Consider the following 111,902-nt stretch of genomic DNA (forward strand, 5'->3'; position numbering starts at 1 on the left):
GCGACCGGCAGGTTCGGTTACGAGTCGAACTACGACGCCGAGACCATGGCGAAGTACTTCGCCGAGCGCGGCGGCGATCCCGACCGCGCCGGCAAGCGCCACCCGCTCGACGCGCTGCTGTGGCGCGTGGCCCGCGACGGCGAGCCGTCGTGGGAGTCGGAGCTCGGCGCCGGCCGCCCGGGCTGGCACATCGAGTGCAGCGCCATCGCGGTCAACCGGCTTGGCCTCGGGTTCGACCTGCAGGGCGGTGGCTCGGACCTGATCTTCCCGCACCACGAGTACAGCGCCGCGCACGCCGAAGCCGTCGCCAAGGACGGCCCGTTCGCCCGCCACTACGTGCACGCCGGGATGATCGGCCTCGACGGCGAGAAGATGTCGAAGTCGCGCGGGAACCTCGTGTTCGTCTCGCGGCTGCGCGCCGACAAGGTCGACCCGGGCGCGATCCGGCTCGCGCTGTTCGCCGGCCACTACCGCGAAGACCGGCCGTGGACCGCGCAGCTGCTGGCCGACGCCGAAACCCGGCTCGCGCGCTGGCGCGAAGCCGTGTCGCTGTCCACCGGACCGGCGGCGGAGGACACCGTCACGCGGCTGCGCGACCACCTGTCCGACGACCTCGACACGCCGAAGGCACTGGCGGCGATCGACGCGTGGGCGAACGAGGCCCTGCGCCGCGACGGCACCGACCCGACGGCCCCGGGCCTGATCCGCGACGCCGTCGACGCCCTCCTCGGCATCACCCTCTGACGCAGCGGAAGGGCCCGGCCCGCTGCCGGGCCCTTCCGCTGTATAACGGCCTACACGGCGACGGGTCGGCCGTCGGCCAGTTCCAGGCGGTCGCCGGACCAGTCCCGGCGCAGCCACCGGTCGTGGGACGCGATGACGACCGCGCCCGGCGCCGTCTCCAGGGCCGCGAACAGCTCTTCGGCCAGGGTCAGCGAAATGTGGTTCGTCGGCTCGTCGAGCAGCAGCACGTCCGGCGGTTCGGCCAGCAGGATCGCCAGTGCCAGCCGCCGCCGCTGGCCGACCGACAGCGCCCCGACCGGCTGCCGGAGGTCCCGGGAGGCCAGCAGGCCCAGCCGGCTCAGCGGGGGAGCGTCCTCGCCGAGCGCCTCCCGGTACACGCGGGCCGCGGTCCGCTCCGGCTCGGCGAACACGACGTCCTGCTCCAGCAGCCCGACCCGCACGCCATGTCCGAAGTGGACTGTCCCGGCCGCGGGCGTGAGCCGGCCGGCCAGCACCGAGAGCAGCGTCGACTTCCCGGCGCCGTTCCCGCCGGTGACGAGCAGCCGGGCCGAGCCGTCGACGTCCAGCCGCGGCAGGCTCAACCGGCCCGGAACCTCCAGTGACCGCACCGAGATCGCCGGGCCGTCGCCGGTGGCGCGGCCGGTGAGTTCCGCCTTGAACCGCAGGGGGGCCGGCGGCTTGCGGACCTGGTCGCGTTCGAGGTTCTCCAGGCGCTGCTCGGCGTCGCGCACCCGCCGCGAGATCGTCTTCTGGACGCGGGCGCCCTTGAAGGCGTGGATGAACTTGTCGTTGTCGCGCGGGCCGCGGCCGTAGGCGACGTTCCGCGCGGTGACCGCGACGGTTTCCCGCAGCTCCTTCAGTTCTTCCTGTTCCTCGGCGTACCGCTGTTCCCAGCGCGCCCGCTCGGCCTTCTTGTGGCCGAGGTAGTCGCGGTAGCTGCCGCCGTAGCGCACCGCGCCGCCGGCCTGCCGGTCGGCCGCGGCCGGGTCGAGGTCGACGATGTCGGTGCAGACGGCGTCGAGGAACACCCGGTCGTGCGAGGACAGCACGACGATCCCGGTCAGCTCGGTGAGGTGGCGTTCCAGGAACTCCATCGCCGCGTCGTCGAGGTGGTTGGTCGGCTCGTCGAGCAGCAGCGTCTCCGGCTGCCGGATCAGCAGCGCGGCCAGGCCGAGCCGGGAGCGCTGCCCGCCCGAGAGCGTGCCGAGCCGCCGGTGGAGTTCGATGCCGCCGAGGCCGAGCCCGTCGCAGACGAGCTTCGCGCGGCGGTCGGCGTCCCAGAGGTCGTGGGCCTGGGCCCACTCCAGGACCCGGCCGTACTCCTCGAGCACGCCCGCGTCGTCGGGCCGGTCGGTCATGGCCGCGGTCAGCTCGTCGAGCCGGGCCGTGGCGGCCCGGATCTCGGCGAGCGCGTCGTCGAGCACGTCGGCGAAGGTCGCGTCCATCGGGAACGGCAGTTCCTGCAGCAGGAAGCCGACGTCCGGGCCGCGCAGCACCTCGCCGGAGCGGGGTTCTTCGAGCCCGGCGAGCAGGCGCAGCAGCGTGGACTTGCCGGTGCCGTTCTCGCCGACCAGGCCGAGCCGCTGCCCGGCCGACGCGGTGAGCGAAACGCCGTCGAGGACGACGCGGGTGCCGTAGCCGAAGACGACGTCCTTGGCCTGCAACGGAAAAACGGGAGACATGTGCGATCACCGAGCCCTGGGGGAAGAAAGCGGAGATCCCGGCCGGGCGTCGTGGCACGCGGGAGCATCGGCTCGACCGGGTGCCGCCTCAGGCGGGATGGGCGCGGTTCAGTTCCTCATAGTGGAACCAGGTTAACGCAACAACCGTAGAGTTAGTCAACGGGTTATGGCCTGGGTCACATCTGGGAGCTCGTTCGTGGACCGCTCGGCCGCCGCGGTGCCGTCGGTGAGGAACTCGAGCAGGGCGGTCAGCTGACGGCGGTCGAAACGGGCGAGGCGCTCGCCGACGAACCGGGCCATCGGCGCGTAGAGCTCGGCGAGCTCGGTCATCCGGTCGGGCAGCGGCCGCACGACGAGCCGGCGGCGGTCCGCGGGATCGGGGGCGCGCTCGGCGAGCCGGTGTCGTTCCATCCGGTCGAGCAGCCGGGTGAACGCGCCCGTGCTCATCCCGAGCAGCCGGGCGAGCTCGGACGGCGAATCGCTGACGCCGCCGTGGAGCAGGTGCAGGCAGTGCAGCTCGGTCGGGGTGACGGCCATCCGCTCGGCGACCGCCGCGTGGAAGAGCGCGGTGGAACCCACGAAGCGGGGTAGGGCGAGGGCGGCGGCGGTGGCGAGTTCGCGCTGGTCGGGCAACGTCCATCCAAGGTTCGGTGAGGACGCAGTCACTGCCCCGTGCAGTCACTGCACCGCGAACGATAGCGGATCCGCTTGACAAACCCGCAGGCGGGACCAATTATGAAAGAGAACTTTCGAAATAGTTCTTTCAGATTGGACGACCATGGCCGGGCTGCCGCCGCGTAAGCGGATCGAAGACGTCGAGCTGCTGCGCGCGCTGGCGCACCCGCTGCGGTCGGCGCTGCTGAACCACCTGACCGCCGTCGGCCCGCGCACCGCCAGCGAGTGCGCCGAGGCGGTCGGCTCGACGGCGTCCAACTGCAGCTGGCACCTGCGCCAGCTCGCGCAGTACGGCCTGGTCGAGCGGGCCGACGCCGAGGACGGCCGCGAACGGCCGTGGCGCGCCCGGCAGGTCGGTCTCGAGCTGGGGGAGCCGGCCGACGACCCGGCGCACCGGGCCGCGCAGCTGGGTGTGGTCGGCGCGCAGCTGACCCACGAGCAGGAGCTGACCCAGCGGTACCTGGACTCCCTCGACGATCTCGACCCGGAATGGCGCGCGGCCACCGGGTTGTCCACGTACGCGCTGCGCGTCACGCCGGCGGAGCTGACCCGGCTGGCCGAGGCGATCGACGCGCTGGTCCGGCCCTACGTCGGCGCGATCCGCGCGGACGCCCCCGCCGACGCCCGCCCGGTGCACGTCGGCCTGCGGGCGTTCCCGCGCATCGAACACTCGGGGAAGGCGGAGGAATGAAGCAGCTGCTGGGGGTGCCGGCGTTCGCGCGGCTGTGGGTGGCGGCGTTCTTCGGCGAGACGGCCGAGTGGATGCTGCAGGTGGCGTTGCCGATCTACGTCTTCCAGCGCACGGGCTCCGCCGCGACGACGGCGCTGAGCATCGTGCTCGGCCTGCTGCCCGCGGTGCTGCTGAGCCCGGTGGCCGGCGTCGTCGCCGACCGGTGGAACCGCCGCGCGGTGCTGTTCGGCGTCTGCCTCGGGCTCGCCGTCGTGGCGCTCCCGCTCCTGGCGGAGCCGGGCGTCACCGTGGTGTACGCGGTGATGGCCGCCCAGGCGGCGCTGGCGTCGGTGTTCGAACCCGCGCGCAACGCGCTCGTGCCGGAACTGGTCGGCGTCGCGGACGTGACGGCGGCGAACGGCCTGATGAGCGTGAACGGCAGCGTCGCCCGGCTGGCCGGTGGCTGGGCCGGGGGTGCGCTGCTCGGTTTCGGCGGGCTCGCCGACGTGATGATCGGCTACCTGGCCGTCCTCGCGGTCGCCGCCGCGCTGCTGGCCAAGCCGTTCCGCCGCGTCACCGCGCCGGCACCGGCGCCCGCGCGGGAACCGGTGGTCCGGGCCTGGCTCGACGGCCTTCGCGAGCTGACGCACAACCGGCGGCTCCGGCGCACCGGGCTCGCGCTCGTGTTCACCTCGCTGGCGCAGGGCATGTTCCTGGTGCTGTTCGTGGTCTACGTCCTGGACGTCCTCGGGGGCAGCGAAGCCGACGCGGGCCTGCTGCGGGGCGTGCAGGCGCTCGGCGGGCTGGCCGCCGGGTTCGCCCTGGCCACGGTGGCGCGGCGGGTCGCGCCGGCCGCGTTGCTCGGCTGGGGATCCGTGGCGCTGGGGCTGCTGTCGGCGGTGATCTGGAATCTCTCCCTGGTCACGACGGCGCTGGGGCTCTACGCCGGGCTGTTCGTCGTGGTCGGGGCGCCGGGTGTGGTCGTCGGCGCCGGGGTGCTGTCGGAGATCCAGAGCGCGGTCGCGCCCGAGCGCGCCGGGCGGGTGCTGAGCACGACGTTCGCCGCCATGGCGACCTGCACCACGGCCGGAGCGCTGCTGGCGGGCACGCTCGTCGCGACGACCGGGCCCGCCGTGCTGCTGAACGTCCAGGCCGGCATCTACGTCCTCGCCGGCGTGCTGACCCTGGTCCGAAAACGCGGGATCCGGGTGGCTTCGGCAGGCCCGGTGGTTACGGTGGAGGGGTGCCGCACCTCTTCGCCACCAGCGACCTCCACGTGACCCACGAGGGCAACGGCCCGATCCTCGACTCGGTCGTCCCGGAAACCCCCGCAGACTGGCTGCTCGTCGCCGGCGACGTCGCCGAGCTGGCCGAAGCCACCATCGGGACGCTGAAGACCCTGCGCAGCCGGTTCGCGAAAGTGGTCTGGGTGCCGGGCAACCACGAGCTGTGGACGACGAAGAACGACGCCTGCCAGCTGCGCGGCCAGGCCCGCTACGAGTACCTCGTCGAGCAGTGCCGCGAGATCGACGTCTTGACGCCGGAAGACGAGTTCCCGGTCTGGCGGCACGGCTCGCGGCCGCTGACGATCGCGCCGCTGTTCCTGCTCTACGACTACAGCTGGCGCACTCCGGAGGCCGAGGGCCAGTCCCTGGAGGAGGCCCTGCGCCAGGCCCGCGAGGCCGGGGTGGTCTGCACGGACGAGTACTTCCTGCACCCCGACCCGTACCCGAGCCGCCAGGCGTGGTGCGCGGACCGGCTGAAGATCAGCACCGAGCGCCTCGACGCGATCCCCGCGGACCACGGCACGATCCTGATGTCGCACTGGCCGCTGCACCGCCACCCGACGGCGCCGCTGTACTGGCCGGAGTTCGCGCTGTGGTGCGGCACGACGAAGACCGAGGACTGGCACGTGCGGTACCGCGCGGAGATCGCGGTCTACGGCCACCTGCACATCCCGCGCAGCACCGAGGCCGACGGGGTGCGGTTCGAAGAGGTCTCGCTGGGCTATCCGCGCGAGTGGCGGAAGCGGGCGCGGGGCGCGGTGCCGATGCGCCGGATCCTGTGGCCGTCATGATTCCGCGCGCCGCCGCTCCCTGAGCGCGCGGACCCGCCCGCGGCTGGCGCAGGCGGGGGCGGGACACCAGCGGCGCCGGCCGCCCGGGTCGGCGAAGACGCCGCGGCAGTCATGCTCGGGGCAGGCCCGCAGGTCGTGCCGCAGGGGACCGGTGAGCCAGTCCGCGGCCTGGTGGGCCAGCCGGCCGAGCGCGTCGGCGGCGGTCGCGGGAGCGCTGCGGTGGAGCCGGTCGAGCGCGGCCAGGTGCACCGGTTCCGTGTTGAGGAAGGGCGTCAGCGTGCTCACCTGGCCGGCGTCCGGCGGGAGTCCGTCGACCGCGCCGAGGGCGAGTTCGCGGAGGACCTCGCGGAGCTGGTGAGCCGCGCGCACGTCGGCATATGTGGCCGGCGCGAGCGGGGTCAGCTCGGAAACGGCGAGCCAGTCACGCAGCCGCTCGACGGTCGGGATCCGCTCGACCGGTTGCGCACCGAAGTGGCGGCCGCGGGTGGCCAGGAGGTTCAGCCAGGGGGCGCCCATGTCGAGGCGGAAGTCTTCGGACACCTCGCCATCGTAACGGTTGAGGCGTTACACTCGCGATCGTGACTGGGGAACCCAAGGTCAGGACGGTGCTGGGCGACATCGATCCGGCCGAACTCGGCGTGACGAACTCGCACGACCACCTCTTCCTGGCCTCGAAGCTCCTGCCGGGCCAGGAACTGGACGACCCGGCGCACGCGATCCACGAACTGCTGGACTTCCAGGGGGTGGGCGGGGCGGCCGTCGTGCAGTGGACCCCGTTCGGCCTCGGCCGCCAGACCCACAAGCTGGCCTGGATGGCCGAAGAGCTGGGGATGCACGTGGTGGCGGCCACCGGCCTCCACCGGCCCGCGCACTACTCGCCGACCCTGCTGGGCAAGGTGGTCGACGACCTGGTCCGGGTCTTCGTCGACGACCTGGTCGAGGGCACCCCGCCCACGGACCGCCCCTACGACCCGCGGACCGGGCCGCGCGCCGGGCTGATCAAGGTCGCCGGCAGCTACCACGGTGTCGACTCCCACGCGCGGCTGACGCTGACGGCCGCCGCGGTGGCGCACGACGAGACCGGTGCGCCGATCGCCGTGCACCTGGAACTGGGCACCTCGGGCCTCGAAGTGGTCGAGTTGTTGTGCGGAAAGATGGATGTATCACCCGACCGGGTGATCCTCGGTCACCTGAATCGCAACCCGGACCCGATGGTCCAGCGCGAGGTGGCCGAGACCGGCGTGTTCCTGGCCTTCGACGGCCCGTCACGGGCCAACCACGCCACCGACCTGCGGCTCTTCGACGGCCTCCAGGCGCTCGTCGAGGCCGGGCACGGCGGGCAGCTCCTGCTCGGCGGCGACACGACGACGGCCGCGGCCCGCTACGTCGCCGAAGGCCCGGGGATGCGGTACCTGCTCACCACGCTCGCGCCGCGGCTGACCAAGCAGCTCGGCGGCGACGTCGTCACGGCCATGCTGGTGGCGAACCCCGCGCGGGCGTTCGCCACCAGCTGGCTCAAATGACTAGCGCAGGCCGAAGCCTTCGCCGCCGCGGCCGCGGCGGCGCAGGTAGCGCTCGAACTCCGCGGCGATCTTGTCGCCGCTGACGTCCTGCTCGGTGACCTCGCTCTGGGCGTCCCCGCGCTCTTCGAGGCTGCGGACGTACTCGCTGATCTCCTCGTCCTCGTCGGCCATCTCGCTGACCGTCCGCTGCCACTCCTCGGACTGCTCCGGCAGCGCCCCCAGCGGGATCTCGACGTCGAGGATGTCCTCCAGCTTGTGCAGCAAGGCCAGCGTCGCCTTCGGGGACGGCGGGTGCGACACGTAGTGCGGCACGGCGGCCCAGATCGACACGGCCGGGATGCCCGCCTGCACGCAGTAGTCCTGCAGGATGCCGACGATGCCGGTCGGGCCCTGGTAGTTGTTCAGGTCCAGCCCGTAGAGCGACGCCGTGTCCTTGTCGTAGGCCGTGCCGGTGACCGGGACGGGCCGGGTGTGCGCGGTGTCGGCCAGCAACGCCCCCAGCGTCACCACCGTCGCGACGTCGAGCTGCTGGATGTGCTCCAGCAGTTCCGCGCAGAACGCGCGCCAGCGCATGTTGGGCTCGGGGCCCTGCACGAGGACCACGTCGCGGTCGAAGCCGTCGGGGCGGCACACCGACAGGCGCGTCGTGGGCCAGTCCACCCGGCGAGTGACACCGTCCACCATCCGGACGGTCGGGCGGCTGACCTGGAAGTCGTAGTAGTCGTCGGGCTCCAGTTCCGCCAGCGGGGTGGCGTCCCAGTTCAGCTGCAGGTGCTCGACCGCCCGGCTGGCCGCGTCACCCGCGTCGTTCCATCCTTCGAAGGCGACCACCATCAGCGGCCGGGTGGGTTCGGGGCGGCCGCCGGGCGGCCGCGGGGTCTCGTCGACGGGCTCACTCACCGGACCAGCCTACGACCACCGGCCTTACCCTGTTCAGCATGTCCGACCGCCTGTCGTCAACCTTTCTCGAAGCCCTTCGCACGCGCGTCCTGGTGGCCGACGGGGCGATGGGCACCGCGCTGCAGGCCCACGACCTCAGCCTGGACGACTTCGGCGGCCTCGAGGGCTGCAACGAGATCCTCAACGTCACCCGGCCGGACGTGGTCCGCGCGGTCCACCGCGGGTACCTGGAAGCGGGCGCGGACGCTGTCGAAACGAACACTTTCGGGGCCAATTTCGCCAACTTCGCCGAGTACGACATCACCGAGCGGATCTTCGAGCTCGCCGAGGCCGGCGCGCGGCTGGCCCGCGAGACCGCCGACGAGTTCGCGACGCCGGACCGGCCCCGGTTCGTCCTCGGCTCGGTCGGGCCCGGCACCAAGCTCCCGACGCTCGGCCACGCGCCGTTCACCACGCTGCGTGACGCCTACCGCGAGGAGGTCCGCGGCCTGCTGGCCGGCGGCGCCGACGCCGTGATCGTCGAAACCACCCAGGACATCCTCCAGACGAAGGCGTCGATCATCGGCGCGAAGCGGGCGATGTCCGCCGAAGGCCGGACCGTGCCGATCCTCGCTTCGATCACGGTCGAAACCACCGGCACCATGCTGCTCGGCACCGAGGTCGGCGCGGCACTGGCCGCGCTCGAACCGCTCGGCATCGACGTCATCGGGCTCAACTGCGCCACCGGCCCGGCCGAGATGAGCGAGCACCTGCGGCAGCTCGCCAAGCACGCCCGGGTGCCGCTGTCGGTGATGCCGAACGCCGGCCTGCCCGAGCTCGGCCCGGGCGGCGCCGTCTACCCGCTCGGCCCGGAGGCCCTGGTCGAGGCGCTGACCGGGTTCGTCCGCGAGTTCGGCGTCGGCCTCGTCGGCGGCTGCTGCGGCACGACCGACGAGCACATCCGGCAGCTCGCCGACGCCGTCGCCGGGACGAAGCCGGTGCCCCGGCGGCCGCGGCCCGAGCCCGGCGTGTCGTCGCTCTACCAGGCGGTGCCGTTCAAGCAGGACGCCAGCGTGCTCATGATCGGCGAGCGGACCAACGCGAACGGCTCGAAGGCCTTCCGCACCGCGATGCTGGAGGGCCGCTGGGAGGACTGCGTCGAGATCGCCCGCGAGCAGACCCGCGACGGCGCCCACCTGCTGGACCTGTGCGTCGACTACGTCGGCCGCGACGGCACCGCCGACATGGCCGAGCTGGCCGGGCGCCTGGCCACCGCGTCGACCCTGCCGATCATGCTCGACTCCACCGAGGTCGCGGTGCTGCGCGCCGGGCTGGAGCGCCTGGGCGGCCGGTGCGCGGTCAACTCCGTCAACTACGAGGACGGCGACGGCCCGGAGTCGCGGTTCGCCCAGGTCATGCAGCTGGTCAGCGAGTACGGCGCCGCTGTCGTCGCCCTCACCATCGACGAAGAGGGCCAGGCGCGGACCGCGCGGAAGAAGGCCGACATCGCGACCCGGCTCATCGAGGACATCACCGGCAACTGGGGCCTGCGCACCGCCGACGTCATCGTCGACGCGCTCACCTTCACCATCGCCACCGGCCAGGAGGAGTCCCGCCGCGACGGCATCGAGACGATCGAGGCCATCCGCGAGATCAAGCGCCGCCACCCCGAGGTCCAGACCACCCTGGGCCTGTCGAACATCTCCTTCGGACTCAACCCGGCGGCGCGGCAGGTGCTCAACTCGGTGTTCCTGCACGAGTGCGTCCAAGCCGGGCTCGACACCGCCATCGTGCACGCGTCGAAGATCCTGCCGATGGCCCGCATCCCGGACGACCAGCGCGCGGTCGCCCTCGACCTGATCTACGACCGCCGCCGCGCGGGCTACGACCCGCTGCAGGAGCTGATGGCCCTGTTCGAGGGCGTCAGCGCGGCGTCGTCGAAGGCGTCGCGCGCCGAGGAGCTGGCCGCGCTGCCGCTGTTCGAACGCCTCGAACGCCGGATCGTCGACGGCGAGCGGGGTGGCCTCGCCGACGACCTCGACGCGGCCCTGGAGCAGCGGCCCGCCCTGCAGATCATCAACGACACGCTGCTGTCCGGCATGAAGACGGTCGGCGAGCTCTTCGGCTCCGGGCAGATGCAGCTGCCCTTCGTGCTCCAGTCCGCCGAGGTGATGAAGGCCGCGGTAGCCCACCTCGAACCGCACATGGAGACCGGTGACGACTCCGGCAAGGGCCGGATCGTGCTGGCCACCGTCCGCGGCGACGTCCACGACATCGGCAAGAACCTCGTCGACATCATCCTGTCCAACAACGGCTACGAGGTCGTCAACCTCGGCATCAAGCAGCCGATCACGACCATCCTCGACGCCGCCGAAGAGCACGGCGCCGACGCCATCGGGATGTCCGGGCTGCTGGTCAAGTCCACGGTGATCATGAAGGAGAACCTCCAGGAGATGAACTCCCGGGGCGTCTCCGCGCGCTGGCCGGTGCTGCTCGGCGGCGCCGCGCTCACCCGGTCCTATGTGGAGAACGACCTGACCGAGCTGTACCTCGGCGACGTCCGCTACGCGCGGGACGCGTTCGAGGGCCTGCGGCTGATGGACGCGATCATGGCCGCCAAGCGCGGGGAATCGCCGCTGGTGGACGCCGACGCGGAGAAGAAGCGCCAGGAGCGCAGGGAACGCCGCGAACGCTCGCTGCGGATCGCCGAGGCGCGCAAGGCCCGCAAGGTCGAGGAAGAGGGGCCGCTGCCCGCGCGGTCGGACGTCGCCACCGACGTGCCGGTGCCGAGCCCGCCGTTCTGGGGTTCGCGGGTGGTCAAGGGCGTCGCGCTCGCCGACTACGCCGCCATGCTCGACGAACGCGCCACTTTCATGGGCCAGTGGGGGCTCAAGGGCGCCCGCGGCGGCGCCGGGCCGACGTACGAGGAACTCGTCGAGACCGAAGGCCGGCCGCGGCTGCGGTACTGGCTCGACCGGCTGACCGCCGACGGAATCCTGGCCCACGCGGCCGTCGTCTACGGCTACTTCCCGTGCGTCGCCGAGGGCGACGACCTGGTCGTGCTCACCGAGCCCGCGCCCGACGCGCCGGAGCGGCTGCGCTTCACCTTCCCGCGGCAGCGGCGCGACCGGCGGCTCTGCCTGGCCGACTTCTACCGGCCGCGCGAGTCCGGCGAAGTCGACGTCGTGCCCTTCACCGTCGTCACCATGGGCCAGCCGATCGCCGACTACGCGAACGAGCTGTTCGCGGCCGACGCCTATCGCGACTACCTCGAGGTCCACGGGCTCGGCGTCCAGCTGACCGAAGCACTGGCCGAGTACTGGCACTGCCGCATCCGGGGCGAGCTGACCTTCCCCGGCGGTGTGGCGGTCGCCTCAGAGGACCCCGACGACGTCGAGGACTTCTTCAAGCTCGGCTACCGTGGGGCGAGGTTCTCCCTGGGCTATGGCGCCTGTCCCGACCTCGAAGACCGGGCGAAGATCGTCGCCCTCCTCGAACCGGGCCGGATCGGCGTCAAGCTGTCCGAGGAGTTCCAGCTGCACCCCGAGCAGTCGACCGACGCGATCGTCTGCCACCACCCGGAAGCCAAGTACTTCAACACCTGAGGGAGATTCCACTGTGGACGGTCTCGACGCCGTGTTGTGGGACATGGACGGCACGCTCGTCGATTCCGAGAAACTGTGGGACGTCGCCCTCTACGAGACCGCGGACTGGCTCGGCGGCAAGCTTTCCGAAGAGCAGCGGATGACGCTCGTCGGGTCCAACATGGACGACACCTCGGCGTACCTCCTCGAAGTGACCGGCCTTCCGGTGACGCCGGAGGCGATCGCCTCGACCGGCGCGGAGATCCGCCGCCGCACGGCCGGGCTGTTCGACGACGAGCTGCCGTGGCGCCCGGGCGCGCGCGAAGCGTTGACGGCGGTGCGCGAGGCGGGCCTGCGGTCGGCGCTGGTCACCTCGACCGAGCGTGACCTGACCGAGCTGGCGCTGAACACGATCGGCCGGGACTTCTTCGACGTCACCGTGTGCGGCGACGAGGTCGAGGGCCTCAACAAGCCGCACCCGCGCCCGTACCTCAAGGCGGCCGAGCTGCTGGGCGTCTCGCCCGAGCGGTGCGTGGCGGTCGAGGACTCGCCGCCGGGCACGGCGTCCGCGGTCGCGGCGGGCTGCACGGTCCTGGTGATCCCGAACGACGTCGAGGTCGAGGCGGGGGAGCGGCGCGTGTTCCGCGACTCCCTGGTGGGCATCGACGTCCCCGGGCTGGCGGCCCTGCTCGGCTGATCACCACCATGTCGCTTTTCCGCTAGCCCCGGGCCCCGCGCGTCGGCGATGCTGGCGTGGTGCATGAAGACTTCGAACGGTGCGTGCGGGCCGTGCAGGCGAAGGACGCCCGGTTCGACGGGTGGTTCTACACCGCCGTCCTGACCACGAAGATCTACTGCCGGCCCAGCTGCCCGGTGGTGCCGCCCAAGCCGCGGAACATGGCGTTCTACCCCAGCGCGGCGGCCGCCCAGCAGGCCGGCTTCCGGGCCTGCAAGCGCTGCCGCCCCGACGCCACCCCCGGCTCGCCGCTGTGGAACGAGCGCGCCGACCTCGTGGCGCGGGCGATGCGGCTGATCGCCGACGGCGTCGTCGACACCGAAGGCGTCCGCGGCCTCGCCGCCCGGCTCGGCTACAGCGTCCGGCAGGTCGAACGGCAGGTGTTCGCCGAACTCGGCGCCGGCCCGCTGGCCCTGGCCCGCGCCCAGCGCGCGCAGACCGCGCGCACCCTGATCGAAACGACCACGCTGCCGATGACCGAGCTGGCCCTGGCCGCCGGCTTCGGCAGCATCCGGACGTTCAACGACACCGTCCGCGAGGTGTTCGCCCTCTCCCCGACCGAGCTGCGGCAGCGCGCGAAGGGCACGCCGTCGGCGGCGGCCGGCGCGCTGGTCCTGCGGTTGCCCTACCGGAAGCCGCTGTGCCCGGACAACCTCTTCGGGCACCTGGTGGCGACCGGCGTGCCGGGGGTGGAGGAGTGGCGGGACGGCGCCTACCGCCGGACGCTGCGGCTGCCGCGCGGCCACGGCGTCGTCGCGCTGCGACCGGAAGACGGCCACATCGCCTGCCGGCTCACCCTGACCGACCTCCGGGACCTGCCCGCCGCCACCAGCCGGTGCCGCCGCCTGCTCGACCTCGACGCCGACCCGGTCGCCGTCGACGACCAGCTCGCCACCGACCCGCTGCTCGCGCCGCTGGTCGCCGCCGCGCCCGGCCGCCGGGTCCCGCGCACGGTCGACGGCGCCGAGTTCGCGGTGCGGGCCGTGCTGGGCCAGCAGGTCTCGACGGCGGCGGCGCGGACCCACGCGGCCCGCCTCGTCGTCGCCCACGGCGAGCCGGTCGACGACCCCGAAGGCGGCCTGACGCACCTGTTCCCCTCGGCGCCGGCGCTGGCTTCCCTCGACCCCGAGACCCTCGCGATGCCGCGCAGCCGCCGTCGCACACTGCTGGCCCTGGTCGCCGCGTTGACGGACGGCCTGGACCTCAGCGCGGGCAGCGACTGGGAGGCGGCACGGGCGGCTTTGTCCGCACTGCCGGGTTTCGGGCCGTGGACGGTCGAGAGCATCGCCATGCGTGCCCTCGGCGACCCGGACGCCTTCCTCCCCACCGACCTCGGCATCAAGTACGCGGCGGAGACGCTCGGCCTCGGCGGCCAGGCCGCCGTCGTCGCCCGGTCCGCGTCCTGGCGCCCCTGGCGTGCTTACGCCACCCAGCACCTGTGGGCCACCGGTGACCACGCGATCAACCGGATGCCCGCGGCATGACCCCGACAGGAGAACCCATGCGTACCCACGCCGTCGTCGACAGCCCGTGCGGCCCGCTGACGCTGGTCGCCGAAGGCGCCGCGCTCTGCGGCCTCTACATGGTCGACCAGCGCCACCGCCCGGACGAGCTGACCTTCGGCTCGCACGACCCGGGCGCGGAGATCTTCGACCGCGCCGAAACCGAGCTGAAGGAGTACTTCGCCGGGCAACGGCGGGAGTTCGAGGTGCCGCTGACGTTCGTCGGCACGCCGTTCCAGCAGGCGGTGTGGGCCCAGCTGCGGAAGATCCCGTACGGCACGACGATCTCCTACGGGCAGCTGGCGGACCGGCTCGGCAACGCGGGCGCGTCCCGTGCGGTCGGGCTGGCGAACGGCAAGAACCCGATCGGGATCATCGTCCCGTGCCACCGGGTGGTCGGCTCGAACGGCTCCCTCACCGGCTACGGCGGCGGCCTCGACCGCAAGCGGTACCTGCTCGACTTCGAGCAGGGCGCGCTGTTCTGATCGCCACGGATCCCAGCTCGTGGGAGCCGGCGTCCACGGGCGTGTGAGATGGGCGGCATCCGCGGCGGGGCGGGGCGGCGGTTCCGGGTCCGGGATGGAAGGATTCCGGACCGTGAAGACCTTCGATGAGCTGTTCGCGGAGCTTGCCGAGCGCGCGCGTACCCGTCCCGACGGGTCCGGCACCGTCGTCGCCCTCGACGCCGGGGTGCATGCCCAGGGCAAGAAGGTGCTCGAGGAAGCCGGCGAGGTGTGGATCGCCGCCGAGCACGAGTCCGATGAGCGCCTCGCCGAGGAGATCTCCCAGCTGCTGTACCGGGTGCAGGTGCTGATGCTCGGCCGCGGCCTGTCGACCGAGGACGTCTACCGCTACCTGTGACGGGTGGTCCCCGAAGAACCCGAAGAACGAGGAGAGAAGCGAAATGCTGCGTGTTGCCGTGCCGAACAAGGGAGCCCTCGCCGCCGCGGCGACGGAGATGCTCGGCGAGGCGGGCTACCGCAAGCGGCATGAGCAGCGCGACCTGACCGTGCTCGACCACGTCAACGAGGTCGAGTTCTTCTTCCTCCGCCCCAAGGACATCGCGATCTACGTCGGCTCCGGCGAGCTCGACCTGGGCATCACCGGCCGGGACCTCGCGCTCGACTCCGGTGCCCCGGTCGAGGAGATCCAGGCGCTCGGCTTCGGCGGCTCGACGTTCCGCTACGCGGCCCCGGCCGGCCGGGACTGGAAGCCGGCGGACCTGCACGGCAAGCGGCTGGCGACGTCGTACCCGCGGCTGGTCCGCGACGACCTCGCCCGCCACGGCGTCGAGGCCGAGGTGATCCGCCTCGACGGCGCGGTGGAGATCTCGATCCAGCTCGGCGTGGCGGACGCGATCGCGGACGTCGTCGAGTCGGGCCGGTCGCTGCGGCAGCACAACCTGGTGGCGTTCGGCGACCCGATCTGCGTGTCGGAAGCGGTGCTGCTGCAGCGCCGGGGCACCGAGGAGAGCAAGGCGAAGTCGCAGCTGGCCGCGCGCCTGCGCGGGGTCGTGTTCGCGCAGCAGTACATGATGCTGGACTACGACTGCCCGCGGACGCTGGTCGAGCGCGCGATCGCGATCACGCCCGGCCTGGAGTCGCCGACGGTCGCCCCGCTGGCGCACGAAGACTGGGTGGCGGTGCGCGCGATGGTGTCGCGCAAGAAGGTCAACCTCATCATGGACGAGCTGGCCGAGGTGGGCGCGAAGGCGATCCTGGCGTCGGACATCCGCTCCTGCCGCCTCTGACGCACACCGCTCGTGAGTGGTAATTCGGGTTAGAACCCGAATTACCACTCACGACGAGCCGCGGCAGACTTGCTTACCGGGGGCGGTTGGGCTTCTTCGGCAGCAAGTCGTAGAGGCCCTTGCGGGCGCCGTTGTCGTTGACGTTGCGGGCCACCGCGACCTCGGAGATGAAGTCCTCGAAGACGAACTCCTCGTCGGCCGGGATCACCGCCGGGGCCGCGTTCTGCGCCAGGTACCCGTCCAGGGTTTCCGCGATCTCGCGGAAGGAGAGCGCTTGCAGCGTCTCCGGCGCGTACGTCGTCACCGGGACGCCGTGCGCGGCCGCCTCGTTCATCACCACACCCAGCGGCAGGTGCGACAGCATCGGGATGCCGAAGTCGTACATCTCCTGCAGCGCCGCGGCCGCGTAGTGCGAGATCGGCCGCCGGTAGAGGCTCGGCACCAGGCCGAACCACGACAGCGGCTGCCGGCCGACGGTCTGCTCGACGTACCGGACCTGGTCGGCCAGCAGCCGCAGCGCGCGGATGCTCGTCTTGTCCGGCTGGACCGGCACCAGGATGCCGTGCGAGGCCGCCAGCGCGTTGTTCGTCAGCACGTCCAGCGCGGGCGGGCAGTCGATGACGCAGTGGTCGTAGTTGGCGAACTGGATGACCCGCGCGAGCTGCCAGCCGGGGACGCGGAACGAGTCGAGCCGCCGGATCAGGTCGAACATCCCCGGCGACGTCGGTACGACGTCGAGCGCGCCGCCCTTCCCGAGGTTGCTGCGCGGGTGCGGGACGACGAGCTCCTCGATCGGGCCCTTCCACGTCTTGGCCAGCGCCTTCGCCAGGCTCGGCTGGTCCGCGGCCACCTCGGACAGCCCGAGCATCTCGGTCGTCGCGTGGCCCTGCGGGTCGAGGTCGACCAGGAGCACCCGGCGGCCCCGCTCGGCCAGTGCGGCCGCGGTGCCGACGCTCAGTGAGGTCTTCCCGACCCCGCCTTTCTGGTTGACCACCGAGGTGATCTGCATGCCGGAGCGCTCCTCAAGTCGGTCGTTCCGCGAAGGTTATTGGATGCGGGCCCGTTGTGGGTGGCTATCCGCCCCCGGCCTGTCGCGGCCGGACCATCAGCGCCTGCGCGCCGGTGGCCACCGGGCCGCCGGCGTCGTGCAGGATGCTCGTCGCCGTGCCGATGCCGTGCCCGCCGACGAGGGTGACCGCGTCGAGGCCGATCCACTCGCCTTCCGGCACCCGCCGCAGGTGCACGGTGAGCTCGGAGTTGATGAACCACCACTGCCGCGGGTCGAGGTAGTTGGACACGCCGTTGCCGGAGTCGGCGACGGTGAACAGCCGCTGCAGGCCGCTCGGTTCCTCGCCGTCGACCAGCGGGACGCGCTGGCGGGCCCACACCGCCGCCGGGCCCGGCACGTCCATGCCGCCGCGCACCGCGCGCCACTCCATCGCGTCGAGGTAGCCGCCCTGCCAGCCCTCCGGCCACGGCGACTCGCCGACGCTGTCCGGCCCGGGCAGCAGCGGACCGGCGTCGGTGCCGGCCGCCGCCGTGTCCGACGTCGCGATGCGCCACGCCGACGCCCGCGCCACGACGCGTTCGGCGCTCGCCAGCTCGGCCCGCAGCAGCTCGACCGACCGGCCGGGCCGCTCGATCCCCGCCCGCACGGTGAGCTCGGCGACCGGCGCCGGGCCGAGGATTTCGACGGTCACGCGCGCGAGTTCGGCCGGGTGGCCGGTTTCGACGGTTTCGAGGGCCCGGACGAGCAACGCCGACGGCGGGCCGAAGTGCTGGGCGTCCGGCGTCCACGGGCCGGCCGTGTGCGCGGTCGCGGAGAACCGGCCGTCGCCGAGCGGGACGTAGAAGGCGTCGGCCATCAGTCGGCCCGGTCCAGCGGTGTCTCGTCACCGGCGTCGGGCTCCGGCCAGCCGGGGTACTCGGGTGGCGTGCCGCCGTACTCGGGGCAGTGGGCCTGGTGGTCGCACCAGTTGCACAGCTTGCTCTTGTTCGGCCGGAAATCGCCCGTTTTGCCCGCCTTGAGGATGGCCTGCCAGATGGCTTCGAGGGTGCGCTCGAAGCGCAGCAGCTCGGCCTCGTCGGGGGTGTAGGCCAGCGATTGGCCGTCGGTGAGGTACATGAGCTTCAGCTGGCGGGGGACGATCCCGCGCAGCCGCCACAGGACGACGGCGTAGAACTTCATCTGGAACATCGCCTTGGCCTCGCCGATCTCGCGCGGCGCGGCCCCGGTCTTGTAGTCGACGACCCGGATCTCGCCGGTCGGCGCGACGTCGAGCCGGTCGATGTAGCCGCGCAGCAGGACGCCGGAGCCGAGCTCGATCTCGACGTGCAGCTCGCAGGCCTCGGGTTCCAGGCGCCGCGGGTCTTCCAGTTCGAAGTAGGCGTCGAGGAGCTTTTCGGCCGACCGCAGCCAGTCCGCGTGGTCTTCGGGCTTGTCGCCGTCGAACAGCTCGGTCCACTCCGGACGGTCGGCGGAGAGGTCGGTCCACGCCGGGCCGAGCAGCTCGCGCGCCTGGGCGGGGACGCGTTCGGCGGCCGGGAGCGCGAAGAGCCGTTCGAGGACGGAGTGGACGAGCGTGCCGCGCAGCTGGGCCTTGGTCGGGACTTCGGGCAGCCGGTCGACCGCGCGGAACCGGTAGAGCAGCGGGCACTGCTTGAAGTCGCTGGCCCTCGACGGCGACAACGCGGGCCGCCGCCGCACTTCGGTGGCGACGGCGGCGGCTGGGGTGTCGGTGGTGACGGTGTCGGCGTCGGGCATGGGCAGAGCGTAACGCCGGGGTCCGACAGTTCCGGCGACCGCAACGCCCGCCACCCCCGACCACCCCAATGTGGCGTTCGGTGCATCTGACGCACCCAATGTGGCCTTGGGGCGCATTCGCCGCGGACGACACCCATCGGGGGCCGGATCACCCGGTACCCACACCGGGGGCTCTAGGCTCTCCGCATGGCCGCGACCAGTGAACAGGGCACCGGGGGGACCCGGCAGGCCGTCCGCCCGGACGGCGGCCTCGTGCTGTTCCGGGTCGCCGGTGTGCCGGTGCTGCTCGCGCCGTCCTGGTGGGTCGGCTCGCTGATCGTCGTCGTGCTCTACGCGCCGCTGGTCGGGCGGCTGCTGCCGGACGCCTCGACGGCGACGTCGTGGCTGCTGGCCGGTGCCTTCGCGCTGCTGCTCGGGCTGTCCGTGCTCGCCCACGAGCTCGGGCACTGCCTGGTCGCGCTGCGGCTGGGGATCCCGGTGCGGCGGGTGCGCCTGTTCCTGCTCGGCGGCCTGTCCGAAGTGGCCCGCACCCCGAAGCGCCCCGGCGACGAAGGCCTGGTCGCCGCGGCCGGGCCCGCCGTGTCGTTGCTGCTCGGCGGCTTCTGCGGGCTGCTGATGTTCGCCGTCCCGCCGGACGGCGCCGTGTGGCTCCTGGTCGCCGAGTGCGCGGTGGCGAACCTGGCCGTCGGCGTGTTCAACCTGCTGCCCGGGCTGCCGCTGGACGGCGGCAGGCTGGTCCGCGCCGGCGTCTGGGCGGTCACCGGCATCCGCGCCAAGGGCACGCGCGCCGCGGTCGCCGGCGGCGCGGTCGTGGCCGCCGGGCTGCTCGTCTGGGCCCTGTGGGGCCTGGCGACGGCGAGCCCGGACCGCTGGCTGCGGCTCGGCGTCTGCGTCGTGACGGCGTGGTTCGTGATCCTCGGCGCTCGTTCGGAGCTGGCCGCCGAAGCCCGCCGAACCTGGCCGGAGGGCCTGGCCCTCGGCGAGCTGGTCCGGCCGGTGCTGCAGCTGCCCGCCGAGAGCCCGGTGTCGGACGCGCTGGCCGCGTCGGCCGGCCGCGGCGTGGTCCTGGTCCGCGCCGACGGCGTGGCGGCCGGGCTGCTGGACGAAGGCGCGGCGGAGCGGCTGGCGAGCTCGTCGCCGCACGCGCCGGCCGAGCTGGCGGCCGAGCCGATCCGGGCCGAGACCGTGCTGCTGGCCTCGGAGCCGGGGGAGGACGTCGTCGAGCGGGTCCGCGAAACCGCCGCGTGGCAGTTCCTCGTGGTCGACGACGAGGGCCGGCCGGCGGGCGTGCTGCGCCGCGAAGACCTGCGTGCCGCGCTGAACCGCCGTACCCGCTGAGCCCGGCGCCCGCGCGGCCTGCGAAGATCTGGCGTCGGCCAAACGGGTTACAGCAGGAGGAAGTGTTGTCGGTCAGCGGACCGTTTCGCGCGGGTGATCGGGTGCAGTTGACCGACTCGAAGGGGCGGCACTACACCCTGACGCTGGCCGACGGTGGTGAGTACCACACCCACCGCGGCGCGCTGGCCCACGACGACCTGATCGGCCGTCCCGAGGGGTCGGTCGTGACGTCCTCGGGCGGGTCGACCTACCTCGCGCTGCGCCCGCTGCTGCCGGACTACGTGCTGTCGATGCCGCGCGGCGCGCAGGTGATCTACCCGAAGGACGCCGCGCAGATCGTCATGTGGGGCGACATCTTCCCCGGCGCGCGCGTGCTGGAGGCGGGCGCCGGCTCGGGCGCGCTGACGTGTTCCCTGCTGCGCGCGGTCGGCCCGGCCGGGCAGGTGCACTCCTACGAAATCCGCGACGACCACGCCGAGCACGCCGAGCGCAACGTCGTGAAGTTCTTCGGCGAGAAGCCGGCCAACTGGTCGCTCACGGTCGCCGACCTGGCCTCGCACGAGGGCGAGGTCGACCGCGTCGTGCTGGACATGCTGGCGCCGTGGGACCAGCTGCCGAACGTGGCCGCCCACCTGGTGCCGGGCGGGGTGCTGACGGTCTACGTGGCGACGGTGACGCAGCTGTCGCGCGTCACCGAGTCGCTGCGCGAGCAGCAGTGCTGGACCGAGCCGGAGTCGTGGGAGACGCTGATGCGCCCGTGGCACGTGGTGGGCCTGGCAGTCCGCCCCGACCACCGGATGGTCGCGCACACGGCGTTCCTCCTCACCGCGCGGCGGCTGGCGGACGGCACGGTGTCGCCGCGCGTGTCGCGCCGGCCGAGCAAGGGCAAGGGCTAACCCGGCACGCACCAGCGGCCGTTCTCCTTGTGCAGCGGGAAGGGCGTGTCCTTGACGCCACCCGCCGCTTCGACGTGCACCTTCGCCGTCGCGGACTCGCCGCGCAGCTCCGGGGGCGCCAGCAGCTTCACCGTCACCGGGCCGGCCGCGTCCCACATCCGCTGCAGGCCCGCGAGCGCCTCGGCCGTCTGGGGGCGGCAGGTGAGCTTGCCGAACGCCGCGGAGTCGTGGCGGGCGATCGCGTCGACGATCGCGCCGGCCAGCACCGCCACCGCCGCCGTGTCGGCCTCGTCGGGGGCCGAGGGCACCGTCGGGCGGGTCGACGGCGCCGGCGTGGCCGAGGCGGTGGGCGGCGAGCCTGACGGGGCCACGAGCAGCAGCCCCAGCACCACGCCCACCCCGGCCACGCCGAGCAGGGCCAGCCCGGCGGCGAACGCGCGGTTCACCGCCGCCGGGTGGTCACGAGCCGTCCGCCTTGACGTTGGACAGGCACCAGAGCCCGGACTCCTTCTGCGCCGACATCGTGCCGACCTTGGTCTTGCTGCCGTCGGTGGCGGAGTAGCGGACCGTGGCCTTGTCGCCGGTCTCCGTCGGCGTGCCGGTCAGCTTCACCGTGACCTGCGGGATCGCGCCCGTGGTGCCCTCGAAGACGCTGCGGCAGATGGTGTCGCCGAGCGCCTTCTCGTCGCGCGCGTTGTAGGCCGCGATGGTCGAGTCGAACAGCTCCTGGGAGCTGGCCTTGCCGCCGGGGGCCGGGCCGTCCGCGGGCTTGCTGCTCTTCGACGTCGGGCTGGTCGGCGTGGTGCTCTTGGGCTTCGGGGTGGAGGCCTTCGGGGCCGTCGTCGGTGCCGGCGCCGAGCTGCTGCTCGCGGGCGGCGCGGCGGTCTGCTGGTCGTCACCCTGGGTGGCGAGGACCACCGCGGTCACCCCGCCGCCGACGACGACCACCGCGGCCGCCGCGATGCCGATGATCAGGCCGGTTTTCTTCTTCTTGGGCGGGGGCGCGTCGCCGAAGCCGCCGCCGTAGGAGTCGTAGCCGCCGAAGCCCTGGGCCGGCTGGCCCCACTGGTCCTGCTGGCCGTACTGCGGGTAGCCCTGCTGGGGCTGAGGGCCCGTCTGCGGCTGGTAACCACCCTGACCGGACTGGTCGTACCCGCCCTGCCGGCCGTACTGCTGAGTGCCGTCGTACCCGCCGTACTGCTGGGTCCCGTCGTAGGGGCCGGGCTGCCCGAACTGCTGCGTGCCGCCGTAGCCGGGCTGGGGCTGGGGACCGCTCTGGGGGTAGCCGCCCTGCTGCGGCTGGCCGTACGGCCCGGGCTGCTGCCCGTAGCCGCCGGGCTCCTGGCCGTAGCCGCCCGGTTGCTGCGGCGGGTAGGTCATGACGGGTGCCCCCTAGCGTTCCTTCGGTTGCGCCCGGCCGTCGCGGCCGGTACAGCGTGGCCCGATGCTAGCCACCGGCGCGGCCTGCCGCGCGGTTAGGGCGGAACTGGCCGGAATTGCCCGGATCGGGGCGGCGGTTGGGGCTCTCGCGGGCGGGGTACTCCCGACGTGCTTGCTTCGTCCCGGCCCGTACGGACCCGCGACACACCGGCGCCACGGCACCGAAATGGCCGCTTGCGCTGCGGGAATGTCCGTGCTGGGGAGGGCTGGCAAACCGCGACGCGCCGATCTTGTGATCCGGAAAGGCCTTTTCTTGTCGGTGATCGCCGGTACCGTGGAATGAAAAGCACTCCGAGGAGGTGCCCGATGCATCATGACCTTCCCGGAGGTCGGCGCGAGGAGGCCGACCCTTCAGCAACATCAGGAGCTGGGACGACGGCGGACGAGCAGGCTCGGCAGATCCGTTTTCTCGAGGAAGAAGTGGCGCTGCTGCGCCGCAAACTGACGGACTCGCCACGGCAGAACCGGGTGCTCGAACAGCGCCTCGCCGAGGCCTCGGAAAGGGTGAGCCAGCTCACCGAGCGCAACACCAAACTGGTCGAAACCCTGCGCGAAGCGCGAGGACAGCTTCTCGCCCTCCGCGAGGAGGTCGACCGGCTGGCCCAGCCACCGTCCGGATACGGCGTCTTCGTCGAGGCGTACGAGGACAACACGGTGGACGTCTTCACGGCCGGCCGGAAGATGCGGGTGTCGGTTTCGCCCGCGGTCGAGCTCTCGTCGCTGCGCCGCGGTCAGGCACTGCGGCTCAACGAGGCGCTCACCGTGGTCGAGGCCGGCGGCTTCGAACGCACCGGCGAGGTCTGCGCGTTGCGTGAGGTGCTCGCCGCCGACGTCGAGGGCGGCAGCCTTCGCGCGCTGGTGGTCGGGCACGCGGACGAGGAGCGGGTGGTCCTGCTCTCCGATCTGCTGGCCGAGCAGCCGCTCAAGCCGGGCGACTCGCTCCTGGTCGACTCCAAGGCCGGCTACGCGTACGAGCGCGTGCCGAAGGCGGAGGTCGAGGACCTGGTGCTGGAGGAGGTGCCCGACGTCCGCTACGAGGACATCGGTGGCCTCACCCGGCAGATCGAGCAGATCAGGGACGCGGTCGAGCTGCCGTTCCTGCACGCCGACCTGTACCAGGAGTACCAGCTGCGGCCGCCGAAGGGTGTCCTGCTCTACGGCCCGCCGGGCTGCGGCAAGACGCTCATCGCCAAGGCCGTGGCGAACTCGCTGGCCAAGAAGGTGGCGGCGGCGCGGGGCGAGAACGAGGACGGGAAGTCCTACTTCCTGAACATCAAGGGTCCCGAGCTGCTCAACAAGTTCGTCGGGGAGACCGAGCGGCACATCCGCCTGATCTTCCAGCGGGCGCGGGAGAAGGCCTCCGAGGGCACCCCGGTGATCGTGTTCTTCGACGAGATGGACTCGATCTTCCGGACCCGTGGGTCGGGCGTGTCGTCCGACGTGGAGACCACGATCGTGCCGCAGCTGCTGTCGGAGATCGACGGTGTCGAGGGCCTGGAGAACGTCATCGTCATCGGCGCCTCCAACCGCGAGGACATGATCGACCCGGCGATCCTGCGGCCGGGCCGGCTCGACGTCAAGATCAAGATCGAGCGTCCGGACGCCGAAGGCGCGAAGGACATCTTCTCCAAGTACCTGGCCGAAGGCCTGCCGATCCACGCCGACGACCTCGCCGAGTTCGGCGGCGACGCCAAGGCGACGTTCGACGCGATGATCCAGCACACCGTCGAGCGGATGTACGAGGAGAGCGACGAGAACCGGTTCCTCGAGGTGACCTACGCCAACGGGGACAAGGAAGTCCTGTACTTCCGCGACTTCAACTCGGGCGCGATGATCCAGAACATCGTGGACCGGGCGAAGAAGTCGGCGATCAAGTCGGTGCTGGAGACCAAGCAGCCGGGTCTCCGCGTGCAGCACCTGCTCGACGCGATCGTCGACGAGTTCGCGGAGAACGAGGACCTCCCGAACACCACCAACCCGGACGACTGGGCCCGGATCTCCGGCAAGAAGGGCGAGCGGATCGTCTACATCCGCACGCTGGTCACCGGCAAGAACCAGGACTCGGGGCGGGCGATCGACACCGCCACGAACACCGGTCAGTACCTGTAGTCGGGTAAGGCGGGTGAGGTCTGCTTGCGGAAAGCGCAAGCCGACCTCACCCGCCTAGTGTCTTTTGGGGGTGCAACCCCCAAACCCCGCCCGGGGGCAAGCCCCCGGACCCCCGCGTGGGTCACTTCGCGTCGACCAGTGCCGGTTCCGTCCTGCGCAGGCGCAGCCGTCCGTGGGCGGCGAGGATCCCCAGCACCACGAGCAGCGCCCCGGCCGGCTGGTTCCAGCTCACCGGCTCACCCAGCACGAGCACGCCGAGCAGCACGCCCACCACCGGCGTCAGGTACGTCACCGCCGACGCGTTGGCCGCGCCCCAGGCGGCGATGATCCGCGTGTTCCAGGCGTAGGCGATGCCCGTGCCGAAGACGCCGAGCGCGATCATGCTCGCCACCACCGGCAGGTCGAGGCGCACCGGCGTCGCCGCGACCACCGGGGCCAGCAGGACCAGGATCACCGTCGCCGACGCCGTCTGCCCGAACGCGACCACCACCGGGTCTGTCCCACGAGGTGAGACGAACCGGCGCAGGTAGACGAAACACGCGCCGTAGCACGTCGTCGCGCCGAGGCAGGCGAGCTGGGCCGTCAGCTGGTGGGACACGTCGATGCCGTGCCACACCCCGACGATCGTGAGCACGCCGAGGAACCCGAGCAGCAGGCCGAAGACCCGGGGTGGCGTGAACCGCTCCGCCGGCAGCGCCGCGGCCGCCAGCAACATCGTGACCAGTGGCGTCGTCGCGTTGAAGATGCTGGCCAGACCGGACGAAATGTACTGTTCCGCCCACGAGAACAACAGGAACGGCACCACGCACAACAGCACCGACACGACCGCGAGGTGCCCCCACAGCACGGGATCGCGGGGAAGCGGCCGCCGGCGCACCAGCAGGATGGCACCCAGCGCGAGAGCGCCCAGCGCGACGCGGGCGAGCGCGACCTGGCCGGGGGAGAGCCCGCCCAGGCCCACCTTGATGAACAGGAAACTCGCACCCCACACGATCGCCAGCAGCGCGAACCGCACCGTGACCCCGAAATCCGTCCGTCGCATGGCCGCAGTCAAACCGCCGCACCGGCCGCGAAGCCAGTGGTTTTCCGACGCCGCGTTGTGTATAACGGCCTATACCATGGGGCAGGATTGGCAAGCAGCAGTCGAGTACGTCGCGGCGCGCGCCGGAGGACCACCGCTGCCGGCGGGCATGGACGTCACGGTCCACTTCCACCCGGACCGGCTGGTGGGAGCGGTGCCGCTGCTGCGGCACTGGGTGACCGACGGCGTCTACCGCTCCCAGTTCGAGACCGGCACGGGCAACGGCGGCCTGACCGCGCACCCGGGCGGGGACCGGTGGCGCTGGGAGTGCCGGATGTTCGGCGGGGTCTACGACACCCTCCCGCCGGCGGCTCGCCCGAAGTACGGCTCGCTCAACCACCGCCGCCGCCCGGCCGGTGGCTCCGTCCGGTTCGGTTCCGCGCACTTCCGCCTCAGGCGTGACGTGCTGGAGCGCACGACCTTCTGCTACCCGGACAGCTTCCGCGAGCCGGGGGACTTCGGCACGGTCGCGCGGATGCCGCTGATCCCGCTCGTCGAAGCCGACGCCCCCGACGAGCTCGACGACTACATCGAAGCCCACGTCCACGGTCCGCTCCGGCTGTCGTCCGACGTCGCGGCGCTGGTGCTGGACCCGTGCTTTCGCGGCACCGAAGTCGAAGCGGCGGCCGCCGACCTGCCGTTTCCCACGGAGTGGCACCACGGCTTCCGGCTCTCGGTGGCGATGCTCGCCGACCACGCGGACTACCGTGGCGAGGAGGTCGTGCGGGCCGGCGAAGACATCGCCGAGGACGGGTGGCTGGACGCCCGCGTCATCGGCGACGCCGTCCGCGCCGGCCGGCACGATCCCCAGGTGCTCAAACGGGTGTGGCACTGCACCGCGCGGTTCGGCCTACGCGGGTAGCAGTGCCTCGGTCAGCCGCCGCCAGTGCGGCATGGCCGACGTGCCCGGCTCGACGCCGATGACCTGGACGCCGACGTGGTCGGCGCCCGCGTCGAGGTGCTGCCGCAGCTTCGCGGTGATCGTCTCCAGGTCGCCCCAGAACACGAGGTCGTCGACGAGCCGATCGCTGCCGCCGTCGATGTCTTCCTGCGGGTAGCCGAGCCGGCGGAACTTCGCGATGTTGTACGGAGTGGTGAGGTACGGGTGCAGGTGCTCGCGGGCGACCTCGCGGGCCCTGGTCGCGTCCGTCTCGAACAGCACCGCGTGCTCGACGCCGAGGAACGGCTCCGGGCCGAGGATTTCCCGCGCCTGGGCCGTGTGCTCCGGGGTCACGTGGTAGGTGTGCGCGCCGGCCGAGCGGTCGCGGGCCAGTTCCAGCATCTTCGGGCCGTACGCGGCGAGGATCCGCCGCATCGGGGTGCGCGGTGCCGGGTTGGCCTTCGGGCCGACGTCCAGCGCGTCGAGGTAGTCGTTCATCGCCTGCAGCGGCTTCGCGCCGGGCTTTCCGGCGCCGAACCCCAGGCCCAGCAGGTGGCGGTCCGGGTAGGCGTCCGCCAGGAGCAGGGCCGCGCCGTGGGTCCGCTGTGCCTCGCGGGACCAGATCTGCGCGATGCCGTTGACGACGGTGAGGCGTTCGGTGGCCGCCAGCAAGAACCCGGCGTGCGTGAGGGCTTCCCGGCCCACGGTCTCCGGGATCCAGATCGCCGGCCAGCCGAGTTCTTCCAGCTCCTGCACCGAATCCCGGATCAGGCCGGCCGGCTGGTCCTCGAAGTCGAACGTCCAGATCCCGTAGCGGCCGAGCCGCATGTTCTCGATCATACCCATAAATCGAAGTATCGCAGATTTTCGATATGAAGTGGCGGAGAGGGTTGGCGAAACAGGGGAGGAGCAGGTCAGAGGGTGTGGCCGAGAGTGGCGACGAGCCCGGCTATCCGCGCTTCGTCCCGCTTGTAGTGCGTCCACTTGCCGACGCGCGTCGCCCGGACCAGGCCGGCGCGCTGCAGCTCGGCCATGTACGCCGAGACGGTCGACTGCGCCAGGCCCGTCTTCTCCTGGATGTGGGTCACGCACACGCCGACCTCGACCGGGTCGGCGATGGCCCGCTCGACAGGGAAGTGCCGGGCCGGCTCCCGCAGCCACCGCAGCACCTGCAGCCGCACCGGGTTCGCGAGCGCCTTGAACACGTCGAGCAGCTGCTCGACGTCGGGCTCGGGTTCGGTGTGCGCAGTCATGGCTTCGAGATCAGCATAACCGCCCCCGGCGTGTACTCCCCGCACCCGAGCGTATAACGACCTATACTCGTCGGCGTGACCGAAGGAACCCGGCCCCGCGCACCCATCACCGAAGCCGACGTCCTGGCCTGGCTGGAGACGACGGCGGCCGCCGTCGAAGCGGGGGAGGTGAGCGCCCAGGAGCTCATCGACATGCTCGGCGAGCTGCGCCGCGCGTCCGCGGCCTGCGCCGACGCCTCGGACTGGCTGCTGCTCGCGGCCCGCGAAGGCGGCGCCAGCCTGCGTCAGATCGCCCCCGTGTTCGGCAAGGGCTACGTCCGGGCGCCGGCCGCGCGGCTGGAGAAACTCCACCGCCAGGCCCAGACCGCGAGCCAGTGGCTGGCCATCCTGCGGCACAAGCAGACCGCATGAGCGCCGGCCGCATCGCCCTCGGCTTGGCCGCACTGGGCCGCCCCGCGTACATCAACCTGGGCCGGGACGGCGCGCTGCCGCCGGTCCGGGACGTCGAATCGATGCGTGCGGCGACGTTCGCGGTGCTCGACCACGCCTACGCCGCCGGGGTCCGGCACGTCGACGTCGCCCGCTCCTACGGGCGCTCCGAGGAGTTCCTGGCCGGCTGGCTCGCCGAGCGCGGCCACACCGACGTCGAGGTCTCCAGCAAGTGGGGTTACGCCTACGTGGGGGAGTGGCGGCTCGACGCCGACGTGCACGAAGTGAAGGAGCACTCGGCGGCGCGGTTCGCCGCGCAGTGGGCGGAAACCCTGGCGCTGCTCGGGGATCGGGTGAGCCTCTACCAGGTCCATTCGCTCACTGTGGACAGTCCGCTGTTCACCGACGAGCCGTTGCTCGAAGCGCTGGCGGAGCTGTCCGCGAACGGCGTCGCGGTCGGGTTCTCGACGTCCGGGCCGGCCCAGGCGGCCGCGATCGAGCGGGCGTTCGCGCTGGAAGCGGCCGGGCAGCCGGTGTTTTCGGCCGTCCAGTCGACGTGGAACGTCCTGGAGCCGTCCGCAGGCCCGGCGCTGGCCGCGGCGGACGCGGCCGGGAAACGCGTGCTGGTGAAGGAAACCCTGGCCAACGGCAGGCTCGTGGTCGAAGCGCCGGCGGTGGTGCGCGAGATCGCGGCGGCGCACGGGACCGGGCCGGACGCGGTCGCGGTGGCCGCTGTGCTGGCCCACGGCTGGGCGGGCCGGGCGGTCATCGGCCCGGCGAGCCCGGCGCAGCTGGCGGACAACCTGCGGGCCACCACGCTTTCCTTGAGCACGGCAGAGGTCGCTGCGCTCGCCGGCCTGGCGGAGGATCCGGAGGAGTACTGGCGACATCGGTCCTCGTTGAAGTGGGACTGAGGTGCTGCACTACTCTGCGCAGGCACGAAACCCGGATGACAGGAGTCGAGGTGCGTCATCGGCGGGCGGTCGCGTTGGCCGCGGTCGCGTTGGTCGGCCTCACGGGCTGCGACGGGCCCGACCCGAACAACCTCGAGACGTACTACGAGGACCCGGCGACGACGTCGGCGCCGGGTCCGGCCCCCGCGGAAGCACGGGTGAGCCAGGCGCAGGCCGCACCGGCGAAGCCCGCGGCCCCCGATCCCGGCCCGCTCGCCGAGCGGGCGCTGCTGTCCGACGCCGATGTCGCGGAAGAGGGCGTGCAGCCGGGTGCGGGCGAGGCCTCCGGGTGCCTGACGGGCGTGGTGTCGGTGACCAGCCGGACGGCGTCCTGGCGCTACCCCAGCGGATCGGTGCTGAGCCACCGCGTCGCCGCGTACCCGGACCCGGCGGCAGCCGAAGCCGTCGCCGGCGCCGAGTGCGCGGGCCATGCGGTGAACGTCCCGGCCCAGCCGGGGGTCGAGGTCCAGCGGGCGTGGTGCGAGGGCAAGACGTGCACCGTGTTGCTGGCGAAGGGACGGCTCGTGTCCGGGCTGACCGTTTCGGCGAGCACGGAGGCCCGCGCGGTGGACGCGGCGAAGCGGCTGCTGCCGGCGATGGCGGCGAAGCTCACCGCTCAGCCGTAGCGGCGGAACCATTCCTGGACGCCTTCGCGGCCGTCGGGGATGAAGGGCAGCTCCGGGGCCGGGTCGTCGACCCACGCGCGGAGCTCGTCGAGGGGGATCCAGCGGCCCTCGACGACCTCCTCGGCCTGGTGGCGGATCGGGCCGTCCCAGCGGACCTCGAAGGCGAAGTTGTGGCAGCGGTTGCGGCCGTCGTCGTAGACCTTGGTGAACAGGGGGACGGGTTCCACCCCTTGGACGCCGAGTTCTTCGGCCAGCTCACGGCGGGCGCACTCGGCCGGGGTCTCGCCCGCGGCCACCATGCCGCCGGCCCAGCAGTCCCAGGTGGAGGGGAACACGTCCTTCCCGGGGGTGCGGAGGTGCACGTAGACCGCGTTTCCGTCACCCGAACGGACCAGGACGACGCCGGCGGCGTGCCACAGGGCGCCGGCGCGGACCCGGGCGCGGGTCGTGCTGCCGACCACCGCGCCGGCCTGGTCATAGAGGGCAACGAGTTCGTCACTGCCTGGCATGGGTGCATCGTTCCACTAGGACGACCCCGTAGGGTGGGGACATGCGGCGGATCATGGGAACCGAAGTCGAGTACGGCATCTCCGTGCCGGGCGACGCGACGGCGAACCCGGTACTCACCTCCACCCAGGTCGTGCTGGCCTACGCGGCGGCGGCCGACATCCCGCGCGCCCGGCGGGCGCGGTGGGACTACGAGGTGGAGAGCCCGCTGCGGGACGCGCGCGGGTTCGACCTGACCGGCCCGGGCGGGCCGGGGCACGACCCCGACGTCGAGGACCTGGGCGCGGCGAACGTCATCCTGACCAACGGGGCGCGGCTGTACGTCGACCACGCGCACCCGGAGTACTCCGCGCCCGAGGTGACGAACGCCCGCGACGCGGTCATCTGGGACAAAGCGGGCGAGCGGGTGATGGAGGAGGCGGCGATGAAGGCCGCGTCCGTGCCGGGCCAGCCGCAACTGCAGCTGTACAAGAACAACGTCGACGGCAAGGGCGCCAGCTACGGCACCCACGAGAACTACCTGATGGCCCGCTCGACGCCGTTCACCGCGGTGATCGCCGGGCTGACGCCGTTCTTCGTGTCGCGGCAGGTGGTGACCGGCTCGGGCCGGGTCGGGATCGGCCAGCAGAGTGAAGAGGCCGGGTTCCAGCTCTCCCAGCGTGCGGACTACATCGAGGTCGAGGTCGGCCTGGAGACGACGCTCAAGCGCGGGATCATCAACACCCGCGACGAGCCGCACGCCGACGCGGACAAGTACCGCCGGCTGCACGTCATCATCGGCGACGCGAACATGTCGGAGTACTCGACGTACCTGAAGGTCGGCACGACGGCGCTGGTCCTGGACCTGATCGAGTCGGGCATCCGGTTCGACGACCTGAAGCTCGACGAGCCGGTCAAGGCGGTGCACCAGATCAGCCACGACCCGACGCTGAAGACGCAGGTCGCGCTGGCCAACGGCAAGAAGTACACCGGGCTGGACCTGCAGTTCGCCTACCACGAGATCGCTTCGCAGAACCTCGAGCGCACGGGTGCCGACCAGGCGTCGAAGGAGGTCCTGCGGGTCTGGGGCGAGGTGCTGGACGCCCTGGCGCGCGACCCGCAGGAGTGCGCCGACCGGCTGGACTGGCCGGCGAAGCTGCGGCTGCTGGAGGGCTACCGGCAGCGGGACAACCTGGCCTGGGGCGCGCCGCGGCTGCGGCTGGTCGACCTGCAGTATTCGGACGTCCGGCTGGCGAAGGGCCTGTACAACCGGCTGGTGACGCGCGGGTCGATGAAGCGGCTGGTCTCGGAGGAGGAGGTGCAGGCCGCGGTGACGACGCCCCCGTCGGACACGCGGGCCTACTTCCGGGGCCGGGCGCTGGAGAAGTACGCGACCTCGATCGCGGCGGCCTCGTGGGATTCGGTCATCTTCGACGTGGGCAAGGAGTCGCTGGTGCGGATCCCGACCCTGGAGCCGCTGCGGGGGACGAAGGCGCACGTCGGCAAGTTGCTGGACAACGCGGCGACGGCGGAGGAGCTGGTGGAGGCGCTCACCGGTTCGGACTAGGCGGTTGGCACACCGATCGCGGCGGAGCCCCGAAATGTCGGGGCCGCTGGGTAGGCTAGGAAACATCAGCCACACCGGGAGGCGAGATGGCCCAGGAAAAGATCGAAAAGCACGGCGGTGGTGACTCCGACGAGGAGTTCGACGACACCGGCGCGGCGGGTCAGGAGCGGCGCGAGAAGCTCGGCGAGGACGTGGACACGATCCTCGACGAGATCGACGACGTGCTCGAGGAGAACGCCGAGGACTTCGTCCGGGCCTACGTCCAGAAGGGCGGCGAGTAGCCGCTCCGGGCACTGCGCCCCCCGCCGACCGTTCAGCAGGCGGCCGGGGCTCCACGTGGCGGCTGGCCGCACGCGGGGCTCCGGCCCGCACAGATGGGATTTTTGAGCACGTATGGACAACACCAGGGGCATCTCGGGTCCCGCGCTGCCTGCGGCGTACTTCTCCTCGGCGACGTCGTCGTTTTCGGACTTCCTGCGCGTGCAGGCGCCGGAGCTGCTGCCCGAGCGGCGCGTGGCGCCGGGCGCGGCTGAGCTGGGCATCCCGCACGGCACGACGATCGTCGCGTGCACGTTCGCGGGCGGCGTGCTGATCGCGGGTGACCGGCGGGCGACGTCCGGGAACCTGATCGCGAGCCGCGACATCGAGAAGGTGCACGTCACCGACGAGTATTCGGCGGTCGGCATCGCGGGCACGGCGGGGCTGGCCGTGGAGATGGTGCGGTTGTACGCGGTCGAGCTGGCGCACTACGAGAAGATCGAGGGCGTTTCGCTGTCGCTGGACGGCAAGACGAACAAGCTGGCCGGCATGGTCAAGGCGAACCTCGAGATGGCGATGGCCGGGCTGGCGGCGATCCCGTTGTTCGTGGGCTACGACCTGGAGGCCGAGGACGCCAAGCACGCCGGGCGGATCGTGTCGTACGACGCCGCGGGCGGGCGCTACGAGGAGCGCGGCGGCTACGCGAGCATCGGCTCGGGTTCGCTGTTCGCGAAGTCCGCGCTGAAGAAGCTGCACGACCCGGACGCGGACGTCGAGGGCGCGGTCAGGGTAGCGGTGGAGTCGCTCTACGACGCGGCGGACGACGACACGGCATCGGGCGGTCCGGACCTGGTCCGCCGGATCTTCCCGAGCGTCGTGACGATCACCGCGGAGCAGGGCGCCGTCCAGCTGCCGGAGTCGGAGACGGCGGCGGTGGCCGAAGCCGTGGTGGCCGGCCGGATCGAGCGCCAGCAGCGCCGGCTGTCCTGACCGGAGCCGGACCAGTGAACGTAGGAACACCGAAAGACCTGGAGCGCACACCGTGACGATGCCGTTGTATGCCTCTCCCGAGCAGCTGATGCGGGAGCGTTCCGAGCTGGCGCGCAAGGGCATCGCGCGCGGCCGGAGCGTGGTGGTGCTGAAGTACTCGGGTGGCGTGCTGTTCGTGGCGGAGAACCCGTCGGCGACGTTGCACAAGGTTTCCGAGATCTACGACCGCATCGGGTTCGCGGCGGTCGGCCGCTACAGCGAGTTCGAGAACCTGCGCGTGGCGGGCATCCGCCACGCGGACCTGAAGGGCTACCAGTACGACCGCCGTGACGTGAGCGCCCGAGCGCTGGCGAACGCGTACGCGGCAACGCTGGGCAGCATCTTCACCGAGCAGCTGAAGCCGTTCGAGGTGGAGGTCTGCGTAGCGGAGGTCGGAAGCAGTTCGGCGGAGGACCAGCTGTACCGCCTGACGTACGACGGCTCGATCTTCGACGAGCCGCAGTACACGGTGATGGGCGGCCAGACGGACAAGATCTCGGCGAAGCTGAAGGAGACGTTCGAGGACGGCCTGGACCTCCAGGCGGCCCTGGGCGTGGCGGTGGCGGCCCTGCGGACGCCGAGCCAGCCAACCTCGGGTTCCTCGTCCTCCTCTTCGTCTTCGTCGTCGGCAACCGCATCGGCGAACGGCAACGGCGAGGCGGACCCGATCAAGCTGGAGGTGGCGGTCCTGGACCGCGACCGCCCCCGCCGCATGTTCCGCCGCCTGACGGGCACGGCACTGGACACGCTGCTCCCGGTCCCGGATCCCCAGGGCGAGGAGCCGGAGGCGAAGCCGGAAGGCGAGTAAGAAGGAAAAGACCGACGAAGCGGGGCGTGGCCGGGTGGGCCACGCCCCGCTTTCGTTGGGGTGAGTCGCGATGGTCGAGAGCGCCCGGCCACACCCCCCCTGCCGACCCGATACGCAGCCACATCAGCGGCCGGCAGGCCGGGTCAAGGCACGCTTTCCCGCCTTGACGCGGTCTGACGGCCGTTGAACAATCGAGCGTTCGGGCCGGCGGGAAAACCCCGGCAGAGAACACTCAAGACACAGCAGAGGGCGCCCGAAAAACCTGATCGGCAAACGCCAGCAGATAAGGCAACGTAGCCCGAGCGGTATGCCAGGTGTGGTTGAACCCCCGCTCGGCGTGAACAACAGCCTCTTGCCCCCGAGCATGCAACGCATCGGCGATCCGCCGAGCAGTAGCGACATCAGTAGGCGCCCCGGTCCCCACGGTGAGCATCACCGAGATCGGCGCCACGAACTTCATGGTGGGCAGATACCGCCGCGGAGTGTTGGCCGCGACAGCAGCCTGGTTACCGTCGAGAATGCCCACCGAGTCATTGAGATCGTCGTACGGCAGAGCGATCAACAGGGTGGCGAACTCGTCAACATGGTGCAACCCGATGTTGAGCGCCCCGAAACCCCCACCGGACATGCCACCGAGCGCCCGGTGAGTGCGATCGGCCAAGGTCCGGTACCGCTGGTCGATGGCCGGAACCACGGTCCCGGCCAGGTAGCTCTCCAGCTGCGGCCCACCGGGCACGTTCAGGCACTCCCAGTCGGTACTCGGATTACCGGCGGTCATGTCCACACTGACCACGATCATCGGCGCGATGACATTGGCCTGCTGAAGCGCGAGCAACGCCCCGGGCGCGTCACCGGAGGTGAGCCAGTCCCGCGGCCCCCCGAAGGGGTAGCCGTGGATGAGGTAGACAACGGGGTAGCGGCGTCCCGGATCGGTGTCGTACCCGGGCGGCAGGATGACGTAGTTGCTCCCGGACGGAATCCCGTGCGCGGGATCGGCGAGGTTGACGACATCGATCCGCTGCCCGGCAGCCGCTTTCCCGGCGACCGGGTGCGACGCGACGGACGCCGACGACGGTTCCGGAGCCTCCTTGCCGTCGTCGAGCAGGCGGCCGGCGAGGTTGACGACACCGGGGCCGCGCTGCAGGAGCCGGGCGAGGTCGTCGGACGTGCGGACGTACCCGACGTAGCTGTTCACCGCGGTGACCGCCGCCAGCAGCAGCAGGACGCCGAACGCCGTGAAGCCCCAGCGCCGGACGCGGCGGCGGTACCAGAGCGCGACGACGACGGCCAGGACGGCGACGGCGGCCGAGCCGAAGCCGAGCCAGATCAGCGGTGACTCCAGCGGGCCCAGGTCGCGGGCGCGCGCGGTGACGTCGCCCGGGAGCACCGGGTCGGTCGCAGCCCGGTGGATGACGCTCGCCAGGCCGTGCCCGTCCATCGAATCCCCGCTCGTCGTCCTGGCGCGGGCACGAGCGCCCGCCACTCGGACGCGAAGCTAGCCGGAGGTGCCTGTGGGTTCGTTGAGAGAAGGTAAAGCAACCTTCAGAGGCGGTAGATCGTCAGGGCGCTGGGCCGGGACCGGAAGCGGAACCGGTTGCCGAGCGGGCCGACCTCGCCGTCGGTGGCGACGCGGCGGTTGCCGTCGAGCAGCTCGACCTCCAGCTCCGGCAGGTCGAGCTCCTGGTAGACGTGGCTGGCGGCCAGGCTGCGCGTGATCATCGCGATCAGGAACCGGGCCCGCGAGTAGGGCAGGTCGGCGCGCAGGTAGCGGATGTCGAGCAGACCGGTGTCGAGCGCGGGCCGCCGGCTCGGCGCGAACCCCTTCGGCGCGTATGTGCCGTTGCCGACGAACAGCAGCCAGACCTGGGTGCGCTTGCCGTTGAGCCGGACGGTCAGCGGCTTGGCGTTCCGCAGCGTCCTGGCCAGCGCGATCGCGGCCGAGGGCCACTTGGGGTGCCGCTGCTGGAGCTTCTCGCGCAGCCGCACCATCTCCGGGTAGCCGCCGAGGCTGGCGGTGTTGACGAACCAGCGGTGGTCGGCCCTGTAACCTCCGGGGCCTGGCCCCGGGCCGGGGGCTTCGCCACCCGGAGCCCCCGAAAAGCCGTTGTCGGGGCCGTCGATCCGGACCTCGCCCAGGTCGATGCCGACGGCGTTGCCGACCTCGGTCGCCGCGTCGGCGTCCGGCATGGCCCGCACGCCGACGTCGCGGGCGAAGTGGTTGAGCGTGCCCGCCGGGATCAGGGCGAGCGGCAGGTCGTGCTCGGCGGCGATGGAGGCCACCGCGGCGACGGTGCCGTCCCCGCCCGCGACGCCCAGCGCGCGGACCGTGCCGCGGGCGTCGATCTCGGCTTCGAGCTGGGCGCGGAGGTCCTGCTTGGGGTCCGGGTAGATCAGCGCCGCCTTGGGCCAGGCGAAGAGGACCTCGTCGGTCGGGTCGTGGGTCGCCACGCCGGAGCTGGGGTTGACGACGACGAGCATGTCCTCGCCGTCGACCATCTCGGGGGCCTCCGCGTCGTGGGCCGTGCGGCCCGGGACGTCGTCGTGCAGCGGCCACCAGTGCCGGGTGGCCAGGCCGACGCCGACGCCGATGCTCAGCCCGACACCGACGTCGGAGGGCCAGTGCACGCCGGTGTGGACGCGGGAGTAGGCCACGGCCAGCGCCAGCGGGGCGACGGCGAGCCCGGCCCGCGGCGACTCCATCGTCACCGCCGTGGCGAAGGCCGCCGCGGACGCGGAGTGCCCGGAGGGGAACGACGAGGACGTGGGGCGTTTCCGCAGGCGGCGGTGCATGGGCACCTCCTCCTCGGCCGGGCGGCGGCGGGGGAACAGCGGCTTGCCGACGAGGTTCGCCGCGGCGCTGGCGCCGGCGATCGCGACCACCCCGCGCAGCGCGGCGCGGCGGGTCTCGCCCTTGCGGGTGGCCAGCAGGGCGGCGACGACCCACCACAGCCGGGACTTGTTCGCCGACCTCGACAGCGCCATCAGCGCGTCATCGGCCCGGGAGGCGGGCAGCGAGGCGCTGCGCCGCATCAGGGCGCGGTCGGTCCGGCCGACCCGCCGGAAGGCCCGGATGAGCTGGTGTGACAAGAGGTCCGCCTTCCGCGTGCCGTCAAGAGCCGTGCTCCAATCGTGCCGTATTCAGGGTGAATTCACCGTCTGTGGCGTACTGGGGGCGTGTCGACGCCCGAACGGCGCACCGTCGAAGGGGGTCCAGCGCCTACTCTGGTGGACATGCAGCGGCGGATCTTTGGCATCGAGACCGAGTTCGGGGTCACGTGCACCTTCCACGGACAGCGCAGGCTCTCGCCCGACGAGGTGGCGCGGTACCTGTTCAGGCGGGTCGTGTCGTGGGGACGCTCCTCCAACGTGTTCCTGTCGAACGGCTCGCGGCTCTACCTCGACGTCGGCTCACACCCCGAGTACGCGACGGCCGAGTGCGACGACCTGGTCCAGCTGGTCACGCACGACAAGGCCGGTGAGCGGATCCTCGAGGACCTGCTGGTCGACGCCGAGCGGCGGCTCGCCGACGAAGGCATCGGCGGTGACATCTTCCTGTTCAAGAACAACACCGACTCCGCGGGCAACTCCTACGGCTGTCACGAGAACTACCTGGTGACGCGCGCGGGCGAGTTCTCCCGGATCGCGGACGTGCTCCTGCCGTTCCTGGTGACCCGCCAGCTCATCTGCGGGGCCGGCAAGGTGCTGCAGACGCCGCGGGGCGCGGTCTACTGCCTGTCCCAGCGTGCGGAACACATCTGGGAGGGCGTCTCGAGCGCGACCACGCGTTCGCGGCCCATCATCAACACCCGCGACGAGCCGCACGCCGACGCCGAGCGCTACCGGCGGCTGCACGTCATCGTGGGCGACTCGAACATGGCCGAGCCGACGACGATGCTCAAGGTCGGCTCGGCGAACCTGGTGCTCGAGATGATCGAGGCCGGCGTCCAGTTCCGCGACTTCACCCTCGACAACCCGATCCGGGCGATCCGCGAGATCAGCCACGACCTCACCGGCCGCCGCCAGGTGCGGCTGGCCGGCGGGCGCGAGGCGTCGGCGCTGGACATCCAGCGCGAGTACCACGCCCGCGCGGTCCAGCACATCAAGGACAACGGCACGACGGCGGCGAACGAGCGCGTCGTCGAGCTGTGGGGCCGGGCCCTGGACGCGGTCGAGCAGCAGGACTTCGGCAAGATCGACACCGAGATCGACTGGGCGATCAAGCACCGGCTGGTCGAGCGCTACCGGCACAAGCACGACCTCGACCTGTCCAGCCCGCGGATCGCCCAGCTCGACCTGGCCTACCACGACATCCGTCGTGGCCGGGGCATCTTCGACCTGCTGCAGCGCAAGGGCCTGGTCCGCCGGGTCACCGACGACGGCGAGATCGAGGCGGCCAAGGACACCCCGCCCCAGACGACCCGGGCGAAGCTGCGCGGCGACTTCATCGCCGCCGCCCAGGCCGCCGGGCGCGACTTCACGGTCGACTGGGTGCACCTGAAGCTCAACGACCAGGCCCAGCGCACGGTCCTGTGCAAGGACCCGTTCCGTTCGGTCGACGAGCGCGTGGAACGCCTGATCAGCTCGCTCTGACGCGCGCACCCGCCCGGTGTTCCCTACGAAAGTCGCCGGGCGGGTGCGGCAGGATCGGCGGCATGCGTGTCGTGCTGCTGGTGCTCGCCCTGCTGGTCTCGATCGCGGCTCCGGCGTCGGCGGGCGAGCGGCCGCCGCGGTGGGAGCTCAAGCCGACCGGTGTCACGGCCCAGTTCCGCGGCCTGTCCGCGGTCAGCGCGCGGGTGGCGTGGGTCAGCGGCACGCAGGGCACGGTCCTGCGCACCGTCGACGGCGGCGCGACCTGGAAGTCCGTGGGGCCGCCCGGCACCGAGACCCTCCAGTTCCGGGACATCGAGGCCTTCGACGCCGCCCACGCCGTGGTCCTCTCCATCGGCCCCGGCACCGACTCCCGCGTCTACCGGACCGACGACGGCGGCGCGCACTGGCGCCAGACGTTCCAGAACACCGACGCGGCGGCGTTCTACGACTGCCTCGCCTTCTTCGACCCGTGGCGCGGCCTGGCGATGAGCGACCCGGTCGACGGCCGGTTCCGGGTCCAGGCCACCTTCGACGGCGGCCGCAGCTGGCGGCCGGTGCCCGAGAGCGGCTTCCCGCCCGCGCTGCCCGGCGAGGCCGGGTTCGCGGCCAGCGGCCAGTGCCTCACGACGGCCGGGCCGTTCGACGCCTGGCTCGCCACGGGTGGCGGCGCGACCGCCCGCGTCTTGCACTCCGGCGACGGCGGCCGGCACTGGACGGCGTCGGACACGCCGTTGCCCAGCAGCCCGTCGGCGGGCGTGTTCGCCCTCGCGTTCCGCTCACCGTCGCAGGGCGTCGCGATCGGCGGCGACTTCGCGAACCCGGACGCGCCCGGCCCGGCCGTCGCGCTGACCCGGGACCGCGGCCGCACCTGGACCACACCGGGCCAGTACCCGGCCGGCTACCGCTCCGGCCTGGCCTGGCGCGGCGGGACGGTGCTGGCGGTGGGCCCGGGCGGCAGCGACTACAGCCCGGACGGCGGCCGGCACTGGACGTCGTTCGACACGGGCAGCTTCGACAGCGTCGACTGCGTTGCCGGCGCCTGCTGGGCCGGCGGCGCCCAGGGCCGCGTCGCCCGGCTTCGCTAGAGCACCTGGCCGGTCGGGCGGACCAGGATCTCGTTGACGTCCACCGAGGGCGGTTGCTGCAGGGCGTAGAGCACCGCGCGGGCGACGTCGTCCGGTTCGAGCTTGGGCTTCTCGCGCTGTGCTTCGGTGAGGATGTCCGTGTCGGTGATGCCGGGGTTGATCAGCGTGACCCGCACGCCGGTGCCGACGGCTTCCTCGCGGATGGCGCCGGCCATGCCGGTGACGGCCCACTTCGTCGCGGAGTAGAGGCTCGCGTTGCGGACGTAGCGGCCGGCCACGGACCCGGTGATGAGCAGGTGGCCGGCGGTTTCCTTCAGCGCGGGCAGGGCCGCGCGGGCGGTGTAGGCGGCGCCGAGGACGTTCGTGCGGACCATGGGCTCCCACGCGCGCGGGTCGGGATCGTCGTCGCCGAAGAAGGAGGTCCCGACACCGATGCCGGCGTTGGCGAAGGCGGCGTCGAGCCGTCCGAACCGTTCGGCGGTCTCGGCGACGGCCCGGGAGATGCCCGGCCAGTCGCCGACGTCGGCACCGAGCGCGAGGGCCCGGTCTTCGCCGAGTTCGGCCGCCAGGGCCGTGACGGACTCGGCCTTGCGGGCGACGAGGGCGACCTTGAAGCCGGCGGCAGCGGCCAGGCGCGCGGTCGCGGCGCCGAGACCGCGGGAGGCGCCGGTGACGAGGAGAACGCGTTCATCCATGCGGTCCAGGCTAGGGAGTCAGGACGAGCCGGCCGCGCAGGCCGCCGGCCGCGAGCCGTTCGTGGGCGATGGCCGCCTCGGCCAGGGGCCGGACTCCGGCGACGCGCAGGGGGAGCGTTCCGTTCTCGGCCAGGCGGGCCAGCTCGGCCAGGCGTTCGCCGTCGGCGCGGATCCAGACGCCGCGGACCCGGATCCCGCGCAAGGGGATCGGGGCCGCGCCCGCGGCGAAGGCGACGAATTCGCCGCCGCCGCGGACCGCGTCGAGGGCGTCCAAGCCGAGGAGGGCCGTGTCGAGCGCGGCGTCCACCCCGCCCGGCACCACCGCGCGGACCCGGTCGGCCAGGGCCGGGCCGCGCGGGACGAACTCGTCCGCACCGAAGGCCCGGACCTGCGCTTCGTCGGCTTCGGCGGCGACGGCGACGACCCGCAGCTTCCGCGCGTGCGCGAGGGCGACGGCGTATCCGCCGACCGCCCCGGCCGCCCCGGTGACCAGCACCGTCCCGGTGGTCTCCACCAGATCCAGGGCCTGGGCGGCGGTGAGGGAGTTCAGGGGCAGGGTGGCGGCTTCGGCAGGGGAGGCGCCGGTGGGCGCGGGTGCGACGGCGGCGGAGTCCAGGACGATGTAGCCGGCGTAGGCGCCGAGCGGGGAGGCGATGCGGTCGCGCAGGCCGATCACGGCATCGCCCACCTGGAAGGGGGCCCGCTCGCCGGGTGGGCCGGGCCGGCTGCCGCGAGCTTCGCCCGGTCCCGCCGCGAGCCCGGCATCCCCGCCGATCGCGTCGATCTCGCCCGCGACGTCCCACCCCAGCCCGAGCACCGCCCGGGGCGGGATCACCCCCGCCGCGGTGAGCGCCCCGCTGCGGGTCGCCAGGTCCACCGGGTTCACCGCGGCCGCCGCCACCCGGATCCGCACCTGCCCCGGGCCCGGCTCGGGCACCGGGACCTCGGCGAACTCCAGCACTTCCGGTCCGCCGAACCGGCGGATCACCATCGCACGCATCCGAACCTCCTTCCCCGCGAACGTAGGGGGAGCTACTCTCCATCGGGAAGTACGCACTCGCAGGTGCCCACCCCACCAGGAGGTTCGCCCGGTGCCCACGCGCACGGCGGAACAGCGGCGGCAAGCCGAAAAAGCCGCCTACGACGCCTATCTCGCCGCCTGTCCGACGCGGAAGCTGCTCGACGAGATCGCCGGCAAGTGGGTCAGCCTCGTCCTGGTCGCGCTCGGTGACGGGCCGCTGCGCTACAGCGACCTTTCGCGGCGCATCGCCGGTGTCAGCCAGAAGATGCTCACCCAGACCCTGCGGGTGCTCGAACGGGACGGCCTCGTCCGCCGCGAGGTCACTCCCGCGGTGCCCGTCCGCGTCGACTATTCCCTTACGCCGCTTGGGGAATCGCTGCGGGCGCTGATGGCCGGGTTCAAGGCGTGGGCCGAGGCGAACTTCGAAGCCGTGGACGCCGCGCGCGCCGATTACGACGCGCGTACCCCGGACCTCACGATCGGTGCGGGCGGCGCGGGCTAGGCTCTACCGGGTGTCCACCGCACGTGCCGAACGGCTGGTCAATCTGGTGCTGGCCCTGTTGTCCACCCGGCAGTACCTCACTGCCGAGAAGATCCGCGGCATCGTGCCCGGATACGGCGACGCGGCCAGCGACGACGCCTACTTCCGGATGTTCGAACGGGACAAGACCGAGCTGCGCGAGCTCGGCATCCCCCTGGAAACCGGCCGCAACTCCGCGTTCGACGCGATCGAGGGCTACCGCATCGCCCGCCGCGACTACGAACTCGGCGAAATCGACCTCGCCCCTGATGAAGCCGCCGCGGTCGCGCTGGCGTCACGGCTGTGGGACTCCCCGGAGCTCACCGGTCAGGCGCAGGGCGCGCTCGTGAAGCTGCGCGCCGCCGGCCTGGAGGTCGACGACCAGGCGCCCACCGTCGTCGAGCCGCGGGTGCGCGCCGAACCGGCGTTCGGGCCGCTGCTGGCCGCGGTCCAGAACGGGCAGGCCGTGCGCTTCGAGTATCGCCGCAGCGGCTCGCCGGAGCGGATCATGCGGACCCTCGAACCGTGGGGTGTCGTGTCGTGGCGGGCCCGCTGGTACGTCGTCGGGCACGACCGCGACCGCGGGGCCACCCGCTGCTTCCGGCTTTCCCGCGTCACCGGGCAGGTGCGCCCGGTCGGCAAGCCCGGCGAGGTCCGGCGTCCCGAGGGGGTCAACCTGCTCAAGCTCGTCACGGCCACCGGCGACAGCGAGCCGTCGCCGGTCACCACCGCGCGGGTCTGGGTCGCCGACGGCCGCGCGGCCGGGGTCCGCCGCCGCGGCACCGTGGTCGGCCGCGCCGCCGTCGACGGCGAAGAGGGCGACCTCGTCGAGATCGGCCTGCTCTACCCGGAGTCCGCCGCCGACTGGATCAGCGCGCAGGGGCCGGACGTCGTGGTGCTCGAACCCGACGTGCTGGCCAAGAGCGTCCAGGACCGCCTCGAAGCCGTCGTCGCCCGGCAGGGGAGTGCGCGGTGAGCGGGTCCACCGACCGGATGCCGAGGCTGCTCGCGCTCGTGCCGTACCTGCTGGCGCGCCCGGGTGTCCGCATCGACGACGCGGCGCAGGACTTCGACGTCTCGCCCAAGCAGCTGCGCAAGGACCTCGAGCTGCTGTGGATGTGCGGGCTGCCCGGCTACGGCCCCGGCGACCTGATCGACCTGTCCTTCGAGGGCGACACGATCGTCGTCACGCACGACGCCGGGATGAGCCGCCCGCTGCGGCTGACCGGTGGCGAGGCGACCGCGCTGCTGGTGGCGCTGCGGGCGCTGGCCGAGACGCCGGGCGTGGTCGACGGCGACGCCGTGCGCCGCTCCATCGCCAAGATCGAGGCCGCCGCCGGGCAGGCCCAGCCGGCCGGGGTGGTCGTCGGCGGGGGAGTGCGCGAGGGCAAGAAGACGGCCCGGACCCGCGAGGAGGTCGCCCGCGCGCTGCAGGACGGGCGGGCGCTGCGGATCCGCTACTACACCGCCTCGAAGGACCAGATCACCGAGCGCACGGTCGACCCGATGCGGCTGCTGATCGTCCAGGCGGTCGGCTACCTCGAGGCCTGGTGCCGCCGCGCCGAAGGCGTCCGGCTGTTCCGGCTGGACCGGATCGACGAGCTGGCGATCCTCGGCGAGCCGTCGCGGCCGCCCGCGCACGCCCACCCCACGGACATCTCCGAGGGTGTCTTCCGGGAGCGGCCCGATCAGCGGGAGGCGGTCCTGGTCCTCGACCCGGACGCACGCTGGGTAGCCGAGTACTACCCGTGCGAGGAGCTCGACGAGCTCGACGGCGGCCGGCTGCGGATCCGGATGCGCTACGCCGACCAGTCGTGGATGGTGCGTCTCGTGCTGGGGCTGGGCGGGGAAGCGCTGGTGGAGAGCCCGGCGGACCTTGCCGCCGACGTCGGTCGCCGGGCCGCCGACGCGGTGGCCCGAGCCCGTCACCTTCCGTCAACCTGCGACCACTAGGCTGACGGCGTGCCGTACCTGCCCACCGCTGTGCTCATCGTGCTCGGCCTCGCCGTCCTCGTGGTCCTGCTGGTGCGGACCGTCAAGGTCTTGCGTGCTTTCCGGCGGACCGCAAGCATGGTGGCTACGAACACCCAGGACCGGGCGGGGCTCGTCCGTGCCCGGGCGGCGGGGTTGCGCGTCGCGTTCGCGCAGCGCCGCCACAAAGCGGAAAACCAGTAACATCCCTACCAGACGCAGATAGGAGGCCACCATGCTGAACGGATTGCAGCCGTGGCATTTGATCATCTTGGTGCTCGTCGTCGTGCTGCTGTTCGGGGCCAAGAGGCTTCCCGACGCGGCCCGGTCCATCGGCAAGTCCATGAAGATCTTCAAGGCCGAGACCAAGGACCTCACCGGCGACAAGGCCGCGGCGCACGAAGACGCCGAGCCCGCCGACACGAAGCAGATCCCGGCCAAGCCCGCCACGCCCGCTTCGACCGACCAGCAGGTCGCCGACCTGCAGCGGCAGCTCGACGAGCTGAAGAAGCAGCAGGCCGCCGACCAGCCGCAGAAGAACGTCAGCTGAGCGGTTCAGCAACACCTGGTCCCCTGTCCGCGGAGCGCGCCGGTCCCGGTGCGTTCCGCGCGGACTCCGACGAGAACGGAACAACCCGTGGCGGAACCCGCCTCCGGAAACGGTGACAGCCGCCGGTCGAAGCGGCGCAAGCGCAGCCGTCGCAGCAACCCCGACGGCACGATGACGCTCATCGAGCACATCTACGAGTTCCGCCGCCGACTCGGCTTCGCGTTGCTCGCGGTGGTGATCGGCGGGATCTTCGGGTTCATTTGGTTCGGCACGCACATCGGGCCGATCCCGTCGCTCGGCGACCTCGTCAAGGACCCGTACTGCGCCATCCCGCCGGATCGGCGGCTCGACAGCGCCGAAGGGTGCCGGCTGCTGCAGACCGTGCCGTTCGAGGCCTTCATGACGCAGCTGAAGGTCGGCATCGCGGCCGGGGCCGTGCTGCTCTCGCCGGCCTGGCTGTACCAGCTCTGGGCGTTCATCGCGCCCGGCCTGTACAGCAAGGAACGCAAGTACGCGCTGACGTTCGTCGCGTTCGCGTCGGTGCTGTTCGCCGGGGGCGCCGTGCTCGCCTACGTCCTCTTCCCGCACGCCCTGCAACTGCTCATGGGCTTCGGGCAGGACGCGTTCGTCACCGCGCTGACCGCGGACAAGTACATCTCGTTCCTGCTGTCGCTGCTGATCATCTTCGGCATCAGCTTCGAGCTCCCGCTGCTGGTGGTGATGCTCAACCGCGTCGGCGTGGTCAAGTACGTCCAGCTGAAGAAGTGGCGGCGCGGCATCGTGTTCGCGATCTTCGTCTTCGCGGCGTTCGCCACCCCCGGCTCGGACCCGTTCTCCATGCTCGGCCTCGCCGGCGCGCTCACCGTGCTGTTCGAGATCGCCGTGCAGATGGCCCGCTTCCACGACCGCAAGCTCGAAAAGGCCCGTGGCGACGAGGGCTGGGACAAGCTCGCCGACGACGAAGCCGCCCCGTTCGACTACACGCCGAGCACCATCGACGACGGGCCGTCCGCCCCGACCGCGTCCGGTGGCCGGTCGAGCACCGACGACGTCACCTAGTGGGACTGCACGCCGCGCTCGCCGTGCACCCGGCGTCGGGGCACGGCGCGGCCGCCCGGATCGCCGACACGGTCGCCGAGCGGCTGCGCACGGCGGTGGACCGGCTCGACGTGCTGGTCGCCCACAGCGTCGAGGAGTCCCGCGCGCTGATGCGGTCGTCCCACGCGGCCGGCCTGGACGTCCTGATCGTGCTCGGCGGCGACGGCGCCGCGCACCAGGGCGTCCAGTTCTGCGCGAACAACGCTGTCGCGCTCGGGCTGGTCCCGGCGGGCACCGGCAACGACTTCGCCCGCGCCCTCGGCATCCCCGGCGAGCCGCTCCCGGCGGTCGACGCGCTGGTGGCGGCCCTGCGCTTGGGTGCCCGGCGGCGGATCGACCTCGGCCGCGTGGGCGACACGTGGTTCGCGACGGTGCTGTGCGCGGGGTTCGACGCGAGCGTCAACGAGCGGGCGAACCGGATGCGGTGGCCGTCGGGACCGCGCCGCTACGACGTGGCGATCCTGGCCGAGCTGGCGGCGTTCCGCGCCCGCCCGGTGGTCGTCGACACGGGCACCGAGCGCCTGGAGCTCGACGCGACCCTGGTGGCGATCGGCAACACGAGGTTCTACGGCGGCGGCGTCCCGATCTGCCCGACGGCCGACCCCGAGGACGGCGTCTTCGACGTGACGATCATCGGCCACGCCACCCGCCGCGGCCTGATCCGCATGCTCCCGGGCCTGCGCACGGGCAACCACGTGACCCACCCGGCGGTCCGCACGCTGCGCGCCCGCGCGGTGACCTTGGCCGGCAACACGTGGCCCGCCTACGCCGACGGGGAACCGCAGGGCACGGTCCCGGTGACGGCCAGCTGCGTGCCGGGCGCGCTCACGGTGCTGGCCTAACGGTCGTAGCCGCCGGCCCGGGCCACCAGGTGCCGGAAGTGCGCCGGGGTCAGCAGGCGTCCCGCGTCGGCGAAGTACACGCCGCCGCAGCGGTGGCAGAACCAGCCCTGCTCCCACACCTGCCGGGCCGCCGGCACCCCGCGCCGCTGCCGGCGGTGGGCTCGCACCCGGCGGACGTACAACCAGCCCAGCACACCCACGGCGACGTACACCGCGAACGCCGGCAACGAGAGCACCGCGAACCCCAGCGCCTTCGCCGCCGCGCCGCCCGGAGGCGGGTCGTCGGCCGCCGAGAGCGGCAGCAGCAGGAAACAGCTCCCGGCCATCGCCAGCGCGATCGCCGCCGCCAGGAGGCCGCCGCCGCGGCGCGGGGGAGGGAAGGGGTCCAGTGCCCGGGCCACCGCCGTCACCGTCACGCCGCTGACCTGGCCGTTCGTCACGACCACGCCGTCGCCGGCCGGCACCGCGACCGCCGGGCCCTGGCCGCGGTAGTACGAGTGGCCGCCGTGGTAGGCCGCGGGCACGTGCTGCACCCGGTCCAGGAGGCCGCAGCTCGGGCACGGTTCGGTCATGCCCGCTCCGACGCGGCCCGGCAGCACCCGGTTCCGGTGTATAACGACCTATACTGCGGGCCGGTTTTCTTGATCAACGGCTACCGGCACGAACGAAAAACCGGCCAGGACCGGGTATCGGTCACGCGGCGTGCGGACCGCCGGGGGGATGTGGAACCCTGACGAGGTGGCCAGTAGCCCTTCTCCGTCCCCGGCCGAGGCCTATGCGGCCTCCACGCGCCGCGGGAAGTACCCCCAGCTGACGCGCTTCGCCGCGGAGGTGTCCTTCGAGTTCGACCGGTTCCAGATCCGCGGGTGCGAGGCCCTCGAGGACGGCCACGGCGTGCTGGTCTGCGCGCCCACCGGGGCGGGCAAGACGGTGGTCGGCGAGTTCGCCGTGCACCTGGCGCTGGCCGAGGGCCGCAAGTGCTTCTACACGACGCCGATCAAGGCGCTGTCGAACCAGAAGTACGCCGACCTCGTGGCCCGCTACGGCACCGACGCCGTCGGCCTGCTGACCGGCGACACCTCGATCAACGGCTCGGCGCAGGTGGTCGTGATGACCACCGAGGTACTGCGCAACATGCTCTACGCCGGCTCGTCGACGATCACCGACCTCGGGTACGTCGTGATGGACGAGGTCCACTACCTGGCCGACCGGTTCCGCGGCGCGGTCTGGGAAGAGGTCATCCTGCACCTGCCCGAACACGTCCGGGTGGTGGGGCTGTCGGCGACGGTCAGCAACGCCGAGGAGTTCGGCGAGTGGCTGGTGGAGGTCCGGGGCGACACGACGGTCGTCGTCGACGAGCACCGGCCGGTGCCGCTGTGGCAGCACATGCTGGTCGGGAACCGGCTGCTGGACCTGTTCGCGGGCGACGACGTGCACGCGCCGAACGCCGAGCTGCGGATCAACCCGACGTTGTTGCGCCGGACCGAGGAGATCGGCCGCCAGTACGCGCCGGCGGGGTTCCGCGGGCCGCGGGGCCGCCGGGGCGCGCCGCCGCGGATGCCGCGGTTCCGGCCGCCGTCGCGGGTGGACGTCGTCGAGCAGCTGGACCGGGCCGGGTTGCTGCCGGCGATCGTGTTCATCTTTTCGCGGGCGGGGTGTGACGCCGCGGTGGCGCAGTGCGTCCGGTCGGGGCTGCGGCTGAACGGGCCGGGCGAGGTCGAGGAGATCCGGAAGGTCATCGAGGAGCGCACGGCGGACCTGCCCGAGGGTGATCTCGGCGTGCTCGGTTACTGGGAGTGGCGGGAGGCGCTGGAGCGCGGGATCGCCGGGCACCACGCGGGGTTGTTGCCGGCGTTCAAGGAGACCGTGGAGGAGCTGTTCGTCCGCGGGCTGGTGAAGGTCGTGTTCGCGACGGAGACCCTCGCGCTGGGGATCAACATGCCGGCCCGCACGGTCGTGCTCGAGCGGCTGGTGAAGTACAACGGCGAGGCGCACGTCGACCTGACGCCGGGGGAGTACACCCAGCTGACGGGCCGGGCGGGGCGGCGCGGGATCGACGTCGAGGGGCACGCCGTCGTGGCGTGGCAGCCGGGGGTGGACCCGAAGCAGGTCGCCGGGCTGGCGTCGACGCGGACCTATCCGCTGCGGTCGTCGTTCCGGCCGGGCTACAACATGGCGGTCAACCTGGTGGCCCAGGTCGGTGCGGCCGAGGCGCGGGAGCTGCTGGAGCAGTCGTTCGCGCAGTTCCAGGCCGACCGGTCGGTGGTGGGGACCGCGCGGCGGATCGAGCGGAACAAGGAGGCCCTGAAGGGCTACACGGCCGCGGTGACCGGCGATTTCGACGAGATGCTGGAGTACGTCGAGCTGCGCTCGAAGATTTCGACGCGGGAGAAGGCGTTGTCGCGGCAGAACACGGTGGCGCGCCGGGCCGGGACGGCGGAGTCGCTGGAGAAGCTGCGCAAGGGTGACGTGATCGCGGTGCCGGCGGGCCGGCGGGCGGGGCTGGCCGTGGTGGTCGACCCGGGGCTGGACCCGATCCGGGAGCCGCGTCCGGTGGTGGTGACCGAGGACCGGTGGTCGGGGCCGCTGTCGGTGGCGGACTTCCCCGGTCCGGTGGAGGCGCTGGGGCGGATCAAGCTGCCCAAGCACATCGAGCTGCGGTCGCCGCGGACGCGGCGGGACATCGCCTCGACGTTGCGGAACGCCGGGATTTCGTTGCCGGGCCGGCAGAAGCGGCGGTCGGGGGCGAACGAGGACGGTGAGCTGGCGGCGTTGCGGCGGGCGCTGCGGGCGCACCCGTGCCACGGGCTGGCCGAGCGTGAGGCGAACCTGCGGTGGGTCGAGCGCTACCAGCGACTGGCCGCGGAGACGCAGCAGCTGGAGCGGAAGGTCGCGGCGACGACGCACTCGCTGGCGCGGGCGTTCGACCGGATCCTGGCCTTGCTGGGTGAGCGCGGTTATCTGGGGCCGGAGTCGGCGGGGGACGGGGAGGACCGCGTCACCGAGCACGGCCGGCGGCTGACCCGGCTCTACAGCGAGTCGGATCTGCTGGCCGCGGAGTGCATCCGGCACGGCGTGTGGCGCCAGCTCAACCCGGCCGAGCTGGCGGCGGTCGTGTCGACGCTGGTGTTCGAGGCGCGCCGGGACACCGCCGGTGAGCCGCGGTTGCCGGGTGGTGCGGTGCCGGAGGCGTGGCAGGAGACGGCGCGGTTGTGGGTGGAGCTGGCCGACGACGAGCGGCGGCACCGGCTGGACCGGACGCGGGAGCCGGACGCCGGGTTCGCGTGGCCGGTTTATCGCTGGGCGCGGGGTGAATCCCTGGAGAAGGTGCTGACCGCGGCGGAGGCCAACGGGCAGGAGCTGTCGGCGGGTGACTTCGTGCGCTGGTCGCGGCAGGTGATCGACCTGCTCGACCAGATCCGGGACGTGCTGGGCAAGGCGGATCCGGTGGGTGCGGCGGCGGCCGACGCGGTGAAGGCGCTGCGTCGCGGGGTCGTGGCCGCGGGCGCGGCGTGAACTTGGTGTTAGCGCAGCTCGGCGGCCGGGTGACCGGTGCGCGTGGACACGTGTGCTCGGGTCCGACCTGTGGTTGGATCGCGGGCGACACCGTGTGTGCGCGGCTTGGGCGGTGTTTCGGGGTGGACAGCGAGATGAGTGAAGCAGGCGGAGGCAGACGATGAGCACGCCGTATGGCGGCAACGACCCACAGCAGCCCCAGTACGGGCAGCAGCCGGGCGGCGCGTACCCGCCGAGCGGCTCGCAGGAGCAGCCGCAGTGGGGGCAGCCGCAGCAGCCTTCTTACGACCCGAACCAGCAACAGCAGTGGGGCCAGCCGCAGCAACCCCAGCAACCACAGCAACCACAGCAGTGGGGGCAGCAGCCGGGCGGGTACGCCCCGCCGCAGCAGCCGCAGTGGGGCCAGCAGCCACCGCCGTACGGGCAGCAGCCCGGCGGTGGGTATCCGCAGAGCGGGCCGCAGGCGCAGCCGCAGTACGGGCAGCAGCCCGGTGGGGCGTACCCGCAGAGCGGGCCGCAGGCGCAGCCGCAGTACGGGCAGCAGCCGCCGGGCGGCCAGTACGACTACGGCCGGCAGTTCCCCGGCGCGGGCGCGCCGGAGGGGGAGCAGCCGGCGAAGTCGAAGAAGGGCCTGCTGATCGGGGTCGCCGCGGTGGTCGCGGCGGTGGCCGTGTTCCTCGTTCTCGGGTTCGTCGCGCCGGGGTTCCTGAAGACGCAGGTCTTCAACAACACCCAGATGCAGACCGACGTGCAGAAGCTGCTGACCGAGACCTACAAGATCGACGGCGTCACCGGCGTCACCTGTCCCGCCGAGCAGAAGGTGGAGGACGGGGCGAAGTTCGAGTGCACCGCCACGATCGCGGGCAAGCCGCAGCAGGTGCCGATCACGGTGAAGGGCGACGGCGGCAACTACGAGGTTTCCCCGCCGGTCGCGAAGTAGTGCTTGCGGAGCCCGGCCACTTATCCGGTGGCCGGGCTCCGGCGTTTCCGGAGATGATCCGGGCATGAGCGACTTCGAGATCCGGACGCTGGCGACCGCGGAGCACCGGGCCGCGAGCAACCTGTTCCGGGAAACCGTGCACATGCCGCCGTCCGACGACGCCGAATGGGTGTACGCGGCGCGGTACTACCAGCCCGGCGGCGCGCTGGGGGCGTTCGACCCGGAGCTCGTCGGGACCGCGCGGTCGTTCGACGCGGAGCTGACGGTGCCCGGTGGGGCGCGGCGGCCGACGGTGGGTGTCACCTCGGTCGGTGTCCGTGCCGACCGCACCCGCCGGGGTGTGCTGCGGGCGTTGATGACGGCGCAGCTGGAGGACTTCGCCGCGCGTGGGGTGGTGTTCGCGAACCTGCTCGCGTCCGAGGCGGGGATCTACGGCCGGTTCGGCTACGGCTTGGCGACGCGGTGCCGCACCTACAGCCTGGACCCGCGCCGGGCGCGGTTGCGGCCGGACGCGCCGGTGGGCGGCGAACTGGAGCTGCTGGACCTGGAGCGGGCCCTCGAGGTCTGTCCCGGGGTGTACGACGGCCTCGAGCACCGGCCGGGGATGATGTCCCGGCCCGACGTGCTGTGGCGGCTCTACGAGATGCAGCTGCGGCGGCACGCCACGCCGGCGAAGGCGGTCGTGCACCACGGCCCCGGTGGGCCGGACGGGTTCGCGATCTACCACGTCGACGGGGCGATGGCCCACCCGTGGACCACGACACTGGAGGTGTCGGACCTGTTCGCAGGCTCGGCGACGGCGTTCGCGGGGCTGTGGCGGTTCCTGCTCGGCATCGACCTGGTGGACCGGATCGCCGCCGAATCGCGGCCGCTCGACGATCCGATCGAGCTGCTGCTGGCCGACCACCGCGGCGGGAAGGTCGGCGGGATCGAGGACGAGCACTGGCTGCGGCTCGTCGACGTCGGCGCGGCCCTGTCCGCCCGCGAGTACGGGCACGCCGACCCGGTGGTCGTCGAGGTGACCGACCCGCTGCTGCCCGGCAACAGCGGCGGCTACCTCGTCACCCCGGACGGCGCCGGGCGCACGGACGGGCCGGCCGGGCTCCGCATGGACGTCACCACCCTGGCCATGGTCTACCTCGGCACCTGGCGGCCGTCGGCGCTGGCGGACGCGGGGCGGATCGAGGTCCTCGACCCGCGGGCGCCGGCGGCCGCGGACCTGCTTTTCGGCACCCGGGTGGCGGCGTGGAGCGGCAGCTACTTCTGAGCTTTGCGGAAAACCGCATTCCGGACTCGCCGGTCGCGCGGCAAGATCGGGAACATGACCGCTTTCGACGTTCGCCCGATCACCGAGGAAGAGCGGCGCAGCACGTTCGACGTGCTGCGCCGGGCGTTGCACACCCAGCGCGTCACCGACGAACGCTGGGCCCGGGTGGGGGAGTCCTGGCCCGCCGCGCACAAGTTCGGCGCGTTCGAAGGCGGGAGCCCGATCGGGATCGTCAGTGCCTACGACACCGAGATCGCCGTCCCGGGCGGGCGGACGCTGCCGGTGGCGGCGGTGGAGGGCGTCGGCGTCCGCCCCGACCGGACCCGCCGTGGGGTGCTGACCGCGATGATGGCCGCGCAGCTGGCCGGCTTCGCCGCCCGGGGGGTGCCGCTGGCCGTCCTGCACGCCAGCGAACCGACGATCTACGGGCGGTTCGGCTACGGGTCGGCCACGCTGGGCAAGACCGTGCGGGTGCAGCGGCCCGCGGCCCGGTTGCACGAGCGCGTGGCGGCCGGCGGCGACGTCCGGCTGCTCTCGCCGGAGGATGCGGTGAAGGAGATTCCCGGGCTGTACCGGCGGATCGGGCTGCACCGGCCGGGCATGATCGGGCGTCCGGAGCAGTGGTGGCCGATCTCGCACGACCGGCAGGTCGTGGACGGCGAGCACCTCGTCGCGGTCCACAGTGGACCGGACGGTGACGACGGCTTCGTCGTGTACGCCACGATCAACCGGCGGCGGTTCGAGGCGCCGGACGACGGCGCGGTGCTGGACGTGCACGACCTGCACGCGGCGAACCCGCGGGCGCGGGCCGCGCTGTGGCGGTACCTGCTGTCGGTCGACCTGGTTTCCGGCGTGCACGCCCGTTTTCGCCCGGTCGACGAGCCGCTCGCGCTGATGCTGACCGACCACCGGCACGCGGCCACCCTCGCCGTCGAGGACGACCTGTGGCTGCGGCCGGTCGACGTCGCGGCCGCGCTCGCCGGCCGCGCGTACGGCGCGGCCGGCCCGGTGGTGCTGGCGGTGACCGACCGGCAGCTGCCGGCCAACACCGGGCACTACGAGATCGGCCCGGACGGCGCCCGGCGCACCGGCGCGGCCGCGGACCTGGCCCTCGACGTCGACACCCTCGGCATGCTCTACCTGGGGCAGTGGAGCGCGACGACGCTGGCGGAGGCGGGCCGCGTCGACGTCCGCGACGCGGCGGCGCTCGGGCGGGCCGACGAGCTGTTCACCACGCGGACCGCACCGTGGTGCGGCACGCACTTCTAGGCGCCGGGCAGGGCCTTGAGGAGCCGTTCGACGGAGTTGCCGAGGTTCCACCGCTCGGCCAGCTCGGCGACCCGCGCGGGGTCGGCGGGCGTGGCGGGGACGGTGTCGGGCCGGGTCTGCTCGACGGGCGCGTCGACGGCCACGCGGACGACGGTCGGGGCGACGGCGAGGTAGTCGGCGGCCTCCTTCAGCCGCAGCCGCGTCTTGAGCGGGAGGGCGGAGTCGCCGGCTTCGCTCGCCTTGACGAGGGCTTCGAGCGAGCCGAACTGCGTGATGAGCTTCGCGGCGGTCTTCTCGCCGATGCCGGCGACGCCCGGCAGGCCGTCGGAGGGATCGCCGCGCATCATCGACATGTCCGCGTACGCGGGCCCGGCGGTCTCGAGGGGCAGGCCGTAGCGCTCGGCGATCTCGGCCGGCCCGAGGACTTCGGCCTTGGCCCAGCCCTTGCCGACGTAGATGACCGAGGTGGGCGTGGGTTCGGTGCGCACGAGCTGGAAGAGGTCCCGGTCGCCGGTGATGACCTCGACCGGATCGGTCTTCTCGCGGGTGGCGAGCGCCCCGATGACGTCATCGGCCTCGTAGCCGGCGGCTTCGGCGGTGGCGAAACCGAAGGCTTCGAGCAGGTCGAGGATGATCGGCACCTGCGGGGTGAGGGTGTCGGGGACCTCTTCGACGTCGGGGCCGCTGCCGGTTTCTTCGGCGACGCGGTGCGCCTTGTAGCTGGGCAGCAGATCGGTGCGGAACTTCGGCCGCCAGTCGGCGTCCAGGCAGCAGACGAGCCGCGCGGGCCGCCGGTCGGTGAGGATCCGCGCGATGGTGTCGGCAAACCCGCGCACGGCGTTGACCTGGGTTCCGTCGGCGGCGCGCATGGAGTCGGGCAGGGCGAAGAAGGAGCGGAAGTAGAGGCTCGCGGAGTCGAGCAGGGCAAGGGATCCGGTCACCCGCACAGCCTGCCACGCCCGAGGCCCGGGCGAGTGGTCCCCATGCGCCCCAATGTGGCCTTCGGTGCGTCCAACGCACCCAAGGCCACATTGGGGCGCAAGAGCCGGGTCGCCGGCGCGCAGGGCCTCGCTGCCCGGCCGGGCGCCGGGTTGCGTCACCCGGCTCGGCATGTCGCGGGCCCGGGCGCGGCCGCTGGGGCCGGCGCCCCACTAGGCTCGCCTTCATGTCGCGTCGTTCCCTCCACACGCCCGCTCCCGATGCTGCCGCCCTTCGGGCGCGGCTGGACCGTGCCCGCGCCGCCGCGGCTGCCGCCGGTACCGATGCCCTGCTGATCGCGCCCGGGTCCGATCTGCGGTACCTGCTCGGGCAGGCCGGGGGCTCCTTCGAGCGGCTCACCACCCTCGTCGTCCCCGCCGACGGCACCCCCGCGCTCGTCGTGCCGAAGCTGGAGGCGCCCGGGTACGCCGACGTGCCCACCGACGACCTCGGCGTCGAACTGCTCACCTGGGTCGACGGTGACGACCCCTACAAGCTCGTCGCCGACCGGCTCGGCAAGCCCGGCCGGGTCGCCGTCAGCGACTTCACGCCCGCGCTGCACGTGCTCGCGCTGCGGGCCGCCCTCGGCACCGCCGAGCAGACCCTGGCCGGGCCCGTGGTCCGCGAGCTGCGGATGCGCAAGGACGCCGCCGAGATCGCGTCGCTGCGCGAGGCCGGCGCGGCCATCGACCGGGTGCACGCCCGCGTCCACGAGTGGCTGCGGCCGGGCCGGACCGAGGCCGAGGTCGGCGCCGACATCGCCGCGGCCATCGTCGAAGAAGGCCACGTCCAGGCGGACTTCGTGATCGTCGGCTCCGGGCCGAACGGGGCCAGCCCGCACCACGACGTCTCCGGCCGTGTCATCGAAAAGGGTGACGTCGTGGTCGTCGACATCGGCGGCCCGCTGCCCGCCGGCTACAACTCCGACTCCACCCGCACCTACGCCGTCGGGACGCCGCGGGACGCCGACGTGGCCGAGACCTACGCCGTGCTGCAGCGCGCCCAGGCCGCCGCGGTGGCCGCGGTCAAGCCGGGCGTCACCGCCGAGGCCGTCGACGCCGCCGCGCGGGACGTCATCGCCGAGGCGGGCTTCGGGGAGTACTTCATCCACCGCACCGGGCACGGCATCGGCCTCGACGTGCACGAGGAGCCCTACATCATCGCCGGCAACGCGCTGCCGCTGGCGCCGGGCATGGCTTTCAGCGTCGAGCCGGGTATCTACCAGCCGGGCCGGTGGGGCGCCCGGATCGAGGACATCGTCATCGTCACCGAAGACGGCGTCGAGTCCGTCAACAACCAGCCGCACGAGCTCGTCGTGCTGGACGCATGACCACCGGCGGCCTGGAGCCGCTGGACCAGTCGATCGTCCAGGAGCTCGCGGCGGACGGGCGGCGCAGCTTCACCGACCTCGCCGAGCGGGTCGGGCTGTCGGTGTCGGCGGTGCACCAGCGGGTGCGCCGCCTCGAGCAGCGCGGGGTCATCCTCGGCTACACCGCCCGGCTCGACGGCGAGCAGATCGGCCTCCCGCTGACGGCGCTGATCTCGCTGACGCCGAACGACCCGGCGGCACCGGACGACTACCCGCAGCGGATCCAGCACATCAAGGAGATCGAGTCGTGCTACTCGGTGGCCGGCGACGAGTCCTACATCCTGCTGGTGCGCGTCCAGTCGCCGCTGGCGCTGGAGGACCTGCTGCGCCGGATCCGGGAGGCCGCCAAGGTGTCCACTCGCACGACGGTGGTGCTCTCTACGCCGTTCGAGGGACGTTCGCCCACGTTCTGACCCAGCGCTCCGCCCGGCAGCCGGGGCGCTGGTACGGTAAAAGGTATGGCAACACGTAAGGTCACGCTTTCGCTGGACAGCGGCGCGCTGGAATTCGCCGAACGAGCCGCGAAAGCCCACGGAATCTCGGTCTCGTCCTGGCTGTCGAAGGCGGCCAGGCGCGAGGCGGTACGCACGGGTTACACCCCGCAGAAGCCGGAACCGGCCGTCGCGGAGTCGGACGAGGCCGAGCGGAGCGCGGCGGAAAAGGATCTGCGTGCGCAGGGGTGAAGTCTGGACGTACCACCCCCCGACCGAACCGGCCCGGCAGCGCACGGTGGTGCTGCTGTCCTCGGACGGGGTGAACGAGTCCGAGCGCCCGTGGCTGCTCGGCACCGAACTGCTCGACCGCGACCCCATGGACATCCTCGGCGTGGCGATCGACGCCCGCTACTGGGTGTCCACGCTCAACCTCACCCGGCTGTACCGCCCGTGGTTCGACGAGCGGATCGCCGAGATCGACCAGGACGTCCAGGAGCGCATCGACATCGCGCTGCGGGCCGCGCTCGACCTGTGAGCCCGGTGGCCAAGGCGCACAGGGCGAACACCGCGCCGAGGACGCTGGAACCGGCCCAGCCCGCGACGGCGAACGCGGCCGTCGTCGTGGTGGCGCCCAGGGCCGAGCCGAGCGAGTAGAAGAGCATGTAGCCACCGATGACGCTGCTGGTCGCGTCGGGGTGCGCGGTGGTCAGCAGATGCTGGTTGCTCACGTGTACGGCCTGCGCGGCGAAGTCGAGCACGACCACGCCGGCGACGACGAGCCACAGCGACCACGACGCCTGCCCGATCGCCGCCCACGAGACGGCGAGCAGGGCGAGGGCACCGACGGTGACCGCGCGCGCGAAACCGGCGTCGGCCCAGCGGCCCGCGCGGGCGGCGCCCAGCGCGCCGACCAGGCCGGCGAGTCCGAACAGGCCGGTCTGCGCCTCGGTCAGCCGCCACGGCTCGGCGGCCAGGGGCAGCGCCAGACCGCTCCACAGCGTGCCGAACGAGGCGAACAGGAAGAACGCGACCAGCCCGCGCGAGACGAACAGCCGCTCGCGGAACAGCCCGCCCAGCGACGTCAGCACGTCCCGGTACGAGGAACGGCGGGGGTGCGGGTCGGGCGGCAGCGTCTTCAGTGCCAGCCCCGCCAGTGTCACCAGCAGCACGGCGAGCACGACGTACACGCTGCGCCAGCCCCACGCCGTGGCCAGCGCCCCGGCTGCCACCCGGGCGCCGAGGATGCCGAGCACGACCCCGGACGTCACCACGCCGAGCGTGCGGCCGCGGTCCGCGGGCGTGGCGCTCGCCGCGGCGTAGGCGACGGTCGTCTGGACGACGACCGCGAACAGACCGGCGACGGCCAGCCCGGCCAGCAGCACCCAGAGCCGGGTCGCGGCCGCGGCGACGACCGCGCCCGCCGCCGTCAGCACGAGGTGGCCCGCGATGAGCTTGCGCCGGTCCGCCAGATCGCCGAGGGGCACCAGCAGCGCCAGCCCGGCCAGGTAACCGAGCTGGCCGGCCGCGACGAGCCAGCCCAGGTCCGCCGCCGGTACGCGCAGGTCCGCGCCGATCCCGGCGAGCGCGGGCTGAGCGGCGTAAACGCTCGCGACGGCGACCGCGCACACCGCGGCCGGCAACGTGTTCCGGCCCATCGCGCCCCCATCAGTAGCGAATTGCAACTGATCTGACCGTACGGCAGAATGGTTTCAAACAGCAACTCTTCAGGAGGAGTGGTGGCCGACAGCTGGACCGACCCGGACTGTCCGGTGGCGCGCACGCTCGACCTCGTCGGCGACCGCTGGAGCCTGCTCGTCGTCCGCGACGCCATGGACGGCGCGCGGTCGTTCACCGACTTCCAGCAGCGCACCGGGATCGCCCGCAACATCCTCACCGACCGGCTCCGCCGCCTGACCGACCGCGGCGTCCTCGACCGGCGGACCGCGCCATCGGGACGGCGGCCGGTCTACGTCCTGACCCCGGCGGGACGCGACCTCTTCACGGTCATCGTCGCCCTCCGGCAGTGGGGCGAACGGCACGCCTTCGCCGCCGGCGAGGCCCACTCGGTCCTGGTCGACGACCACGGCCTGCCGCTGCCGCCGCTGCAGGTCATGGGCTCGGACGGCACCCACGCGGACGTGGGCACGACCTCGGTCCGCAAAGTGCGCTGAGCGGTCAGCGGGCGACGACCTCCGGGACCGCGTGGAGCTTGCCGTCCGCGCCGGCGATACAGGCGGCGTTGCCCTCCTTGGCCGCGACGAACTCCGTCAGGCAGTTGGCGATCGCCGCGTGGCCGGCGGCGTTGGGGTGGAACGACTCCTGCAGCGCGTGCCCGGCGCGCTCGGCGTGGCCGAGGTCGGCCAGCTGCAGTGTCAGCCGGGTGAACCATTCCGTCGCCGGGTTCGCGCCGCCGCTGCACGCCTCGTGCTTGACGCCCGCCTTGGCCAGGTCCAGGAACCGGGCGCCGGCCTGCTGGGCGGCCGCCTTGAGCCCCGAAGACAGCACGCCGATGCCGGTCTGGGCGATCCAGCGCAGGTCCTCGGTGCGGAACGGGCAGCCGTTGAGGGTGCGCAGGTCCTCGGGCAGGTCCGGGCCGATCGGTGCCGCGTAGGACTGCAGGATCAGCTGGTAGTCCGCGGGGACGTAGCCCGCCTGCGCCAACACCGCCTTCACGTCCGAGACCGCCTTCGCGACCTTCGGCACCATCGCGTCCACTTTGGACTGCCAGGTCCGCTTCAGCGCGGTGCTGCACGGCGGGCCGCCGGCGTCGAACCACGCCTTGAAGCACTCGTTGACCTGGTTGGAGAACTTCGGCTCGTCGTTCGCGCCGACCGCGATCACCACCGCCGCCACCCGGTGGTCCTTCACCAGCGTGGCCAGCTGCTGCGCCTGCGATCCCTCCGTCCACTGCTTGACGTCGCCGAGCGCGACCTGCTCGGCGGGCGCGCCGGAACAGCCGAAGTTGACGTGCGCGGTCACACCCGGGATGGCGACCTTCTCGACGAACGCGTTGGGGGAGCGGTGGCACCAGTTGCCGCCCTGGCCGTTGGTGGCGGGGGTGTACTGGCCGGCGCCTTCGCCGGAGACGGTGCTGTCGCCCATCGCGACGACGGTGAGCGGACCGGTGCCCGGCGGGCCCTGCCGCGGCTGCGGCCGCCCGGGTTTGCTTTCCGAGCCGAAGAAGACGAAGAAGCCGGCCAGCAAGGCCACGCACGCGAGGACGAGGGCTCCCCAGTACCACCGAAGACGTCGCATCGCCGTCGATTCTACGGATCGGTCCGGCGGTGGACACGGTGCGTCACCGCAGCCAGGTTCGCGCCAGCCGGACGAGCGACTGTGCCAGTGTCGCCGTGCCGAGCTCCCGGTCCCGGAGCCAGTGCCGGACCTGCTCGGCGGAGAGGGCCGCGAGCAGGACGTCCGTGGCGATCTCGGCGTCGGCCGCGCCGCCGGTGCCGAGCAGGTGCCGGCAGTGCTGCCGCCACAGCGCGTGCGCGCCCGTCCGGAACCGGGCCCCGGTCGTGGCGGTTTCCGACAGCAGCACGAGGTCCAGCTGCCGCTCCAGGAATTCCAGGTAGGCCTCGACGAACGCGCCGAGGCGGTCGGCGGGCTGGGCGCCGGGGCCCAGCGGTGGCGGGCCGGTGAGGATCCGCTCCTGGAGTTCGCGTTCGCGCTGGTCGAGCAGGGCCATCGCGAGGCCGCCCTTGTCGCCGAAGCGGCGGTAGAGCGTGCCTTTGCCGACGCCGGCGGCGCCCGCGACGTCGTCCATGGTCACCGCGTCGACCCCGCGTTCGGCGAACAGCTGCTCGGCGGCCTCCAGGACGCGGATGCGGTTGCGGGCCGCGTCCGCCCGCTCGCGGACGGGTGCGCCGAGGAGCGGCAGCTCGGCGGGCGTTGACGAAGCGGACTGCGGTCCGCTACGGTTCGAGGACATAAGCGGACTCTAGTCCGATTCTCCGTCCGGCGGAAGCCGACCCCCTTCGAGGAGCATGGTCATGCCCGATCTGCTGCACATTTCCGCGTCCCCCCGCGGCGAAGCGTCCCAGTCGCTGCGGCTGGCAGCTACTTTCCTGGACACCTACCGCAGCCTGCACCCGGACGCCGACATCGACGAATGGGACCTCTGGGACGGCTCGCTGCCCGCGTTCGGCCCGGCCGCGGCCCGCGCCAAGATGACCGTCTTCGGCGGCGGCGCCCCGCAGGGCGAGGAAGCCGAAGCGTGGGCCGCGGCGCGGGCGGCGTTCGCGAGGTTCGACGCCGCCGACCGGATCCTCTTCAGCGTGCCCATGTGGAACTCCGGCGTGCCGTACGTGCTCAAGCAGTTCGTCGACGTCGTGTCCCAGCCCGGCTGGATCTTCGGCGTCGACCCGGTCACCGGCTACCGGCACCTCCTGGAAGGCCGCGGCAAGCGCGCCGCGGTCATCTACACGAGTGCGGTGTGGGCACCCGGCCTCGGTCGTGAGTTCGGCGCGGACTTCCAGGCCCCGTTCTTCACCGGCTGGCTCAACTGGACGGGCATCGACGACGTCACCGAGATCCGGTTCCATCCCACCCTCACCGGCGACGCCGAGGAAGCCGGCCGGGTCGCGCACGAAACCGCCCGCGACACCGCGAAGACCTTCTGACGATCAGCCCGCCTGGGTCAGGTCCGTGGCCGCCGCCAGTTCGGCCGCGAGACCGGCGATCGCCGGCACCGCCGGGTTGTCGTGGCCCGGCCGCCACACCAGTTCCGTCCGGGCGACGTCGCCGTCCAGGGGCACGAACGCCACGCCGGTGCGGCGCAGGGTGTGCGACGAGCGGGTCAGCCGGGTCACCCCGATGCCGGCCGCGACCAGCCCGAGCAGGCCCTGCACGGTGGCGGCCCGCTGCACCACCCGCGGGGTGAAACCGGCCGCCGCGAAGTCGTCGTCGTAACCGCGGTGCCACGGTTCCCAGCTGTCGCGCGGGGTCAGCACCCACGGCTCGCCGGCCAGGTCGGCCAGCTTCAGCGACGCCCGTCCGGCCAGCGGGTGCTCCGCCGGCAGCACCGCGCAGACCGGCTCGGTCAGCAGCGTCCGGGACGCCAGGTCGTCGACCAGCGGCGGCCGGGTGAACGCCAGGTCGAACCGGCCCTCGCGCAGCCCGTCGACGAGCTCGGCGATCGACGCCTCCGCCGTCGTCACCGCCAGCTCGGGAAACCGCTCCCGGACCGCGCGGACCACCGGCGGCAGCAGGTAGTTCGCCGTCGTGGCCAGGAAAACCAGCCGGACCGCGCCGATCTCGCCGCGCGCCGCCCGCCCGAGCGTCGCGACGGCTTCTTCGGCGCGGGCCAGCACCGCGCGGGCCTCGGGCAGGAAGAGCCGGCCGACGGCGGTGAGCCGCGCCCCGCGCGCGTCGCGGTCGAACAGCCGGACGCCGAGTCCCCGTTCCAGCACGGTGATCTGCTGGGACAGCGACTGCTGCGCCAGGTGCAGCCCGGCGGCGGCGCGGGTGAAGCTGGTCGCCTCGGCGACGGCGACGAAGTAGCGGAGCTGCCGCAACTCGGGGGTCACAGGCTCAGACTGTAGCCGCGGCAGGACATCGGTGTTGGCGGCCCGGCCGTGACCGGCTCCACGATGGGAGGGAGGAAAGCACTGGGAGGACACGGAAAATGACGAACACCGACGGCCGCGTCTGGCTGATCACCGGCTGCTCCGCCGGCTTCGGCCGGGAGATCGCGCTGGCCGCACTCGCCGCGGGCGACCGGGTGCTGGCCACCGCCCGCCGCCCGGAAACCCTCGCCGAACTGCGGGAACGCGGCGGCGACCGGCTCCGGACCGCGGCACTGGACGTCACCGACGCCGGGCAGATCGACACGGCGGTCAAGGCGGCGCTGGAGGCGTTCGGCCGGATCGACGTCGTGGTCAACAACGCCGGCAGCGGCTCGGTCGGCGCGGTCGAAGAACTCACCATGGCCGAGCTGCGCGCGCTGATGGAGGTCATGTTCTTCGGCGCGGTCGCGGTCACCAAGGCGGTGCTGCCGCACCTGCGCGCGCAGGGCAGCGGCACGGTCGTGCAGATCAGCTCGATGGGCGGGCAGCTGTCGCCGCCCGGCTACGGCGCCTACTGCGCGCCGAAGTTCGCGCTGGAAGGCATTTCGGAGGCCCTCGCCGCGGAGGTGGCGCCGTTCGGGGTACGGGTGCTGATCGTCGAGCCGGGCGCGTTCCGCACCGAGTTCGGCGGCGGCCGCATGCACCGCTCCCGCACGATCGACGCGTACGCGGCCTCGACCGGCGGAACGCGAGCGGCGGTCGAGAGCATGGACGGCACCCAGCCCGGCGACCCGGCGAAGGCGGCCGCGGCGATCGTCCGCGCGGTGGGCAGCGAAGACGCCCCGCTGCGCCTCGCGCTGGGCGCGGACGCCGTCGAAGCGATCCGCGCTCACCACGAAGCCGTCGCGGCGGACCTGGCCGCCTGGGAGGAGGTCAGCCGGGCCACCGCGCTGGAGTAGTTGCGTCGCGGCCGCCGCTACACTCCGGACGGCGACGGGGGGACCGCGATGAGCGGGAGCAAGGTACTGGTGGCCGGGGCGAGCATCGCGGGGCCCGCGCTGGCGCATTGGCTGTGCCGGCGGGGAGCCGAGGTCACCGTCGTGGAACGGGCGCCCGGGCTGCGGCCCGGCGGGCAGGCAGTGGACGCGCGCGGGGTGGCCAAGGAGGTCATCCGGCGGATGGGGCTGGACGCGGCGGTGCGCGCGGCCCGCACCGAGACCGCCGGCGCGCACACCGTCGACGCCGACGGGACCGTGCTGGAGACCTTCCACGCCGAAGACGACGGCGGCGACGGCTACATCGCCGACATCGAGATCCTCCGCGGAGACCTGTCCCAGGTGCTCTACGAAGACACCCGCGACGGCGTCCAGTACCTGTTCGGCGACCGGATCGCCGAACTCGCCCAGGACCCCGACGGCGTCGACGTCACCTTCGCCGGCGGCGACCGGCGGCGCTTCGACCTCGTGGTCGGGGCCGACGGGCTGCACTCGGCCCTGCGCGCCATGGTCTTCGGGCCGCGCGAGCGGTTCGTCCGCCACCTCGGGCTCGTACTCGCCTTCTACAGCGTGCCCAACGAGTTCGGGATCGACCGCTGGATGCTCGACCACCAGCACGAGGGCCGCTCGGCCGGCCTGCGGCCGCTCAAGGACCCCACCCGGGCCATGGCCATGCTGTCCTTCCCGTCGGACGGCTTCGACGTCGACCACCGGGACGTCGAGGCGCAGAAGCGCTTGCTGCGCGAGCGGATGGCCGGCCTGGGCTGGCAGACGCCGCGCATCCTCGCGCACCTGGACGACACCCCGGACTTCTACCTCGACCAGGTCGCCCAGGTGGTCATGGACCGCTGGTCGACCGGCCGGGTGGGGTTGATCGGCGACGCCGCGTGCTGCTCCTCGCCGATGTCCGGTGGCGGCACCGGGCTGGCCCTCGTCGGTGCCTACCTGCTGGCCGGCGAGCTGGCCGCCGCCGGGTGGGACCCCGAAGCCGGGTTCGCCGGCTACGAGACGCGGATGCGCCCCTACGTCGAAGCCAACCAGGAGATCGGCCGGTTGCACGTCCACAGCCGCGACACCGGCGCCGAGCCCGACATGGCGGCGCTCATGCCGCTGATCGAGCGTGCGATCAACGGCGTGGACCTGCCCGATTACGCCGAGGTACCGCTCAGTCCAGCAGCGCCGTGAGCACCCCGTCGAGCAGGCGGACGCGGCGGTCGGCGATGCGGTGGACCTCCTCGTCGTGGGTCGCGACGATCACCGCCGCCCCCTCCGAAGCGCACTGGCGCAGCAGCCGCAGCACCCGGGGTGTCGAACCGGCGTCCAGGTGCGCCGTCGGCTCGTCGGTGAGCAGGACCCGCGGGCGGCCGGCCACCGCGCGGGCCAGTGCCACTCGCTGCTGCTGCCCGAACGACACCTCCAGCGGATAGCGGTCGCCCAGCTCGCCGATGCCCAGTTCGTCCAGCAGGCCGGTGACCCGCTCGGCGATCGCCGACGGCGCGGGGCGGGGGACGTCCGAACGCAGCCGCAGCGGCAGCGCCACGTTCTCGGCGATCGTCAGCTCGTTGGCCAGCCCGAGCGCCTGCGGCAGCACCGCGCACGTGTGCCACGACGGCGCGCCGCTGATCGGGACGCCGTCGAGCAGCACGGAGCCGGAGTCGGGGGAGTCGAACCCGCACAGCAGCGCCAGCAGCGCGCTCTTGCCCGACCCCGACCGGCCCGACACCGTCACCAGCTCGCCCGCGCCGACCCGCAGCTCCAGCCCGCGCAGCACCTCGATGTCGCCGCTCGGGTGGGCGAAACTGCGGCGCAGCCCGACCGCTTCCACGAGTGTCATGCCGGCAGCTCCCGTTCTTCGACGCCCTCGAGTGCGCCCTTGTGCAGCCGGGCCACCCGCGAGCCGAGGTCGATGAGGCGTTCGTCGTGCGAGGCGACCAGGACCGCGAAGTCCTGGTCCACCAGGTACCGCAGGGTGTCCAGCACCAGGTCGGCCGACGCCTCGTCCAGCTGGGACGTCGGCTCGTCGGCGAGGATCACCGTCGAGCGCGCGGCCAGCACGCACCCGAACGCCAGCCGCTGCTGCTGGCCGCCCGAAAGCGCGGCGATCTTCCAGCCGCCGGTGCCGTGCAGGCCCAGCTGCCCGAGGATGTCCTCGGCGTTGCACTCGGTACCGGCCGCCTCGGCCGCGGCGTGCAGGTTCTCGGCCACGGTCAGGTAGCCCAGCAGGTTGTCCGCCGGGTTCTGGAACACCAGCCCCAGGTGGTGGCGCCGCAGCGCCCGCCGCTCGCGGTGCTTGAGCTTGCGGACGTCGGCGCCCTGGAACGTCAGCGTGCCGCGCGCGGGCTGCTCGAACAGCCCCAGCACCCGCAGCAACGTCGACTTCCCCGAGCCGGACGGCCCGGCGAGCACGGTCATCCCGCGCGCGGGGACGTCGATGCTCACGTCGTCGACGCCGGTGACGATCCCGGCGGGCGTCGCGTAGTCGACGCCGATGCCGCGCAGGGAAAAGATGGGCTTCTCAGGCACGGATCAGCTCCGCGGTCCGGGCGGTGCGCACCGAGCGCACCGCGATCCAGCCGGCCAGCGCGACCACCGCCACGCCGATCACGACGACGGTCAGCACGAACGGCAGCGGATCCGGCAGCTCCGACCGCGGCGCGAGGAACGTCGCCGGGTCGAACCGGGGCACCGACAGGCCCGCCACCGAAACACCGCACACGACCCCGACGACGATCGCCAGCCCGCTCAGCGCGCCCAGCTCCATCAGGTGACTCGCCAGCAGCGTCCGCGGCCGCATGCCCATCCGCAGCACCAGCGCCCCGGCCAGGGCGTTCTGCCGCCGCCGGACCTCGACCGCCACCAGCAGCGCCAGCACCGCCACCACGCCGAGCACCGCGCCCAGCAGCGCCACGAACGAGAACGTCCACGACACCACGAAGAACGGCAGACCGTCCAAAGCGGACTCCCGGCTGATCCGGTTCGGGATGAAGACACCCGCCGCCCGCAGCGCGGCGGTCGCGTCCGCCATCGGCGCCGTCGTCAGCACGCTCCACTTCGGAATGCCGTCCAGCTGCGCGTGGCTGAGCACCGTGCGCGAGACGACGTACCCGGGGGAGGTGCCGATCATCGGGAACACCGGCAGGTCGCCGGCGACGACCGCGTCCGGCAGGCCGTCGGGCAGCTTCGCGTCCTGCTTGGCCGAGTGCCCGATCCGGATCACCGGCGTGCCGCGCGGGTCCGGCCGCGAAATCTTCTGCAGCAGGCCGGCCAGGTCGTCGCCGGGGACGCGGTCCACCGCGGCACCGCGGGTGAACGTCGCCGGGTCGACCACCAGCACCACGCTGCCGGTCCCGGTCAGCTCGCCGACCACCGTGCTGGTCCCGGCCAGCGACGCGGGCATCGCGACCTGGCCCATGCCGATCGGGCTGTCGGTGTCGAGGCGGGCGTTGCTGCCGACGAAGATCGCCGACTTGGTGGCCAGCGCCTCCTCCTGGCCGCGGGCGATGCCGATGCCGGTGGCCAGCGTGCCGATGGCGAGGGTGCCGATGACGAGCACGCCGGTCACCGGGGCGCGGGCGCCGGCCAGCCGCCGGATCGCCAGCTGCAGCGCCGGGCGCGACCAGAACCGGGCCCGGTGCGAGGCGTGCAGCGCCAGCCACGCCAGCCGCGCGGTCAGCAGGCCCACCGTCAGCACGACGAACACCGGGTAGGTCAGCGCCAGCGGATCCACCTGCGGCAGGGGATTGCCCAGCCGCGACGTCGTGCCGTAGTGCGCCAGCTGCCGCCAGCCCAGCCACGCCATGCCCGCGGTGGCCAGCTCCCACGGGAAGTACGCCAGCAGCCGCACCCGCTTGCCGCCGCCGCGGCGCACCCGGCCCAGCTCGAACTCCCGGTGCACCCGCACCGCGACGACCAGCGCCAGCAGCACCAGCGACACGGCCAGCGTCCCGGCCGCGACCCCGGCGGCCTGCAGCTCGGCCCCCGGGTCCGGGGCGCCGGGCGGGCCGTACACGCCGAGCAGCAACCGCGCCGCGGCCGCGCCGGCCGCCCCGCCGAGCAGGATCGGCAGGCCCAGCTCCGCGACGGCGAGCCCGCCGAGCGCCGCCGGGCCGCTGCCGCGCGCGGACAGCAGCCGCAGCTGCGCGTGCCGCCGCTGGTACCACTGCAGGGCGACCGTGCCGAGGCCGGCGCAGCCGACCAGGACGCTGATCAGCGCCAGTGGCAGGATCGAGACGAACACGTTGTCCCGCGCCTGGCGGGAGATCTGCACCGAACGCTGGAACGTCGGGACGTCGGCGGCGATCAGCGAGCCCAGGCCCTGCGCGGTCAGGTCGGCGCGGACGTCGGCGACGAGGTCCTGCGAGCGTTGCAGCAGGTCCTCCGCCGCGCTCAGCGTCGTCGGCGCCGGCTCGTAGAAGGAGACGTGGAAGTACTGGATCGTCGGCAGCCCGATCGCCTTGATCGTGTCGTCGAAGGTCTTGCGGTCGGTGGCGAAGACGATCGAGTCGATCGGGTCGTCGACCAGCCGGTCGATGACCGCGCCGGACTGCTGGGAGCACCACCACCGCGGCGGCGGGTCGAGCAGGTCGCGGTAGATGCCGGTGACCGGCGGCAGCGGCACGCCCTGCAGGCTCGGCTTCGTGCCGACGCCGATGTGCTCGGCGTCGGCCACCACGTTGCCCAGCCACAGCCCCGGCGCCCGCGTGCCCTGCTGCAGCGTCAGGTTGTCCAGGCCGGCCTGGTCGCGATAGCCGAGGCGGATCTTGTAGTGCGGGTCGCCGTTGAACTCGGTGCCGCGCAGCACGGTGGTGAACTGGCCGACGACGGGCGTGCCGAACCCGTGCGCGGCCGCGTGCCGCTGGATCGCGCCGGTCACCGCCGGGATGTCCTTGACCGGCATGTTGCCCTTGCCGAACGCCGGGCCGTAGCTGTCCGGGCAGGTGATGCCCGTCTGGTACCGCACCGTCGCGCCGCCGGCCGCCGACGCCTGCAGCACCGCGGCCGTGCCGAGGAAGCACGCCAGCAGGGCGGTCACGGCCGCCACGATCAGCGTCAGCGGGCTGGAGAGGGCAGCCTTCGGGGCCGCTCGCCACGGCTTGGTCACTCTGCGTCGTCCATTCTTCCCCCATGTCACCCGCATGGCCGCACGCTACCGGCGACCCGGCTGTCTTGGAACGTTTTTGTCACGATCGTTGTCCGGGTACTCGATCTTGGCCACCGCCGGGAATGCCGCCGGGAACGCCGCCGGGACAAGGAAAACGGACTACTGGGGCTTTCGGCGGCAGCCGGTTGGGCAACACGGAGGTTGGCCGGGCCGCCGCGGACCGAAAGACTGCCCGGGGAAGATCTTCCGCCCCCGCGAGGAGGAACCGATGCCGCACATCCCGCTCGACCCGCAGCTGCCCGGGATCCGGTCGCTGATGGCCTTCCGGCCGGAAACCGCCGTCCCGCTCAACCACCTGGCGCAGACCCTGCTGCGCGGCCCGGGCAGCCTGACCGTCGGCGAGCGCGAGCTGATCGCGGCGGTGGTCTCCAACGGCAACGAGTGCCGCTTCTGCCACGGCAGCCACGCTGCCGCCGCGGCCGAGACCCTCGACGGCGGCCGCGCGGTGGTCGACGCGGCCTGCGCCGGGGTCGACGACGCACCGGTGGGGGAGAAGCTGAAGGCCCTGCTGCGGATCGCGCTCGCCACCCGCGAGACCGGCCGCGCCGTCACGCGTGAGCTGATCGCGGCGGCCCGCGCGGAAGGCGCGACCGACGTCGAGCTGCACGACACGGTCCTGATCGCGGCGGCGTTCTGCATGTACAACCGCTACGTCGACGGCCTCGCCACGGTCGCCCCCGAAGACCCGGCGGTCTACGACCAGATCGGGAAGGTGCTGGCCGCCGAGGGCTACGGCGGCTAGGACGGTTTGGGCGCCGGCTGCGCGAGATCCGGGCCGTCGAACCGAGGTTCCCCGTCGCGCTCCGCAAGGGCCTCGTCCCGCCTGCGTGACGACCGCAGGGCCGAACGGAGCAACTGCCGCGGTTTTCCGCATACGGAAGCGGTTTGGAAGCCGGATCCCGCAGAATGCGGGGGAACGCGAAGGAGCCCAACGATGAAACGTGCTGTAGCTGCCGCTCTGCTCACCGCGGCCGCGCTCGCCGTGCTCGCCCCCGTGGCGTCCGCGGCGAGCGGTCCCTCGAGCGACCCGAACCCGGTCGGCGGGATCGGAGGCGGTCCCTACATCGGCGACGTGCCGAAACCCGGCCCTGGGGGCCAGTGACCCCAGCGGTCACCGCCGGAAGCCCGGTTCAGGGCACCAGCACCACGCGGCCCGGGCGGCTCCACGCCCGGGCCGCGTCGTGCAGCGGGACGCGCTCGTACCCGGCCGTCAGCGCACCCGCCATCGTCTGCGCGACCACCGTCAGCAGCGCGTCCCGGCGCTCGCCGGCGCTGAGCTCGTTGTTCGTGTACCCGAGGATCCGCAGCGACCGGCTGCGCAGCACGGCCGAGGGCACCGGGCACACCTCGCCCGCGGCGCCGCCGAGGTTGACCAGCCGCCCGCCCGGACGCAGGGTGCGCAGCGCCGCCGCGGCCGGGAGCCCGCACACCGGGTCCAGCACCAGGTCGACCGGGCCGGCCACCGCACCGAGCCGCTGGGCCAGCCCTTCGACGTCTTCGCCGTCCTCGAGCCGGACCGTGCCATCCGCCCCGAGCCGCCGGGCCCGCTCCAGGGCCGCCGCCGACCGCGCGCACGCGACGACCCGCCCGGCCCCGGCCACCCGCGCCAGCTGGAGGGCCGACTGCCCGACCACCCCGCCCGCGCCGAGCACCAGCACCGTCTCGCCCGCGGCCAGCTCTCCTTTGCCCGTCAAGCACATCCACGCCGCGACCGCGGACAGCCCGAGCGCCGCGACCAGCGCGTGATCGGCCTGCGCCGGCAGCTCCACCACGTCGGCGGACGCGGCCACCGCGTACTCGGCCATGCTGCCGTCACCCGGCCGCATGCCCGCCGCCGTCGCGAACCACACCGGCGTTCCCGCCAGCATGCCCACGCCCTGTACCCCCGGCACGTACGGCGTGGCGGGCACGCCGAAATAGGACGTGCCGGACGCGCAGAGCAGGTCGAGCGGGGTGATCGGCGCCGCCGTCACGCGCACGGCGACCTCACCGGCTCCCGGTGCCGGCTCGGCCCGGTCGGCCACCACCGGGGGCTGCCCGGCGACCCGGATCTCAGCCGCGCGCACCGGCGGTCACACCGGCTGGAGGACGAAGTCGTAGCGCGCTTCGAGCCACGGCTGCGCCAATGCGCCGCCGTCGGGTGTCGGCCCGGGGTCGCGCGGCTCGAAGGCGACCACCAGCTCCTGCTTCGTGCCGAACACGACGTCGCTGTCGAGGTACTGCGCGCCCTCCTGGAACAGGTGCGTGATCAGCGGCTCGTACCCGGCCGCGTTGATCAGGAAGTGCACGTGGGCGGGCCGGAAGTGGCTGATGTCGGTGCCGCGGATGAGGTCGCCGACCGGGCCGTCCATCGGGATCGAGTACCCCTTGGGCGCGATGGTCCGCACGCAGTAGGTCCCGTCGGCGCGGCTGGTGTACTTCGCGCGCAGCCGTGCCTCGTCGACCTCCGGCAGCTGTGACTCGTACGCGCCCTCCTCGTCGGCCTGCCAGACGTCGAGCACCGCGCCGACGACCGGGAAGCCGTCCAGGTCGCGGACCGTGCCGGTGATGTAGAGCGGCGTGCCGGGCAGGCCGTCGGACATGTCGCCGCCGTACTCCTTCTCCGGCGAACCGTCGATGTGGAACGGACCGAGCACGGTGGCCGGGGTCGCCTTCGCGGCGAAGGCGTGGTTCATCTGCACCACCAGCATGCTCAGGCCGAGCACGTCGGAAGCGAGGATGAACTCCTCCCGCTTTTCGTCGCTGATCTGCCCGGTCGCGGTCAGCCACCGCATCGCGGCCATCCACTCGGGCTCGCTCAGCCGCACTTCGCGGGCGAAGGCGTGCAGGTGACGCACGAGCGCGGCCATCACCTCGGCCGTGCGCGGGTCGTGCGCGCTCGCCCACCGCTGCGCGGCGAGCTCGGTGATGTTGTCCTCGGTGACCAGCTGCATCGGCGTTCCTCTCACGCGTGCGGATCCGGCGGGACCGACCGGTTGTTCAGGTCGACCGAAAGGAAGATGTCGTTCGCGACGGGGTGGCGCAGCTCCTCGGCGAGCTGGCCGATCAGGCCGGCGGTCCGGGCCAGCAGCGCGAACCCGCGCAGCAGCTCCAGGGGCAGCCCGAGGTCGGCGAGCGCGGCGCCGCAGACGCCGGCGCCGTTGAGCGGCAGCGTCCTGCCCAGCACCTTCGGGTGCACGCGGCCGATCGCGGCGAACAGCTCCAGGTGCGGGCCGCGCAGACCTTCCTCATCGGCGATGGCGAACAGGCGCGGGGTCCGCGGGTCGCCGTCCTTGTGCACGTGGTGGCCGAGGCCGGGGATGAGCTTCTTCTCCGCGCGGCGCTTTTCGACGGTTTCGAGCGCGAGCGCGTCCCAGCCGCGGTCGTCGTCCGGGTGGGTGTCCACTTCGGACAGGACGTCGTGCAGGAACCGGCCGCAGTCCTCGGTGACGCCGAGGAAACGCGACCCGCCACCCAGCAGCCCGGCCGCCAGGGCACCCTGGACCGAGTCCGGCGCGGACAGGTACGTCAGCCGCGTGACGATCGCGGTGGGGGTGAAGCCGTGGTCGGCCAGCGCGGCCAGCACCGCCTCGAAGACCCGGGTTTCCCCGGGGGACGGACGGCGTTGCGTCGCCAGCCAGAAGGCGAGTTCGCCGAACCCGACCGTGCCCATGACGTCTTCGGCCAGGTCGAGCCCGAGCAGGGTGATCTTGTCCGTTGTGGACGCGCCGAGGGCGGTTTCGTAGACCGGGTCAGCCATCGGCGGCCTCCGTCAGCCACGCCCGCAGCTCGGCACCGTGCTCGTCGAGCTCCGGCGGCGGCAGCCGGTAGCCGGCCGGGGTCGCGGAAAACCGGATCGGGTGGCGGGTCGTCGGGACCGCGCGGGCACCCTCGCCGACCTCGACGATCGGGTCCAGCCCGAAGCGCTCGGCCATCGCGAACCCGCCGTCGATCGTGTTGATCGGTCCACACGGGACACCGACCTTCGTCAGCGCGTCGAACCACTCCACCGCGCCGCGTTTCGCCAGCCGCTCGACGAGGATCGGCCGGAGCTCTTCGCGGTTCTTCGTGCGGTCGGCGTTGCGGGCGAACCGCGGATCGTCCGGGACGCCGGGCAGGTCGAGGACCTCGCACAGCCGCCGGAACTGCCCGTCGTTGGCCGCGGCGACGATCAGGTCGGCGTCGGCCGTCGGCAGCGGCTCGTAGGGGAAGACGCTGGGGTGGGCGTTGCCCATCCGGTACGGCACCACGCCGCCGGCGGCGTAGGCCGAGCTGTGGTTGACCAGCCCGGTCAGTGCCGAGGACAGCAGGTTGACCTCGACGTGCTGGCCTTCGCCGGTCGCGTCGCGGTGGCGCAGGGCGGCCAGGATGCCGATCACCGCGTGGTTGCCCGCCATGACGTCGAACACCGAGATCCCGGCCCGGTACGGCGGGCCGTCCGGATCGCCGGTCAGGCTCATCAGGCCCGAGATCGCCTGCACCATCAGGTCGTACCCTGGCACGTGCGCGCCTTCGCCGGCCCCGAACCCGCTGATCGAGGCGTAGACGCTGCCGGGGTTGGCGCGACGGACCGCCGCGTAGTCCAGGCCGTACTTGGCCAGCCCGCCGGGCTTGAAGTTCTCGATCAGCACGTCCGCGCGCGCCGCCAGCTCGCGGGCGACGACGGCGTCGGCCTCGTCGCGCAGGTCGAGCGCGATGGACCGCTTCCCGCGGTTGACGCCGAGGTAGTACGTGGAGACGTCCCCGCGCACCGGCGGCATCCACGTGCGGGTCTCGTCGCCCTGCGGGCCCTCGACCTTGACGACGTCGGCGCCCAGGTCTGCGAGGAGCATCGTGGCGTACGGGCCGGCCAGCACCCGCGAGAAGTCCGCGACCAGCAGCCCGGACAGCGGGCCGGTGGGTGAATCCACGCCATGCCTCCACTCGTGTCCGCCTGACGGACTAGTGTCCGCAGTCTGCTCCCGAGTGTGGCGGCAGGTCAAGAAGTGTGGTCAAGGGAGTGCGGGGACGGTGACGTGCGGGACGGCGTCGAGGCGGGCGAAGTCGGCGCTGATCTCCCCGGCCGTCTGCAGCAGCAGCGGCAGGTGGTGCTCCAGCAGCCGCTCGACGGGCGTCTCCGCGGCGTGGCAGTTGACGTTGACCCCGGCGATCACCCGGCCGGACCCGTCGCGCAGCGGCGCGGCCACCGACCGGATGCCCAGCGCGAGCTGCTCGTCGGTCAGCGCCCAGCCGCGGGCCCGGACCTCCCGCAGCTCGGCGTCGCGTTCGGCCCGGCTCGGCTGCCAGCGGGGGACCAGCCCCGAGCGGGTCGGCTCGGCCAGCACCGCCTCCAGCTCGGCCGGCGGCAGCGCGGCGAGCTGCACCTTGCCCAGCGACGTCGGCAGTGCCGGGAACCGGGTGCCGATCTGCACGCTCAGGCCCACGATCTTCGGCACCGCGACCCGGGCGACGTAGACGATGTCGGAGCCGTCGAGCTGGGCGATCGAGCACGACTCGTTCGTGCGCGCGACCAGCCGCTCCAGGTGCGGGCGGGCGACGTCCCACAGGCCGGTGGAGCGCACGTAGGCGACGCCGAGGTCGAGCACCCGTGGCGTCAGGGAGTAGTCGCGCCCGTCGGTGCGGACGTAGCCGAGCTCCTCGAGGGTCAGCAGGATCCGGCGCGCGGTCGGGCGGGCCAGCCCGGTGGCGGTGGCGACCTCGGCCAGCGTCATCGCGCGCCGGCCGGGCCGGAACGCCGTGATGACTTCGAGCCCGCGCGCCAGCGCCTCGATGAAGTCGGGACCCGTTCCCTCGCGTGGCATGCGACCTCCCTCTGCAGGTCCTGGCAGCGTAGCCGCGGGGATTGACACCGGCGCGGCACTGGACGAAAGTGGCGGCACCCGTCGAGTGTCCGTGGGGCGGACAAGTGTACGCAAACGGAGGCAGTCATGTCCGGATCGATCGTCCTGCGGGGTGGCACGGTGCTGACCCTCGACGACGCGCGCCGCGTCCTGCCCGGCGAAGACGTCCTGGTCGACGGCGACCGCATCGCCGCGATCGGACCGGCCCTCGAGGTCCCGGCGGGTACGACCGAAATCGACGCCACCGGCGGCATCGTCATGCCCGGGATGATCGACACCCACCGCCACCTCTGGCAGACCGCCATGCGCGGCTACGGCGCCGACTGGACACTGACCCAGTACTTCGTCTGGTACTACCTCGAATGGGGCAAGGTGTTCCGCCCCGAGGACATCCACGCGGGCAACCTGCTCGGCGCGTGGGAAGCCCTCGAGGCCGGCGTCACGACCACCGTCGACTGGTCCCACGGGCTGCAGACCACCGGGCACGCCGACGCGGCGGCCGACGCGCTCGAAGCCGTCCCCGGCCGGTTCGTCCTCGCCTATGGCAACATCCAGGACGCCCCGGCGAACTGGACGGCCACGCGGGAGTTCCGCGACTTCGTCTCGCGGCGCACCGGCGGCGACCGTGGCCTCGAAGGCTTCCAGCTCGCCTTCGACGTCACCGGCGACCCGGCGTTCCCCGAAAAGCCGGCGTTCGAGGTGGCCCGCGAGCTCGGCGTACCGGTGACCACGCACGCCGGCGTGTGGGGCGCGACCGGCGACGACGGCATCCGGCTGATGTACGACCACGGGTTCATGACCCCGGAGACCGTCTACGTCCACGGCGCTTCGCTGTCGGCCGACTCCTACCACCGCATCGCCGCCACCGGCGGGTCGGTGTCGGTCTCGACCGAAAGCGAGCAGAGCGCCGGCCAGGGCTACCCACCCACCTGGGCGCTGCGCAAGTACGGCATCCCGGTGTCGCTGTCGATGGACACCTCGGTGTGGTGGAGCGGCGACCTCTTTTCGGCCATGCGCGCCACCCTCGGCGCCGACCGGTCCCGTGAGCACCTGGAGGCGCACGCCAAGGGCGAAACGGTGACGCACGCGGCGCTGCGAGCGGAACAGGTGGTGGAGTGGGCCACCCGCGGCGGCGCCGCGGCCCTCGGGCGCTCGGACATCGGCAGCCTCGAGGTCGGCAAGAAAGCCGACGTCGTGCTGCTGAAGAACGACGACTCCCCGGCGTCGTTCCCGCTGCTGAACCCCTATGGCCACGTCGTGTTCCAGGCCCAGCGCGGCGACGTCCACACCGTCCTGGTCGGCGGCCGGGTCGTCAAGCGCGACGGCAAGCTGGTCGGCGCCGACCTGCCCGCGGTCCGGCGGCGCGTCGAAGAGACGGTCGGGCACCTGCGGGCGCAGCTGGGAGAGGAGGCGTGGCGGCAGGGGATGAACCCCGACGTCCCGGCGGCCAAGATCCTCGACAACCCCTACACCTACACCGACTACCAGAGCGACCGCACCCACGGCGGCTGAGCTACCGTGCCCCCGTGGTCCAGGTCTTCGTCCAGCCCGCCTACGGCACCGCGGACGCCCGCCGCTACGGCGCGGAATCCCTGGAGAAGACCGTGGCCTTCCGCGAGTTCGCCGACCTGCTCGACCCCGCCGACCTCGCCCGCCTGAACGCGCTGCACCCGGGCGGCCGGGCCCGGTTCTGGGGCGCCAAGGACAAGTACGACCGCCGGATGGACACCGTGACCACCGGCGACGTCGTGCTCTTCACCGGCCGCAAGCACGTCCAGGCCACGGCCGAGGTGGGGCACGGGTTCCGCAACCCCGCCTTCGCGCGCCGCCTCTGGCGGCCGGACCCGGGAAAGTGCCTGCTCAGCAACGTCTACAGCCTGCGCCGCTACCGGCGCGTCGGGCTGCCCTACGAGGCCGTCTGGGCGCTGCCGGGCTTCACCCCCGGCGACAACTTCATGGGTCTGCGGTTCCTCGACGCGGCGAAGTCCGCCGCCGTGCTGGAGCTGCTCGCCGCGCAGTGAGCGAGCCGGGTCCGCGCGGTGCGGACCCGGCTCGGCCGCGACCGCGGATCAGTCGTCGTCTTCGGCGGATTCGCTGTCCACGTCGTGGTCGACGACCCAGTGGTCGTCGTCCGCGGCCGTGGCGTCGGCCACCGAGGTGACCGAGTGCGCCGCGGCCCCGCCCACGCCGGCCGCGGTGTACCAGGCGTGGTAGCCCGCGTAGTCCGGCACGGCCACCGCGTGCGCACCCTCCGACGATGCGCCGTACGGGCCGGCCGTCAGCTTCTCCGCTTCGTAGGTGGCGTGGTGCTCACCCGCGTGGCTCGCCACGTGCGCCGACGTCGCGCCGTCCACGCCCGCCGACTGCTGCTCGGCGTGGTAGCCGACGTCGCCGTCATCGTCGTCGTCGGTGTCGTACACCGGGCGGATCACGGAGCCGGCCGGCTCCTGGTCCACCGGGTCGGGATGGCTCATGACGTGGTGGTGGACCACGGCCGGGGCGTCGTGGTCGTGGTCGTCCGCGTCGTGGTCGTCGCCGGACTCGCCACTGTGCGTCACGAAGGCGCCGCCGATGCCGGCCACCGCCGTGTCCTGCTCGGACCAGTGGTGTCCCCACCAGGTCGCACCTTCGTCGGTGTCGGTCGTGCCCGCGCCACCGATGCCGGCCCAGCTGCCGGAGCTCTCGGCGTTCCAGGAGCCGTGCGGCCCGTCGAGCGGATGGGCAGTCGCCGGTGCCGCGATGACGAGGGAAAGCGGCAGCGCGAAAGCGCCGGCGACAGCCAGTCGTCGCAATGTGGACATGATTTCTCGGGGTTCCTTCCTGGGTGCGACACCGGGTTTCGTTCGGGGCCCGGACGTCGGGGCAGAAGTTCTGTCCGAGAACTGACGCTACCGCCGCGATAGGGCGTTGACCTGCGCAAATACCCGATCGGTGCGCCGGAACCGCCAGGCGGAGGACAATCGCGGAATGGGGTCGGACCAGTCTAGTTCGCCGCCGTGGGAGTGGCCGGAACGAATGGCGTCGAATCACTCGCTCAGGTAGTTCTCCGTTTAACGGGAAAAACGTGGCTCCGGTGCCGGGGGGCCCGGCGGGCCGGGCCGCCGGTCGACCGCTGCCGCCTCGTCCGGTCGGCCGACCCCGACGCGGCAGGTGGCCCACCCGCCTCGCGCCCGGGGCTCGCCGCCGGAGCCGGGTGCCGACGGGGCAATCCGGGTGGATGTTCCCGCCGGGCCACGATAACAGAACCGTCCACCGATTGTTCCCACGATTCTCGCAGGTGTGGAGTAATCACTGGTTTTTTCGTTACCTGGTACACCCGAAAAGAGCCGCAATGGACTCGATCGGACCAAGACTGTTGCGCGGTCAATTGCGTAGGTTCGCTGCATGTCGCCGATCAGGTCCATTCTGGCTGTCGTTCTGCTGGCCGCGTTCGTCGTGCCGCCCGGCCCGGCGGTGGCCGTGGCCGCGGTGACGCCCGGGCCGGTGTGCGACCGCCAGCCGGCGCTCAACGTGACGGCGCCGGCGGGGGCCGTCACCGTCGACGCGGCGGTGCCCGGCGACCTCTACCGCAGGACGCAGGAGTCGCCGCCCGGCACGACGTTCTGGCTGCCCCCGGGCACGCACAAGCTGGCGGCGGACCCGTTCGGGCAGGTCATCCCCAAGGACGGCAACGTCTACCTCGGTGCGCCCGGCGCGGTGCTCGACGGGCAGGGCATCAACCGGGCGGCGTTCACCCAGCAGGCGAAGGACGTCGTCATCCGCGGGCTCACCATCCAGAACTTCGTCGCCCCGCAGGACCAGGGCGTGGTGAACCACGATTCCGGCGAGCACTGGATCATCGAAAACACGACCGTGCAGAACAACAAAGGCGCGGGAATCATGGCCGGCGCGCGCCAGGAGGTGCGGAACAGCTGCCTGCGCAACAACGGGCAGTACGGCATGAACGCCTATCGGGCCGACAGCACGATCACCGCGCTGATCGTCGAGGGCAACGAAATCTCGGGCAACAACACCGACGACTGGGAAACGCGCAGCCCCGGCTGCGGCTGCAGCGGCGGGATCAAGTTCTGGGTCGTCGACAAGGCCGACATCCGCGGGAACTGGATCCACCACAACCACGGCGCCGGCCTGTGGGCCGACACCGACAACAACGACTTCCTCATCGAGCACAACCTCATCGAGGACAACGAAGCCGAAGCGCTGTTCTACGAGATCAGCTACAACCTGGTGTTCCGCGACAACGTGCTGCGCCGCAACAGCCTGGTCGCGGGCAAGCGCCGCGCCGAAAAGGGCGACAACTTCCCGGTCGCGAGCGTGTACCTGTCCGAGTCGGGCGGCGAGCGGCGGGTGCCGGGCCGGACCTACCTGATCGACATCTACGACAACGTCTTCGAGAACAACTGGTCGGGCATCACCGCCTGGGAGAACGCCGACCGGTTCTGCAACAGCCCGGCCAACACGTCGATCAACACCTGCACCAAGCTCGTCGCGGACCGCACGCAGTGCTCGGCGCCGGGCATCGCGTCCCCGCCGCTGTACGACGACTGCCGCTGGAAGACCCAGCTGGTCATGGTGCACGACAACACGTTCCGCTTCGACCCCGCCCGCGTCGGCTGCACGAACGGGCACTGCGGCAAGATGGCGCTGCTGTCCAACTGGGGAACGTACCCGTCCTGGTCGCCGTACCAGGGCAAAGTCATCCAGGACGCCATCACCCACGACCAGGACAACTACTGGTTCAGCAACGCCTACCACGGGCCGTGGAAGTTCGTCGCGGGCGACACGTCCCGGATCCTGACGGCCGAGCAGTGGCAGTCCACCCCGTGGAACCAGGACAACTGCGCCTCCTTCGACGGCGTGATGCCGCACTGCTGAACGTTCAGCAGGGAGCGTCCGCGGCCGCGGTGAACTCCAGCCGCAGGGCGTCGGTGCGGGGGAGGATGACGGCGGTCCCGTCGGCCTTGTGCCACCGCACGGGCAGGAGGAAGTACTGGCTGCCGGACCGCAGGATCAGCTTCAGCTCCGTGTACCGGTAGTGGTGGGCCGCGTCGGGGTTGCGGCACGCCGTCTCGCGGACGCCCGGCGCGGTGAGGTTCAGGCTCTTCGCGCTGTAGAGCACCGCCGACAGCCACTCCGCGGTCGCGACCGCGGCGGGTAACGGCCGTTCGGAGTGGGCCGCGAGGAGGCGCGAAGCGGCCACCAGGAACAGGACGCCGAGGGACAACCCGGCGCCGGGCACGGAGTACGAGGCGGCGAACGCTTCGGGGCGCACCACGCCCCCGGCCGCCACCGCGACCCCTTCGCCGGCTTCGCGGCTGGATCGCGACCGGACTGGCTCGCCAGGCATCGAGCACGCCTTGCGCGGACGGGGTGGGGCGTCAGCTCCGCGAACAACGCGAGGAGATCGGCGCGTTGCCCATACGGGCAGCCCGGCGTACCCGAAGGTTTGCCGCTGCGCGGCTGGCCCGTGCGCGCGAACGCGATCATCGTGGAGGCACCGCCAGTGCGAGGAGGTCCGCCGGTGATCCACGAGGTCGACGAGGCGCTGCGGCGGCTGGTGAAGGACGAGGCGCTGCGCGGCAGCGAGGTCGACGTCGCCTTCGACGCGCCGACCAAGGACTGGGCGGCGCGGCGCAACGCGCCCACCGTCAACATCTACCTCTACGACGTGCGCGAGGACATGCGCCGGCGGTCGCGTGGGCTGCTCAACGAGTACGACCAGCGCGGCGAGCTCGCGGCGCGGCACCTGCCGCCCAAGCACGTCAAGCTGTCCTACCTGGTCACCGCGTGGACCCAGCGGCCGGAGGACGAGCACCGCGTGCTCTCCGACCTGCTGCTCGGCCTGCTGCGCTACGAAGCCGTGCCGGCCGAGGTGCTCACCGGGTCGCTGGCCGAGACCGGGCTGCCGGTGCCGATGACCGTCGCGCTGCCGCCGCCGGAGGACCGCGCGTTCGCCGACGTGTGGACCGCGCTGGGTGGGGAGCTCAAGCCGTCGCTGGACGTCGTCGTCTCCGCGCCGATCCACAGTGGACGCGTCTACCCGGCGGGCCCGCCGGTCAAGGAAGGCCTCAAGCTGGACACCGGCGGTGGCGAGCTCATCGGGCACCACGTGGCCGCGAGCGGGGCCGTCGAAGGCCAGCGCCGGGTCGCCATGGCGCGCACCCACCGGAAGCCCCGGTGAGCCTGGAGTACCTGTTCGAGCGGCTGGCCCGCCTCGAACAGCGGATCCGCGACGCCGTCGACAGCCGCCGCGCGGCCGACCCGAACCCCGACGACCCGTTCCGCGGCCTGTACCTGTCCAACGAGACGATCGACGCGCTGCTGGACGGCCACCGCGAGCCGTTCGCCCCGTTCACCGACTCCGTCCCGGACGGCAGGCTGGGCCCGCTCGCCGAACGCGCGGGCCTCACCGGTGTCGACGTCGAACTGCTGCTGGTCGCGCTCGCCCCCGACCTGGACAGCCGGTTCGAGCAGTTCTACGGCTACCTCAACGACGACGTGACCCGCCGCCGCGCCAGCGCCGGGCTGGCGCTGCGCCTGTGCGGGATCCCCGAGGCCTCGGCCGCCGGCCGCGCCCGGCTCGACGCCGACTCCCCGCTGGTCACCTGCGGCCTGCTCGCCGTGGGGGAGGAGGAACGGCCGTTCCTCTCGCGCACGTTGCGGGTCCCCGACCGGGTGGTGAACCACCTGCTCGGCGACGACCGGCTCGCGCCCGAGCTGGCCGGCTGCGCGCACCTGGGCGCCGAGCTCGTCGCAGTCCCGGGCCGGGACCGGCTCGCCCGCGCCCTCCGCGGCCGGGTCGGGCTCGTCTACCTGAAGGAACAACCCGGCGGCGGGGCCGAAGAACTCGGCGTCGGCGCGCTGGCCGAGGCCGGGTACCAGGCGCTGGTGGTGGACGCGGTGCGGTGGCAGGCCGAGCCCGGCCACGGCGAGCTGACCGCGTCGCTGAGACGGGAAGCGTTGCTGCGCGGCGCCGGCATCGTGCTGGGACCCGTCGAGGACCCGCGGCTGGAGGAGCTGGCGCACCCGGCGATCCCGCTGGTGGTGCACGGCACCGGTGCCTGGGACCCGCGCTGGAGCACGACACCGCCCTTGCAGCTCGACGCGCTGCCGCTGTCGGGCGCGGACCGCGCGGAGCTCTGGCGCTCCCGCCTCGACGGCCGGCTCGCGCCCGGCGTCGACCCGGGGGAGGCGACCGCGCACTTCGTGCTGGGGCCCGGGCAGATCGCCCGCGCCGCCAAGGCCGCGTCGGTGACCGCGCTGGCCGACGACGGGCTGGTCCGCACCGACCACGTCCGTGCGGGCGCCCGCAGCCAGAACGCCGCCGGCCTGCAGCGGCTGGCGCGGCGGATCGAACCGGTGGTCGGCTGGCCCGACCTGGTGCTGCCCGCCGGCGTCCTGTCCCTTTTGGACGAACTGGCGGCCCGCGCCCGCTACCGCGACCAGGTGCTCGACGCGTGGCGGATGCGCCCGGGCGGCGGACGCGGCCGGGGCGTCACCGGGCTCTTCGCCGGGGACTCCGGCACCGGCAAGACGATGTCGGCCGAGGTCATCGCCGCGTCGCTCGGGCTGGACCTCTACACGGTGAACCTGGCGACCGTCGTCGACAAATACGTCGGCGAGACGGAGAAGAACCTCGAGCGGATCTTCACCGAGGCGTCCGGGGTCAACGGCGTCCTGCTGTTCGACGAGGCGGACGCGATCTTCGGCAAGCGGTCTGAGGTCCGCGACGCCCACGACCGGTACGCCAACATCGAAAGCGCGTACCTGCTCCAGCGGATGGAGACGTTCGACGGGATCGCGATCCTGGCGACCAACCTGCGGGCGAACCTCGACGAGGCGTTCACCCGCCGGCTCGACGTCATCGTGGACTTCCCGCTGCCGGACGTCGAACTCCGCCACCGGCTGTGGGACCGCTGCCTCGGCACCCGCATGCCGCGCGGGACGGACCTGGACCTCGGGTTTCTCGCCGAGGCCTTCGAACTGGCGGGCGGGCACATCCGCTCGGCCGCCGTGACCGGCGCGTACCTGGCGGCCGAGGCGGGCCGCCCGGTGGCGATGACCGACCTGGTCGGCGCGGTCGCGCGCGAGTACCGCAAGCTGGGCCGGCTCTGCCTCGACCGGGAGTTCGGGCCCTACCTGGCGATGGTGACGGACGGCTGAACTGCCCGGACGGGCAGGTTTCGCTGCCCGTCCGGACGCGCACCGCAGTCTGGCGCGCGGAGCGCCGACCGGGCAAGCTTTACGGGCGGCGGAGGGAGCGGACATGCGCGGGTACAGCCACGACAACGACCTCGAACCGAATCTGCGCCCGCAGGGCGACCGGATCGAGCGCGACGACCACGACCTGCTGGGGCGCGCGGCGGCGGCCGGCCGCCCCGACGTCCTGGGCCCGGCGGGCATGCTGGGCCTGCAGCGGGCGGTGGGCAACGCGGGGACGTCGTCGCTGGTCGAAGAGGAGCGCTCCCCGGTCCACGACGTCGTCGGCTCGGGCGGCGGAGCACCGCTGGACACCTCGACGCGGGAGGACATGGAGACCCGCTTCGGCACCGACTTCTCCGACGTCCGGGTCCACACGGACAGCGCGGCGCACGACTCGGCGAAGTCGGTGAACGCCCAGGCGTACACGGTGGGGTCGAACATCGTGTTCCAGCGCGACAAGTACGACCCCGCGTCGGATTCCGGCAAGCACATGCTGGCGCACGAGCTGACCCACGTGGTGCAGCAGCGCAGCGGCCCGGTGGACGGGACCGACGCCGGCGGCGGGGTGAAGGTTTCGGATCCGTCGGACCGGTTCGAGCGCGAAGCCGTGGCGAACGCGGACCGCCTGATGTCCACACCGGCGCCTGCTCCCGCGGGACCCGCGGTGCAGCGCTGCGAGGACGGCGACCACGCGTCGTCGTCGGACGCGGCGGCGGTGCAGCGCGAGGAAGAAGCGCCGGAGGAGGAGACCGCGCAGACGTACGTCCAGCGCGAGGAAGAAGCACCCGAAGAGGAAACCGCGCCCGAATAGGCGGCCGTTCACACCCGGCTGATCGACTTCACGGTCCGCCCCGTCGAAGCCGCGAAGGTCACCTTGACCGCGTCGCCGGCGCCGAATTCCCGCGCGATCTCCCCGTCGCCGCGGAAATCGTCATACGGAAAATCAGCGAGCCGATTGCCCCGCGCGTCGAACACCGCGTCGACGTCGAGCCGGAACCGGGTTTCCGAACGGGCCGGCTTTCCCTGGGCCTTGTTCGGCACCTCGTGTACCTCGATCGAGCGAATCGTTCCGCGGACCTCGTAGTCTCGCCCTCGGCGGCGCCACATCGTGTCTCCTAGCGAACCGGGCGGGCCTTGTTCGTCTTGTCCGGGAGCTGGTCGACCGGGAGCTGCTCGCCTTCCGCGTCGAGGCCCAGCTTCTTGTTCTGCTTTTCGATTTCGTTGTGGAGGCTGTTCGGGTTGTCGATCAGGAGGCCGCCGGACGGGGCACTCTTGCCGGTGGCCGCCGCGAACATCTCGCGGGCGAACGTCGTGCAATTGTAGCGGAGCAGGTTGTACGCCGCCGTGGCCTTGCCTTTGGCGTAGTCGACGCCCTTCTTGAGGTCTTCCTTGCCGATCTTCGCCTTCATCAGGCCGGTGGGGGAATGGGCCGTGTCCGGGTTGCGGACCTCGCCCGGCACGCTCTTCCACGGCCGCCGGGGGTCGAAGCCGCCGCCGCGGCCGAGGTTCGCCGGCCAGAAGCCGAACGAGTCCTCCTTGCCGTCCTTGTGCTTGAGCATGATCCAGGAGTGCCCGACCCGGGCCTCCTTGAAGTACTCGCGAGTGAAGAACCCGGCCTCCTTGTCCGCGGCGATGGACATTTCGATGTCCTTCTCGCCCTCGACCTGGACTTCGCTGATCTTCGTCGGCGGGCTCGCGACCGCGATGACGTCGAGCTTGGTCTCGTCGTCGGTGTGCGGCTTGACCCGCAGCTCCTTGAGACCCTCGGGACGCAGCGCACCGAGCACCTCGCCCGCGGCGGTGCGCACCGCACCCGCGTCCTTCGGCGGGGTGGCCAGCTTCGCCGCGAGCGCCGTCTTCGCCTTCTTCTTGACGTCGGTGCCGTCTTCCCTGCGCTTGAGCTTCGACCAGATCTTCTTGCCCGCCTTGACGACCGTCCCGACGACCGAGTCGATCACCTTGCCGACGGGGGACTGGACCTTCTCCAGGATCGACTTGATCTTCTCCGAGATCCCGCCCAGCCCGAGCAGGCTCGCCAGGAACCCCAGCACCATCGGCAGCGCCTTCGCCAGCGTCCGCTCGATCAGCCCGGCCACCGCGCCCGCGCCGCCGCGGGCGATCGACTCGACCGAGTCCAGCACCGAGTCGACGAACTCCTTGACCTGGGCCGCCTTGTCCACGAAGAACATGACGATGTCGTAGATCGCCTTGCAGGCCTTGATGAACGCGGCCGCCGGGTTGAGCATCGAGATGATCCAGGTGATGCCCGCCTTGACGATCTTCTCGATCACGAACTCCTTGAGCTGGCCGAGCACCAGCTCCTTCAGGTCGCCCAGCTTCTCGACCACCCAGCGCCACAGCCCCGGCACGCCCTCGGTGACCAGCACCTTGACCACGTCGAGGGTCTGCTCCAGCCTCGCCAGCACCGGTTCCGGGATGAACCGCAGGATCCGCGCGCGGACGCTCGCCCAGGTCAGGCCCAGGATCGAGAGCACCATCTTCAGGATGCCCCTGGCGTCCAGCGCCTCCGGGATCTCGATCCCCGCGGCGGCGAGGTTGCCCAGCAGCCACCCCTTCAGGCCGCTCTTGAGGTGCTCGACGATGTTCGCGCCGAAGTTCATGACACCGGTCTTGACGGCGTTGACCAGGTTGCCGAGGAACTCGATCGGCTTCGCGATGATCAGCCCGACCGCGTTCGCGGCCCGGGACAGCACGCCGAGCAGCATGTCCTTCAGCTTGAGGATCGTCTCGATCGCGCCGCCGACGGCCTCCTTCGCCCTGCTCCACAGGCCCTTGTTCTCCGCCTGCAGCGCCTTGATCTCCTCATCGACGGCGTTGCGGGCTTCGCTGTACTTCTGGGCCAGGTCCTCGACCAGCGCGTCCTGTTTCTCGTCGACGGACTTCTCGAGGTCGTCGAACTGGCCGCCGAACTCCTTCGCCGCCTCGCCCGCGATCTTGCGCAGCGCCGGCGACTGGGACGCGACCTTCTGCTGCACCCGGGTGCGGCCGTCGGCGATCAGCTGCTTCGCCTCGCCCAGCTGCTGCCCGACGAAGTCCGCGATGTCGCCGATGACGGCCTGCATCCTGACCTCGTAGACCTTCTTGGCCTCGAGGAAGAGGTTGTTCGCTTCGGCGGGCAGATCGGCGAACAGGTCGTACGCCCACCGCGCCGCCCCGCTGATCCCGTCGTAGCGCTCGTCCTTGTAGCGCTTCATGCGGGCCTGGTGGTCGGCGGTGAACGCGGCCTTGGCCTGCGCCTCGCCGGCCTCGAACTTCTTCGCCACCTGGTCGTCGAGCGCGCCCAGCACGCCTTCGACCTTCGTCTTGGTCTCGTCGAAGATCGCCTTGATCTCCCCGGTGATCCGGGCGCGGTCCTGCTCGTCCTTCGCTTTCGTGGCCGACTTCGCCGCCTGGCCCTGCTGCCCGGCCGTCGAGCGCGCGCCCGTCATGCCCGCCATCGCGGCCTGCCCGGACGCCCGGGCCGCGCCGGTCACGGCGGCCAGCTGCCCCGCTTCGGACTCGCGGACCGCGGCCGGCGCCGAAGCCGTGTGCTGCTCGCCTTCCCGCTTGGCGGCGAGCGCGCCGGTGAACTCCGGCTCGTTGGACTCGGCCAGCTGCTGGTCGGTGACGCCCGCCGCGGCCATCGCGCCGTGGGTCTCGCACTGGTCGGCACGCAGATCGGTCTGCTCGGGCGGCGCCTTGTCCGGGGTCGCCTTGCGTGCGTCCGGTGGCGTCAGCGCGGGCGGGGCCGGCGTTTCCGGCAGCGGCGTGACGGGCTTTTCCACGGCCCGGCTCGGATCCGGTGGTTCCTTCGTCCGGTCGGTGACGTCCTTCGCCGAGGCGTCCTTGCCGCTGGTGACCTTGCCCAGCACCTCCGTCTTGACCTGGTCGGCCTTGCCGGAGGTGGCGAACTTGTCGGCCTCGTCGAGGTTCTTCGGCGCCTGCTTGGCGATCGCGGCGTTCACCGCGGCGATGAAGGCCGCCTTGTCGAACCCAGCCGGCTTCGCCGCCGCCATCTTGTCCGCCTGGGCGGCCTTGGCCTGGGCGTCCTTGTCGTCGGCGGGCGCCACCGCGGCGTCCTGCGCCTTCTTGACCTCCGCGCCGGCCGGCGGATGGGCCTTCGCCGTCTTGGCGTTCGCGCCGACGTCCTTCTTCAGCGACTGGAACTTCGGGTCGGTCGCCGGCGTCACGCCGGGTGGCGCGACCGGGGGCGCGGGACAGCCCTGCCGCTGCAGCGCGACCAGCCTCGACACCGCCGCATTGCCCGCCGAAGCCTGCAGGCGCAACAAGGCGGGCGGAGCCGCCCGGCGCGCAGGCCGGGGCGGCCGCGCGGGCTGCCCGGACGGCTCCCGTGGCGCCTTGTCCCGCCCCGTTGGCATGGGTTCAACTGTCGGTCCTGCCGGGCCCGTTGCCAACGGCCGGACGGGCGGGCGCGGCTGCCCGAACGGGCAGTTGCCTTTAAGGGCAGAGATCGGTTCCCGCGGGCCTAGCCGCACGGTCGTTCCGGGAAGAACGCCGTGGCAGCAGCATCGCCGAAGACAAGACTTGTGCGTCGACAAGGGAGGCACGCATGCCCACCTATCTCACGCCGGGGGTGTACGTCGAGGAGGTCGAAGCCGGCGCACGGCCGATCGAGGGCGTGGGCACCGCTGTTGCCGCCTTCGTCGGCTTCGCGGCGGACGGTCCCTTCAACACCCCTACGCTGGTGTCCAACTGGGGCCAGTTCACGCAGACCTTCGGCGACTTCATGGAAGGCTGCTACCTGGCCCAGTCGGTCTACGGCTATTTCCTCAACGGCGGCACCAACTGCTACATCGTCCGCATCGGCGGGTCGCGCGCCCAGGACAACGGCGCCGGGCCGAAGCAGATCGAAGCCCGCCAAGCCGTGCTCGGCGGCTACCGTTTCGTCGCGAAGGAGCTGCCGGAGGGCAAGCCGGCCGGGGAGATCACCGTCGAGGTGGCCGACCCGACCGGCGACAACCCGGCCGAAGACCGGTTCACCGTGCTGGTCAAGCAGGACGGCAAGGTCGTCGAGACGCACAACGTGACGACCAAGCGCACCAAGGAGAACGTCGTCACCGCGGTGCGGGAGAAGTCCAACCTCATCACCATCGAAGAGGTGGCCACCGGCGGTGCGGTCACCAAGCCCGACAAGGGCACCGCCGTGCTCGCCGCGCCGCCCAAGGAGCCGCAGGCCCCGCCGGTCCCGCGCCGGGTCGCGGCCGACGACTACGTCGGCGACGTCGCCGACCGGACCGGCTTCGGTGGCCTGGAGGCGATCGACGAGATCACCATGGTCGCCGCGCCGGACCTGATGGCCGCCTATCAGCGCGACCTGATCGACCTCGACACCGTCAAGGCCGTGCAGCTGGCGATGATCGCGCACTGCGAGCTGATGGGCGACCGGATGGCGATCATCGACCCGCCGCCGGCCCTCAACCCCCAGGAAGTGCGCGGCTGGCGGATGGACGCGGCCGGCTACGACTCGAAGTACGCCGCGCTGTACTACCCGTGGGTGCAGGTCCTCGACCCGGCGTCGGGCACCAACACCTACATCCCGCCGAGCGGCCACATGGCCGGCGTGTGGGCCCGCACCGACGCCACCCGCGGCGTCCACAAGGCCCCGGCCAACGAGGTCGTCCGCGGCGCGCTCGCGCTCGAGACGCACCTGACCAAGGCGGAGCAGGAGCTGCTCAACCCGATCGGCGTCAACTGCGTGCGGTCGTTCTCCGGCAAGGGCATCCGGGTGTGGGGCGCGCGGACGCTGTCGAGCGACCCGGCGTGGCGCTACCTGAACGTCCGGCGGCTGTTCAACTACCTCGAGGAGTCCATCCTCAACGGCACGCAGTGGGTCGTGTTCGAGCCGAACGACGACGCGCTGTGGGCGCGGATCCGGCGCACGATCAGCGCGTTCCTGGTCATGGAGTGGCGCAAGGGCGCGTTGTTCGGGCTCACCCCGGACGAGGCCTTCTTCGTCAAGTGCGACCGCGAGACCAACCCGGCCGAGGGCATCGACCTCGGCCAGGTGATCTGCGAAGTCGGCATCGCCCCGGTGAAACCGGCGGAGTTCGTGATCTTCCGGCTGGCCCAGATGTCCGGCGGCACCAGCCTCGTCAACGAGTAGTCCATCCATGCCCCCGCCACCACCCTCAATCGAGGCGCTGCGCGCCGCAGTGTTGTGAGAGGACTCCACCATGGCACTTCCCGATCTTGACAAGGCTGTCGGCCACTCCTTCGGGCTCGAGATCGACGGCGTCCAGATCAAGCAGATCTCCGAGGTCTCCGGCCTCAAGATGGAGCAGGACGTCATCGAGCTCAAGCAGAACACCGTCGACGGCAAGTACGTCATCAAGAAGCTGCCCGGCCGGCCGAAGGCGGGCGAGGTCACGCTGACCCGCGGCCTCACCGAGGACAACAGCTTCGAGAAGTGGGTCAAGGACGCCCACTTCGGCAAGATGACGACCGCGCGCAAGGGCGGCGCCATCATCGTCTACGACTACGAGGGCACCGCGCTCAAGCGCTACAAGCTCACCAACGCCTGGCCGAAGAGCCTGGAGATCGGCTCGCTGAAGGCCGGCGACACGAGCGTGCTCACCGAGAAGCTCGTCATCACCTACGAGCAGATGGAAGTCGAGTGAGCCGATGCGCAGGGTGATGGCGTCGGCGCCGGTGTCGGAACCCCCCGTTTCGGAGGGGGAGCCGCGCACCGAGCGGCCGAAGCTGCGGACGGAGTTCGCGTTCGAGCTCCCGCGCGGGTACGTCGACGACGAGGGCAAGGTGCACCACTCCGGCGTGATGCGCCTGGCCACCGCCCGCGACGAGCTGATCCCGCTGCGGGACGACCGGGTGCGCGAGAACTCGGCGTTCCTCACGGTGGTGCTGCTGGCCCGGGTCGTCACCCGGATCGGCGACATCACCGACGTCCACGCGGGGATCATCGAGAACCTGTTCGCGTCTGACCTGGCGTTCCTGCAGGACATGTACCGCCGGGTCAACAGCGAGGGCCACACCAGGGCGGGCGTGGCGTGCCCCGAGTGCGGCCACGGCTTCGTCGTCGACGTCGCCGGTGGCCGCCTGGGGGAATCGTGACGTACGCGGCCGACCGGCTGCACGAGGAAGTCGCGTACGTCGCCTACCACCTGCACTGGTCCCTCGACGACATCCTCGACCTCGAACACCCCGACCGGTTGACCTACGTCGCCGAGATCGCCCGGATCAACACCCGGATGAGCCAAGGACGGTGACGCAGGAATGTGGTTCCGCAGGAAGGAAGCGGCCTCGCCGCCGCCGTCACCGCCGCCTTCGCCGGGGCCGGCCGCCCTGCCGGTGACGCGGGGGGAGTGGCGGAGCGTGGCGCCGATCCAGCGGGTGCTGGGCGAGCACCCGCTGGTCAACCCGGTGCAGCGGTTCAGTTCGACGCTGACGTCCTGGCGGAGCCCGGCCTACCTCGAGCCGCTCGGCCACCGGATCGGTCCCGCGGAGCCGGCGGGGGTGATCGCCGGCCTCGCCCGGCCGGAGCTGCCTCTGGCCGAGCCGGGGCCGTCCCGGTCGGGAGGTGCCCCGGTGCAGCGCGTGCCGGCTTTCGAGCAGCCTGGGGAACTGGCATCGCCGCTGGAGTTGCCGGTGGTGACGGCGCGCGAAGCCGTGCCACCGCTGACGTCCGCGGCGGCGGTGGACGGGCCGCCGGTGCGGACCGTCCAGGCGATCGCGGCCCCGGTGGAACCGTCCTTTGTGGAACCGTCGGCTGTGGAACCGTCCGCTGTGGACGTTCCGGCCGAGGTCGCGGAGCCCGGCCCGGTGGTGTCCCTGCCGACGCCGTCGGTGGAGGCCGAAAGCGCGCCGGCACCGGAGCCGGAGCGTGTGGAGCTGCCGGTGGTTCAGCAGCCGCCGCCACGGCGCCTGGGGCTGGGTGCCCCGATCCTGCCGCCCGGCGCGCAGCCTTCGGCGTCGGTGGCGAAACCCGTGCAACGCCTCGACGACCCTTCGCCGCCACCGGTCAACTCTTTCCGTCCGCTCGAAACCCCGGAGATCCGCTCCGGGACCACGGAGCCGCCCGGGTCACCGGGCGGCTCGACGAGCGTTTCCGCCGAGCCGCCGCTCCCGGCGGAACGAGGGCCGGACGTGTTGCCATTGCCAGCTGCGCGGGTGGTTGAAGGTGCGGCAGACCCGGTGGCGGGGGCTCGTGGGCTCGAAAGTTCGCCGTTGCCGCCGTTGCCGGTGGCGGGGAATGGCGATGGTGTGGCGGGGTCGGCTGCGCCGTTGCCGGTGGCTCGGGTGGCCGAAGCGGCCGTCCGGCCGGAAGCCGCGCCGTTGCCGGTGGCCCGCGCCGTCGATGACGCCGCCACGCCGGTGACCCGGGGGCTCGATGCCGCCCTGCCGCTGCCGGTGGCACGGGTGGTCGATGCCGCGGCTGACCCGGTGGAGCGAGGGCCGGAAGCCGCGCCGTTGCCGGTGGCCGGGAATGTCGACGGGGCTGCGCCGTTACCGGTGGCTCGTGCGGTCGAAGAGGCAGTCCGGCCGGTGCCGGAAGCCGCGTCGTTGCCGGTGGCTCCCGTCACCGAGGGCGCCGCGCTCCCGGTGACGCCGACGCTCGATTCCCCGCAGCTGCCGGTGGCACGCGCTGTCGACGGCACGGCCGGCGCGGCCTCGCCGGTGCCTGGCGCTGGCGAAGGCGCGGCGGCAGGCACGGGTTCGCCGCTGCCGGTGGCCCGTGCCGCCGAGGGTGTGGCGGGCTCGGCTGCGCCGTTGCCGGTGGCCCGCGTTGCCGATGGATCGGAGGGCTCCGCGGCGGGTGCGGCCGCGTCGTTGCCGGTGGCTCGGGTTGTCGACGGCACGGCGGGCACAGCCGCGGTCGCTCGTGCTGCTGACGGTGCGGCTGGCTCCTTGGCGGGTGCGGCCGCGTCGTTGCCGGTGGCTCGGGTTGTCGACGGCACGGCGGGCACAGCCGCGGTCGCTCGTGCTGCTGACGGTGCGGCTGGCTCCTTGGCGGGTGCGGCTGCGTCGTTGCCGGTGGCTCGGGTTGTCGACGGCACGGCGGGCACAGCCGCGGTCGCTCGTGCTGCCGACGGTGCGGTGGGCTCCTTGGCGGGTGCGGCTGCGCCGTTGCCGGTGGCTCGCGCTGTCGACGACACCGCAGGCGCAGCTGCACCGTTGCCAGTGGCTCGCACCCTCGACGGTGCGGCGGGCTCCACGGCAGGCACAGCCGCGGTCGCTCGTGCTGCCGACGGTGCGGTGGGCTCCTTGGCGGGCGCAGCTGCCCCGTTGCCGGTGGCTCGTGCTACCGACGGCACGGCAGGCACAGCAGCCCCGGTGCCGGTGGCTCGCGCCACCGCCAGCGCGGTGGGCTCAGCTCCGCCACTGCCGGTGGCTCGCGCCACCGACGGCACGGCTGGCGCAACCTCGCCGCTCCCGGTGGCTCGCGCTGCCGACAGTGCGGCAGGCCCCACCTCGGGCACAGTTCCGCCACTGTCGGTAGCCCGCCTTCTCGATGGCACAGCAGGCGCCACTGCACCGCTGCCGGTGGCTCGCGTTCTCGACGGCACGGCGGGCACCGCCGCGGTCGCTCGCGCTACCGACAGCACGACAGGCACCACCGCCGCACCCCTGCCGGTGGCTCGCGTTCTCGATGGCACGGCGGGCACGGCCGCACCGCTGCCGGTGGCCCGGGTTCTCGAAGGCGCCGCTGCACCGCTGCCGGTCGCCCGGGTTGTCGATGGCACGGTGGGCTCCGCCGCCCCGCTGCCGGTGGCCCGCGCCGTCAACGGCACGGCGGGCACGGCGGGCACGGCGGGCACCGCCGGCCCGCTCTCGGTGGCTCGCGCCACCGACAGCACGGCGGGCTCCATCGCCGGCGCCGCTGCGCCGCTGCCGGTGGCTCGGATCGTCGACGGTTCGGCAGGCACGGCCGGACAGCCCACTCTCCCGGCCGGCCGCGGGCTCGAACTCCCGCCACTCCCGGTCGCCCGCTCAAGCGACAACGACGGCCCGGCGACACGGGCCGTCGAAGGCGAGGCGTCCCGCAGCGTGTTGCCGGTGGCGCGAGCCGTCGAGGCGGGGGACCAGGCGCCGGTCGCCGAACCGGCCGCGCCCCCCAGCGTCGCCCCGGTCGTCGTGGCGCCGCACACCGATGCCCCACCGGCGGCGGCACCCGCCGCCGCGCCGGAAACCGAAGAGCTTGTCAGGAAGCTCTTCGACCCGCTTCTTCGCCGCCTCAAGACCGAACTTCGTCTCGACCGTGAACGCCGTGGCGCGCTCACCGATCGCCCGCACTGAAGGAGGAGCCGCGATGCCGGACACCGAAGAGGCCGTTGCCGTGTGCTACGTCGTCAAGCTGGACGACAAAAACCTCGGCAACCTCGGCGCGTTCTCCAGCTGCGACGGCCTCGGCTGCGAATTCGTCATGGAACAGCGGGAAGAGGGCGGCAACAACGGCATGGTCTGGCAGCTGCCGACCCGGATCAAGTACTCGAACATCAAGCTTTCGCGGCCCGTCACCGAGGCCAGCGCGCAGATCACCAAGTGGTTCGCCAGCCTCGCGAGCGGGATCGAACGCAAGACCGCCACCATCGAGGCGCGCACCCTCGAAGGCACCGTCATCGCCAGCTGGGCCCTCGAAGGCGTCGTCCCGGTGCGCTGGAGCGGGCCGCAGCTCTCGCCCGACTCGCCCAAGGTCGCCACCGAGACCCTCGAACTCGCCCACCACGGCTTCCTCAGCCCGGCGAAGAAGGCCTAGCCATGTCCTCACCCGTCACCTTCACCTCGGCCGGCTCCCAGCCGCCCACCGCCTACGGTTCCGGTGAACCCGCGCCGAACAACCTCCAGCGCGCGCTGCTGGAAGTGCGGAAACCGCCGCAGTCCGGCGGGACCGGGCAGCCGCCCGGCGAAAAGATGTTCGACGTCAAGTTCCAGTTCAACCCCAAGGAACTGTCGCTGAGCAAGAACGCCAAATGGGGGCGGGACGCGCAGCCCAACGCCAAGAAGAGCGCGCCGCCGCAGTTCAAGGGTTCCGATCCGGCCAAGCTCGCGCTCGAAATGTTCCTCGACGCCACCGACAAGATGGACGACGCCGTCGTCAAGAAGGTCGAGCAGCTGTTCACCTGCTGCGTGGCCACCGAGGACAGCCGGCAGCACGGCAAGCCCTCGCCACCGTGGGTGATCTTCAAGTGGGGTGGCATGACCGGCTTCCCCGCCTACGTCTCCTCCGTCACCGCGAAGTACACGCTGTTCACGCCGTCGGGGACGCCGGTGCGCGCGGTCTGCACGGTGAACCTGGAGGAGATCTCCGGCGAGCTGGGCGGCCAGAACCCGACGTCGGGTGCGCTCGCCGCGCGGGACACGCACGTGCTCGTCGCCGGGGATTCGCTGCCGTCGGTGGCGTTCCGGGCCTACGGCGACGCCGGGAAGTGGCGCGAGATCGCCGACGCCAACGACATCGACGACCCGATGCGGCTGCGGCCCGGCACCCGGCTCCTGGTGCCCGCGCTGGAGGAGCTCGATGGCTAACGAGACCTTCACGAACACCCTCGTCGTCGAGGTCGAGAGCACGCCGCTGCCCGACGACGTCAAGGTCATGCTCAGCTACGCCTACGTCGACGACAGCCGCAACCTGCCCGACACGTTCGTGCTGCGCTTCCGCGACCCCGGGGGCGTCGTGCTGGACAAGGGCAAGTTCAAGGTCGGGGCGAAGGTCAAGCTGAAGGTCCAGACGTCGGACCCGGAGAAACCGCAGGACCTGGTCTCCGGCGAGGTCACCGCGGTCGCGATCGACCTGGACCAGCACGGCACGTTCACCGAGGTCCGCGGGTACGACCACGCGCACCGGCTGTTCCGCGGCCGGCGCGTCGCGGCGTACCCGGACATGACGATCGCGGACGTCGTGCGCAAGGTGACCCAGCGGGCGAACATCGCGGTCGGGAAGATCGACAACGTCAAGGGCTTCGGCGGCCGGCCGAACACCCAGCTGTCCCAGGACAACGTCAGCGACTGGGAGTTCCTGTCGCGGCTGGCCGAGGCGGTGGGCGCGCAGATCGCCGTCCGCGACGGGAAGCTGAACTTCGAACTGCCGGAGAAGCCCTCCGGCGCGCCCTCGACCACCACCAAGGCGACCGCCGACCCGCTCGTCCTCGAGGCCCACCGGACGCTGATCGCCCTGCGCGCCAGCGTCACCGCGGCCGAGCAGGTCCCCGAGGTGCGGGTGAACGGCTGGGACTACGAGAACAAGCAGCCGGTCACGGCCACCGCGACCCCGAAGAACGCCGGCACCGAGGTGGCCGGGGTGGACCCGGTGGCGCTGGCCGGGAAGTTCGCGAGCCCGCCCTTCCTCGACGCCGCCGCGCCCCGGCGCGCCCAGGGCGAGGCCGACGCGACCGCCAAGGCGCTGGCCGACCGGCTGGGCAGCGCCTGCACCGAGCTCGACGGTGTCGCCAAGGGCAACCCGAAACTACGCGCGGGCGCCGCCGTGACGCTCACCGGCGTCGGCAGCCCGTTCTCCGGCAAGTACACGCTGACCAGTACGCGGCACCTGTTCAACGCCGACGTCGGCTACACCACCGAGTTCACCGTGTCCGGACGCCAGGAACGGTCGCTCTACGGCCTGGTCGCGGGCGGCACGAAGAACGCGTCGTGGCCGGGTGTCGTGCCCGCGATCGTGAGCGACCTCAAGGACCCGGCGAAGCTCGGCCGCGTCAAGCTCACGTTCCCGTGGCTGGACAAGGACTTCGCCAGCACCTGGGCACGCACGGTCCAGCCCGGCGCGGGCAAGGGCCGGGGCACGGTGGTGCTGCCCGAAGTCGGCGACGAGGTCCTGGTCGGCTTCGAGCACGGCGACTTCGAAGCGCCCTACGTGCTCGGCGGCCTGTACAACAACAAGGACGCCGTGCCGTCGAAGTTCACCAAGCCGGTGGTCGACGGCAACAGCGGCGAGGTCGCCCTCCGCGGGTTCGTCTCGCGGAAGGGGCACAAGCTCGAGTTCGCCGAAGACGACGGGATCATCCTGTCCTCCGGGGACGCCAAGTTCGTGGTCAAGATCGACCAGAAGAACCAGGTCATCGAGGTGACCAGCGGCAAGAGCGTCACGGTGAAGGCGAACAACGGCGTGAGCATCGACGCCGGCACCGGGCCGCTGGAGCTCAAGGGCCAGAAGGTGTCCGTGAAGTCCCAGACCGACGCCAGCATCGAGGCCTCCGCCCAGCTGAAACTGAGCGGCACGGCCGGCGCGAAGCTCGAAGGCGCCACCGTGTCGGTCGCGGGCCAGGGCCAGACGGAGCTGACCGCCAGCGGTGTCGTCACCGTGCGCGGCAGCGTGGTCAAGATCAACTGACGGGGGAGTGCGCATGCCACCAGCCGCGAGGGTCGGCGACCCGACCGGGCACCCGGGCGTCATCGCCGGCCCGGGCGTGCCGACCGTGCTGATCGGCGGGATGCCCGCCGCGAACGTCGGGACGCTGCACACGTGCTCGTTCCCGCCGCCCGCGGTGCACCCGCCGACGCCGATCGCGCCGCCGGGCTGCCCGACGGTGCTCATCGGCGGCATGCCCGCGGCCCGGATGGGTGACATGGCCGCCTGCGGTGCGCCGATCGTCATGGGCTGCCCGACCGTCCTGATCGGAGGCTGAAGTGGATTTCCTCGGCCGGGGACTGGCGTTCCCGCTGCACACCGACGCGACCGGCTCGATCGCGCTGGTCGGCGGCGAGCGCGAGGTCGTCGAGAGCATCCGGCTGATCCTGGCGACCTCGCCGGGCGAACGCCCGATGCGCCCCGAGTTCGGCTGCGCGGTGCACGACCTCGTGTTCGCGCCGGCCGACGCGGCGACCGCCGGGCAGATCGCCTACGAGGTCCGGATCGCGCTGGAGCGCTGGGAGCCGCGGATCACCCTCGACGACGTCGTCGTCAGCTTCGACGAGGCCGACCGGGGCACCCTGCTGATCGACATCCGCTACCGCCTGCGCGGCACCAACGATCCGCGCAACCTCGTCTTCCCGTTCTACGTCATCCCGCCGCACGACTCGGGCGAGGACGGTGCCTGATGTCCATGCCGATGCCCAACCTCGACGACCGCCGGTTCCAGGACCTGGTCGACGAAGCCAAGTACCTCGTCCAGCGCAACTGTCCGGAGTGGACGGACCACAACGTCTCCGACCCCGGCGTGACGCTGATCGAGACGTTCGCGCAGATGGTCGACCAGCTGCTCTACCGGGTCAACCGGGTGCCCGAGCTGCACTACCTGCGGTTCCTCGACCTGATCGGCGTCCGGCTGTTCCCGCCCGCCGCGGCGCGGACCGACGTGACGTTCTGGCTCTCGGCCGCCCGCGACGTCCCGGTGGTCGTCGCGGCCGGCAAGCAGGTCGCGAGCGTGCGCAACGAGGTCGAAGACCCGGTGGTCTTCACCGTGGAGCACACGCTGAACATCGTGCCGTGCTCGCTCGCGCACCTGGCGACCAGCACGGCCGACACCGGCCTGCCCCCGGCCGACCGCACCGACGAACTGCTCGTCGGCGGCGGTCCGGCGGTCTTCTCCGAGACCCCGGCCCCCGGCGACGCCGTCCTCTTCGGACTGTCGGACGCCGTGCCCGGCTGCGCGGTGCTGCTGCGGATGAATTGCGAGGTCGAGGGCCAGGGCGTCGACCCGCGCGACCCGCCGTGGCTGTGGGAGGCCTGGGACGGCACCGGCTGGGCGGCGTGCGAGGTCGACCGGGACAGCACCGGCGCGTTCAACCGGGCCGGCGACATCGTGGTGCACGTCCCGCACGGGCACACCATGTCGGTGCTGGCGCGGCAGCGGGCCGGCTGGCTGCGGTGCCGGCTGGTCGAAGCCAAGCAGAACCAGCCGTTCTACCAGCGCTCGCCGCGGCTGCACGCGGTCGAGGCCTCGACCATCGGCGGCACGGTGGGTGCCGTGCACGCCGAGATCATCCGCAACGAGATCGCCGGGACGTCCGACGGCACGCCGGGCCAGCGGTTCCCGCTCGGCCGTCCCCCGGTGGTCGTCGGCGAGGGCGAGCTGGTCGTCGAGGTCTCCGGCCCGGACGGCTGGCAGCAGTGGACGGAGGTCCGCTCCTTCGCCGACTCCGGCCCGGACGACCGGCACGTCATGCTCGACCGCGTCGGCGGCGAGGTCGCGTTCGGGCCCGCGGTGCGCCAGCCCGAGGGCGGTCTGCGGTACTACGGGGCGGTCCCGCCGAAGTCCGCCGCGATCCGCGTCCCCGAGTACCGGTCCGGCGGCGGGCGCCGCGGCAATGTCGCCCGCGAGGTCCTCGAGGTGCAGCGGGACCCGATCCCGTTCGTGAGCAGCGTGGTCAACCGCCGTCCCGCGATCGGCGGCGTGGACGGCGAGTCGGTGCGGGACGCGGCACTGCGCGGGCCGCTGCTGCTGCGCACCCGCGACCGCGCGGTGACGGCCGAGGACTACGAGCAGCTCGCGCGCGAGGCGGCCCCGGAGGCGGCCCGCGTGCGGTGCATCCCGGCGCACGGCGCCGACGGCCGCGAGACCGGCGCGATCCGGGTCCTCGTCGTGCCGGCGGTGCCCGACAGCGGCGAACTCGCGTTCGCGACCCTGATGCTCGACCCCGGCATGCGCGGCCGGATCGAGCGCTACCTCGGCGAGCGGCGGTGCGTGGGCGCGCTGGTGTCCGTGGAACCGCCGTTCTACCAGGGCGTCACGGTGGTCGCGCGGCTGCGCGCCCGGCGCCGCACGACGGCAGGCACGCTGGGCGCCCGGGCGAGCCAGGCGTTGTACGACTACTTCAACCCGATCAGCGGCGGCCCGGACGGCGACGGCTGGCCGTTCGGCCGCCCGGTGCAGTCGGGCGAGGTGTTCGCGGTGCTGCAACGGCTGCCCGGCGTCGAGCTGGTGGAGGACGTGCGGTTGTTCGCGGCGAACCCGATCACGCGGGAGCGGGGCGAGCAGGTGGATCGGCTCGACCTGCCGCCGAACGCGCTGGCGTTTTCGTTCGGGCACCAGGTGCGGGTCCGGGAGGCGGGCGCATGAGGACGGGGATTCCCGGGCTGCCCAGCCCGCACCCGATCGGCGAGCAGCTGCCCGCGGTGTACGCCGAGGACCGGTTCGTGCAGGGCTTCACCGGTGCGCTCGACGAAGTCATCGCGCCGGTCATCTCCACTTTGGACAACTTCGCGGGCTACCTCGACCCGGGCGTGGCGCCCGCGGACTTCGTCGGCTGGCTGGCGCACTGGGTCGCGCTGCGGGTCGACGAGAGCTGGAGCCCGGAGCAGCTGCGGCAGCTGGTCACGCGGTCGGTCGAGCTGCACCGGTGGCGCGGCACGCGGCGCGGCCTCGCCGAGCACGTGGGCCTGCTGACCGGCGGCACCGTCGAGGTGACCGACAGCGGCGGGGTCGTCGAGTCGCCGCAGCCGGGGGCGCCGCTACCGGACCCGGGGCCGCCCTGGGTGCAGGTGCGGGTGCGGGTGCCCGATCCGGCGCGGGTCGACGTGCGGCGGCTGACGGCGACGGTCGTGGATGCGGTGCCCGCCCATGTGCGGGTCACGGTGGAAGTGCTGGAGGGCTGAGAATGGTCATCTACGCGGAGTGCGGGCACCAGGGGCCCGCCGACGTCGAGTTCTGCGGCGAATGCGGCCGCTACCTGAAGTGGGACGACGACGGCCCGGTCGCGGTCAAGGCACCGCCGGTGGTGCAGCAGCAGCAGGTCGTGCAGCCCGCCGAGCCGATCGCCCCGGTCCGGCAGCCGGTGCAGCAGACCGTCGAGGAGCAGGTCCTCAACCCCGGCGACCTGATCTGCGGGAAGTGCGGCAAGGGCAACGCGCCCACCCGGAACTTCTGCAGCCGCTGCGGCGGGTCGCTGGCCGAGTCCGAAGTCGTCAAGACGTCGTGGTGGCGACGGCTGTTCGGCCGCAAGCCGAAGGAGCACAAGGCAGGGGCGCGGCCGGGCAAGGACGGCGTCCGCCGCCGGACCGGCCGGGCCGGGGCCGCGCGCCGGACCGTCGGCAAGGTGATCCGCCGGGCCGTCGCGGTGGCGCTGATCTTCTGCGCCCTGATCTACGCGCTGTACCAGCCGTTCCGCGGCGCGATCAACACGGCGGCGGTGGGGGCGTGGAACCAGGTGACCGGGATCTTCGAGGCCAAGCTGAACCCGGTCCGCCCGGTCAAGGTGACCGCGACCGCGCAGGCGAACGGCCACGCGGCACCGCTGGTCACCGACAACGCCAAGAACACCTTCTGGGCGGCGCCGACCGACCGGGAGCAGGCGCTGGTGTTCACCTTCGACCACCCGGCCGACCTGCGGAAGGCGATCGTGTACTCCGGTGACGCGGCGGACTTCCAGGCCGCGCACCGGCCGTCGAAGCTGCACCTGGTGTTCTCCACCGGCAAGACCTACGACATGGCGCTGGCCGACACGCCGGACGCCCAGGAAGTCGCGATCGAGAACAGCGAAGGCGCCACCAGCGTCGAGCTGCACGTGGTCGGGCTGCACCGCTCGCTCAACGGCACGGACGTCGCGATCTCCGAGATCGAGCTGTTCGAAGCCGGCTGATCCACTGAATCTTATTCTGGTTAGGTCGGCGCTACGGACTGCGACCTGCTGGTCGTGGTGACTCTCGCGCCGGCCGACGGCTGAATAAGGTTCACCCGAAAGTTTTCTTGGGGAGGACCGACCATGCGCGCGAACCGAGCGGTGGCGGGCAGCGCGGTCGTCGCGGTGCTCGGCGGCTGGGCGATCAGCGGAGCGCTCGCGCCGACCGAAGCGCAGGCACCGGCACCGGTGGCCGCGCCGTACCGCGTCGGGTACGTCAGCGAGGCCACCACCGGCCTGTACCAGGCGACCGGCGAAGGCGCGGAGGCGGCGCTGCCGCGCGGTGCCGGCGGCGTCGATTCCGACGCGTTCCCCGGCACCGGCGGCGTCGTGTGGGTGAGCCACCGCGCCGCGACCGCCGGTGGTGCCGAGCGGGACGGCGAGCTCTTCTACCTCCCCGACGGTGCTTCGGCGGCGCGGCCGCTGACGAACGACGAGGCCGTCGACGTCCACCCGGCGCTGTCGCCGGACGGCCGCACGGTCGCGTTCGCCTCCGAACGCGCCGGCAGCCGGAAGCTCTTCGTCATCGGCGTCGACGGCCGCGGCCTGCGCCAGGTGACGTCCGGGCCGGCCACCGACGACTCGCCGAGCTGGTCGCCCGACGGCACCCGCCTCGTGTTCAGCAGCACGCGCGACGACCCGGCGGGGGACATCTACACCGTGCCGGTGGCCGGTGGGACGCCGGCGCGCCTGACCGCCGACCCGGCCGCCGACACCCAGCCCGCGTGGGGGCCGGCCCGGATCGCGTTCACCACGACCCGCTTCCACCCGGCCGGTGACGTCGTGCTGGTCGCCGAGACCGGCGGCGCGGTCACCCGCGCGGTGCCCGACCCCGGCGATTCGTCCGAGCCGGCGTGGTCGGCCGACGGCACGCGGCTGGCGTTCACGACCCGCGCGCAGGACCCGCTCGGCGACGTCAAGCAGATCTCCGCCGGCCGGGTGTCGACCATCTCGGCGCTGCCGGCCATCGGTGAGACCGAACCGGCGTTCCGCCCGAGCGGGCAGCCGGTGTTCACCCAGCTGCGCGCGGGCATCACCACCGACATCTGGAGCGCGGACGCCACCGGCGGCGACCGCCGCGACCTCACCCACCGGCCGGGCGCCGACGAGTTCGACCCGGCGTTCTCCGCCGACGGCGCGCAGCTCGCCTACACCCAGGCCGGCCCCGGCGAGGCGTCGGGGGAGACCGAGGTCGTCGTGGCGAACGCCGACGGCAGCGCGCCCCGGTCCCTGACCGGCCCGCGGGACGGCGTCAAGCACGAGCAGCACCCCGCCTGGTCGCCGGACGCCACGATGATCGCGTTCACGAACACCGTGTACCGCGGCGAGGACCAGCAGGACACCGTCCGGATCGCCCGCGTCGCGGACGGCCGGATCCTGGGCGAGATCCCGATCCCGCCGTACCTGCGCGGCGACGACTCCCAGCCGGTGTGGTCGGCCGACGGCACGAAGGTCACGCTGACCCGCGCGGCTTCGCGGGTCGCGCCGCCGCCCCCGGGGCGGGTGCAGCCGACGGTGGTGGACATCCCGGTCGGGCAGGGCTCTTCGGCGGCGATCGCCAAGACCGTGCCGACCGACAAGGTGCCCGCCAAGCCGGACATCGTGCTGCTGATGGACCAGAGCAGCTCGATGGGCACCGCGCTGGGGGACATGCAGACCAACCTGACCCGCGTCATGGGCACCATCAGCACAGCGCAGCCGGAGGCCCAGTTCGCCGCCGTCGCGTTCGGCGACCGCGACGACATCGTCGACGCGAACAACCCCAACGGCCGCCTGTTCCAGGTGCAGCAGGACCTGACGAAGAACCAGGACGACGTCAAGGCAGCCTTCACGAGGATCACGCCGTTCGGCGGCGGGGACGTCCCGGAGGACTGGGTGTACGCCCTCGACCGGGTCGCCACGGGTGCCGTCACCTTCCGGCCGGACAGCAGCAAGATCGTCGTGCTGGTCGGCGACGCCCCCAGCCACGACCCGAGTGGCGTGCCCCGGCAGCCCACCCAGGGCGTGACCCTCGCCCAGGCGATCGAGCGGCTGAAGGCCCAGGGCATCCGGGTGGTCGCGGTGTCGGCCGGGAGCGGCGGCGGTGGCCTGGACGCCGCGGGCCAGGCGACCCAGCTGGTCAACGCGACCGACGGCGTCATCGCGAGCACCGATCCGGGCAACATCAGCGCCGTGATCACCGAAAAGATCGGCGACCTGGGGGTGCGGGTGCTGCCGGTGCCGTTCTGCGATCCCGGGCTGACGCTGACGTTCAACCCCGAGGGAGCGCAGCAGGTGCCGGGTGGCACGGACGCGCGCTTCACCGAGTTCGCGGCCGTCGCGGCCACCGCGCCGCTCGGGGCGGTGCTGCGCTGCCGGGTGGAGTTCCGGATCGACGGGGAGAACTTCGTCCGGCCCGGCTACACCGAGGACGTCACCGTGCGGGTCAAGGACCCGCGGCTGCCGCTGATCACCGTGCACGACAGGACCGTGACCGGGACCGCCCCGACGGTGATCGAATACTCCGCGACCGCGGTCGACGCCGACCGCGAAACGCCGCTCACGCCGTTCTGCACCCCGTCGTCCGGCAGCCTGTTCGCCGTCGGCGCCACCACCGTCACCTGCACGGCGACCGGCGCGGGTGGCACCGCCACCGAGACCGCCGTGATGTCCGTCGACCCCGGTGGGGAGTTCCGGCAGGAGCTCTGGCAGGTCTCGCTCGAAGCCGGGCCGGACAGCGTCGTCGCCGGGGTCCAGCGGGACCTCTCACCGTCCTTCGGGCAGCCGTGCGGCATCGGGCGGCAGGGCTCGGCGGACGTCTCGCCCGACGGCGCCGCGCTCGTGTTCCACAACGACCGCCGTCAGCTCTGCGTGGCGCCCGCCGACGGCGGCGCCGCGCGGGTGCTGGTGCAGAACATCGGATCCGTGGACAGTCCCGCCTGGTCGCCGGACGGCACGCTGGTCGCCTTCGACAGCGTGCCGGGGGAGGCGCAGCCGAGCGTCCTGACCGTGCCGTCGGCCGGCGGGGCGCCGGCCGTCCTGATCGCCGGGCCGGGCGGAGCGTCGCAACCGGCGTTCCAGCGGATCGCCGACATCGGCGTGACCGCCACCGCCGTCCCGGCCGGGATCCCGTTCTCCGGGCTGACGACGTTCGAGTTCGTCGTCACCAACAACGGCGTCGCCGCGTCGCCCGGCGTCGGGCTGTTCGTCCGGCTGACCGCCGGGCTGCGGCCGCAGGCGCCGATCACCAGCGTGGGCACCTGCACGCCGGACCTCGTCTGCGCCTTCGGCACGCTCGCGCCGGGTGCGCAGGCGCGGGTGCGGTTCAGTGCCACCGGCGCCGAACCCGGGACGCAGGCCGCGACCGGCACGGCCACCACGGCCGGCCAGGACGCCGACGCGCGGAACAACTCCGCGACGGCCGTGGTCACCGTCGGCGCGAGGCCGGTGCCCCCCGTCACGCCGGGCTCGCTGTCGGTGGGGCTGGCGGTGTCGGCGGTCCCGCTGTTCGCCGGCGGCGACGACGTCGTGCTGACCTTCCTGGTGCACAACGGTTCCGGGGCCCCGATGCCGAACGTCCGGCTGGTCACCCAGCTGCCGCCGCAGCTGCCCGCGACGTCGGTTTCGCCGGGGTGCGCGCCGGGCGGCGGCAGCTGTGCGCTGGGGACGCTGGCGCCCGGCCAGACCGTCGAGATCCGGATTTCGCTGGCGGCCAGGGCTGCGGCGGACTCGCCGGTGTCGGGCACGGTCAGCACGACCGGACCGGACAACAACGCCGGGGACAACACGGCCAGTGGGCGCGTGGTGATCCGCCAGCCGGTGGTGACCGTCGAGCCGGGCGTGGCCCCGCTCGGCTCGGTCCCGCGGGTGACGGGCACGGACTTCCCGCCGGGCGCGACGGTCCGGCTGGCCTGGTCGGCCGGGATCTCCGAGACACCCGGCCTGGCGACCGTGGGCGTCGACGGGCGGTTCGAGGCGCAGTTCCTGGTCTTCCACCACGACCTGATCGGGCCGCGCACGGCGTCGGTCACCCCGGTCAGCGGGCCGAAGTTCGGGACGGTGCAGTCGAACCCGGTCCTGGTCGTCCTGCGCACCGAACAACCGCCGTTCATCAGCCGCGGCTGAGCCGCGGCGAACCCACTGCCCATAGGGGCAACCACCGGCGCACGGCCGCACACCCGTCCGCTGCTGCCGGACCCGCGACACGAAAGGGAGACTTCGCGCATGGGAGCAACGGCGACGCTGTCCGAGGCCGGCCTGGTCGCGGAACCCGGCCAGGAGACGAGCTGCACGGTGACCATCCGGAACGCCGGGCAGGTCGTCGACCAGTTCGCGATCGACGTCGTCGGTGACGCGAGTGGCTGGGCCACCGCGGAACCGGCGACGGTCAACCTCATGCCGGGGGAGACGGGGACGGTCACCGTGCGGTTCGCGCCGCCGCGGTCGTCCGACGTCCCCGCTGGCACGATCCCGTTCGGCGTCCGGGTGTTCTCGAGCGAGGACCCCGCCGGCTCGGTCGTCGAGGAGGGCACCGTCGAGCTCGGTGCCTTCACCGAGGTGACCGCCGAGATCGTGCCGGGCAAGGTGGAGGGCAGCTCGAAGGCCGACTTCGAGGTCGCCGTCGACAACCGCGGCAACCGGCCGGTGACCGTCGAGCTGAGCCCGCTGGACCCGGAGGACGAGCTGGACTTCCGGCTCGAGCGCGACCGGGCCGAGCTGGCGCCGGGCACCGCCGCGTTCATCCGGATGCGCACCAAGCCGCGGAAGCGCTTCCTGCGGGGGCAGCCGATCCGGCACCGCTTCCAGGTGTTCGTCATCGCCGACGGCGCCGAGCCGCTCAAGACCGAAGGCACCATGGTGCAGCGGCAGCTGCTGCCGAAGTGGCTGCTGCCCGCGCTCGCCGCACTGCTCGTCCTCCTGCTCGCCCTGGTGACGTTGTGGTTCACCGTGTTGCGGCCGGCGGTGAAGTCGGCCGCCCGGGAGGCCGCCGAGGAGCAGAACCAGGAGATCGTGAAGGCGGCGCAGGACGCCGGCGCCGGGGCCGACCAGGCGAAGAAGAACGCCGACCAGGCCAAGCAGAACTCCGAACAGGCGATGAAGGCCGTCGGCCTGACCCCGCCGGGTGACAACCCCGGCGCCCCCGGCTCCGGTCCCGGGACACCCCCGACCCGCGTCTCGAACGCCGCCGCCGACGGGACACCGACGGACTTCCGGGTGGCCGCCGACGCCCGGATCGACTCGAACGTCAACCGGTTCGCCGAGTTCCCCTACACCCTGCCGGACGCGACCAAGACGCTGGTGATCACCGACCTGATCCTGCAGAACCCGCGCGGTGACACCGGAACCCTGCGGCTGCTGCGGGATTCCGGCGGCACCAAGACCGTGCTGCTCGAGGTCGGGCTGTCCAACTTCCGCGACCTCGACCACCACTGGCTGCAGGCCTGGCGGTTCCAGCCGGGGGAGAAGATCGTGCTCGCGGTCAGCTGCCAGAACGCGCCCGACCGTGGCCGCTGCACCCCGTCGGTCTCCTTCTCCGGCCGGGTCGAGTAGACCATGCCCCAATGTGGCGTTGGTTGCGTCCAACGCACCGAAGGCCACCTTGGGTGCGTTGGACGCACCGAAGGCCACATTGGGTGCGTTGAGCGCACCGAAGGCCACATTGGGGCGCATGGGTCACCCGGGCGGACGTCGAACCACTTGCCATGCGCGAAGTTAGATGAGCCCTTCGCGCATGGCGAACGCCACCGCGTGGGCGCGGTTGCGGAGCTGGAAGCGGTTGGTGATGTCGTGCAGGATCGACTTCACCGTCCGCTCCGAGTAGCTCAGCTGGTCGGCGATCTCCTTGGTCTCGAAGCCGTCGGCGACCAGCCGCAGCACCCGGGTCTCCCGCTGGGACATCCCGGCCAGGTCCCACCCGTTCGGGTGCAGTACGTCCCGCTGCAGCCGGGACACCCGCGACAGCAGGCGGCCCAGCAGGTCGGGCGGCAGCGCGCCTTCGCCGACGGCCGCGGCCTTGACCAGCCGGACCAGCGTGTCCGGCGTGGCGTCGGCCCGGCGGATGATCGCCGACACCCCGTTGCCCACGACGTCCAGCAGCTCCGAGTCCTCCACCTCCCCGGCCACCAGGACGACGCCCGCGTGGCCGGCGCACTGGAGGCTGCGCAGCAGCTGCCGGGCCTCGGCGTTCAGCCGCTCCACGATGACCAGGACGACGGCGGGCTCGCCCGAGCCCTCCTCGGCGAAGCGGATTTCGGGACGTGACCGCAGCGCGGCCGTGACGCCCGCGTGGGTGATCGTGTCGGTGGCGTGCAGCAGCACCGGAACCTGGTCGGTGATCATCGGTGAAGTCCTCCCTCGAAAGACGCCGTCTCGCGCCACCACCAAGGATCGTGGTGCGGACGCCTGGCGAACAGGGACATGGAGTCCCGATATGTCCCGCTTTCCTTACTCCGATCGGGCAATGCCGGCCTCTCTCGCCTTGGCGATGGCCTGCGTCCGGTCGGTGACGCGGAGCTTGCGGAAGATGTGGGACACGTGGTTGCGCACGGTCTTCTGGCTCAGCACCAGCTCTTCGGCGATCGACGCGTTGCCCATGCCCTGCGCGACGAGCCGCAGGATCTCCTTCTCGCGCAAGGTGAGCCGCGGGAACGACTCGTCACGCGGGGTCGCCGTGCCCAGCAGGGACAGCACCCGGGTGGCGATCGCCGGGCTGAAGATGGCTTCGCCGTCACCGATCACCCGGACCGCGCGGATTATCTGCTCGTTGCGCGCCCCCTTGAGCAGATAGCCGCGGGCACCCGCGCGCATGGCCGCGAACACCGCGGCCTCGTTTTCGAACATGGTCAGCATGAGCACGCCGGTGTGCGGGCTCGCGCCGACGATCCGCCGGGTCGCTTCGACGCCGTCGAGGTCGGGGAGGTTCAGGTCCATCAGGACGACGTCGGGCTCCAGGCGGGCCGCGTCGGTGACCGCGGTCAGGCCGTCGGCCGCTTCGCCGGCGACCTCCATGCCGTCGGTGGCATCGAGCATCGCGCAGAGCGCGGCCCGGAAGACGGGGTGGTCGTCGACCACGAGGACGCGCAGGGAACCGAACACCGCCTCACTTCCCCGCGGCGAGGGGCAGCCAGGCGGCGATCCGCGTGCCGCCGGAGGACACCGGCTCGACGCGGCAGCCGCCGCCGAGGTCGCCGGCGCGTTCCCGCATCGACCGCAGCCCCGTCCCGCCGACGGTGGGCAACGCCTCGCCGTCGGTGCCCACGCCGTCGTCGACGATCTCCACGTGCAGGTCGCCGTCGAGCGGCCAGAGGTGCACGGTGCACTGCCGGGCGCCGGAGTGGCGGGCGACGTTCACCAGCGCCTCGCGGATGATCCGGTACGCGGTGACCTCGACCTCGGCTGACAACGGCGGCAGTTCGCCGCGCACCTCGACGTCGACGCGCAGCGGGCCGTGTTCCGCGGGCACCCGCCCGGTGAGGGTGGCGGCGTACCGCCGCACGGCCAGGACGAGCCCGGCCTCGTCGAGCGCGGGCGGCCGCGCGTCGGCCACGATCCGGCGCAGGTCGGTGATCGCGCCGTAGAGCTCGTCTTCGAGCCGTCCCAGCAGGTGTTCGGTGGCGGCCCGGTCCCGGCCGACCAGATCCCGGGCGGCGCGCAGCCCGAGCACCGCGGCGGTGAGTGTCGGCCCGAGTCCGTCGTGCAGGTCGTGGAGCACCCGTTTCAGCCGGTCTTCGTACCCCGCGGGACGAATGAAGTCGGCGACGACGAATGTCCGGCGCATCTTCTCCCCGTCCGCCAGAAATGGTCTGGACCCCCAACGCAAATCGGGGAACCAGCTCTCGTGCGGGTAGCCCAGCCGGCTGCTCCGTTTCGCGTAGCGGGCTGGTCACCCGCTGTACTAATCGCCCGATATCGCCCCGGCGTTTCACTGTGGGCCACCAACGCAGGTAACGGAATGGTCCCGATGCGGAAACGCTCGTAACGACGGGGGCGGACGCAATGATCCGCTGGGACGGGTGCGGCTCGCCTGCCAAAAGCGATTCATGAACTGCGGTGTGAACCGGTGGAAATTCGACAAAGCCGGGACGTCGCACTTTCCGGAAGTCGCACGGCGGATGGGGGAAACTGCCGACACCGGGTGGCCCAGTGCGGGTTCCGCCAATTCCCGGGTCAGCCGCCGAGCATCGCGTCCAGGAGTTCCCCGGGCGTCTCGACCTGGGGCAGGTGCCCGGTGCGGGGGAGCAGGGTGAAGGTCGAACCCGGGATAGCGGCGGCGTAGGCCTTCCCGTACTCCGGGCCGGCGATGCCGTCGCTTTCGCCCCAGAGCACGTGCACGGGGACGGTGATCTCACTGAGCCGCCGGGCGAGTGCCGGGTCGGTCATGGCCGGGCCGGTGTAGCCGATCAGGGCCCGGACGTCCGGGCTCGGTCCGGGACCCCCGCCGGCCGGGGCGGGCGCGCGGCCGGGGTCGTGGAAGGAGAGTGTCCGGATCTCCGCGACGGACATCCCGCTGATGTCGGTGAGCGGGTGGCCGGCGACCTCGATGCCGATCCCGTCGACGATCACCGCGCGGCGGACGCGGGGACTCTTCAGCAAGGCGATTTCGGCGGCGAGCCAGCCTCCGAACGAGTTGCCGGCGACGGTGACGCCGGTGAGGCCGAGCCGGTCCAGCAGGTCGACGTACAGCCGGGCCAGTGCGGTAACGCCGGTCAGGTGCGCCGCCTTCGGGGTGCCGCCGAAGCCCGGATGGGTGGGGAGCAGCACGCGCGAGCGGGTGCGTTCGGCGAGCAGGTCGGCGAAGCCGGTCATCGTCGCGACCCCGCCGCCGCCGTGCAGGAGCAGGAAGGGATCGGTGCGGTCGTGGTCGTCGTTGTCCCGGACGGTCACTTCGGCCGGGCCGAGCGTGTGTGTCGTGGTGGTCGGCATGTGTTCCTTTTCGGTCGGGTATATCTAAGGAACCTTAGATAAGGTTCCTTAGATAAGCAACCTGGGTTAGGCTGACCGCATGAAGTACCACCCCGGCGACGTCGCCCTGGCCGTCAAGCGCCTGCAGCACCGCCACCACCGGGCGCTGAGCAAGGCACTGGCGCCGGTGGGCCTGTCGCTGGTGCAGTGGGACACCCTGCGCCACCTGCACCGGCGGCCGGAGGCGTCGCTGCACGAGCTGGCGGTGCTCACGTTCCAGACCGACCAGTCCTTCGGGTCCCTCGCGACCCGGATGGCGGAGCGCGGGCTCATCGAGCGCGTCCCGGGTCCGGGCCGGGCGGTGCGCCACCGCCTGACCGAGGAAGGCGCGCGGCTGCGCGCGGAGGGGCAGCAGCTGGTGGACGCCGTGGTCGAGTCGTCGTTCCGGGAGCTGTCGGAAGCGCAGCTCGACCAGCTGGGGGAGCTGCTGGACCGCGCACTGGGTCCCGGCCCGGCCGCCTGAAGCGCCACCGCTGCGGCGGCGGTCGGCTGACGGTGGTCGGCTACCGCCTCCGCGACCGGGTGAACCCGACCACGAGGTACGCCAGCGACATGACGATCCCGACCAGGCAGACGAGTCCGCCGACGGCGAGCAGGGCGATGGTGCTGTCGTCGAACCGGGGCACCATCTTGACGTAGCCCGGCTGGACCTCGACTTCGACCTCGTCGTCGGTGAGCATCAGGAACGCGGCCACGAGGTACCACCCGCAGCCAACGGCGACAACCGGCAGCACCCACCGGAGGACCTTCCAGCCGCGCATCCCGTCGTCCGCCGCGACGGCGTCCGGGCGCGACGTGGTCAGCGCGTCCGCGAGCACGGGTGCGTTCGTGGTGAGGCCGTCGAACCGGACCTTCCCGCCATCGGCGAAGCCGGTGGCGCAGCGCAGGTTCCGGCCGTGGCGCGGCGACCGGCCCGGGTCGCGGGTGACCCGGATTTCGGTGACCTGGTCCCAGGTCCAGGCTCGCCGCCCGTTCTTCGTCGTGTGCGCGATGCCGTTTTCGTGGACGTCGAACCGTTCGCGCGATCCGCCACGAGCAGCCCGGAAGGCCTGCACCGCCGCGACCGGGAACGCCACCGCCAGCACGACCAGCAGGAGCCCGACCAGCCTGCCCGCGCTCCAGACCGGGTGCACCACGAGCGCCACCAGCCCCACCGCGGCGACGACGGTCACGACCGCGGCTTGCGTGGCGATAACCCAGCGCCGCCGGTTGTCGACCGGATGGGTGCTCACGAACGCCCCTAGTTCGCCCATGAGCGAAGGGTACGGGCCGTCACCGGTCCAGGGTGGTGCGCGGCGAACCGGTTCGGCGCATCGGGCGGCGAGCGGGGCGCCGTCGCGCTTGTGGAAGCCGTGATCAGAACCTGCGCGGGACGACCGAGTACAGTTCGTCGATGGTGTCGTCGGCGGAGTGGCCGCCACCCCAGAAGCCACTGCGCGGGTTCAGCCTGACCAGACTGCCGTCGCCACGCCGTAGCGTCAGGTAGGAGTTACCGGTGTACACGCCGTTGGTGTGCCAGCGCTCGTAACTGCCCTTGAGCGCGACGTCGGTGAGCGGTTCGGCCCACAGCAGGCCTCGTCGGTCACCCTCGAATAGCGGCTCCTGACCAGCAGAAGCCGGCGTGTGGTCACCGCCAACACGTAGCGCGTCGTTCCGCCCCGCCGGTGGCGTCGCTCCCCGTACGCTTTCCCCGGGGCGCGGCAAGGAGGTCGGGATGACGGCGCTGGCGGTCGTGCTCGTCACCATCGGCTTCGCGTTGACTGTGCTGATGCCCGTGTGGGCGCTGCTCACCTGGGGTTCGCACCGCGAACGCCGGCGGCTCGCGCGGTTGCCGGTCTCCCGGTGCGCCGACGTGACCGGGCCGGGACGGCGGCTGCGTGCCGTGGAGGGGCGCAGCGGGCCCGGTCCACTGGGGACGTTGACCGCGCCGCTGTCGGGTGAGCCGTGCGCCTGGTACTTCAGCCAGGTGGAGGAGAAGGTCAGCGGCGACGGCCCGTCGAGGCGGCTCGTCTGGGAAGCCGGCGGTGCCATGGCGTTCGAGGTCCGGGACGAAAGCGGACCGGTGCTCGTCGACGGGTGCCTCGTGCACCCAGAACACCGGTCGAGCCGGACCGGCCACGGTCCGCCGGTGCGGCGTGCCGTGCAGGAGGACGTCAGGTCGGCGAAGGACAGCGCTCACCTCCAAGGCCTGATCGCCCGGGGAATCCTGACCGAGAAGTCGTTCCGGCGCGGGTGGTTGTCCGGCTCGCTGGGCTGGAGCGTGCGGGAGTACGTCCTGCCGATCGGGGAGCCGCTGCACGTCCAGGGCCGGCCCGGAATCCGGCAGGGCCGGCCGGTGCTGGGTGGGGCGCGGGGCAGGCACCTCGTCTCCGGTCGCACCCACGGGCAGCTGGCCGCCGACAGCGAGCAGGACGTGCGGACCGGCTGGGGCTGCCTGCTGATCGGGAGCATCGCCGGCCCGCTCCTCCTCGTGGCCGGCTACCTGCTGAGCCTGCGCATCGGCGGGTGAGCGCGTCACTCGTCCGGGCAGGGGTGAACTTCACGGCCAGCGGCGCCGGCCAGTTCCGGCAACAGACCCAGAAAAGTGTATAACGCCATATACGGCACCGATGATTTCAGCACAATTTGCAGTCAAAAGCCAGCACAAAAAGCCGCGTTGACGGCGCCTGATCCGGGTCAGCTCGCCTTCCGCGCCACCCCGCCGTAGAGCTGGGTGTTGGTGTAGGGGTCGTCGGAGATGTCGCCGGGGCCGCCCGGGCGCCAGAGCGCGCAGCCGACCAGGCCGGGTTCGATCAGCTCGAAGTCGCCGAACATCGTCTCGACCTCCTTGTAGCTGCGGGTGGTCGCCTGGTCGTGGCCCCTGGCCTGGTTGAACGTGCCCACCGCGCTGTTGATCCGGTCGCTGTCCTGGTCGCTGACCAGGTGGGAGATGGCCAGGTAGCTGCCGGGCGCGACGTGGTCGCGGTAGCGGGCCAGCAGCGCGTGCGGGTCGTCGGCGTCGGGGATCCAGTGCAGCATCGCGATCGTGAGCAGGCCGACCGGTGCGTCGAAGTCGAGGAGCCGGCGGACTTCCGGGTGGGCGAGGATGCCGTCGGGGTCGGTGAAGTCGGCGTGCGCGATCGTGGCGTTTTCGCTGGCGCGCAGGAGCATCTTGCTGTGTGCGACGGCGATGGGGTCGCGGTCGACGTAGACCACCCGGCAGCGTGGGTCGATCTCTCCGGCGATCTGGTGGACGTTGCCCACGGTGGGGATTCCGGAGCCGATGTCGAGGAACTGCCGGATGCCCAGGCCCATCAGGGTGCGCACGACGCGGCCGAGGAAGGCCCGGTTGAGCCGGGCGACGTCGCGGATGCCGGGCATGATCTTCTCGGCCTGTTCGGCGGCGTCCCGGTCGGCCTGGAAATTGTGGGCGCCGCCCAGCAGATAGTCGTAGGTGCGGGAACTGCTGGGTTTCGTCGTGTCGATACCCGGAGGAACCCATTCCTCTTCTTGGTGCTGCGTCATCACCGTCACCTCACTCGCCTTCGCACGAAGAACATACTCACTCTCGTGGCTCCTATGATTACGCCATAGGTGTGACGGCGTTTCAGCCGATGGGTGCTGTCGCGTGCGGCCGGATGGGCCTAAGGTGGCAGACCTCCTCCGGACTGCCAAGGAGAGGAAATGAACGTCCCGGTCGCGCCAGGCCGTCGGATCCTGCTGGGACACACCCCGTCGATGCTGCGGCAGCGGGTCGGGTTCACGTCTTCCCTGCGTGCGCACGGCGATATCGTGCGGCTCTTCCTCGGCCCGCTGGAGACCTATTTCCTGACGAGCCCGGAGTTGGTCAATCACGTCCTCGTGGGGGAGG

111 protein-coding genes (2 of these 111 cut by a window edge) are annotated in these 111,902 nt (G+C 72.4%); 69 read left to right on the top strand and 42 right to left on the bottom strand.

Features of this window, described 5'->3' with window-relative positions:
* Positions 1-744, top strand: the 3' portion of a protein-coding gene (gene mshC, locus I4Q55_RS14635; RefSeq protein WP_206788266.1) for a cysteine--1-D-myo-inosityl 2-amino-2-deoxy-alpha-D-glucopyranoside ligase. 495 nt of this gene lie to the left of the window's left edge; 744 of the gene's 1,239 nt are visible here — the last part of the coding sequence; its start codon lies off the left edge, out of view; it ends in the stop codon at positions 742-744.
* 50 nt (positions 745-794) lie between these two features.
* Here mshC and I4Q55_RS14640 read toward each other — a convergent pair whose 3' ends face one another.
* Positions 795-2,426 (bottom strand): ABC-F family ATP-binding cassette domain-containing protein, encoded by a 1,632-nt coding sequence (locus I4Q55_RS14640; protein WP_206788267.1) that lies wholly within the window; start codon positions 2,424-2,426, stop codon positions 795-797.
* Positions 2,427-2,582: 156 nt separating this feature from the next.
* Positions 2,583-3,059, bottom strand: a complete 477-nt coding sequence (locus I4Q55_RS14645; protein WP_206788268.1) for a MarR family winged helix-turn-helix transcriptional regulator — start codon at positions 3,057-3,059, stop codon at positions 2,583-2,585.
* Between the two features lie 145 nt (positions 3,060-3,204).
* Here I4Q55_RS14645 and I4Q55_RS14650 point away from each other — a divergent pair, with 145 nt between their 5' ends.
* Genes I4Q55_RS14650 through I4Q55_RS14660 form a run of 3 tightly spaced genes read left to right on the top strand, consistent with a single transcriptional unit; the run spans position 3,205 to position 5,848 of the window.
* On the top strand, positions 3,205-3,792 hold the full coding sequence (locus tag I4Q55_RS14650; protein ID WP_206788269.1) for a helix-turn-helix transcriptional regulator: 588 nt from the start codon (positions 3,205-3,207) through the stop codon (positions 3,790-3,792).
* Positions 3,789-5,051, top strand: coding sequence for an MFS transporter (locus tag I4Q55_RS14655; RefSeq protein ID WP_206788270.1), 1,263 nt, complete (start codon positions 3,789-3,791; stop codon positions 5,049-5,051). Before I4Q55_RS14650 ends, I4Q55_RS14655 begins: the two co-directional genes overlap by 4 nt.
* Positions 5,015-5,848, top strand: coding sequence for a metallophosphoesterase (locus tag I4Q55_RS14660; protein ID WP_206788271.1), 834 nt, complete (start codon positions 5,015-5,017; stop codon positions 5,846-5,848). The genes I4Q55_RS14655 and I4Q55_RS14660 overlap by 37 nt, the downstream gene beginning before the upstream one ends.
* Here the strand turns inward: I4Q55_RS14660 and I4Q55_RS14665 are convergent.
* A complete protein-coding gene (locus tag I4Q55_RS14665) occupies positions 5,843-6,388 on the bottom strand; it encodes an ABATE domain-containing protein (protein WP_206788272.1) in 546 nt (181 codons plus the stop codon). The two genes, I4Q55_RS14660 and I4Q55_RS14665, sit on opposite strands and share 6 nt — an antisense overlap.
* 38 nt (positions 6,389-6,426) lie before the next feature.
* Between I4Q55_RS14665 and I4Q55_RS14670 the strand changes: the two genes are divergently transcribed.
* Entirely contained in the window at positions 6,427-7,371 is a 945-nt protein-coding gene (locus I4Q55_RS14670; RefSeq protein WP_307793205.1) for a phosphotriesterase, read from the top strand.
* Here the strand turns inward: I4Q55_RS14670 and I4Q55_RS14675 are convergent, their stop codons facing one another.
* Complete coding sequence (locus I4Q55_RS14675) at positions 7,372-8,271, bottom strand: PAC2 family protein (RefSeq protein WP_206788274.1); 900 nt, start codon at positions 8,269-8,271, stop codon at positions 7,372-7,374.
* A gap of 38 nt (positions 8,272-8,309) precedes the next feature.
* On the opposite strand from I4Q55_RS14675, the gene metH reads away from it, so the two are divergent.
* The 6 genes from metH to hisG all read left to right on the top strand — a co-directional run bounded on the left by metH (position 8,310) and on the right by hisG (position 15,822).
* Entirely contained in the window at positions 8,310-11,855 is a 3,546-nt protein-coding gene (gene metH / locus I4Q55_RS14680; RefSeq protein ID WP_206788276.1) for a methionine synthase, read from the top strand.
* Positions 11,856-11,868: 13 nt separating this feature from the next.
* Positions 11,869-12,531: an HAD family phosphatase gene (locus I4Q55_RS14685; RefSeq protein ID WP_206788278.1), complete on the top strand. Its 663-nt coding sequence runs from the start codon at positions 11,869-11,871 to the stop codon at positions 12,529-12,531.
* Positions 12,532-12,590: 59 nt separating this feature from the next.
* A complete protein-coding gene (locus tag I4Q55_RS14690; RefSeq protein ID WP_206788280.1) occupies positions 12,591-14,054 on the top strand; it encodes an AlkA N-terminal domain-containing protein in 1,464 nt (487 codons plus the stop codon).
* Between the two features lie 17 nt (positions 14,055-14,071).
* The gene (locus I4Q55_RS14695; protein WP_206788282.1) at positions 14,072-14,557 is read left to right on the top strand and encodes a methylated-DNA--[protein]-cysteine S-methyltransferase; all 486 of its coding nucleotides are present in this window, start codon (positions 14,072-14,074) and stop codon (positions 14,555-14,557) included.
* Positions 14,558-14,669: 112 nt separating this feature from the next.
* A complete protein-coding gene (locus tag I4Q55_RS14700) occupies positions 14,670-14,933 on the top strand; it encodes a phosphoribosyl-ATP diphosphatase (RefSeq protein ID WP_013226745.1) in 264 nt (87 codons plus the stop codon).
* A gap of 43 nt (positions 14,934-14,976) precedes the next feature.
* Positions 14,977-15,822 (top strand): ATP phosphoribosyltransferase, encoded by an 846-nt coding sequence (gene hisG / locus I4Q55_RS14705; RefSeq protein ID WP_206788284.1) that lies wholly within the window; start codon positions 14,977-14,979, stop codon positions 15,820-15,822.
* A gap of 73 nt (positions 15,823-15,895) precedes the next feature.
* Here the strand turns inward: hisG and I4Q55_RS14710 are convergent, their stop codons facing one another.
* The 3 genes from I4Q55_RS14710 to I4Q55_RS14720 all read right to left on the bottom strand — a co-directional run bounded on the left by I4Q55_RS14710 (position 15,896) and on the right by I4Q55_RS14720 (position 18,586).
* Entirely contained in the window at positions 15,896-16,831 is a 936-nt protein-coding gene (locus tag I4Q55_RS14710) for a ParA family protein (RefSeq protein WP_206788285.1), read from the bottom strand.
* A gap of 64 nt (positions 16,832-16,895) precedes the next feature.
* Positions 16,896-17,687, bottom strand: a complete 792-nt coding sequence (locus I4Q55_RS14715) for a thioesterase family protein (protein ID WP_206788286.1) — start codon at positions 17,685-17,687, stop codon at positions 16,896-16,898.
* Entirely contained in the window at positions 17,687-18,586 is a 900-nt protein-coding gene (locus I4Q55_RS14720) for a RecB family exonuclease (protein ID WP_206788287.1), read from the bottom strand. The genes I4Q55_RS14715 and I4Q55_RS14720 overlap by 1 nt, the downstream gene beginning before the upstream one ends.
* A 186-nt stretch (positions 18,587-18,772) precedes the next feature.
* On the opposite strand from I4Q55_RS14720, the gene I4Q55_RS14725 reads away from it, so the two are divergent.
* Both I4Q55_RS14725 and I4Q55_RS14730 read left to right on the top strand, forming a co-directional pair.
* Complete coding sequence (locus I4Q55_RS14725) at positions 18,773-19,924, top strand: site-2 protease family protein (RefSeq protein WP_206788288.1); 1,152 nt, start codon at positions 18,773-18,775, stop codon at positions 19,922-19,924.
* 65 nt (positions 19,925-19,989) lie between these two features.
* Positions 19,990-20,820, top strand: a complete 831-nt coding sequence (locus tag I4Q55_RS14730; RefSeq protein WP_206788289.1) for a tRNA (adenine-N1)-methyltransferase — start codon at positions 19,990-19,992, stop codon at positions 20,818-20,820.
* On the opposite strand, the gene I4Q55_RS14735 is transcribed toward I4Q55_RS14730, so the two are convergent.
* A complete protein-coding gene (locus I4Q55_RS14735; RefSeq protein WP_206788290.1) occupies positions 20,817-21,266 on the bottom strand; it encodes a hypothetical protein in 450 nt (149 codons plus the stop codon). The two genes, I4Q55_RS14730 and I4Q55_RS14735, sit on opposite strands and share 4 nt — an antisense overlap.
* A 13-nt stretch (positions 21,267-21,279) precedes the next feature.
* On the bottom strand, positions 21,280-22,200 hold the full coding sequence (locus tag I4Q55_RS14740; RefSeq protein WP_206788291.1) for a hypothetical protein: 921 nt from the start codon (positions 22,198-22,200) through the stop codon (positions 21,280-21,282).
* A gap of 366 nt (positions 22,201-22,566) precedes the next feature.
* Between I4Q55_RS14740 and arc the strand changes: the two genes are divergently transcribed.
* On the top strand, positions 22,567-24,369 hold the full coding sequence (gene arc / locus I4Q55_RS14745) for a proteasome ATPase (RefSeq protein ID WP_091311455.1): 1,803 nt from the start codon (positions 22,567-22,569) through the stop codon (positions 24,367-24,369).
* Positions 24,370-24,490: 121 nt separating this feature from the next.
* Here the strand turns inward: arc and I4Q55_RS14750 are convergent, their stop codons facing one another.
* Positions 24,491-25,411, bottom strand: a complete 921-nt coding sequence (locus tag I4Q55_RS14750; RefSeq protein ID WP_206788293.1) for a DMT family transporter — start codon at positions 25,409-25,411, stop codon at positions 24,491-24,493.
* A 76-nt stretch (positions 25,412-25,487) separates the two neighbouring features.
* On the opposite strand from I4Q55_RS14750, the gene I4Q55_RS14755 reads away from it, so the two are divergent.
* Positions 25,488-26,312, top strand: a complete 825-nt coding sequence (locus I4Q55_RS14755; RefSeq protein WP_206788294.1) for a DUF3626 domain-containing protein — start codon at positions 25,488-25,490, stop codon at positions 26,310-26,312.
* Here I4Q55_RS14755 and I4Q55_RS14760 read toward each other — a convergent pair.
* On the bottom strand, positions 26,301-27,176 hold the full coding sequence (locus I4Q55_RS14760) for a TIGR03620 family F420-dependent LLM class oxidoreductase (protein WP_374194470.1): 876 nt from the start codon (positions 27,174-27,176) through the stop codon (positions 26,301-26,303). The genes I4Q55_RS14755 and I4Q55_RS14760 overlap by 12 nt on opposite strands.
* Positions 27,177-27,244: 68 nt before the next feature.
* Complete coding sequence (locus I4Q55_RS14765) at positions 27,245-27,583, bottom strand: helix-turn-helix transcriptional regulator (protein ID WP_206788295.1); 339 nt, start codon at positions 27,581-27,583, stop codon at positions 27,245-27,247.
* 75 nt (positions 27,584-27,658) lie between these two features.
* Here I4Q55_RS14765 and I4Q55_RS14770 point away from each other — a divergent pair, with 75 nt between their 5' ends.
* The 3 genes from I4Q55_RS14770 to I4Q55_RS14780 are packed head-to-tail and all read left to right on the top strand — an operon-like array spanning position 27,659 to position 29,591.
* The gene (locus I4Q55_RS14770) at positions 27,659-27,994 is read left to right on the top strand and encodes a hypothetical protein (RefSeq protein ID WP_206788296.1); all 336 of its coding nucleotides are present in this window, start codon (positions 27,659-27,661) and stop codon (positions 27,992-27,994) included.
* Positions 27,991-28,926, top strand: a complete 936-nt coding sequence (locus I4Q55_RS14775; protein WP_206788297.1) for an aldo/keto reductase — start codon at positions 27,991-27,993, stop codon at positions 28,924-28,926. The genes I4Q55_RS14770 and I4Q55_RS14775 overlap by 4 nt, the downstream gene beginning before the upstream one ends.
* 35 nt (positions 28,927-28,961) lie before the next feature.
* Complete coding sequence (locus tag I4Q55_RS14780) at positions 28,962-29,591, top strand: hypothetical protein (protein ID WP_206788298.1); 630 nt, start codon at positions 28,962-28,964, stop codon at positions 29,589-29,591.
* Here the strand turns inward: I4Q55_RS14780 and I4Q55_RS14785 are convergent.
* A complete protein-coding gene (locus tag I4Q55_RS14785; protein WP_206788299.1) occupies positions 29,582-30,100 on the bottom strand; it encodes an NUDIX domain-containing protein in 519 nt (172 codons plus the stop codon). The genes I4Q55_RS14780 and I4Q55_RS14785 overlap by 10 nt on opposite strands.
* Positions 30,101-30,141: 41 nt before the next feature.
* Here I4Q55_RS14785 and dop point away from each other — a divergent pair, with 41 nt between their 5' ends.
* The 4 genes from dop to prcA all read left to right on the top strand — a co-directional run bounded on the left by dop (position 30,142) and on the right by prcA (position 33,739).
* Complete coding sequence (gene dop / locus I4Q55_RS14790) at positions 30,142-31,644, top strand: depupylase/deamidase Dop (RefSeq protein ID WP_206788300.1); 1,503 nt, start codon at positions 30,142-30,144, stop codon at positions 31,642-31,644.
* An 86-nt stretch (positions 31,645-31,730) separates the two neighbouring features.
* Positions 31,731-31,925 (top strand): ubiquitin-like protein Pup, encoded by a 195-nt coding sequence (locus tag I4Q55_RS14795; protein WP_013226725.1) that lies wholly within the window; start codon positions 31,731-31,733, stop codon positions 31,923-31,925.
* 112 nt (positions 31,926-32,037) lie between these two features.
* Positions 32,038-32,892 (top strand): proteasome subunit beta, encoded by an 855-nt coding sequence (gene prcB / locus I4Q55_RS14800; RefSeq protein WP_206788302.1) that lies wholly within the window; start codon positions 32,038-32,040, stop codon positions 32,890-32,892.
* Positions 32,893-32,944: 52 nt separating this feature from the next.
* A complete protein-coding gene (gene prcA, locus I4Q55_RS14805) occupies positions 32,945-33,739 on the top strand; it encodes a proteasome subunit alpha (RefSeq protein WP_206788304.1) in 795 nt (264 codons plus the stop codon).
* 232 nt (positions 33,740-33,971) lie between these two features.
* Here prcA and I4Q55_RS14810 read toward each other — a convergent pair whose 3' ends face one another.
* Positions 33,972-35,177: an esterase family protein gene (locus I4Q55_RS14810; RefSeq protein WP_206788306.1), complete on the bottom strand. Its 1,206-nt coding sequence runs from the start codon at positions 35,175-35,177 to the stop codon at positions 33,972-33,974.
* 104 nt (positions 35,178-35,281) lie between these two features.
* Positions 35,282-36,826 carry a bifunctional phosphatase PAP2/diacylglycerol kinase family protein gene (locus I4Q55_RS14815; protein ID WP_206788308.1) on the bottom strand — a complete coding sequence of 515 codons (1,545 nt, stop codon included), beginning with the start codon at positions 36,824-36,826 and terminating at the stop codon, positions 35,282-35,284.
* A 144-nt stretch (positions 36,827-36,970) separates the two neighbouring features.
* Between I4Q55_RS14815 and pafA the strand changes: the two genes are divergently transcribed.
* A complete protein-coding gene (gene pafA / locus I4Q55_RS14820) occupies positions 36,971-38,329 on the top strand; it encodes a Pup--protein ligase (protein WP_043784126.1) in 1,359 nt (452 codons plus the stop codon).
* A gap of 62 nt (positions 38,330-38,391) precedes the next feature.
* Complete coding sequence (locus I4Q55_RS14825; protein WP_206788309.1) at positions 38,392-39,414, top strand: oxidoreductase; 1,023 nt, start codon at positions 38,392-38,394, stop codon at positions 39,412-39,414.
* On the opposite strand, the gene I4Q55_RS14830 is transcribed toward I4Q55_RS14825, so the two are convergent.
* Positions 39,411-40,109, bottom strand: coding sequence for an SDR family oxidoreductase (locus tag I4Q55_RS14830; protein ID WP_206788310.1), 699 nt, complete (start codon positions 40,107-40,109; stop codon positions 39,411-39,413). The two genes, I4Q55_RS14825 and I4Q55_RS14830, sit on opposite strands and share 4 nt — an antisense overlap.
* Before the next feature lie 10 nt (positions 40,110-40,119).
* On the bottom strand, positions 40,120-41,109 hold the full coding sequence (locus I4Q55_RS14835) for an NADP-dependent oxidoreductase (RefSeq protein WP_206788311.1): 990 nt from the start codon (positions 41,107-41,109) through the stop codon (positions 40,120-40,122).
* A gap of 91 nt (positions 41,110-41,200) precedes the next feature.
* Here I4Q55_RS14835 and I4Q55_RS14840 point away from each other — a divergent pair, with 91 nt between their 5' ends.
* The 7 genes from I4Q55_RS14840 to I4Q55_RS14870 all read left to right on the top strand — a co-directional run bounded on the left by I4Q55_RS14840 (position 41,201) and on the right by I4Q55_RS14870 (position 46,111).
* Positions 41,201-41,632, top strand: coding sequence for a helix-turn-helix domain-containing protein (locus I4Q55_RS14840; RefSeq protein ID WP_206788312.1), 432 nt, complete (start codon positions 41,201-41,203; stop codon positions 41,630-41,632).
* Positions 41,633-41,642: 10 nt separating this feature from the next.
* A complete protein-coding gene (locus tag I4Q55_RS14845) occupies positions 41,643-42,626 on the top strand; it encodes a YafY family protein (protein ID WP_206788313.1) in 984 nt (327 codons plus the stop codon).
* A complete protein-coding gene (locus I4Q55_RS14850; RefSeq protein WP_206788314.1) occupies positions 42,623-43,603 on the top strand; it encodes a YafY family protein in 981 nt (326 codons plus the stop codon). Before I4Q55_RS14845 ends, I4Q55_RS14850 begins: the two co-directional genes overlap by 4 nt.
* A 9-nt stretch (positions 43,604-43,612) precedes the next feature.
* Positions 43,613-43,825, top strand: a complete 213-nt coding sequence (locus I4Q55_RS14855; RefSeq protein ID WP_206788315.1) for a bacteriophage holin — start codon at positions 43,613-43,615, stop codon at positions 43,823-43,825.
* Positions 43,826-43,856: 31 nt separating this feature from the next.
* Complete coding sequence (tatA, locus tag I4Q55_RS14860; RefSeq protein WP_206788317.1) at positions 43,857-44,171, top strand: Sec-independent protein translocase subunit TatA; 315 nt, start codon at positions 43,857-43,859, stop codon at positions 44,169-44,171.
* Between the two features lie 87 nt (positions 44,172-44,258).
* Positions 44,259-45,230 carry a twin-arginine translocase subunit TatC gene (gene tatC / locus I4Q55_RS14865; protein WP_206788318.1) on the top strand — a complete coding sequence of 324 codons (972 nt, stop codon included), beginning with the start codon at positions 44,259-44,261 and terminating at the stop codon, positions 45,228-45,230.
* Positions 45,230-46,111, top strand: coding sequence for a diacylglycerol kinase family protein (locus I4Q55_RS14870; protein ID WP_206788319.1), 882 nt, complete (start codon positions 45,230-45,232; stop codon positions 46,109-46,111). Before tatC ends, I4Q55_RS14870 begins: the two co-directional genes overlap by 1 nt.
* Here the strand turns inward: I4Q55_RS14870 and I4Q55_RS14875 are convergent.
* A complete protein-coding gene (locus tag I4Q55_RS14875) occupies positions 46,108-46,683 on the bottom strand; it encodes a hypothetical protein (protein WP_206788320.1) in 576 nt (191 codons plus the stop codon). The two genes, I4Q55_RS14870 and I4Q55_RS14875, sit on opposite strands and share 4 nt — an antisense overlap.
* Before the next feature lie 148 nt (positions 46,684-46,831).
* Between I4Q55_RS14875 and I4Q55_RS14880 the strand changes: the two genes are divergently transcribed.
* The 4 genes from I4Q55_RS14880 to I4Q55_RS14895 all read left to right on the top strand — a co-directional run bounded on the left by I4Q55_RS14880 (position 46,832) and on the right by I4Q55_RS14895 (position 53,103).
* The gene (locus tag I4Q55_RS14880; protein WP_242545991.1) at positions 46,832-49,627 is read left to right on the top strand and encodes a DEAD/DEAH box helicase; all 2,796 of its coding nucleotides are present in this window, start codon (positions 46,832-46,834) and stop codon (positions 49,625-49,627) included.
* A gap of 160 nt (positions 49,628-49,787) precedes the next feature.
* Entirely contained in the window at positions 49,788-50,567 is a 780-nt protein-coding gene (locus tag I4Q55_RS14885) for a DUF4333 domain-containing protein (protein WP_206788322.1), read from the top strand.
* 64 nt (positions 50,568-50,631) lie between these two features.
* On the top strand, positions 50,632-51,834 hold the full coding sequence (locus I4Q55_RS14890; RefSeq protein WP_206788323.1) for a GNAT family N-acetyltransferase: 1,203 nt from the start codon (positions 50,632-50,634) through the stop codon (positions 51,832-51,834).
* Positions 51,835-51,888: 54 nt separating this feature from the next.
* Positions 51,889-53,103 carry a GNAT family N-acetyltransferase gene (locus tag I4Q55_RS14895; RefSeq protein WP_206788325.1) on the top strand — a complete coding sequence of 405 codons (1,215 nt, stop codon included), beginning with the start codon at positions 51,889-51,891 and terminating at the stop codon, positions 53,101-53,103.
* Here the strand turns inward: I4Q55_RS14895 and I4Q55_RS14900 are convergent.
* Positions 53,100-54,044: a 5'-3' exonuclease gene (locus tag I4Q55_RS14900; protein ID WP_206788326.1), complete on the bottom strand. Its 945-nt coding sequence runs from the start codon at positions 54,042-54,044 to the stop codon at positions 53,100-53,102. The genes I4Q55_RS14895 and I4Q55_RS14900 overlap by 4 nt on opposite strands.
* A 224-nt stretch (positions 54,045-54,268) precedes the next feature.
* On the opposite strand from I4Q55_RS14900, the gene I4Q55_RS14905 reads away from it, so the two are divergent.
* From I4Q55_RS14905 to I4Q55_RS14920, 4 genes are read left to right on the top strand one after another with little or no spacing between them, the layout of a single operon-like run.
* Complete coding sequence (locus I4Q55_RS14905) at positions 54,269-55,411, top strand: Xaa-Pro peptidase family protein (RefSeq protein ID WP_206788327.1); 1,143 nt, start codon at positions 54,269-54,271, stop codon at positions 55,409-55,411.
* Positions 55,408-55,863: an Lrp/AsnC family transcriptional regulator gene (locus tag I4Q55_RS14910; protein WP_043786019.1), complete on the top strand. Its 456-nt coding sequence runs from the start codon at positions 55,408-55,410 to the stop codon at positions 55,861-55,863. Before I4Q55_RS14905 ends, I4Q55_RS14910 begins: the two co-directional genes overlap by 4 nt.
* Positions 55,864-55,908: 45 nt before the next feature.
* Positions 55,909-56,133, top strand: a complete 225-nt coding sequence (locus I4Q55_RS14915) for a hypothetical protein (protein ID WP_206788328.1) — start codon at positions 55,909-55,911, stop codon at positions 56,131-56,133.
* Complete coding sequence (locus I4Q55_RS14920; protein WP_003092405.1) at positions 56,120-56,419, top strand: hypothetical protein; 300 nt, start codon at positions 56,120-56,122, stop codon at positions 56,417-56,419. Before I4Q55_RS14915 ends, I4Q55_RS14920 begins: the two co-directional genes overlap by 14 nt.
* Here I4Q55_RS14920 and I4Q55_RS14925 read toward each other — a convergent pair.
* Positions 56,316-57,539: an MFS transporter gene (locus I4Q55_RS14925; protein WP_206788329.1), complete on the bottom strand. Its 1,224-nt coding sequence runs from the start codon at positions 57,537-57,539 to the stop codon at positions 56,316-56,318. The two genes, I4Q55_RS14920 and I4Q55_RS14925, sit on opposite strands and share 104 nt — an antisense overlap.
* Before the next feature lie 48 nt (positions 57,540-57,587).
* Here I4Q55_RS14925 and I4Q55_RS14930 point away from each other — a divergent pair, with 48 nt between their 5' ends.
* Positions 57,588-58,055 carry a helix-turn-helix domain-containing protein gene (locus I4Q55_RS14930; protein ID WP_206788330.1) on the top strand — a complete coding sequence of 156 codons (468 nt, stop codon included), beginning with the start codon at positions 57,588-57,590 and terminating at the stop codon, positions 58,053-58,055.
* 4 nt (positions 58,056-58,059) lie between these two features.
* On the opposite strand, the gene I4Q55_RS14935 is transcribed toward I4Q55_RS14930, so the two are convergent.
* Together I4Q55_RS14935 and I4Q55_RS14940 are read right to left on the bottom strand one after the other, a co-directional pair.
* Positions 58,060-59,139 carry a GDSL-type esterase/lipase family protein gene (locus tag I4Q55_RS14935; RefSeq protein WP_206788331.1) on the bottom strand — a complete coding sequence of 360 codons (1,080 nt, stop codon included), beginning with the start codon at positions 59,137-59,139 and terminating at the stop codon, positions 58,060-58,062.
* Between the two features lie 43 nt (positions 59,140-59,182).
* Positions 59,183-59,815, bottom strand: a complete 633-nt coding sequence (locus tag I4Q55_RS14940) for a TetR/AcrR family transcriptional regulator (protein ID WP_206788332.1) — start codon at positions 59,813-59,815, stop codon at positions 59,183-59,185.
* 61 nt (positions 59,816-59,876) lie between these two features.
* Between I4Q55_RS14940 and I4Q55_RS14945 the strand changes: the two genes are divergently transcribed.
* Positions 59,877-60,506 (top strand): FMN-dependent NADH-azoreductase, encoded by a 630-nt coding sequence (locus I4Q55_RS14945; RefSeq protein WP_206788334.1) that lies wholly within the window; start codon positions 59,877-59,879, stop codon positions 60,504-60,506.
* Positions 60,507-60,509: 3 nt separating this feature from the next.
* Here the strand turns inward: I4Q55_RS14945 and I4Q55_RS14950 are convergent, their stop codons facing one another.
* Positions 60,510-61,412, bottom strand: coding sequence for a LysR family transcriptional regulator (locus tag I4Q55_RS14950; protein WP_206788336.1), 903 nt, complete (start codon positions 61,410-61,412; stop codon positions 60,510-60,512).
* 98 nt (positions 61,413-61,510) lie between these two features.
* On the opposite strand from I4Q55_RS14950, the gene I4Q55_RS14955 reads away from it, so the two are divergent.
* Positions 61,511-62,350 carry an oxidoreductase gene (locus I4Q55_RS14955; protein WP_206788337.1) on the top strand — a complete coding sequence of 280 codons (840 nt, stop codon included), beginning with the start codon at positions 61,511-61,513 and terminating at the stop codon, positions 62,348-62,350.
* A gap of 48 nt (positions 62,351-62,398) precedes the next feature.
* Complete coding sequence (locus I4Q55_RS14960; protein WP_206788339.1) at positions 62,399-63,571, top strand: FAD-dependent monooxygenase; 1,173 nt, start codon at positions 62,399-62,401, stop codon at positions 63,569-63,571.
* Here I4Q55_RS14960 and I4Q55_RS14965 read toward each other — a convergent pair.
* From I4Q55_RS14965 to I4Q55_RS14975, 3 genes are read right to left on the bottom strand one after another with little or no spacing between them, the layout of a single operon-like run.
* The gene (locus tag I4Q55_RS14965) at positions 63,552-64,220 is read right to left on the bottom strand and encodes an ABC transporter ATP-binding protein (RefSeq protein WP_206788340.1); all 669 of its coding nucleotides are present in this window, start codon (positions 64,218-64,220) and stop codon (positions 63,552-63,554) included. The two genes, I4Q55_RS14960 and I4Q55_RS14965, sit on opposite strands and share 20 nt — an antisense overlap.
* Positions 64,217-64,909: an ABC transporter ATP-binding protein gene (locus I4Q55_RS14970; protein WP_206788341.1), complete on the bottom strand. Its 693-nt coding sequence runs from the start codon at positions 64,907-64,909 to the stop codon at positions 64,217-64,219. The genes I4Q55_RS14965 and I4Q55_RS14970 overlap by 4 nt, the downstream gene beginning before the upstream one ends.
* Positions 64,902-67,487: an FtsX-like permease family protein gene (locus I4Q55_RS14975; protein ID WP_206788342.1), complete on the bottom strand. Its 2,586-nt coding sequence runs from the start codon at positions 67,485-67,487 to the stop codon at positions 64,902-64,904. The genes I4Q55_RS14970 and I4Q55_RS14975 overlap by 8 nt, the downstream gene beginning before the upstream one ends.
* Positions 67,488-67,755: 268 nt before the next feature.
* Between I4Q55_RS14975 and I4Q55_RS14980 the strand changes: the two genes are divergently transcribed.
* Both I4Q55_RS14980 and I4Q55_RS14985 read left to right on the top strand, forming a co-directional pair.
* Positions 67,756-68,289, top strand: a complete 534-nt coding sequence (locus tag I4Q55_RS14980) for a carboxymuconolactone decarboxylase family protein (RefSeq protein WP_206788343.1) — start codon at positions 67,756-67,758, stop codon at positions 68,287-68,289.
* A 192-nt stretch (positions 68,290-68,481) separates the two neighbouring features.
* Positions 68,482-68,649 (top strand): hypothetical protein, encoded by a 168-nt coding sequence (locus I4Q55_RS14985; RefSeq protein WP_167384724.1) that lies wholly within the window; start codon positions 68,482-68,484, stop codon positions 68,647-68,649.
* Between the two features lie 28 nt (positions 68,650-68,677).
* Here the strand turns inward: I4Q55_RS14985 and I4Q55_RS50570 are convergent, their stop codons facing one another.
* The 5 genes from I4Q55_RS50570 to I4Q55_RS15010 form a co-directional block, all read right to left on the bottom strand.
* Positions 68,678-69,613, bottom strand: coding sequence for a zinc-binding dehydrogenase (locus tag I4Q55_RS50570; protein WP_307793206.1), 936 nt, complete (start codon positions 69,611-69,613; stop codon positions 68,678-68,680).
* A gap of 6 nt (positions 69,614-69,619) precedes the next feature.
* Complete coding sequence (locus I4Q55_RS14995) at positions 69,620-70,480, bottom strand: dioxygenase (RefSeq protein WP_206788344.1); 861 nt, start codon at positions 70,478-70,480, stop codon at positions 69,620-69,622.
* A gap of 11 nt (positions 70,481-70,491) precedes the next feature.
* Entirely contained in the window at positions 70,492-71,286 is a 795-nt protein-coding gene (locus I4Q55_RS15000; protein ID WP_206788346.1) for a citryl-CoA lyase, read from the bottom strand.
* Positions 71,279-72,436, bottom strand: coding sequence for a CaiB/BaiF CoA-transferase family protein (locus I4Q55_RS15005; RefSeq protein ID WP_206788347.1), 1,158 nt, complete (start codon positions 72,434-72,436; stop codon positions 71,279-71,281). The genes I4Q55_RS15000 and I4Q55_RS15005 overlap by 8 nt, the downstream gene beginning before the upstream one ends.
* 81 nt (positions 72,437-72,517) lie before the next feature.
* Complete coding sequence (locus tag I4Q55_RS15010) at positions 72,518-73,327, bottom strand: IclR family transcriptional regulator C-terminal domain-containing protein (protein ID WP_206788348.1); 810 nt, start codon at positions 73,325-73,327, stop codon at positions 72,518-72,520.
* Between the two features lie 126 nt (positions 73,328-73,453).
* Here I4Q55_RS15010 and I4Q55_RS15015 point away from each other — a divergent pair, with 126 nt between their 5' ends.
* A complete protein-coding gene (locus I4Q55_RS15015) occupies positions 73,454-74,878 on the top strand; it encodes an amidohydrolase family protein (protein WP_206788349.1) in 1,425 nt (474 codons plus the stop codon).
* Between the two features lie 14 nt (positions 74,879-74,892).
* Entirely contained in the window at positions 74,893-75,387 is a 495-nt protein-coding gene (locus I4Q55_RS15020) for a hypothetical protein (protein ID WP_206788350.1), read from the top strand.
* Positions 75,388-75,435: 48 nt separating this feature from the next.
* Here the strand turns inward: I4Q55_RS15020 and I4Q55_RS15025 are convergent, their stop codons facing one another.
* Positions 75,436-76,167, bottom strand: a complete 732-nt coding sequence (locus I4Q55_RS15025) for a hypothetical protein (protein WP_206788351.1) — start codon at positions 76,165-76,167, stop codon at positions 75,436-75,438.
* Positions 76,168-76,750: 583 nt separating this feature from the next.
* On the opposite strand from I4Q55_RS15025, the gene I4Q55_RS15030 reads away from it, so the two are divergent.
* Entirely contained in the window at positions 76,751-78,241 is a 1,491-nt protein-coding gene (locus tag I4Q55_RS15030) for a right-handed parallel beta-helix repeat-containing protein (RefSeq protein WP_206788353.1), read from the top strand.
* Between the two features lie 4 nt (positions 78,242-78,245).
* On the opposite strand, the gene I4Q55_RS15035 is transcribed toward I4Q55_RS15030, so the two are convergent.
* Complete coding sequence (locus tag I4Q55_RS15035) at positions 78,246-78,713, bottom strand: hypothetical protein (RefSeq protein WP_206788354.1); 468 nt, start codon at positions 78,711-78,713, stop codon at positions 78,246-78,248.
* A 174-nt stretch (positions 78,714-78,887) separates the two neighbouring features.
* Here I4Q55_RS15035 and I4Q55_RS15040 point away from each other — a divergent pair, with 174 nt between their 5' ends.
* The 3 genes from I4Q55_RS15040 to I4Q55_RS15050 all read left to right on the top strand — a co-directional run bounded on the left by I4Q55_RS15040 (position 78,888) and on the right by I4Q55_RS15050 (position 82,379).
* Entirely contained in the window at positions 78,888-79,547 is a 660-nt protein-coding gene (locus tag I4Q55_RS15040) for a DUF4255 domain-containing protein (protein ID WP_206788357.1), read from the top strand.
* Positions 79,544-81,529: an ATP-binding protein gene (locus I4Q55_RS15045; RefSeq protein WP_206788358.1), complete on the top strand. Its 1,986-nt coding sequence runs from the start codon at positions 79,544-79,546 to the stop codon at positions 81,527-81,529. Before I4Q55_RS15040 ends, I4Q55_RS15045 begins: the two co-directional genes overlap by 4 nt.
* A 103-nt stretch (positions 81,530-81,632) precedes the next feature.
* Entirely contained in the window at positions 81,633-82,379 is a 747-nt protein-coding gene (locus I4Q55_RS15050) for a DUF4157 domain-containing protein (protein WP_206788360.1), read from the top strand.
* A gap of 8 nt (positions 82,380-82,387) precedes the next feature.
* Here the strand turns inward: I4Q55_RS15050 and I4Q55_RS15055 are convergent, their stop codons facing one another.
* Both I4Q55_RS15055 and I4Q55_RS15060 read right to left on the bottom strand, forming a co-directional pair.
* Positions 82,388-82,609 carry a hypothetical protein gene (locus tag I4Q55_RS15055; RefSeq protein WP_206788362.1) on the bottom strand — a complete coding sequence of 74 codons (222 nt, stop codon included), beginning with the start codon at positions 82,607-82,609 and terminating at the stop codon, positions 82,388-82,390.
* A gap of 74 nt (positions 82,610-82,683) precedes the next feature.
* Positions 82,684-85,947 (bottom strand): hypothetical protein, encoded by a 3,264-nt coding sequence (locus I4Q55_RS15060; RefSeq protein ID WP_242545993.1) that lies wholly within the window; start codon positions 85,945-85,947, stop codon positions 82,684-82,686.
* A gap of 191 nt (positions 85,948-86,138) precedes the next feature.
* Between I4Q55_RS15060 and I4Q55_RS15065 the strand changes: the two genes are divergently transcribed.
* The 15 genes from I4Q55_RS15065 (at position 86,139) to I4Q55_RS15135 (ending at position 104,641) form a co-directional block, all read left to right on the top strand.
* Entirely contained in the window at positions 86,139-87,692 is a 1,554-nt protein-coding gene (locus I4Q55_RS15065) for a phage tail sheath subtilisin-like domain-containing protein (RefSeq protein WP_206788364.1), read from the top strand.
* Between the two features lie 70 nt (positions 87,693-87,762).
* Positions 87,763-88,206, top strand: a complete 444-nt coding sequence (locus tag I4Q55_RS15070) for a phage tail protein (protein WP_086682601.1) — start codon at positions 87,763-87,765, stop codon at positions 88,204-88,206.
* A gap of 4 nt (positions 88,207-88,210) precedes the next feature.
* Positions 88,211-88,657 carry a hypothetical protein gene (locus I4Q55_RS15075; protein ID WP_206788366.1) on the top strand — a complete coding sequence of 149 codons (447 nt, stop codon included), beginning with the start codon at positions 88,211-88,213 and terminating at the stop codon, positions 88,655-88,657.
* The gene (locus I4Q55_RS15080) at positions 88,654-88,812 is read left to right on the top strand and encodes a DUF6760 family protein (RefSeq protein WP_003098516.1); all 159 of its coding nucleotides are present in this window, start codon (positions 88,654-88,656) and stop codon (positions 88,810-88,812) included. The genes I4Q55_RS15075 and I4Q55_RS15080 overlap by 4 nt, the downstream gene beginning before the upstream one ends.
* A 319-nt stretch (positions 88,813-89,131) precedes the next feature.
* On the top strand, positions 89,132-91,840 hold the full coding sequence (locus I4Q55_RS15085) for a hypothetical protein (protein WP_206788368.1): 2,709 nt from the start codon (positions 89,132-89,134) through the stop codon (positions 91,838-91,840).
* A gap of 13 nt (positions 91,841-91,853) precedes the next feature.
* On the top strand, positions 91,854-92,300 hold the full coding sequence (locus I4Q55_RS15090; protein WP_206788370.1) for a phage tail protein: 447 nt from the start codon (positions 91,854-91,856) through the stop codon (positions 92,298-92,300).
* A gap of 2 nt (positions 92,301-92,302) precedes the next feature.
* Complete coding sequence (locus I4Q55_RS15095) at positions 92,303-93,070, top strand: LysM peptidoglycan-binding domain-containing protein (RefSeq protein ID WP_206788372.1); 768 nt, start codon at positions 92,303-92,305, stop codon at positions 93,068-93,070.
* The gene (locus tag I4Q55_RS15100; protein WP_206788374.1) at positions 93,063-94,886 is read left to right on the top strand and encodes a VgrG-related protein; all 1,824 of its coding nucleotides are present in this window, start codon (positions 93,063-93,065) and stop codon (positions 94,884-94,886) included. Before I4Q55_RS15095 ends, I4Q55_RS15100 begins: the two co-directional genes overlap by 8 nt.
* A gap of 13 nt (positions 94,887-94,899) precedes the next feature.
* Positions 94,900-95,181: a PAAR domain-containing protein gene (locus I4Q55_RS15105; protein WP_003098529.1), complete on the top strand. Its 282-nt coding sequence runs from the start codon at positions 94,900-94,902 to the stop codon at positions 95,179-95,181.
* A gap of 1 nt (position 95,182) precedes the next feature.
* Positions 95,183-95,593, top strand: coding sequence for a GPW/gp25 family protein (locus tag I4Q55_RS15110; RefSeq protein WP_206788376.1), 411 nt, complete (start codon positions 95,183-95,185; stop codon positions 95,591-95,593).
* Positions 95,593-97,554 (top strand): putative baseplate assembly protein, encoded by a 1,962-nt coding sequence (locus I4Q55_RS15115; protein WP_206788378.1) that lies wholly within the window; start codon positions 95,593-95,595, stop codon positions 97,552-97,554. Before I4Q55_RS15110 ends, I4Q55_RS15115 begins: the two co-directional genes overlap by 1 nt.
* Positions 97,551-98,090: a phage tail protein gene (locus I4Q55_RS15120; RefSeq protein WP_206788379.1), complete on the top strand. Its 540-nt coding sequence runs from the start codon at positions 97,551-97,553 to the stop codon at positions 98,088-98,090. The genes I4Q55_RS15115 and I4Q55_RS15120 overlap by 4 nt, the downstream gene beginning before the upstream one ends.
* Positions 98,091-98,092: 2 nt before the next feature.
* Complete coding sequence (locus I4Q55_RS15125) at positions 98,093-99,073, top strand: zinc ribbon domain-containing protein (protein WP_206788380.1); 981 nt, start codon at positions 98,093-98,095, stop codon at positions 99,071-99,073.
* A 123-nt stretch (positions 99,074-99,196) separates the two neighbouring features.
* The gene (locus I4Q55_RS15130; protein WP_206788381.1) at positions 99,197-103,216 is read left to right on the top strand and encodes a VWA domain-containing protein; all 4,020 of its coding nucleotides are present in this window, start codon (positions 99,197-99,199) and stop codon (positions 103,214-103,216) included.
* A gap of 99 nt (positions 103,217-103,315) precedes the next feature.
* On the top strand, positions 103,316-104,641 hold the full coding sequence (locus I4Q55_RS15135; RefSeq protein WP_206788382.1) for a hypothetical protein: 1,326 nt from the start codon (positions 103,316-103,318) through the stop codon (positions 104,639-104,641).
* 162 nt (positions 104,642-104,803) lie between these two features.
* On the opposite strand, the gene I4Q55_RS15140 is transcribed toward I4Q55_RS15135, so the two are convergent.
* The 4 genes from I4Q55_RS15140 to I4Q55_RS15155 form a co-directional block, all read right to left on the bottom strand.
* Positions 104,804-105,430 (bottom strand): response regulator transcription factor, encoded by a 627-nt coding sequence (locus I4Q55_RS15140; RefSeq protein WP_206788383.1) that lies wholly within the window; start codon positions 105,428-105,430, stop codon positions 104,804-104,806.
* 105 nt (positions 105,431-105,535) lie between these two features.
* Positions 105,536-106,186: a response regulator transcription factor gene (locus tag I4Q55_RS15145; RefSeq protein ID WP_206788384.1), complete on the bottom strand. Its 651-nt coding sequence runs from the start codon at positions 106,184-106,186 to the stop codon at positions 105,536-105,538.
* A gap of 4 nt (positions 106,187-106,190) precedes the next feature.
* The gene (locus I4Q55_RS15150; protein ID WP_206788385.1) at positions 106,191-106,868 is read right to left on the bottom strand and encodes a sensor histidine kinase; all 678 of its coding nucleotides are present in this window, start codon (positions 106,866-106,868) and stop codon (positions 106,191-106,193) included.
* Positions 106,869-107,257: 389 nt separating this feature from the next.
* Entirely contained in the window at positions 107,258-108,013 is a 756-nt protein-coding gene (locus I4Q55_RS15155) for an alpha/beta fold hydrolase (protein WP_206788386.1), read from the bottom strand.
* Positions 108,014-108,092: 79 nt separating this feature from the next.
* Between I4Q55_RS15155 and I4Q55_RS15160 the strand changes: the two genes are divergently transcribed.
* Entirely contained in the window at positions 108,093-108,515 is a 423-nt protein-coding gene (locus I4Q55_RS15160; protein ID WP_206788388.1) for a MarR family winged helix-turn-helix transcriptional regulator, read from the top strand.
* 40 nt (positions 108,516-108,555) lie between these two features.
* Here the strand turns inward: I4Q55_RS15160 and I4Q55_RS15165 are convergent, their stop codons facing one another.
* Complete coding sequence (locus I4Q55_RS15165) at positions 108,556-109,284, bottom strand: hypothetical protein (RefSeq protein WP_206788390.1); 729 nt, start codon at positions 109,282-109,284, stop codon at positions 108,556-108,558.
* Positions 109,285-109,408: 124 nt separating this feature from the next.
* Positions 109,409-109,795: a hypothetical protein gene (locus tag I4Q55_RS15170; RefSeq protein WP_206788393.1), complete on the bottom strand. Its 387-nt coding sequence runs from the start codon at positions 109,793-109,795 to the stop codon at positions 109,409-109,411.
* Here I4Q55_RS15170 and I4Q55_RS15175 point away from each other — a divergent pair.
* On the top strand, positions 109,767-110,561 hold the full coding sequence (locus tag I4Q55_RS15175) for a hypothetical protein (protein ID WP_206788395.1): 795 nt from the start codon (positions 109,767-109,769) through the stop codon (positions 110,559-110,561). The two genes, I4Q55_RS15170 and I4Q55_RS15175, sit on opposite strands and share 29 nt — an antisense overlap.
* A gap of 167 nt (positions 110,562-110,728) precedes the next feature.
* Here I4Q55_RS15175 and I4Q55_RS15180 read toward each other — a convergent pair whose 3' ends face one another.
* Entirely contained in the window at positions 110,729-111,556 is an 828-nt protein-coding gene (locus I4Q55_RS15180; RefSeq protein ID WP_206788397.1) for an SAM-dependent methyltransferase, read from the bottom strand.
* 159 nt (positions 111,557-111,715) lie between these two features.
* Here I4Q55_RS15180 and I4Q55_RS15185 point away from each other — a divergent pair, with 159 nt between their 5' ends.
* A protein-coding gene (locus I4Q55_RS15185) for a cytochrome P450 (protein ID WP_206788399.1) crosses the window boundary here: on the top strand, positions 111,716-111,902 show its 5' end (the start). Its footprint extends 1,145 nt past the window's final position; the window shows 187 of its 1,332 coding nt (coding positions 1-187); it begins with the start codon at positions 111,716-111,718; its stop codon lies beyond the right edge, outside the window.

The organism is Amycolatopsis sp. MtRt-6 (genome assembly GCF_017308975.1).
Lineage (GTDB): Bacteria > Actinomycetota > Actinomycetes > Mycobacteriales > Pseudonocardiaceae > Amycolatopsis.

Coding starts and splice junctions, on each gene's coding strand:
- I4Q55_RS14930 (WP_206788330.1), top strand. CDS start 57,588: ATGGTTTCAAACAGCAACTCTTCAGGAGGAGTGGTGGCCGACAGCTGG.
- I4Q55_RS14905 (WP_206788327.1), top strand. CDS start 54,269: ATGTCGCGTCGTTCCCTCCACACGCCCGCTCCCGATGCTGCCGCCCTT.
- I4Q55_RS14830 (WP_206788310.1), bottom strand. CDS start 40,109: ATGGATGAACGCGTTCTCCTCGTCACCGGCGCCTCCCGCGGTCTCGGC.
- I4Q55_RS15000 (WP_206788346.1), bottom strand. CDS start 71,286: ATGGCTGACCCGGTCTACGAAACCGCCCTCGGCGCGTCCACAACGGAC.
- arc (WP_091311455.1), top strand. CDS start 22,567: ATGCATCATGACCTTCCCGGAGGTCGGCGCGAGGAGGCCGACCCTTCA.
- I4Q55_RS15095 (WP_206788372.1), top strand. CDS start 92,303: ATGTCCTCACCCGTCACCTTCACCTCGGCCGGCTCCCAGCCGCCCACC.
- I4Q55_RS14875 (WP_206788320.1), bottom strand. CDS start 46,683: ATGACCGAACCGTGCCCGAGCTGCGGCCTCCTGGACCGGGTGCAGCAC.
- I4Q55_RS15070 (WP_086682601.1), top strand. CDS start 87,763: ATGGCACTTCCCGATCTTGACAAGGCTGTCGGCCACTCCTTCGGGCTC.
- I4Q55_RS15135 (WP_206788382.1), top strand. CDS start 103,316: ATGGGAGCAACGGCGACGCTGTCCGAGGCCGGCCTGGTCGCGGAACCC.
- I4Q55_RS15075 (WP_206788366.1), top strand. CDS start 88,211: ATGCGCAGGGTGATGGCGTCGGCGCCGGTGTCGGAACCCCCCGTTTCG.
- I4Q55_RS15010 (WP_206788348.1), bottom strand. CDS start 73,327: ATGCCACGCGAGGGAACGGGTCCCGACTTCATCGAGGCGCTGGCGCGC.
- I4Q55_RS15125 (WP_206788380.1), top strand. CDS start 98,093: ATGGTCATCTACGCGGAGTGCGGGCACCAGGGGCCCGCCGACGTCGAG.
- I4Q55_RS15090 (WP_206788370.1), top strand. CDS start 91,854: ATGCCGGACACCGAAGAGGCCGTTGCCGTGTGCTACGTCGTCAAGCTG.
- I4Q55_RS14935 (WP_206788331.1), bottom strand. CDS start 59,139: ATGCGACGTCTTCGGTGGTACTGGGGAGCCCTCGTCCTCGCGTGCGTG.
- I4Q55_RS14715 (WP_206788286.1), bottom strand. CDS start 17,687: ATGGCCGACGCCTTCTACGTCCCGCTCGGCGACGGCCGGTTCTCCGCG.
- prcB (WP_206788302.1), top strand. CDS start 32,038: ATGGACAACACCAGGGGCATCTCGGGTCCCGCGCTGCCTGCGGCGTAC.
- tatA (WP_206788317.1), top strand. CDS start 43,857: ATGCTGAACGGATTGCAGCCGTGGCATTTGATCATCTTGGTGCTCGTC.
- I4Q55_RS14765 (WP_206788295.1), bottom strand. CDS start 27,583: ATGACTGCGCACACCGAACCCGAGCCCGACGTCGAGCAGCTGCTCGAC.
- I4Q55_RS15065 (WP_206788364.1), top strand. CDS start 86,139: ATGCCCACCTATCTCACGCCGGGGGTGTACGTCGAGGAGGTCGAAGCC.
- I4Q55_RS14755 (WP_206788294.1), top strand. CDS start 25,488: ATGGGGCAGGATTGGCAAGCAGCAGTCGAGTACGTCGCGGCGCGCGCC.
- I4Q55_RS14885 (WP_206788322.1), top strand. CDS start 49,788: ATGAGCACGCCGTATGGCGGCAACGACCCACAGCAGCCCCAGTACGGG.
- I4Q55_RS14985 (WP_167384724.1), top strand. CDS start 68,482: ATGAAACGTGCTGTAGCTGCCGCTCTGCTCACCGCGGCCGCGCTCGCC.
- I4Q55_RS14995 (WP_206788344.1), bottom strand. CDS start 70,480: ATGCAGCTGGTCACCGAGGACAACATCACCGAGCTCGCCGCGCAGCGG.
- I4Q55_RS15025 (WP_206788351.1), bottom strand. CDS start 76,167: ATGTCCACATTGCGACGACTGGCTGTCGCCGGCGCTTTCGCGCTGCCG.
- I4Q55_RS14925 (WP_206788329.1), bottom strand. CDS start 57,539: ATGGGCCGGAACACGTTGCCGGCCGCGGTGTGCGCGGTCGCCGTCGCG.
- I4Q55_RS14795 (WP_013226725.1), top strand. CDS start 31,731: ATGGCCCAGGAAAAGATCGAAAAGCACGGCGGTGGTGACTCCGACGAG.
- I4Q55_RS14895 (WP_206788325.1), top strand. CDS start 51,889: ATGACCGCTTTCGACGTTCGCCCGATCACCGAGGAAGAGCGGCGCAGC.
- I4Q55_RS14960 (WP_206788339.1), top strand. CDS start 62,399: ATGAGCGGGAGCAAGGTACTGGTGGCCGGGGCGAGCATCGCGGGGCCC.
- I4Q55_RS14725 (WP_206788288.1), top strand. CDS start 18,773: ATGGCCGCGACCAGTGAACAGGGCACCGGGGGGACCCGGCAGGCCGTC.
- dop (WP_206788300.1), top strand. CDS start 30,142: ATGCGGCGGATCATGGGAACCGAAGTCGAGTACGGCATCTCCGTGCCG.
- I4Q55_RS15180 (WP_206788397.1), bottom strand. CDS start 111,556: ATGACGCAGCACCAAGAAGAGGAATGGGTTCCTCCGGGTATCGACACG.
- I4Q55_RS14640 (WP_206788267.1), bottom strand. CDS start 2,426: ATGTCTCCCGTTTTTCCGTTGCAGGCCAAGGACGTCGTCTTCGGCTAC.
- I4Q55_RS14780 (WP_206788298.1), top strand. CDS start 28,962: ATGACAGGAGTCGAGGTGCGTCATCGGCGGGCGGTCGCGTTGGCCGCG.
- I4Q55_RS14835 (WP_206788311.1), bottom strand. CDS start 41,109: ATGCGTGCGATGGTGATCCGCCGGTTCGGCGGACCGGAAGTGCTGGAG.
- I4Q55_RS14880 (WP_242545991.1), top strand. CDS start 46,832: ATGTGGAACCCTGACGAGGTGGCCAGTAGCCCTTCTCCGTCCCCGGCC.
- I4Q55_RS14890 (WP_206788323.1), top strand. CDS start 50,632: ATGAGCGACTTCGAGATCCGGACGCTGGCGACCGCGGAGCACCGGGCC.
- I4Q55_RS15015 (WP_206788349.1), top strand. CDS start 73,454: ATGTCCGGATCGATCGTCCTGCGGGGTGGCACGGTGCTGACCCTCGAC.
- I4Q55_RS14775 (WP_206788297.1), top strand. CDS start 27,991: ATGAGCGCCGGCCGCATCGCCCTCGGCTTGGCCGCACTGGGCCGCCCC.
- I4Q55_RS14720 (WP_206788287.1), bottom strand. CDS start 18,586: ATGCCCGACGCCGACACCGTCACCACCGACACCCCAGCCGCCGCCGTC.
- I4Q55_RS15175 (WP_206788395.1), top strand. CDS start 109,767: ATGACGGCGCTGGCGGTCGTGCTCGTCACCATCGGCTTCGCGTTGACT.
- I4Q55_RS15060 (WP_242545993.1), bottom strand. CDS start 85,947: ATGCCAACGGGGCGGGACAAGGCGCCACGGGAGCCGTCCGGGCAGCCC.
- I4Q55_RS15035 (WP_206788354.1), bottom strand. CDS start 78,713: ATGCCTGGCGAGCCAGTCCGGTCGCGATCCAGCCGCGAAGCCGGCGAA.
- I4Q55_RS14695 (WP_206788282.1), top strand. CDS start 14,072: ATGCGTACCCACGCCGTCGTCGACAGCCCGTGCGGCCCGCTGACGCTG.
- I4Q55_RS15130 (WP_206788381.1), top strand. CDS start 99,197: ATGCGCGCGAACCGAGCGGTGGCGGGCAGCGCGGTCGTCGCGGTGCTC.
- I4Q55_RS15050 (WP_206788360.1), top strand. CDS start 81,633: ATGCGCGGGTACAGCCACGACAACGACCTCGAACCGAATCTGCGCCCG.
- I4Q55_RS14965 (WP_206788340.1), bottom strand. CDS start 64,220: ATGACACTCGTGGAAGCGGTCGGGCTGCGCCGCAGTTTCGCCCACCCG.
- I4Q55_RS15030 (WP_206788353.1), top strand. CDS start 76,751: ATGTCGCCGATCAGGTCCATTCTGGCTGTCGTTCTGCTGGCCGCGTTC.
- I4Q55_RS14750 (WP_206788293.1), bottom strand. CDS start 25,411: ATGCGACGGACGGATTTCGGGGTCACGGTGCGGTTCGCGCTGCTGGCG.
- I4Q55_RS14980 (WP_206788343.1), top strand. CDS start 67,756: ATGCCGCACATCCCGCTCGACCCGCAGCTGCCCGGGATCCGGTCGCTG.
- I4Q55_RS14760 (WP_374194470.1), bottom strand. CDS start 27,176: ATGGGTATGATCGAGAACATGCGGCTCGGCCGCTACGGGATCTGGACG.
- I4Q55_RS14785 (WP_206788299.1), bottom strand. CDS start 30,100: ATGCCAGGCAGTGACGAACTCGTTGCCCTCTATGACCAGGCCGGCGCG.
- I4Q55_RS14945 (WP_206788334.1), top strand. CDS start 59,877: ATGCCCGATCTGCTGCACATTTCCGCGTCCCCCCGCGGCGAAGCGTCC.
- I4Q55_RS14955 (WP_206788337.1), top strand. CDS start 61,511: ATGACGAACACCGACGGCCGCGTCTGGCTGATCACCGGCTGCTCCGCC.
- metH (WP_206788276.1), top strand. CDS start 8,310: ATGTCCGACCGCCTGTCGTCAACCTTTCTCGAAGCCCTTCGCACGCGC.
- I4Q55_RS14915 (WP_206788328.1), top strand. CDS start 55,909: ATGGCAACACGTAAGGTCACGCTTTCGCTGGACAGCGGCGCGCTGGAA.
- I4Q55_RS15150 (WP_206788385.1), bottom strand. CDS start 106,868: ATGCGCCGGACATTCGTCGTCGCCGACTTCATTCGTCCCGCGGGGTAC.
- I4Q55_RS14940 (WP_206788332.1), bottom strand. CDS start 59,815: ATGTCCTCGAACCGTAGCGGACCGCAGTCCGCTTCGTCAACGCCCGCC.
- pafA (WP_043784126.1), top strand. CDS start 36,971: ATGCAGCGGCGGATCTTTGGCATCGAGACCGAGTTCGGGGTCACGTGC.
- I4Q55_RS15105 (WP_003098529.1), top strand. CDS start 94,900: ATGCCACCAGCCGCGAGGGTCGGCGACCCGACCGGGCACCCGGGCGTC.
- I4Q55_RS14655 (WP_206788270.1), top strand. CDS start 3,789: ATGAAGCAGCTGCTGGGGGTGCCGGCGTTCGCGCGGCTGTGGGTGGCG.
- I4Q55_RS15160 (WP_206788388.1), top strand. CDS start 108,093: ATGAAGTACCACCCCGGCGACGTCGCCCTGGCCGTCAAGCGCCTGCAG.
- I4Q55_RS15115 (WP_206788378.1), top strand. CDS start 95,593: ATGTCCATGCCGATGCCCAACCTCGACGACCGCCGGTTCCAGGACCTG.
- I4Q55_RS14910 (WP_043786019.1), top strand. CDS start 55,408: ATGACCACCGGCGGCCTGGAGCCGCTGGACCAGTCGATCGTCCAGGAG.
- I4Q55_RS14650 (WP_206788269.1), top strand. CDS start 3,205: ATGGCCGGGCTGCCGCCGCGTAAGCGGATCGAAGACGTCGAGCTGCTG.
- I4Q55_RS15155 (WP_206788386.1), bottom strand. CDS start 108,013: ATGCCGACCACCACGACACACACGCTCGGCCCGGCCGAAGTGACCGTC.
- I4Q55_RS15120 (WP_206788379.1), top strand. CDS start 97,551: ATGAGGACGGGGATTCCCGGGCTGCCCAGCCCGCACCCGATCGGCGAG.
- I4Q55_RS14740 (WP_206788291.1), bottom strand. CDS start 22,200: ATGACCTACCCGCCGCAGCAACCGGGCGGCTACGGCCAGGAGCCCGGC.
- I4Q55_RS14825 (WP_206788309.1), top strand. CDS start 38,392: ATGCGTGTCGTGCTGCTGGTGCTCGCCCTGCTGGTCTCGATCGCGGCT.
- I4Q55_RS15100 (WP_206788374.1), top strand. CDS start 93,063: ATGGCTAACGAGACCTTCACGAACACCCTCGTCGTCGAGGTCGAGAGC.
- hisG (WP_206788284.1), top strand. CDS start 14,977: ATGCTGCGTGTTGCCGTGCCGAACAAGGGAGCCCTCGCCGCCGCGGCG.
- I4Q55_RS14810 (WP_206788306.1), bottom strand. CDS start 35,177: ATGGACGGGCACGGCCTGGCGAGCGTCATCCACCGGGCTGCGACCGAC.
- I4Q55_RS14710 (WP_206788285.1), bottom strand. CDS start 16,831: ATGCAGATCACCTCGGTGGTCAACCAGAAAGGCGGGGTCGGGAAGACC.
- I4Q55_RS15140 (WP_206788383.1), bottom strand. CDS start 105,430: ATGATCACCGACCAGGTTCCGGTGCTGCTGCACGCCACCGACACGATC.